The following is a 113,277-nucleotide window of genomic DNA, read 5'->3' on the forward strand; positions in this document are numbered from 1 at the left end:
TACACCGATTTTATCATATTGGGCACTTTCATCAATTTCCAAATCATCTGTTTCAAATCCGTTTTTCTTTAAAAATGCAAGCGCTCGGTTCGATCCGTCATTTAAACTGATTTTCTGATCTTTCACTTCTCTGTTTTGGATCAAATATACCGGATGCCCGCCCTTCTTCGTAATATCCATATAAATCACTGCTTTATGGTCTGGGTCTTTCATGCTGATGCTATATACATCGCGATTTGTTTTTTTTCCGCTCTTCACCACTTTAATTGAATAATTGTCATCTGGGGCAAAGCGCTCAGCAATTTGTTTTGCTTCCTGTTCAGAAATTTGTTTTCCCTTCAGATGGCTGAAGCCTTTCTCTTCTTTTTTCGTGCTGGTGAAACTCGGGCCAAGATCAGTGCCCGTGGAGAATGCACCAACATTTTTTTCGACTGTTTTAAAGCTGTTGATAATCGTATTATCACTTTGTTTTTCGTCAGAAGCCAGGGCCATTTCGACATCCATCCAGCGAAGGTTTTTGCTCATGACAAGGTGCTGAACATGGCGCAATTCATTTTGTATATCTTCGGACTGCTGATATAGCTTATTTAGTGATGTATACTCGTTTTTATCAAGCGGCTTTTGGTCCAAATCTCTGACTGACGTTTTATAGCTGAAATCGCCGATCTTTGATAATAGCTCTTCAGTTTTATTAAACGGCATTAATGTAAGCGGCAGCTGACTGACGCTGTTATGTGCTTCAGAAGTAATCCTCCACACATCGATCAATGCAGGCGACAGTGATTTTTGGCTGTTCATGGCAAGTGTTGTTCCGATTTTATCATGAAGCTGATCCACCTGATAGGTAAGCTCATGAAACGCCCGCTGATAGTTATTTTCAGCATGAAGAAGAACTGCGTCTTTTTCTTGGTGTTCTTTGTATCCCCAGTAGCCTGTACCGACTATTGCAATACCAAGCACGGCGATTAAAATTCCTCTGATCATTTATCACACCTCTTTTTATGCTTTCTCATATCTGCTACTCACAGAAAATGTGTTTACCGATTCTTTTAATCTGCGGACGCCCCCAAATCCACGGACTTGTAGCCGTATCCGGATTAAAGTAGTAAAGTGCTTCCTCTGATGGGTCCCAGCCATTGATGGCATCCAGCACTGCTTCTCGGGCCGTTTCATTCGGCTGCATGTAAATTTGTCCGTCAGATACTGCTGTGAAGGCAAGCGGCTCAAAAATAACCCCCGCTACTGAATTTGGAAATAACGGGCTGTTCAAACGGTTTAAAATGACTGCTGCAATAGCAACCTGCCCCTCGTACGGCTCGCCCCGGGCTTCGCCATAAACCGCTTGAGCAAGCAGCCTGATATCGTTGTTGGAAAATCCACCAGGCATGTTCGCTGCTACCGCATCCTGTTTTCTTGCTTTTGCTGGTGTATTGTTTTGCTGTTTATTCGCATTCGCTTTAGGCTGCTGCGTTGTTTTTTCCGCAGGCTGTTTCTGCCTCGCTTCCGCTTGCTGTCTTGCTTTTTGTGTTGCTGCTTTTGACGGTTTCGTCTGATACTTCAGCGGAATTTTTCCGTAATGCGTGAATGTGTTCCCTTTATTGAGTTGTTCCATGACATATTCACGATAGTATTTTGATTTACATATTAAGGTTTGCTTTGTTTTAGCTCCTACAAGGCCGTCAACCTCTTTTAACCCGAATTGATCCTGAAAATTTCGAACTGCCCAGTACGTCCCCCATCCATAAACCCCGTCAATTTTTCCGTTATAATATCCGTTGTATTGAAGACGCGCCTGAAGCTCGACCACATCATCCCCTGTTGCCCCTCTTTGAATGACCTGATTCGAAAAGGCAGAGATCGTTTCAGTATTAATAAACGTCGTTATTGTAAAGGAAAAAAGGATGAGACATGCCATAATCGATCCTTTGGACTTCATCTTTTCAAGCCTCCTACTGCAAATTTTTAAGTGTAATCGTATTTTCTGTAACGAGGTTATTTTTATACACTCTTTCCTTGTTATCCCTCAGAACATCAAAACTCTTTTGTAAAAACTGCACGCAAAAAAGCCGCACGGTTGCTGTGCGGCTTCTATACTTGCATCATATTAACGGAACGGGCTTTTTTCGCTTTACGCAAACCAAACCACCATAAAAATACCATAAATGGAAGCATATAATAAATCCAATTGCTAAGCGCTGTTAGGATAAAATCATATGATCCATGCAAAAGGGATGGGACAACTAAAGAAAGAGTAAGCCACTTTACACGCGCCTTATCAGCGGAAAAACGGGCTTTTCCAAGGTAAAATCCCATTATAACGCCAATCAAGGCATGGCATGAAACAGGCAGCAGCGCCCTGACAAACGCATGCTCTACGCCGTGGCCAATTAAATAAAGAATATTTTCGAGGGTTGCAAAACCGAGTGATACACTTGTACCGTACACAATCCCGTCATAATGCTCATCAAAGTGGGCGTGCGGGTAAACACTGATCATCAGTATAAACCATTTTAATGATTCCTCCAAAAACCCCGAAGATAAAAAAGAAACGAAAAAGCTTCCGCCTCCTACATTCTCTTTTTCAAGTACATACTGGATAAACATGATGGGAAATACAAGAACAACCCCGAGAAAAAACGACCGAAGCACCATATGTACAGGTTCATTATCATACTGATCTTTTAAATAAAAATAACTTAATAACGCGATGCCGGGGGCAATTCCTGCAGAGATGATTGCAAACATCAGGCAACCTCTTTCCTTTATATTCCTACGTCTATCCTACCATGTTGTTTAAAATTTTACATCTGTCTGCACTTAAAAAAACAAAAAGAGCATACGAATGCATCATATGCTCCTCATCTTTAAAGGTTTTCTCTTTTGGCGATTTCCGCTGCGATATGCCCCCCGTGAAACCTGCCGTTTTCAATAAATATTTCATTTGCATTATTTCCCGCAGCAATAACCCCGGCAATAAAGACACCTTCAACGTTCGTTTCCATCGTTTCTTCGTTGAAAAATGGACGCCCTGTTTCTTTATCAATTTCAACACCAATTTTTTCAAGAAATTGATGATCGGGATGATAGCCTGTCATGGCAAATACAAAATCATTTTTAATGGTAATGAGTTCTTTCTCTCCGGAGCGAAACACAACTTCATCCTCAGTGATTTTTTCGACACACGCGCCAAATTCCATACGGATTGTACCGTTTCTGACGAGGGCTTCAAATTCCGGCAGAATCCACGGCTTAATGCTTAGAGAATACTCATTGCCCCTATATAAAACTGTGACACGCGCCCCAGATTTCACGAGTTCAAGGGCAGCATCCACGCTTGAATTTTTCCCGCCGATGACAACAACATCTTTATCAAAATACGGGTGGCCTTCTTTAAAATAATGAAATACTTTCGGCAAATTCTCACCGGGTACATTCATATAGTTTGGATGATCATAATAACCTGTAGCGATGATACAATATGGCGTCTTGTAGGTCTCTTTTGACGTCTCAATAACAAATGTATTATTTTCCGTTTTCGTCACTTTATGCACCATTTCAAATGCGTTAACACGGATGTTTTTCCGTTTGACGACTTCCCGGTAATACGATAAAGCCTGAATTCTGACAGGCTTCCTGCTTTCCGTAATAAATGCCACATCTCCGATTTCGAGCTTTTCACTTGAGCTGAAAAAGGTTTGATGCGTCGGATAATTGTAAATACTGTTAACGACATTGCCTTTTTCGATGACGAGGGCATCAATGCCAATTTCTTTTAGGTGAATGGCAGCAGATAGTCCGCAAGGCCCTCCGCCTATAATAATTGCTTTTTCTTGAATCATTTCTGTCAACTCCTGCGATTGGCATTTCACTTTATATTTCTATTTCCGAATAAAAAAATCTCCTATTTTATCATAGGAGATTTTTTATTTTTATGCAAATCATCAACTTATATCCAGCCTCTAAAACGCGAAGCTTCAGCCATTTTGCGAACGCCGACCATATATGCAGCGAGCCTCATGTCAATTCTTCGGTTGTTAGCCATTTCATAAATATTGTTAAATGATTTGACCATCATTTTTTCTAATTTTTCTTCTACCTCTTCTTCACTCCAGTAGAAGCCTTGGTTATTCTGAACCCATTCAAAATAAGAAACTGTTACGCCACCGGCACTTGCCAGCACGTCTGGTACAAGCAGAATGTCCCGGTCTGAAAGAATTTTTGTTCCTTCAAGCGTTGTTGGCCCATTCGCTGCTTCAACGACAATTTTAGCCCGGATATTATGGGCATTTTCTTCTGTAATTTGATTTTCAATCGCAGCAGGAACGAGAATATCACAATCCAGCTCCAGCAGCTCTTGGTTGGTAATGGTATCGTTGAAAAGCTTTGTTACGGTACCAAAGCTGTCGCGTCGGTCGAGTAAATAATCGATATCAAGGCCTTCCGGATCATAAAGTCCGCCATACGCATCTGAGATGCCGACAACTTTTGCCCCCGCATCATGCATAAATTTTGCCAAATAGCTTCCCGCGTTTCCGAAGCCTTGGACAACGACACGCGCACCTTTAATATCGATGCCTCTCTTCTTAGCCGCTTCTTTAATACAGATGGTAACACCTTTTGCTGTCGCAGATTCTCTCCCGTGAGATCCGCCAAGCACAAGCGGTTTGCCTGTAATAAATCCAGGCGAATTAAATTCATCAATTCTTGAATACTCATCCATCATCCAAGCCATGATTTGTGAGTTTGTAAATACATCCGGTGCCGGCACGTCTTTTGTCGGGCCAACAATTTGGCTGATCGCTCTGACATACCCTCTGCTCAGACGCTCCAGCTCTCTAAACGACATATCCCTTGGATCACAAACAATTCCGCCTTTACCACCGCCATATGGAAGATCAATTATGCCGCATTTTAAACTCATCCAAATTGAAAGCGCCTTCACCTCTTTTTCTGTTACGTTCGGGTGAAAACGTATCCCGCCTTTCGTTGGACCGACAGAGTCATTGTGCTGCGCACGATATCCTGTGAAAATCTTTACTGAACCGTCGTCCATACGAACAGGTATTTTTACCGTTAATAATCTCATCGGCTCTTTTAACAATTCGTATACCTCTTCGGGATATCCCAATTTTTCCAGAGCCTTATGTATTACGGTTTGGGTTGATTTTAATACATCAAGTTTGTCCTCTTCTGTATGACCGGTGTTTCGATCGGCTGCCATTTGAGTTAACCTCCTAGAATCTTCTGTTTCTCACATGCTCCCTTTCAGAGAATAGTATACACCTTCATATGATCTGTGCATAGAATAAACGTTATGTTTTTCCATGTTTTTTAACGAAAAAAAACTGCTGAAATCAGCAGTTTTCCGTTGCATTCTTATGAAAAATGAGTTTGTATCGTCTCTACGGCATTACCGTCCATAATGAGCTTACCATACTCTTGCAGGCGATAAATCGTTAAAGTTGTCGGATTGCCGTATTCAGCCAGAACCGCCACAACCCCTTCAGCCGTATGTGACCCTAGATCTTCAAGGCTTAAAAAGTACTGCCCGTCATAGTGGTAGACAGTTCCCCCTGTGATACCGATTCGCTGTAAGCTTTCTGAAAGCTGAATGATATCTTCAAAGGAATGGAATTGATATATGATGTCCGCGCTTTCATCAAGCTTGACTTGCATTTCGATGTAATCATCATCATACTCATCGTCTTCTGAATCGGCGTCTTGGTTCTTTGTTACAATCACGACCATCCCTTGTGCTTGGAGAGAATACACTTCCACTGCAATCGGTCCATTCGCTTCAAAGCCGAGCTCTGTATTTGCTTCATTCATCATATCTTTAAATAACTGGTGGACTTTGAATGAGTCCTTCCAGAGGTCTTCTTTTGTCAATCCCCGGTCTGTCAAATCATCGAGGGTTAAAAAGATTTTGATCTTATTATAATTCAGACGCTCAAGCCGCATAACGTTCCCTCCTGCCTCTACTTGCACACAAATCATATAACACATTATATGAGATGATGAGTCATAGGTTCTTAATTGTTATCAGTTTACACCGAGTTCACTAGTAAGACAAGCACAATGCAGTTTTTTTACCACACGGATTTTTGCTTTTTAGAAGTTATTCTGGCCCGCAAAGAGTCACAATGTGAGTTTCAGGCTCAGCACCTAAACGAAGAGGCACTTTTGTCGTGCCGTAGCCGTTGCTGATCAGATATGCCGCATTTTTAACAATACCTGTTTTCCCCAGTTCATAAGGGCCGAATTTTCCAAACCTGATCTGGCCTCCATGGGTATGTCCGCTGAATATCACATCAATACCGTCGTCTTCATTGATTTGTTCATGAATCTCCGGATTATGGCAAACCAGAATATTCAGCTGGCTTTCATCAAGTTCTTTGATGGCTTCCTCATAATGATCCATCTCCATCCTGATATCATCAACCCCCGCAATCGCAATCGTATGCCCATTGTATGAAAACGGGACTGACTCATTTCTCAGAGTGATGACGCCGTGCTCTTTAAATATGGAATACAGCTTATGCTGCCTGACTTCATAATCATTATTCCCCCACACAAACACGATAGGAACCCCGAAATGTACGAGCCTTTTGATGTTTTCCTCGATTCTCGCACTGGGCACCCCGCCCTCAGCTAAATCACCGCCGATTATAACCAAGTGGGGGGCATGGCTTCGCGCTTTTTCTAAAAGGTCTTGATCGATGAGACGTTTGTGAATGTCTGAAATAAAAAAGAGTGTCAGAGGCGGCTTGCCCTTCATCTTTGATAAAGGAAACGTATGTGTCTTCAAATGATTGCCTTTTGCTGTTGCATACATTTTTGCCGTCATTGCCGCTGCCGCAACAGTTAGTACACCGGCAATTTTCACTGATAGCTTCATAAAAAACTCTCCATTCTTTTTAGAACTTATCAATAAGACGGACAATAAAAAAAAGACGTTTCTATCGTTTGAGAAAACGCCCCATTTTATTTACTTTCAAAATATAGATTAATGTCATATTTGTGCTTCATCATATGAAAAACAGACTCTCTCGCCTTCCATTTATCGGGCTGCGGCCAGAGATCAGTGCTTTTCTGAATAATTTCACATCTCAGTTTATGGAAATCAGTTTCGGATTTTTCTTCCTTTTTCTTGAAATAATATGAAGTGCAGTAGGCAAAAGCGGTTGCCAGCATCCAAAATAAATAAAAGGTATGGCTAAGTATTTCTTGAAGTATAAGCTGAGGCTCCGGGCTTTTGATCATGATCATAACACATAATAAGCCTAGGCAGATAAGTGAAGCCCATCGCCATCTGCGGCATTGTGCTGCATAATTTTCGAATTTTTGTTTTCGTTTTACCAGCGCTTGGAGCATCTGTTTGGTCGGCGCGTCTGTAAACTGATCCAGCTGATTCCATAAGGATTCCATACGCTTCACACCTTGTCCATTTTCATTGCTACAATATATGAACGTAAAATAAAAATAATACCCTATTCATCCATTAAGGGGATGTCCAAAATTTGTCCGGTGTAAACATCATTTCCATTCAGATGATTATACGCTCGAATTTTTTCTTCTCCTGTCCGGCTTTTATAATACTTCATGGAAATGCGGTATAGCGTTTCTTTCTTTTGGACGGTGTGCTTGACAACGCGATTCGGCACATTTTGAACTGGCTCAGCCGGCTGCTGTTGCTGTTCTTGCTGTTGTACTGTTGATTGGGAAGAGGAAGCAGCCGCGGCGGTTGCTTCCTCTTTATTTGGCGAGTCTTCTTTTTCCGCTACAGCAGTCTGTTTCTTATCAGCAGCTGTTTTTGCCGGCTCTTTTGGCTTGGAATCTTCTGGCTCTTTTTTTGACTCCTTCTGCAGTGCGGTTTCTTTAGTGTCTGCGGTATCGTTTTTATCCTCTGATTTCGGGACAACCTCATATTTGCTTTGGCTGCTGTCAATAAAAACATCTTCATAATCGTCATGATTATCCGGGTGGCTCTTTAGATAAAATAAGGTGACTAAAACGATAACCGGCACAAATACAAATATTACTGCAAGTACTGTGAATAATGGCGTTTTTGTTTTGCCTTGCTTTTTTTTCTGTTCTCTTTGATTTTTTACAGATTGTCTTGTCGGAAGGCTTTCTCCATCATCGGCATAATCGTCCGCCAATGCGGCGTTTTGATCTTCATAAAGATTCTGGGCTTTTCTTCTCTCTACTCTCGACATGTTCGTCATGTTTATCCCTCCTCACATGTTCAAAACGAATCTGACAGGCAAACACGGCATCAATGATAAAATGCGCCGTCATCGGAACAAATAAGTTGCCGGTCCATTCATACATCAGACCGAGCAAAAAGCTGATTGCTGTCACCATAATAAATAACAGCCATTTTGACAAATACCGAAAGTGCAGAGCGGCAAATATAAGGCTGGCCGCCCATAAACCGATATGAGTCTGCAGCACTCCTCTGAATAACATTTCTTCCGCGAAAGCAATCAGAAGCGTTAAAAATATAATATGAGGGATTGACCTCTTACTGAATATTTTTTTATTGATTCCGCCGTCATCATATAAATGAGACGGAAACCATTTCATTACTGCCATATCGGCTAAAATAACAATAACAGCTATAGAAACACCATACCAGATGATTCGCATATCGCGAATGTCCCAGAGCTTTAATACGTCCCGTACATCCTCAAAAAAGAACAGTCCTGCTGCAGCAGCGGCAAAGATGATGAGTAGCTGCGTCAAATATAACTGCTTCAGCATATCATGGTCAGTCATATGCTGAATATAATCTTTTTGCTGTTTCAGTTCAGCTCACCTACAGTCTGCAAGCTGAATATCCGGTGCAATTCCGAACTCCAGCTGTCTAATGGCGCCATTTTACTCCGTTCCCCTTTTTGTTCATACAAGGATAAATCAAAACCGCAATGTGAACAGCACGGGAGGTTTCCGTCATCAGGCTCGTATGATTCATCAAAGTAGGTTAACAGTGCCTGCCTTAAACAGCCGTCACGCTGAAGCAAAAATGATACACGGTGCATTTTTTCCAGCTTCAGCTCCATGCGATATGAAATTTCTTTCTTCATCAGTTCAACTGATGTTTTTCCCTGCATAAAGAGATGAATCATCATACGGGCCTGTGTCTCTCCGACGCCATACTGAAGTAATACGTCACGCAGCCTTCTCTCATCCCGCTCCTCCGTCTTCTCTAGCACACGGATTACGTCGGCGATTTCTTCAGCTGAGACACTCTCCATCTGGATAATTTGTTCCTGCAATTCAAAATCCCCTGGCGCCCGCAGCAAAATGCTGACACTCGGCTTTCCGTCGCGTCCCGCTCTGCCGATTTCCTGCATAAAAGCTTCTGCCGTCTGCGGGAGGTGAAAATGAATCACATATCTGATATCAGGTTTATCGACACCCATTCCAAACGCATTCGTACAACATATCACATCAAGCTGGTTATGAATAAACTGCTGCTGAATTAAAATCCTGTCCCCTGACTCCAAACCGCCATGGTAAAAGTCGGCTCTGCTGCTCGTTTTGCTTTTAATTTCACCCGCTAATTCCTCAGACCATTTCCGTGTCGGACAATAAACAATTCCCGGACCTTGCAGGTTTTCAACCAGCTGAATGACCCTATCTATTTTTTTGGCAGTATCCGCCGCATTTTCAACCCTCAGTGCGATGTTTGGGCGGTTGACTGAGTTGAGATGGCGTACAGCATGCTGCAGCTCCAGCAGGTTCATGACATCTTGCAGCGTTTCCTTTGTAGCCGTGGCGGTCAATGCCAGAACGGGCGGGTGTCCAAGTTTTTTTCTCAGCTGTCCGAGCTTTGAATAATCAGGCCTGAAGTCGTGTCCCCATTCAGAAATACAATGCGCTTCGTCAATAACAAATAGGCTAATCGGAACGCTTTTCAATTTTTCCAATACATATGGAGACTGTAAAGCTTCAGGAGACAAGTACAAAAATTTATATCGATGAATATGTTCTAAAACAAATTGTCTTTCCTGCCTGTTAAGCATGCTGTTCAAAGCTGCAGCACGCTTTTCCCCCCGGGCTTTGAGCTGCTGCACCTGATCCTCCATTAAAGAAAGCAGTGGAGAAACGATTAATACCATGCCGTCAAGCATATAACCAGGCAGCTGGTAGCAAAGCGATTTCCCTCCCCCAGTCGGGAGCATTGCAATGGTATCCTTCCCGCTGAGTATGCTTTCAATAATGTCCTGCTGCCCTTTTTTAAAGGAAGTAAAACCAAAAAACTGATATAACGTTTGCTGTAATTTAGTCATATTGCTGCACCTGCTTTGTCAATGCCAGTCTGATTTGAAAGTAGCTGAACCGCTGTTCCAGCCCGTCGCGAATTTGTTTGATTTTATTCGTCCGCATCCGTTTGGCAAACTCTGCGATTTGAAGCTGGTCTTCTGCTGATACATAGTCATTAATCATAAACGCAGGCTCATGGAGAGAAATCTCGACAATATGGTCTTCAATCGTCGCTGTTTTCAGCTTTCTGATTTCAGCAATTCGCTGTATCGGAAACCCTTGTTTGACCATCTGCCATGTTTTCCTCGTCGACTCTGTCAGGGCATTATCTAAGTGCACATCAGAAAGGAGATCCTTTAACAAAGCATCTTCACACTCCGGAAGAGAATGAATAAAATAATGTACCGAAGCCCAAAACATGATATAGACATACCATTCGTCTTCTTTCAGCGTATCAGCAAGCTGCCTGCTCGTATAACCGATCCGATGGTGCGAGGTTAAGGAGTAGACAAAAATTTGCGCTGCTTTGTTTTCAATCTTTTTCAAATGCGCCTCAAGCATGGCAAAAAGGCTTTTTGCCATCTCTATATGATCCGTATGCCGGGACAGGTATTTCTTTACCCAGTGAAGTGTCTTATGATCCTTTGTGACAGGGATATACTGCCTGCTCCCTTGCTGTTTATGGGATAGGACCTGCACAAGCAGCGAAAGCCTTTTCCAAAGCACGCCGGCAGCCTGCTGATAATGAGCGCCGTGACAATGAACGGGCCAAGGCCGCTCGCTAAGGGCATGTCTCAAAACTGCTGCGCCGCTGGCTGTCACTTTGTATGTATCTGATTCAGACATTGGCGCGAGATATGAATGCTTTTCAAGCTTGTCAAGCGACGCAGAAATATCGCTTCTCGAACATTTTGCCGCCATTCCAAAGTATTTTGCAGTCTGAAATAAGCCGGCATCTTGAATGGTTTGTGACGATCTCTTGCCTTTGAATAGGTGAAAAACAGCGCTTCCCGACCGTTCCCCGTTTATTTTGCAAAGACAATCGAGAACCATAATATCGAAGTAATTTAATGACAACCTATCCACCTACATTCTTCCTGACAAAAATCGTTGATTTGCTCTTTTTATTTTAACAGATTTCAAACAGAAATCGACGTTTAAAGTCATCATTAAGGGGGATGTTATGTAGATAACCCCTTATGTGATAAGCATTCTCAATCATTTTTCTGTTGAAATGTGGCAGCAACATCATTACAATAAGTAAGAGGAATAGGTGTTAAATTGATTAAATATAAAGATTGATCCATTTGTTCCACCAAGAACAATCTGGGAGGTTTTATTCATGGCAAAGTACACAATCGTAGACAAAGATACATGTATTGCATGCGGCGCTTGCGGAGCTGCTGCACCAGACATTTACGATTACGATGATGAAGGCATCGCGTTCGTAACGCTTGATGAAAACAAAGGTGTTGTCGAAGTTCCTGAGGTACTGGAAGAAGATATGATTGACGCATTTGAAGGATGCCCTACTGATTCCATCAAAGTGGCGGATGAGCCATTTGAAGGCGACCCGCTTAAATTTGAATAGAAGTAACTAAAAAAAGCTCCCGAACGGGAGCTTTTTTATTTAATGGATATGTGCACTTCGCTGCTGCTCAATCCATGGCTTAAGCTTGATAAAAATTAGTGAGAATACAACCGTAATTACAATACCTTTTATCATGTTAAACGGCAGGATACCTGCGACGACTGCTGTTTTTAGCGCGCTGTCGGATAATGCCGGTGAATGTAAAAACCACGTGTATGCCGGAAGAATCAGAACATAATTTAAAATACTCATTAAAATGGTCATCGCTGCAGTTCCCAAAAGCAGGCTGACAGCCAAGCCCTTTGCTGAGTTGAGTTTTTTAAATAAGAAAGCAGTCGGCAATATAAAGAGTGTTCCTGCAATAAAATTCGCAACTTGCCCTACAGGAACTCCGGCCATGCTTCCCTGAATGATATACTGAAGAACATTTTTTATCGCTTCTACGGCAATACCCGCCAAAGGTCCGTAAATCAGAATGGCAATAATTGCGGGAACGTCGCTAAAATCGATTTTTAAATAATCCGGAAGACCCGGAAACGGGAAATTTAACAGCATCAAAACAAATGCAATGCTGCTCAGCATGCTGACCACAACTAATTTTTTTACTTTCACTTCATTCTCTCCTTTTCGATCACATCTTACTCGAAAACGGAAAGGTTCTTTTCCTGCCAATAAAAAAACCGCTTCATATATAAAAGCGGGGTTTCGAAAATTAGGCTAGGCAAAGAAACGTTTGAAAAATTCAATTTCAAAACGCTTATGAACCTCCATCTTCTCCCATCCAGACTGTACTGTCGGCTCCGGAATCTCACCGAATCCTGCTGTAAAGACAGCTCGCGGGCTTAGAGCCATTGGCTCATCACCGCCGGTAGGGAATTTCACCCTGCCCCGAAGATTGATCATATGAAATTTAATTACATTATAAACGATAACTGGTTGGCTGTATAGAGAATTGCTTCAAATTAAATATATTACCTGCAAGCTGTCAGATCATTGATTTATTAGGCTTTACTTTTATCCTTTACTGCGTCAATACACGTTGACACTCTTTTGAGAATATGTTAAATTATCAGATATTTAGTTTGTCAATTTAGGAGGAAATCTAACGATGTTTCGAGTATTGGTCTCAGACAAAATGAGCAACGACGGTTTACAGCCACTTATTGAATCAGACTTTATTGAAATCGTTCAAAAAAACGTAGCAGATGCAGAAGATGAATTACATACTTTTGATGCTCTTTTGGTGCGAAGCGCGACAAAAGTAACAGAAGACCTTTTCAACAAAATGACTTCTTTAAAAATTGTCGGAAGAGCCGGTGTCGGTGTCGATAATATCGATATTGATGAGGCTACGAAACACGGGGTAATCGTGATCAATGCTCCGAACGGCAACACCATTTCGACAGCTGAGCATACATTTGCAATGATCTCTTCTTTAATGAGACACATTCCCCAGGCTAATATCTCAGTGAAATCCAGAGAGTGGAACCGCACAGCTTATGTCGGTTCAGAGCTTTATGGAAAAACGCTTGGTATTGTAGGATTAGGCCGAATCGGAAGTGAAATTGCACAGCGTGCGAGAGCGTTCGGTATGACTGTGCACGTTTTTGATCCTTTCTTAACGGAAGAAAGAGCGAAAAAAATCGGCGTAAACAGCCGTACATTTGAAGAAGTGCTTGAAAGTGCGGATATCATTACCGTTCACACGCCTTTAACAAAAGAAACAAAAGGCTTATTGAATAAAGAAACGATTGCAAAAACGAAAAAAGGCGTTCGCTTAATTAACTGTGCGCGAGGCGGAATTATCGATGAAGCAGCACTTCTCGAAGCTTTGGAAAACGGGCATGTTGCGGGAGCAGCGCTTGACGTTTTCGAAGTCGAACCGCCAGTTGACAACAAACTTGTTGATCATCCATTAGTCATTGCCACTCCTCACTTGGGAGCATCAACGAAAGAAGCACAGCTCAATGTCGCCGCCCAAGTGTCAGAAGAAGTTCTGCAGTTCGCAAAAGGCCTGCCTGTCATGTCAGCTATCAACCTGCCTGCCATGACAAAAGATGAATTTGCTAAAATTAAGCCTTACCATCAAATTGCAGGAAAAATTGGCAGCCTTGTATCACAGTGCATGAAAGAACCAGTACAGGATGTTGCCATTCAATATGAAGGCACAATTGCTAAACTCGAAACATCGTTCATTACAAAAGCCCTTCTGTCAGGCTTTTTAAAACCGCGCGTTGACTCTACTGTTAACGAGGTCAATGCCGGGGGTGTCGCAAAAGAACGCGGCATTAGCTTCAGTGAAAAAATTTCCTCTTCTGAATCTGGATACGATAACTGCATCAGCGTAAAAGTGACAGGAGACCGCAGCACCTTTACTGTAACGGCTACGTATATTCCTCATTTCGGAGAACGAATTGTCGAGATCAATGGATTTAATATTGATTTTTATCCGACTGGTCACTTGGTGTATATCCAGCATCAAGATACAACAGGTGTCATCGGCCGAGTAGGACGTATTCTCGGAGATAATGATATTAACATTGCAACTATGCAGGTTGGCCGTAAGGAAAAAGGCGGAGAAGCCATCATGATGCTTTCCTTTGACAGACATCTGGAAGATAAAATTGTGAAAGAACTAACAAATGTCCCTGATATTGTGTCTGTGAAGCTCATTGATCTGCCATAATAAAAAAACTCAAGCTATATAGCTTGAGTTTTTTTATTGTTCTATCCTCGTGTGTTTTTATGCAAAATATCTAAGACACTCCTTAGCTCAGAAACAGGTATTTGACCTGGTGCGGACGCCTCTTCTCCAGCTCCAAAAGTACAAGCCGATCCAAAAACCTCACCGCTCAGCCTGCTGATGAGCCCTGTTGCAGCCATTGACATTGTAATAATGGGGCGGTCTGCATATTTTGTTTTCATTGTATACGTCGCATCAAGCAGCGTTAGGAGATCTCCAGTATCATTCGGCATAACAGCCATTTTGGGAATATGTGCCCCTAAATCCTGCATTTTCCGAAGCCTTGAAAGAATTTCATCTTTTACAGGTGTTTTTTCAAAGTCGTGATTTGACATCACCACATAGACGTTGTTTTCTTCCGCCATCGATACTAACGCTTTTACATGTGCATCTCCTGAAAATAATTCGATGTCTATCAGATCGATGTCTTTTGTTTGGATTGCCGATTCCAGCAAAGCAAGATAGGAACTTTCGTCCATCTCCATGCTCCCGCCCTCTTTGTGGGTTCTGAATGTAAATAGAAATAGCTTGTCTTCTAAAGATTTACGAAGCTTAGAAATGAGCTTTGTGACCGCTTCTCTGTCATTCGCTTTTTCAAATACGTCGACTCTCCATTCAACAATGTCCGGATTCAGTAATTTTACTGCCTCTGCTTCATTCAGAATTTGTTTTTCCGTCTTTCCCATCAGCGGAACGATGATTTTCGGCATTCCTTCCCCGATGGAAACTCCTTTAATTGTTAACACGTTCACTCATCTCAAATCCTTTCAATCGTTACCTTGTTTTATTATACACGTACAACTTTTTTTTGAAAATTTCTATTATATGAATAGCAACTAAAAAAGAGCCTCAAAGGGCCCATTTTAGTTTAAGAAAATCGGATTTGGAGCAGCCGGTACCGGAATTGCATCTGATACGTCATATTTGCCGATTTTGTTTGTTCTGGTTTCGGTAAAGGTCACTTCTGTGAAGCCAAACTCTTTTGCGGTTAAAAGAAGTCCCTCAATCATTAAAATACCGGCAATAGAATCCTCAACTTCTGAGTCCTTTGAAAAGCGGATATATAAGTGTTTCTGTTTCTTCGTTACAGATTGGACAGCACCCGCTTGAATAAGCGGTGTTGTATCTTCTTGGCTGCTCGATTCCATTTCCTTAATCGCTTCTTTTACTGTATCAAATGTTTTTTCTGACGGAATGAGAAAGTTCCCTTGTTTATTTTTGTACAAGTAGTAAGCTCTTTTTGACTGTTTGGGAATCGAAATTTCCGTAAAAGTGCCATATGAGCCAATCCGAACCCCAGTCTCATTTTGATCCGATAAAAATTTGACTTTTTCATAAGGACTCCATTTTAAGGATTCTTTAAGCAATTTTTTTAACAGTGTATCATCTTTTACAGAAAATGCCGTAGCTGGCTGATGGACTCGTATACTTAATTCCTTCTGCTTTGGTTTTTCTTTTATTTCTACTTCATCTATGAAGGATGGAATTGTAATGGCATGATCCAAGATATCCAATTCACTACTTACAGTCAGCATGTCCTGGATCGTTTGGTATGCATTTGTTTTTTGAATGCTGACAGGTATGATTGCAGATGTATCGGCATCAGCAACTGCTACAGTGATGTAATTGTCTTGTTCCTTTTCAGGTACAACAAACGATGTATGATCCAGGGATGATGCAGCTTTTGGGCTGTCTTCTGTCTCAGTTTTCGTTACTGCGTTCTCTTGGGACGCTTCTTTTTGTTGAGGCTGTGCCTGATCAAAGAAATGAGGAGAAATAATGAAGGCGATATAAACCGCAATTGCAGCGGCACACGCGGGGCCAATCCACCTGACAGCGGGCTTATTTTTACGCTTTGCCATCGTCAGCCGCTTGTAAATATCCTGAGGCGAACGATGGTCTTTAACTGCCGGAAGTTGACTTAACAACTCCTTTATCTGTTCTTCGTTCCATTCTGACTTCATCATCCATTAGCTCCTCCCTCAAAAGCTCCATATGTTTCCGAAGTACTTTGAGCCCTCTGTGTTGGGTCGTTTTTACTTTGCTTTCCGAGAAGCGCAGAGCCTTGGCTGTTTCCTGTATTGAATATCCCTGAATAAACCGCAAGATAATCACAGCTCTTTGATCGATTGTACATTGATCAAGCGCAGCATAAATTTCCCGGACATTTTCATGTTGAACCGCAAGTTCGTCCGGCAGCAATTGCTGATCCCTGACATCCTGTGTATCCCAGTCAAATGTACCGAGTATACGCTGTCTGATTGTTTGCTGTTTACGAAACCAGTCTATCGCAACATGGCGTGCGATAGACAAAAGCCATGTTTTTTCACTGCTTCTTCCTTCAAACGTATGATAAGAATTTAATACCCGGATATAAACCTCTTGAAGAAGGTCTTCTGTCTGGTTTTTATCCTTTACCATATAAAATAAAAATTGGTACAAATCTTGATGATATGTATCATATAATAATTGAAAGGTTTCTTCCATTTGAAACCCCTCCGTTCACTTTTTTGTCGTATGAATAGCTTGAAAAGTTACATTACAACTATATTACGAGTAACTGGAATTTGGAAGGGAATTTATATTAACATATCCTTAAATTTTATTAATGTTGGCTATTAAAAAAACACCCGCTCAGTCAGCGGGTGTTTCTTATGGAACAAGATTCTTCGGCAAATTCAGACTCGATTTTACCGTTTTGTCGGAATATAAAAAGTAAATGTTGTTCCTTTATCTATTCGGCTGTGCACAGTAATTGATCCGTTGTGGGCTTCCACGATATTTTTAACGATAGCCAGCCCTAACCCGGTTCCTGCTCTTCCCCTTGTCCGCGCTTTATCTGCCTTATAAAACCGCTCAAAGATAAATGGCAGATCTTCTTCCGGTATGCCGGACCCGGAGTCTTTGATATCAATTTTCAATCCATCCTTCACAGAATGGACTGAAATGGAGACACTGCCGCCGGATGAAGTATGCCGCAACGCGTTATCGATCAAATTGGTAAATACCTGCTCCATCTTGTCTTCATCAAACATAAATTCCTCTTCCGTGAGAGAAATGTCATGATGTAAAGCAATATTTTTTTCTTTCGCAACACCGGAAAACTTCCGAATGATCTTTTCTAAAAACTCATTCACATTGATTTTTTCATAATGTAAGCCTGTATGGCCTGATTCCATTCGGGCTAAATCAAGCAAATCATTAACTAAACGGCCCATTCGGAGCGATTCGTCATAAATGATTTGGGCAATTTCTTTCCGGTCTTCTTCAGAGCTTGCAATGTCATCGACAATTGCTTCACTGTATCCCTGAAGCATGGAGATTGGTGTTCTCAGCTCATGACTGACATTTGCGATAAAGTCCTCCCGCAGCTTATCAAGGCGGCGTTCTTCTGTCATGTCACGCAGTACGGCAACCGCTCCTCTGACATGCGATTCCGCATAAAGCGGCGACATCAAAAGCACCCATGATCTGCCTTGCAGCGTCATCTCAATCATTTGTTCTTTTTCAGTGCTGACAGCGTTTTGAAACAGCTCTTTTGCTTCAGGCGGAAGGTTGTCGCCTTCTTTGATATTCATGTTCTGTTCATAATACCAAGCCTGAAGAAAACGTTCAGCCGGCGGGTTGGTCACAAGAATCGCACCGTCAATATTAATGGTAATAACCCCGTCAGCCATACTGCTCAAAATGTTAGAAAGCTGTTCTTTTTCTTGATTGAGCGCATTGATATGAAAGTTAAGCTGCCGGCCCATTTGATTAAAAGCGGTCGCCAGTTCACCGATTTCATCCTGAGTTAAAATCGGGATTTTTGTATCGAACTTGCCCTTCGCCAAATCCTGCGCGCCTTCTCTCATTTTTCGGAGAGGGTACGTGACCCTACTTGATAAAAAGAATGCGAAAAATGTGGTCAGCACAATCGCAATTCCAGCGGCAAGAAAAATATAGCGGGTCGTATGTTTTGTTGTATCTTTAACGGCAAGCAAAGACTGGGATAAAAAGACCATGCCTTTCTTTCCGTCTTTTTCATACGGGACACCTACAATCAGGCGTTCATTATCCGTGTCTGTATCGCTCAGTCCCGTCCGTTTGCTTACTTTTTTATGGTCTTTGAGAGCTTTATTTAAGTCTTTGTCATGCTGTATTTGCTCAACCGTTATAGACGACAGGCGATTTTTATCATTCGGAGAATACCAGTGGTTCTTCTCATCCTGGATGATGGCAATGCTTGTTAAGTTATCAGCGAGCTCCCAAGTGATTGACCTTGCCAGTGCCTGGTCCTCGTGATTTTCTAGGATGACAGCAACTTTATTCGCAAGCTGTGTTAAATCATTCTCGGCTTCTTCCACATGGTAGTTTTCAATAAACTCCAGCAAAAGAACCGTTAAAATGAACAATACGATCAAGACGAGTGAAAGGATCGTAAACCACAGCTTGCCTACTACGCTTTTCCAAAATTTCATTCAGCGCCGACCTCAAATTTATAACCTACACCCCATACGGTGACAATTTTTTTCGCAGCTTCCGGAGATACCTTGTTCAGCTTCTCTCTCAAGCGTTTGACGTGAGTGTCCACTGTCCGTAAATCACCAAAAAACTCATATTGCCACACTTCTTTCAGAAGCTTTTCCCGATCATACACCTTGTCAGGCGTTTTCGCTAAGAAATATAGAAGCTCATACTCTTTTGGCGTCAGGCTCACTTCTGTTCCATCAGCTGTTACGCGGTGAGCGTCATGGTCTATGGACAGATGTGAAAACACGAGCACATTTTTCGTCGGTGTATTGGCATTGAAATAAGAGGTTTGGGATGCTCTTCTCAAAAGGGCCTTCACACGCAGCACGACTTCTCTCGGGCTGAACGGCTTAACAATATAATCATCTGTTCCCGCTTCAAACCCCTGCACCCGGTTTGCTTCTTCTCCTTTTGCGGTCAGCATGATAATGGGTGTCGCTTTTTTTTCACGAATTTGCCGGCACACTTCAATTCCATCAGTCCCCGGCATCATCAGATCAAGCAAAATTAAGTCATAATTGGCTTCAAGCCCTTTGGCAATGGCTTCATCACCATTTTCAGCTTCATCTATAGCATAATTTTCACGTTCAAGATACATTCTTAAAAGGCGGCGAATTCTGGCTTCGTCATCAACTACTAATATTTTTGTTTCGTTCGTTTGGTCCATGTTTTCCCCCTGCTTTCCTTCTGTTACTTTCATTTTATCAAATCGTGAGAAAGTTTGAGAACTGTGTCGCTTTCAAAGGACTATGCATAAGAATGAAGTCCGGCAAGCACAAGATTTACGAATATTAAATTAAACATAATAATAGCAAAACCGATTACGGCCAGCCATGCTGACTTCTCACCGTGCCAGCCTCTTGACAGTCTTAAGTGCAAGTAAGCGGCATAGAACAAAAACGTGATCAGCGCCCATACTTCCTTAGGGTCCCAGCCCCAAAATCTGGTCCAGGCGAGCTGAGCCCAAATCATTGCAAAGATCAGCGCGCCGAGTGTAAAGATCGGAAATCCGATTGATACGGCCCTGTACCCAACCTCATCCACCAGATCAAGATTGACGTTTTTCACCAGCGGATGTAATAGAGCGCTGATTCTTTTTCTGATGATCAGACGGAGAGCCCCATACAACACAAGACCTGCTCCAAATGACCAAATGACAGTGTTCACTTTTCTGCCTGAGAAAAGCGCGGGAAGATCAACAAGCGGTTCCATTCTTCCTTCGGTCAAAAGCTCTCCCTGATGCGGACCGACAAGCGCGGGCATTTCGTACACCATCACGCTTTTTTCTTTACTTTTGTCCACCCAGTTAAACTCCGCTTCATAGCCTGCAAGACGAAATGCTGATGTGATTGCAATAAAGGCGACGGTTGTGACCAGGATAAACATAATCGCTTCAAGCCAGAAGGTCTTTTTGCTTGGCTTTGTCTGGTCTACATGCTTCAAAAGAAAGATGACACCAGCGACAAAGCTGATGGCAAGTATAGCTTGCCCAAGCGCGGCCGTTGTTACGTGAATATACAGCCAGTTGCTTTGGAGCGAAGGAATTAAAGGCGAGATATCTGTCGGAAACATGCTGGCGTAGGCAATCAGCAATAAAGCAATTGACAGCGTAAACAGGCCTAATGAAGGCAATCTATAGAGAAAATAAAGAATGATAAACGCCAAAACAAGCATCATGCCAAAAGCGGTGGTGAATTCAAACATATTGCTGACAGGCGCATGGCCGCTGGCAGCCCACCTTGTGATGAAATATCCTAGGTGGCAGAAAAAACCGACAATAGAAAGGGTGATTCCAATGTTGGCCCATCGGTTTGGCCTGCCCTTTTTATCTTTATTCCCGCGTATGGCCCCGCCGAAGATTGGGACAGCGATTAAATACACAAGAAAGGCCGCATAAAGAAAATTTCCGCTCAGCTCTGCCATGACATCACTCCCTTTTCGCCTATTTCTGTGTTTTGATTAATTCTTTTTGGTCCGCCGGTTCAGTCAGTCCGGAATCAGCCAATATAAATGCTAAATCCTTCTTCAGGCCAAACCAGTTTTTATTGGTATGCCCCGCTACCATAACTGCACCGTCCTGTGAGTGCAGCCAAATTCTTCGATGCTGCCAGTACATACCTTGAATAACACCGATCATAAAAATGGCTCCGCCGACAGCAAGCACCCAGAGTGTCAGATCCTTTCTGACTGTAAGTCCAGTAATGTTTTTCGTTTCGACATGGTCAAATTTCAGCTTGTATTTATTATTGCCTGATCCTTCGATGGTTTCTTGGATGGCGACAAAGCTCTTTTCGCCTTTCGGTTTGTCCGGCGTTATAATATTAAAGACAAAAGCCGGATTGTTAGGGATCTTTGTTTTTGTGCTTGGCTCTCCGTCCTGATTAAAATAGAAGTCAGGCAGGTAGCTGGCGATTTCCACCTTGTAACCGTTACCAAGATCATAGACTGAATCTGGATCCAGAAGGTTGATCTTCAGGCTCCCAAAGGATTTTTTTGTTTTTTTATCAATCAGCTGGAACACCATTTGGTCAAGCTGATTCTCTTTGTAATCCACCTGGTAAACGGAAAAAGAATCAAAACGCAGCGGCTGATTGACACGGATGTCTTCTTCTGTTACTTTTTCCAGCTTCGGCTTCTCGCCATAAACAATTTTTCCTTCTCTCTTGTAGAGTACGGCATCGGTTTGAAAGTTCTTTGCCACTCTACCGTCCCCGACTCTGTCAATGGCATCTGCAAATACCTTTTTTTCCGTTTTGCTGTTATAGGTCTCTACGCTGAATTGATTGTTTTTCAAATAATATTTTCCGTCTGTACCCGGAATTGCTGCGGTTTCGCCTTCTCTGACCCAAAGCGTCTCATCGACGTACATGCCAGGCACAAATCTCAGCATCGCACCAATCAGAAAGATGATCAATCCAATGTGGTTGACATACGGGCCCCAGCGGGAAAAGCGTCCTTTTTCAGCAAGAATGCTGCCCTCTTTTTCTCTGATTCTATAATGTTTTTTCTTTAATAGAGCAACTATCTTTTCTTTCGATTCCCCGTTCAGTACAGTAACTGTTTCACTGAACAAGCGCTGCCTTCTTAAAAAGGCCGGGCTCCTTCTGACACCTTGGTTTTTTAACGCTCTATACAACGGAATGACCCGATCAAGGCTGCAAATCACGAGTGAAATGCCGATCGAGGCAATGAGCAGCAAATACCACCAAGAACCATATAAATGATGAAACCCGAGCAAATAATAAAGCTGGCCAAACGTGCCGTACTGCTCCTTGTAATAAGTATCAGCCTGTGCGCCCGGAGGCAGATAGGCTTCCTGGGGAAAAATGGTGCCGAACGCTGATGCGGCAAGGGTTATGACGATAAGCCATATTCCCACCTTAACCGAGGAAAAGAAATTCCAAATTTTGTCGATGATCGTTTTGTTATAGGTTTGCGAACGTCTTGCGCTTCCGTCATATCTCATATCAGCGAGCGGAGGTTGAGTTTCCTGAAGAGCTCTTCCGCACGATTCGCATAAAACGGTTCCGACCGGGTTTATATGTCCGCATTCACATTTGACTTGCTTCATCCCGAAGTCTCTCCGGGTTTTATGAGATTCATATAATCGTGTATCATGCTTTCTGTCATAGTGCCGGTCACCACCTTGACAACTTTTCCTTCCGGATTGATCAAAAAGGTTGTCGGAAGCGGAGATACGTCATAGGCATCAAGCACTTGGCGATCTGTATCCAGAACAACCGGGAAATTGACTCCGTAGGATTTCATAAAATTATGTACTGCTATCTTTGACTCCCCAACATTTACAGCGACAATTTCAACACCTTGGCTTTTAAAATGCTTATATTGGTTTGCCATATAAGGAAACTCTTTTTTGCACGGTTCACACCATGTACCCCAGAAATTCAAAAAAACACCTTTCCCTTTTAAGTCACTGAGCTCGATACGTTTCCCATTCGTATCCTCTAGGACAAAATTCGGTGCGTCGGACCCTTCGGATATACTCTCTTTGCCGGCAAATACAGCGTTGTAAATGGTATAGCCGAGTGCGCAGATTAAAACGAGAAGGATGCCGGTCCGAATGAATAAACGCCTTTTTTTCTTCATTGTCCACTGCCCCCTTCCCCCTATTGCAGATCCATTCAATTATATCATTGCACGTTCATTTCACATTTCTTACTTTTTGAAGGTTATGTGAAATTTAGAAAGCGTTTTTACCGTGATCCGCCAGTGCTCTGAGCCTTTTTACTTCGTGAGGCGTAAGCTCTCTGGCATCGCCCGTGTGCAGGCCTCGCAGGTTTAAAAACGCGTATTCCTCACGCTTCAGCTTGATTACCTCATGTCCGATCGCTTCAAACATGCGGCGCACCTGTCTGTTGCGTCCCTCATGGATCGTCAGCTGAATAATGCTTGTCTGCTTTTTCTTATCCAAAGACAGCAGCTTCGCTTTAGCAGGCGCTGTTTTGCCTTCCTCCAGCCTAATTCCGCGCTCCAGCTTTCTGAGCAGCTCTTTAGGCGGGATTCCTTTCACCTTCGCCACGTATGTTTTGTCTATTTCATACTTAGGATGCATTAGCTTATTGGCGAATTCGCCGTCATTGGTTAAAAGCAAAAGACCGCTCGTATCATAGTCCAGACGCCCAATCGGATAAATGCGCTGCGGAATATTTTTAAAAAAGTCCGTCACCACTTTGCGTCCTTTATCATCTTGCGCTGCGGAAATAACGCCTCTTGGTTTATATAAGAGAAAGTAAACCGGCTCTTCGCGTTCAACCTTTAACCCGTTTACCTCAATCTGATCAGAACCGGTGACCTTAACACCTAGCTCTGTTACTACTTTGCCATTCACCTTTACTTTTCCTTCTTTAATCAGCTCTTCTGCCTTTCTGCGCGACGCAACTCCGGCATGAGCAATCACTTTTTGCAGTCTTTCCATGTCTTTCACCTCAAGTATTATCTTACTTTTTTCAACCTTAACAAACAAGCTTTTTCAAATTCCTATGCCAAATCTAAAAAAAACGCCGTTTTCAGGCGCTCCCAAATAATAACGTAACGATGATGATAGATGCAACTACGCCGATTAAATCTGCAAGAAGTCCCACCTTTAATGCATCACCCATTTTTTTAATGCCGACTGCTCCGAAATACACAGTCAGTACGTAAAGCGTTGTATCTGTAGATCCCTGCATGACGGAAGCCAGCCTGCCGATAAAGGAATCGGGCCCGTATACAGCAATTAAATCGGTCGTCATTCCGAGTGCGGCCGTACCGGAGATCGGGCGGATCAGAGCAAGCGGCACTACTTCAGCAGGGATGCCGATAGCGGAGAAAGCCGGTTTTAAAAGATCCATTATAAAATCAAGCGCGCCTGATGATCTGAAAACAGTTATAGCGACAAGCATTCCGACTAAATAGGGGATAATGGAAAAGGCGATTTCTATCCCCTCTTTCCCGCCTTCGACAAACGATTCATATGTCGGAACCTTTTTGATCGTTCCATAAAGAAGAATTCCGGCAATAATGATTGGAATCATGGCTAAAGACAGCCAGTTGATGATTTCCATCCGTTCACCTTCCCTTCTTTTTGCGGCGGTAATAAAAATACCGATCAATGATAATGGCACCGATTCCGGAAATAAGCGTTGCCAAAATGCTTGGCCCGACGATATCTGTCGGCGTTTTGGAGGAATAAGCCATTCGGACAGCGATCACCGTTGTCGGGATGAGTGTGATGCAGGACGTATTAACAGCTAAAAAAGTAATCATCGACCGGCTTGCTTCCGATCGGTTTCCATTCAGCTTTTTCATTTGTTCCATTGCTTTAATGCCAAGCGGAGTTGCTGCATTTCCGAGGCCGAAGAAATTCGCCATAAGATTAGATAAAATATAGCCCATCGCCGGGTGATCCGGCGGTATATCAGGGAACAGTTTAGATATAAAAGGCCTGCACATCCGGCTGAAAATATCCAAAAGACCTGACTGCTCGGCGATTTTCATTAAGCCAAGCCAGAAAACAAGCACGCTCATCAATCCGAATGAGATCGTAATCGCTTCTTTCGCACCCTTAAACACGGCTTCATTTACATCTTGCAGAGTTCCGTTGCACATCGCAAAAACGAGTCCGATCACGGTTAAACTGACCCAAATTATATTGACCATTTTGCTCCGCCTGCCGCATTCAGAAAGATTGATTTAAACGTTTCAAAAAATTGTTTCTTCGGTTTTTGATGCCGCTCATTTTCATAATAGATCGGCACTTTTGCGATGGTTGCATTGTTGAACATGATCTCCATGTGCCCTACGATGTCAGGGATTTTCGAGGCATCTTTTTCCCATGCTTTTTTCGGCTTGAGCAGTGTGGTATTAATTTTCACATCTTCTTTTTCCTCTTCAGTCAGCAAATAGGTGATATCACGTTTGATAAAAGCCTTCGATTCATAAAATGTGCCTTTCAGCTTTGGAATATCCCCTTTTTTTGCAATTAAATAAGTTTGATAATGCTCAAACACATAGTTAAACATCTTCATATGGTCATCCCAATCATTAGGGTCATTAATGGTGACGGCTATCAGGTCAATGTCGTCCTTTGAAGCCGTAGAGACCAGTGTCCGTTTTGCAAGTTTTGTATAGCCTGTTTTTCCTCCTGTGCTGTACGGATATAGCATGGTCAGCAGTTTATTTTTGTTTTTCCATACGCTTTCCATCGTTTCCGCTTTGTATATTTTTGTGCCTGAAATCTTTTGATAGTCTTTCAGCTTCATAGCATATTTAGTTAAAATGGCCATGTCATAGGCTGTTGAATAATGATTTTCATGGTCGTCCAATCCGTGCGGGTTTTGAAAACGGGTGTTCTTCATACCAAGCTGCTCGGCTTTTTGATTCATCATATAAACAAACCCATCGAGGCTCCCACCGACATGCTCAGCAATCGCGACAGCGGCGTCGTTTCCTGACCTTAGCATCAGGCCATACACAAGATCTTTCAGCTTCACTTTTTGACCTTCTGTTAAATAAATGGCGGAGCCTTCTGTTCTGACAGCATTTGCTGAAACCGTCACCGTTTGATCCATTTTGCCGGATTCGATGGCGAGGACGGCGGTCATAATTTTTGTGATGCTCGCGATCCGCCTTTTTTGATGCTCATCCTTGGCATATAACACTCTGCCTGACGCACCGTCAATAATGATCGCGCTTTTTGCACTGACATCTATAGCAGCATGTGCTGTATTCACATTTACGGTTGCAATAAGAAAAGAAATCATGATCACGAATACTGCTTTTTTGAAAATGCGCATGTTTGCTCACGTCCTTGTGGTGGTTTGTACAAGTTTATGCGCATGTCCATCAGTTATGAATAACAATTATATTTCTGGAAGCAAACATAAAAAAACTCTCCCTGAAAAAGGGAGAGTAAACGTTATCTGATTGGCGCCATGCTTGATCCGGATGCTTCGTAATGAGCCAGCTCTTCCCTCATCTTCAGAAAGGCAGCGCTCAACGGCAATAATAATTGCTCAAGCGACGCAGGAACAGCATGATAAAACTCAATTGCGCTGACCCCGGTATAAGACGCCCGGCTATTTTCACACCACGTGTCTTTTTTCGGCATAAAGAACTCTTCAATGCATTGGTGATACACATTATAAAGTGTTTTTTCCGCTCTGGCTTCCTGAAAAGGCTCCTGCATCAGGAGACGGCGGCACGCTTCTGCGCCTCCTTCACAAAATACTGCCATTCTTCTCAGAGTGCTCAGCACATCACAGCAGTATCCTTTTTCAATAGGCAATTCAGCCTGTAAGGACTCAAGCGTCGTTTGATTTAGGTAATCGTTCACGGTATTGACAACCATTGATAAGAATTCGCCTGTTTTTTGAGTCTGCGCTCGCACAATCGAATGTCCCATTTCGTTTGGTATCTTCCCCTCATGTCTTTGTCTCTCACATTTTGCTTCTTTCATGATAGCTTCTTCCTTATATCTTATGATGATGAAAAAGCGCGATTCATTAAACTTCTATTTTATATCTTCGAAGGTTTGGTTAAAGTTTTCAAAAAATAAATCTGCTTCTTCTTGAAGAACGTCTTCTTCCGCATTTTCAGGCAGCGGCGGAAGCTCGTCCAGCGTTTTCAGACCGAATTGTTCAAGAAAAGTCGGCGTAGTACCGTATAAAATGGCCCGCCCCGGACCATCGGCACGCCCTACTTCACACAATAGCGCCTTCGCGACAAGACTGTGTAAAATCCGCTCTGATTTTACTCCTCTGATTTCTTCAATTTCTGCTCTCGTAATTGGCTGTTTGTATGAAACAATGGCCAGTACTTCTAAAGATGCTTGAGAAAGGCCCTTTGACGGCACTTCAATCAGTTTTTTCAAGTAAGGCGCAAAGTCTTTTTTGGTAGAGAGCATGTACGTATCTGCATACTCAATAAGTTCAATCCCTCGTGTATCTCCGCGGTATTCGTCCGCCACATCCGCCATGATCGTGTTCAGTTCAGGCTCTTCGATTTCAAGCACTGTTAACAGCTGCTTTTTTGTAAGCCCTTCATCGCCTGCCGCATAAAGAAGGGCTTCCACAATAGCTTTCCAATTCACGATATCAAGCCCCATGAATGGATTCACTCCCCGTAATGTAAATATCTGAAAAATTGTGCTCCTGTTCAATGAGGACCAGCTGATTTTTCATCAGCTCGAGAACAGCTAGAAAGGTCACTACTAAATGTTCTTTTTGCTCATATGGAAACAGATCCATAAAGTTGATTCTCGTTCCTCTAGATTTCAAGCTGTGCACGATTTCGTTCATTCTGGCTTCGATTGGTATGTCCTGTCTTGTAATTGTTGTTTCCATCGGCCTGTTTATTTTTTTGCGTTTCAGCACTTTTTGAAAAGCTCCGATCATATCATAGACCGTGACAGAGAGCTTTTGCTCAGACTGTTTTACTTCTTTTGCATATTCACTCAAATCACTCGGCGGTTTCGTGAACGATTTTTGTCTTTCTTCTTCCCGTTCTTTTAATTCCTTCGCCGCATCTTTATATTTTCGATACTCAATCAGCTTTTCAATCAGTTCCTCCCGCGGATCTTCTTCTTCAAGCAATTCATCTTCAAAAAGCTCCTCCTCTTGCTTTGGGAGCAGCATTCTGCTTTTAATGCTGAGCAGCGTGGCAGCCATAACCAAATACTCGCTGGCCATATCGAGCTCAAGCACACGCATCGTATGTACATATAATAAATATTGTTCAGTGATCTTCGCCACAGGTATATCATATATGTCAATTTCAAGACGATTGATTAAATGAAGCAGCAGGTCCAATGGGCCCTCAAACGTATCAATTTTCACTTGATATTCTTCCATCATCTCACCATTTTCAAGTATCACTCTCATTGCCGGAAAAACTGGCTACCCTATAGTATAAGCCACCAAAAAGCTCTCGTCCAATACTATTTCATTTCCTGTTTTGAACAAGTTTGTACAGAATATTCAAAACACGAGAGGTGTTTGCTCGGAGCGCAGAAGCGGGAGAAAAAGCCTTAGCTTCTGGTTTTCCTTTCTAAGAAGCAATAGAGGCCGAGCGTTCTTTTTTCCTTTTATCCCTTCTATGGTACACTAAAAGCACATTAAAGGAGGAAACACCTTGTATCCGAAAGCTTATATAGAGTATCTCGTTGAGTTTCACGCGACACGGGATTATTTTGAATGCCATGAAATATTAGAAGAATTCTGGAAGGAAGACCCGCCAAAGAAACGAAAACGCTATTGGGTGGGCTTTATTCAGCTTGCAGTGGCTTTATATCATCACAGAAGACAGAATACAGCCGGGGCAAAAAGACTGATGGCGAACAGCATCCGGATTCTTCAAGCAGAATACCGGGCAGTCGAAGACTTAGGGCTCGATCATGGCCGTTTGCTCGAACTTATGCAATCGGTTTACGAACAAATCGAAACGGGCTCTGCCTATAAAAGCATTATGCTGCCAATCAAAGATGAGAAACTGGAGGAAGCATGCAGGATCGAATGCAGGAAAAAAAAGTATACATGGGGGCAGCCCAGTGCACTCAGGAACATATTTCTTATCGACAAACACCGTTTGCGGGATCGGACTGACGTCATCCGTGAACGTGAAAAAGAAATAGAACGCAGAAAAAAAAGCAGAGACTGATCACAGCCTCTGCTCAGCGTGTCGACAAACCCTCGCATTCGTTGTCAAGCCTGTGCGTTGGTGCTCACGAATGAAAACATTCGCTCCGCTCCAATGCTCAGCTTTCCTAGACTTCAAGGGTTTTCAATCGCGCTGAAAGGATGACAAAAACCTAAAACAAAACTGTTTTCGGATTTTGTCATCAAACTAAAGCAGAGGCTGATCACAGCCTCTGCTTAATTATTGTATGAAATGTCTTGATCCTGCTGACCTTGACAACGTTCGAAAAAGCTCTGCGTTAATTCATTTGGAACCAGTACTTGCGTTTTGAATAAATGCTTTAAAGCATCCATCATCTGTTTTCCGATTCCTTGATGGCGATGAGAAGGATTCACACTGATATGCCGGATCTCAACCTCAGAATCCTTTTTTTCGACTCCGATTGCTCCGACGATATCCTCGTCCTCTTTCCAAAGAAAGAGCTGGCGGTCTGTATCCGTTTCGTAGTCCTTAATTGTCTGCTGAAGCTGCTTAAGGTCTTTTTCATTCGGCATAAACGAAAGAAGCCCCATCGCAATCTTTTCAAACGATTTTTTATAACGAATTAACATAAAAACCCCTCTATATCCAAAATGTCCAGTCTGCTATTAACGGATACGAATAGGTGATCCGTTTTCTCACATTATATCATTTTCGCCATATTTTTAAACTGTTTTCAGCAAATTATTCAAATGAGCGGTTTAAATTTGCCATTTCAATGGCAGAAACAGCACAATCTACACCTTTGTTGCCCGCTTTTGTGCCGGCACGCTCGATAGCCTGTTCGATGTTTTCAGTTGTTACAATTCCAAAGATGACAGGTACACCAGTAGTGTTTGCTGCTTGCGCGATGCCTTTTGCAGCTTCATTGCAGACATAATCGTAATGTGTCGTCGCGCCTCTGATGACAGTGCCCAATGTGATAATAGCATCATATTTTTTTGTTTCCGCCATTTTTTTCGCAGCAAACGGTATTTCAAATGCGCCTGGAACCCAAGCCACATCAATATCATTTGTGTCTACGCCATGTCTGAGCAGCGCATCTTCTGCTCCGCTCAGCAGCTTGCTCGTAATAAAATCATTAAATCTTCCTACTACGATTCCGATTTTAAGACCTGTACCAACTAAATTTCCTTGTATGATATTCATATGATTCCCATCCTTTTTTGTGATATTTGTGATTAGAAATGAAGTAAATGACCTAGCTTGTTCATTTTGGTTTGCAAATATTTTTTATTGTGTTCTTTCGCCTCCATTTGAAGCGGCACTCTTTCTGAAATACTGAGTCCGTAGCCTTCAAGGCCTGCGATTTTTCGCGGATTATTCGTCAAAAGCTTCATATTCCGGACACCGAGGTCGCGTAAAATTTGTGCTCCGATGCCATAGTTGCGAAGATCCGGCAAGAATCCAAGCGCCTCATTGGCTTCTACGGTGTCATAACCTTGTTCCTGAAGCTTATAAGCTTTTAATTTATTGATTAAACCGATGCCTCGTCCTTCTTGGCGCAAGTACAGAAGCACTCCACGGCCTTCAGCGGCAATTTGGTTCAGCGCGGCGTGCAGCTGCGGTCCGCAGTCACAGCGATGAGACCCAAACACGTCACCTGTGAGACATTCTGAATGCACCCGGACCAATACCGGTTCTTCTCCGAACGGCACCTCTCCCATCACAAATGCGACATGCTCTTTTCCATCTACCTCATTTGTGTATCCATAAACCTTAAATGTCCCAAAATCAGTAGGCAGCGTAATGTCAACTTCACGCTCGACAAGTGTTGTCAGATTGTAACGGTATTGAATCAAATCCTTAATGGTGATCATTTTTAATTGATGCTTTTTCGCAATTTCAATGAGCTCAGGCACTCTCGCCATCGTTCCGTCTTCATTCATAATTTCACAAATGACGCCGGCTCCTGGAGATCCGCAAGCTTCAGCAAGATCAACAGCAGCTTCTGTATGGCCCGCTCTTTTCAGGACACCTCCTTTTTTCGCAATCAGCGGAAAAATGTGCCCCGGACGCTGAAAATCAGATGGCACGGATTTGCTGTCCAGCAATGCTTGAACGGTAAAAGATCTTTCTTGAGCGCTGATACCTGTCTTCGTTTCACGATGGTCTATGCTTACGGTAAATGCAGTGTGGTGAGAATCTGTATTATGCTCAACCATAGGGTGAAGATCAAGCCTGTCTGCGATTTCCTCACTGAGCGGCGTGCAGATCAGTCCTCTCCCATGTGTCGCCATAAAGTTAATGACTTCCGGCGTTGCATGCTCGGCAAGAGCCACAAAGTCTCCTTCATTTTCTCTGTCTTCATCATCTACAACGATGATGACTTCGCCTTTTTTTAAAGCGTCCAGTGCTTCTTCTATCGGATGAAACATGCAAATCTTCCTCTCTAAAAGCCGTTTTCGCTTAAGAAGGCTTTTGTAATGGTTTGTTGGGTCTTATTTTCATTGGCTTTATGCAAAAATCGATACATATATTTTCCGATCATATCGCATTCGATATTCACTTTAGAGCCGATCGTTTTTTCTGAAAAAATCGTTTCGCTGATCGTATGCGGTATTAAGGAGATCGTCACTGTGTCTTCTGTCAGGCCGAATATGGTTAAGCTCACGCCATCCACAGTAATTGATCCCTTTAAAACCAATGTTTTTGTTAATGATGGGTCCATTTTTAAATCATAGTAAACTGCGTTGCTTTTCTCTTCAATTCGTGTGATTTCCGCAGTTCCGTCGACATGGCCTGAGACGAAATGGCCTCCGAAACGGCCGTTTGCCGCCATCGCTCTTTCCAGATTTACTTTGCTTCCTTTTGTTAAATCATTCAGTGACGTAGCTTTGACTGTTTCAGGCATAACATCCACTGTGAATTGATTTTTTGTAAAATCAGTGACAGTTAAACAAATGCCGTTCACTGCAATGCTGTCGCCAAGATGAACATCCTCTAAAATCTTTGAGCATTTAATTGTTAAGGCCATTGAATGCCCTGCTTTTTTCATGGATTCGATTGTGCCTGTTTCTTCGATAATTCCTGTAAACATGGTCACCATCCTATTCCTTTGTCGGTTTTGCCGTCAGTTTGATATCACGGCCGATTTGGGTTATATCAGTGAATTGTAATAAGGGGACATCTTTCATTGATTGAAAACCTTCACCGGAGATTAAGCTGGGAGCATGCGTTCCTCCGATTAGTTTAGGGGCAAAATAGAAGATGATTTCTTGAAAACAGCCTTCTTTGACAAAGCTTCCGTGAACAGCTGAACCGCCTTCCACATACACCGACATGATGCCTTCTTCCGCTAGGATCTTCAAAACATCAGGAATTTGAATGCGCTCGGTTTCAAGTGTAAATATGTTCACTCCGAAAGCTGAAAGCCGTTTTTTCTTTTCCTCGTCTGCGCGTGCCGTCGTAAAAATCCATGTCGGCGCTATTTGATCGCAAATCACTTTAGCGTCCTCAGGAATCGAGAGTACGGTATCAAGTATGACCCGAACCGGCTGTTTTGTTACATTCGGCAGTCTGCAGGTTAAGCTCGGATTGTCGGCTTTCACTGTGCCAACTCCGACTAAAATGCTTTGGTGTGTTTTCCTGTATTGCTGAGCATCCTGTCTTGCAGCCTCTGACGTGATCCATTTGCTGTCACCCGTGCTGGTAGCTATCTTGCCGTCAAGGCTGGCAGCCGCTTTTAGCGTGACGTACGGAAGGCCTGTCCTCATAAAGTGCAGAAATTTTTCATTCAGCCTCTCCGCCTGGTCTGCCAGGATACCTTCCCTTACCTCAATGCCGGCTTCTTTCATCATGCTGATCCCTCTTCCAGCCACAAGCGGATTAGGATCTCTCATCGCCACGAACACTCTTTTGATGCCAGAGTTGATAATCAATTCTGCACATGGCGGTGTTTTTCCGTAATGGCTGCACGGTTCGAGTGTAACGTAAATGTCGGCACCCTCTGCATGTGCTCCAGCCATATGGATGGCATGAACTTCTGCATGAGCTTCACCATATTTTAAATGGGCGCCCATTCCGACAATTTGTCCGTCCTTTACGACAACAGCGCCGACGAGCGGATTGGATTCGGTCTGTCCTTCGCCCTGCTTCGCAAGATCTAAGGCCAGCTTCATATAATACTCTTCCATTTGGTTCCCTCCCCTCTTTTGTTATTTACCGTCAAAAAAGCCCCGAATTTATAAAAAATTCGGGGCTTTAGGTATTTTACGCAATAGGAAATAACACTATGCATTTTTGAACCATTTGCATAGCGGTTCATCATCCTTCTCCCATCCAGACTTTCACTGTCGGCTTCAGCTTAAACTGAATCCACCGCGTGCTTATGCACACGGGTCACGGGCTCTAAAGCAAATGTGCTTTACTACCGCCGGTCGGGATTTCCACCCTGCCCCGAAGGATACAATCTTTATTCATTTGTCCTTATTGGCTATTATAGCGATCCTTTTTAAAGTACGCAATGAAATAAACTTACAATTTGAGAAAAACAAAACATCACCCTTCGATCTGAAAGGTGATGTTTTGTTAATCATTTACTTTTGCAACCTTGATTAATCCGTCGATCCGCTTTGATTTGCTGAAGTATGCCTTAATCTTGTCACCTTCTTTTATATCAGATAAATCCTGATTTAATTTTTTTCCGTTGAAGATGATTTTCGTTCCGTTTTCTGCTACTCCATGATACTCTGAGCCGTCAATTTTCGTCACTTTATATTCCTGGATGGTGTATTCCTCTTCTTCCGAGGACAAGGTTTGTCCAATTGCTGTCGGAACATCCTTCAGCTCAACATCATTTATGTACATATAACCGCCTGCAAGTAAAAGCAAAAGCACTAACAGAATGGTAATCTTGGTTTTTATTCTTCCCATTTCTAAACCTCCAGCCAATATGAATCTATTCATTCATATGAGTTATTCCTTTTTTTCATGAATAAAAAACCGTAAATTCTCGTAAATTATTAATATAACGATGCATAACGGGAATATGTTTCACATTTCTGCAAAAATTTCTTTTCTATAGATATACGAATTTATGTTCTGTTTTTAGGGGATGACCGTAAAAAAGATATAAAAAAAGCAGCCCCAATGGGAAACTGCTTGATCCTAATTTGTTTTGCGCATTTCGTTAAACGGGTAGAAAACAAACTTTGACGTACCCGCAATTTGTTTTTTCGTGAAGAGGCCAAGACCGTTACGGCTGTCCATTGAATTCCGACGGTTGTCGCCCATCACAAAATACTTGTTATCAGGCACTTTAACCGGGCCGAAATCATCGGTCAAATGGTCAAAACCGTCCTGTTTCGCTCTCTTTTTATTAGCCGCCAAATAAGGTTCGTCCACCTTTTTCCCGTTGATATAGAGCTGGTCATTTTTCATCTCAACCGTATCGCCGGGAAGGCCGATAATACGTTTGACATAGTGAACATCATCTCCGTTTAACACGACGATGTCTCCTCTATCAAACTCGCCGATGTATTTGACTGTCATATTGACAAAGACCCTTTCACGGTTGTGAAGTGTAGGATACATAGAGTCACCATCAACGACATACGGCGCAAAAATAAAGTTGCGAATGAGCAAAGCAAGAACGACAGCAATCACAATTGCTTTTGCCCATTCTAATATTGTTTTTTTCTTCGAAACATTTTCTGATTTCAACTGATTTCCTCCAATAAACAACGGTCTTCAATTTATGTTATCACGAATCGAAAAAAAATCCCATTAGGACCATTGAAGTGATTTTACAAACTGTTAATCTTCATCTTCTACCCACATCATGCCTAACTAAGCCTGCAAATATTGAAGGAAATGAATCGCATAATTCAGAAGCGATGGACTCAGAAGAAAGAGAGTTCTCATATGCAAAATCTTTAAATCGTATATAAGGCATGAGGTTACGAACAGTTTGTTCATTTACTGCATTCCATTGATCTCCCAGTCCATGATACCCATGGCACTTGACAAAACAATTCACGTCATGAAGGTTACTGGAATGTTTGCGGCAACCTATTTCACAGGTGATAACCGCACTCCGTTTTTTGCTTTCATAATATGTTTAAAATCATTGAAGCTCGAAAACATGGATCAGCCTCCAAAAAATAAATCCAATATATTCCCGGCAGTTGAAGACTCTTTATTATAAAACTCTGAATATCCGCAGTTCTTACAGTAAACCACTAGAAATCGGTTATGCTGCACGTCAAACAGCTTTGATAATCCCGTGCCGGTTGTAGCTATTTCTTTTTGTCCGGCTTCAGTACTGCCGCATTTTATACAGCCTTTGTTGTTCATATCGCGATCTCCTTTTCATTACATCACGTTTGTTTGATTTATTTTACTACAAAATATCAATCCCAATGACCTGTACTACTTTAAAGTTTACTTAATTTTGATTACATACTAATTGGGTTCGTTTCTCAGCTTGGTAAATCTTCTGGAGAAACGGAAAAGCTCCATGACCAAAACATTCAAACTCAGCCAAACACCGCCGAAGGCGTAACAACATCACTCGGATACTGCTCATTAAAGTACACACGACTCAGCCCGATGAGGAATAAAACGATAATAAACAAAAAAATGCAACAGTTTGCAGACGCGTCTTGTGAGAATGACGAACAAAAAGATAAGCACAAAAACCAAAAATGACAAATGCCGTTAAAGTCTGTTCGCTCGGGAATGGATATAATACATGACTTTCCAAAGGAGCGTGAATAGGATGAAGGGAATGAAAGAGCCGTCTAATTCCCTCTTCATAAAGCTCTCGCACCAACGACTAGGAGAAAGAGAGTTCGATTTTCCGGTCTTGCCCTTTGAATACCGTCCAAAAAAAAGTTAGAACAATAACGGCTAACAGAACACCTCTCGACGCAAAAGCTTTCTGAATTGCAGCTGGGCCCAGTCTATACCCGATCCAATACGACATGCTTACTCCCGCACAGCTCCCCAATCCGGCCGCTAACATGCTTAGCACCCAGTTTAACTTTTCTTGAAACACGAGAACACCGGCAAACTCTCCCGGTCCAAGTAAAGCTAGAAGCTCTAACATCAAGACAATAAACAAGACGGCATATCCGTACTGTTCGAGCAACCCCGTCAAAACTTGCATGTGATTCTCCTTAAACTTTTTTGTTCTTTTATCATTCCCAATCCACTTTTTGTATAATCAGCACAATTTCACCTTCAGTCGTCCAACAACATTGTCTATGGCGGGATCTTCTCTCCTATACTCGTCACTCATACTTTCTTTTTTGACATAGGAGGAGCAACAGCATGAAATGGGAGGAAACAAAAGATACGCAGGGAGTTTGCCAAAATTTTGGGCAGTTCGTTCTGCCACCGAGTCAGGTGTTTGTTTGCCTACCTCATTCCTTGGCCATTCCCCATTTTTCCCGTATGAGGTTCGCAATGATAAAGTATTTCACTTAGTTTCGTACCTGAAGAGGTAAATTCTTTGCTCACCGAACTAGGATAGCTGCGCATGACGATTACTGCATTGCATAACCACTGGTTATTTAGTGAGCCGGGTGCAATGTATATGCACTTTGAGTCAGCACAGGATGATCCTATTACATTCGCCAGAAAAGCAGCTGCCGCATTCAGAGTAGTTAAAAGAATAGACAGGTAGCTGGGCTTCCGGAAGCTATAAAGGAGGCGCTTTTTTCGAGCATTTTTATAAATCAATAAAAACAGGCATCTCCTAAATATTTTTGCCGATAAGTTTACGCTAATCAACTCTAGCACTAATACATATAAAAAATAGAATGATATGAAAGGAGACTTGATAGTATGATTGATTATCCTATTAATATAAACAACGTTTCCGGGAACAGTGTAATTAACGTAGGCGGCGCTTTTATGATCAGGCCTTTAACTTTGTCCAAATCTGTGTTTGGCTCCGGAGGTTTAAACACAGGAATTGTCTTTGAAAATAACTTTGTAAGCAAGGCTAAAATGATTAATCATCAATTTACTGATCAGAACGTCACCAAAACTTTTTAATCTATTCATTACGGGGGCTTGCGATGTCTCACTAACTAAACACCTGGTTTTGCCAACCGCCATCAACACTGGGCGGTTTTTTATTGAATATTTTCACCCAATAAAAAAGCTCCCTCTATAAGAGGAAGCCTTTTGCCTGCTGATTAGCCTTCTACACGAACTTCTTTCATGACATCGCCGTTAGACATGTTTTTCGCGAATTCCAATCCGCTTGTTACTTTACCAAATACAGTGTGAACACCGTTCAAATGAGGCTGTGGCTCATGAACGATGAAAAATTGGCTGCCGCCAGTGTCTTTTCCGGCATGTGCCATAGAAAGTGCGCCCGCCTCATGTGTATGCGGGTTGCCTTCTGTTTCACATTTGATTGTGTATCCCGGACCACCAGTACCAGTTCCGTGCGGGCATCCGCCTTGGCTGACGAAGCCAGGGATCACTCGGTGGAACGTAAGCCCGTCATAAAAGCCTTCGTTCGCAAGCTTTTCAAAGTTTGCAACAGTTCCAGGTGCAGCTTCAGGATAAAGTTCAAATTCAATTTTGTTCCCGTCTTCTAATAAAAAGTAACCTGTTTTCAATTGTATGCCTACTTTCTTTATTTTAATTTTCAAAGGAGATTATGTATGATAGGTTATAGCCTGTCTCTCCTTGTCGCGGCTATTATACCACACCTTTCGGGGGAAAACGAATCTCCCGGGCTTTACTAAAAAATAAAAATGAAACCTGAATCTCTTTATCTCCGTCTAACCTAACGGAACTGTATTTTTCATGATTCAGGTCCTCACAAAGCAGCACTATCCAGCTGCTTGTGAAATTGAAGGAGGTCAAACTGCTTTGAAGAAAATTTGGATTGGAATGCTGGCAGCGGCCGTTTTGCTGCTGACGGTTCCGAAGGTCAGTCTCGCGGATGCCGCAGTTGGAGATGTCATTGTAACACTGGGTGCTGATTTGTCAGAATCCGACAAACAAAAAGTGCTTGATGAAATGAATGTCCCTGATAATGCCACAACGGTAACCGTGACCAATAAGGAAGAACATGAATATTTAGGAAAATATATATCAAACGCGCAAATCGGATCGAGAGCGATTTCTTCATCCTCAATCACCATTGCCAAAAAAGGCTCCGGATTGAATGTTGAGACCCATAATATCAGCGGCATCACGGATGAAATGTACCTGAATGCACTGATGACAGCCGGTGTTAAAGATGCGAAGGTGTACGTTACAGCGCCGTTTGAAGTATCCGGGACTGCGGCTTTAACTGGATTGATTAAGGCGTATGAAGTTTCTTCTGACGAAGCGATCTCGGAGGATGTTAAGCAGGTCGCCAACCAAGAGCTTGTCACGACATCAGAGCTTGGAGACAAAATCGGTAACGAAAATGCGGCAGCCCTGATTGCAAAAATCAAAGAAGAGTTTGCTAAAAACGGGGTGCCTGATAATAAAGCTGACATCGAAAAACAAGTGGACGACGCAGCTTCTGATTTAAACGTCACACTTACTGACAGCCAAAAGAACCAGCTTGTCTCCCTATTCAATAAGATGAAAAACGCTGACATTGACTGGGGACAGGTCAGTGACCAGCTAGATAAAGCAAAAGATAAGATTACGAAATTCATAGAATCAGATGAAGGCAAAAACTTCATCCAGAAAGTCATTGATTTCTTCGTATCTATCTGGAATGCGATTGTATCTATATTCAAATAAGAAAAGCGCCGAAAAATCGGCGCTTTCTTTTATTGCTTTACACCCGTTTTAAATGGCAGATCAAGTTTTACAATATCCTCGTATGTTTCTCGCTTCACGACTAAATGAGCCTCACCGTTTTCGACAAATACAACGGCGGGTCTCGGAATACGGTTATAATTGTTGGCCATGCTGTATCCATAAGCGCCTGTACAAAAAACGGCAAGAAGATCGCCTTCTTTTACTTCCGGCAAGTCAATATCCCAAATCAGCATATCTCCGCTTTCACAGCACTTTCCGGCAATTGATACCGTTTTGTCATGCGCTTCTCCGATCCTGTTGGCTGCCGCAGCTTCATATTTAGCTTGGTAAAGCGCAGGACGAATATTGTCGTTCATGCCTCCGTCTACAGCCACATATTGGCGGACACCCGGCACTTCTTTTTGAGAGCCAACCGTATAAAGAGTTGTGCCTGCGTCTCCCACGAGAGAACGGCCCGGTTCGATCCAAATTTCCGGGATGTCAAAACCGTAACGGGAAGCATTTTCTTTCACAGCTTCGATAATTTTTTCAACGTATTCAGTGGCGTGAAGCGGTTCATCGTCTTCCGTATAACGAATGCCGAAACCTCCTCCAAGATTCAGCACCTTGGATACAAATGAATATGAATCTCTCCATTCGTCTAGTTTTTTGAAGATTTTTTCCGCTGCTAACACAAAACCGGCCGTATCAAAGATTTGCGAGCCGATATGGCAATGGACACCCAGCAGCTGAATGTGTTCCGATTGTAATACTTGTTCGATGGCCCGTTCAGTTTGTCCGTTATGAAGGTCGAAACCAAACTTTGAATCTTCCTGGCCCGTTGTAATGTAGTCATGCGTATGCGCTTCTACTCCGGGCGTGATCCGAAGAAGAACATCGATGGAGTGACCCGTTTCTTTACATAGGTCTTCAAGAAGCGCAATTTCATAGAAATTATCCACCACAATGCAGCCGATGCGGTGCTCAAGCGCCATGCGCAGTTCTTCCCTGCTCTTATTGTTTCCATGAAAGTGGATGCGTTCTGCCGGAAAGCCTGCCGCAACAGCCGTATATAGCTCTCCTCCGGATACAACATCTAAAGAAAGTCCCTCTTCCTCAGCGAGCTGAATCATTGCAACTGATGAGAATGCTTTGCTCGCATATGCCACCTGTGCTTTCAGCCCTGCAGAAATAAACGCCTGCTTAAAGCTTTTAGCACGCTCACGTATTAAAGCCACATCATATACGTAAAGAGGTGTACCATATTTCTCCGCTAAATAGAGAGCATCCACACCTCCGATTTCTAAATGACCATGTTGATTTTGTCTGCTTGTGCCGTGTAAGAACAATGTCATTCCCTCTTTCTCCGCTTATGGATGAAAGGACAGTTTTATGGACTGTCCCTTCATAATTAAGACATACATTATCATACTCTTCAGTCAGTTTCAATGCGATTATGAATTGGTAGGCTGCCTTAAGCGATTTTTGGGGTGAACGATACTGGGTCTTACTTTTGCGCCAGGTTTCGCTGTGCGGACAAGAACCTGCCACAGCGCCTTTCCGTTAAAGGGAATCAGCGGCCATAAGTACGGTGTCTGAAGGGATTTGATGCTTGCCATGGCAATAATTAGCACTGTAAATCCGATGACGAGCCCTTTTATATGAAATAAGGCAACGAGTATCATGAGGACAAGACGGCTCATTTTGTTTGCCAAGCTTAATTCATAACTGGGCGTCGTAAAGGTTCCAATCGCCGCAAGTGAGACGTACAGAATCACCTCAGGAGAAAAAAGGCCGACCTCAATCGCAATCTCCCCGATCAGAACAGCGGCAATTAAACCCATTGCTGTTGATAAAGCCGTCGGGGTGTGAATGGCAGCCATTCTGAGAAACTCGATTCCTAAGTCAGCTAAAAATATCTGCAGGATGATCGGGATATGCGTATCTTTATTTAAACCGATAAATTTCATATTGTCCGAGAGCAGGTCAGGCTGAAGCACAAAGAGAAACCAGATCGGAAGAAATAAAGTAGAAGCAAGAATACCGAAAAATCTTACCCATCTTAAAAAGGTCCCGACTGAAGGCGCCTGCCTATATTCTTCAGCATGCTGCACATGGTGAAATAAAGTCGTAGGGGTAATGATCACACTCGGCGATGTGTCCACTATAATGATAACATGGCCTTCTAGAACATGATTTGCGGCCACATCCGGTCTTTCTGTATAGCGCACGAGCGGAAAAGGATTATAGCTTTGATTAACAATGAATTCCTCGACAGTTTTGTCTGCCATTGTTAATCCATCGACATCAATGGATGCAACTTCTTTTTCTACGATCTCAACCAGATCCGGATCAGCTATATCTTCTATATAACAAATGCTTAAATCCGTCTTTGACCGCTCACCAACTTTAGTCATCTTGACTCGAAGGCGCTCGTCTCTGATCCGCCTTCTGAGAAGGGCCGTATTAACGACGATATTTTCAACAAATCCGTCTCTGGCTCCTCTGACTACCTTTTCCGTATCAGGTTCTTCCGGGTTTCTGCCCGGATAGCTTCTGACGTCAATTATAAATGCGAAACCTGCACCTTCAACAATGACAGCGACGAGCCCGGACAGCACTTGGTCGGTGGTTTCATCCAAGGTTTTTACTTTTTCGACCTGGGCGTTAAGCAGCCTGTTTTCGACGATGTCGACCAGCTCATCAGGGTCTTCTTTCCGATTGTTAATGGCAACAAGCTCTCTCATTAAATGAATAATATAAACTGTATCGCATAATCCATTTAGATAGTAAAGCTGGATCTCTTTATCTAAAATCGTGAGCTTGCGAACACCTACATCATAGCTCGTCCCCATCCCAACACGGTTTTTGAAATACTCTTCATTTTTAGCTGGATTCCGATAAACCCGAATTTTCTCTTCCTTGTGGTCCGGCATGATACCCGCTCCTTTCTAAAATAAACTCGACCGCTTTCATGGTGATTGGCGACCCTTTTGAGATATCGTCTTTTCTGCCCATTTTGCCGATATCCCCGATACCGACAATAAGTGGGAGATCAAGTTTATCAAGGCAATAGACTGTATCTCCACTCATTCTGTGGTCATCAAATTCCCTTTCCCCGACTTTATCGACGCCGTATTCAGTTATTTCTCCATTGCGGTCAATGCTTACATCGACCCTGGTCCATTCAGCCTGATGTGTTTTTGACGCGACCGCAATCACACCGAGCACTTCAATAGACGGATGGGTTGCGACATAGGTTAGAGCGGCTTCTCCCGGACCCTCTCCTTGAAGGCCGGAGTCGTCAAACATGACAAATACAGGATCATACGGTGCTGAGGCGATCAGCTTGACAAGCTCGGCGCCGCTGCGGGTGGAAGGATTCCCTTTTGATTGTGAAATGCATCGGCCTCCCACTTTGCTTGCGGCGTATTCAATTGTTTTAGCGGCATAAACATCCCCGTCTGTTACCAGTATGACCTTGCGTTTTGTCGTCATGTCGGCATTATCCTTTCGGTTTGAAAATAACAGCTACGATAAAGGCGAAAAGAATAGCGGCTGAGATACCGGCCGAGGTCAGCTCAAAAATCCCCATGCCGATTCCGATAAATCCGTGTATATGCGCCTGATGCATGGCGCCGTGCAGAAGACTGTGACCGAAGCTGACGATCGGAACGGTGGCGCCTCCTCCGGCAAATTCAATAAATTTATCGTAAATGCCGAAACCATCTAATATTGCACCGATTACAACAAATGATGTCATGACATGAGCTGGCGTCAATTTAAAAATATCCAAGAGCAGCTGGCCGACGATACAAATGGCCCCGCCGCAGACAAAAGCCAAAAGGTAGTCCATGTTAAGATGCACCTCCTGCACGCTCAAATACAACCCCGTGGGCGATAGTCGGGATGGTTTCTTTTTGCTGGATCATCGTCGGGCTTAATAGCGCCCCGGTCGCCACGACAAATACACGGTTTAGTTTTCCTTCTCTCAGCTGCTTAAAAATATGAGAGTAGGTGACAACCGCTGAACAAGCACAGCCGCTCCCCCCGGCAAAGACCTGCTGATCCGGAGTGTAAATCAGAAGCCCGCAATCATCATGCTTTGTGCCGACTGGATATCCATCTTCTTTTAAAATGTCTTTTACGATTGGAGAACCGACGCCTGACAGGTCACCTGTCAGGATTAGATCATAGTCATCCGCTGTCCGGTTGAGATCTTTAAAGTGCTGCTTAATCGTATCAGCTGCAGCCGGAGCCATAGCCGATCCCATATCAAAAGGATCTGTAATTCCTAAATCAGAAACCTTCCCGACAGTCGCACTTGTGATTTGGATATCACCCGGTGTCTGACTGATGACAACTGCACCGCTTCCGGTTACAGTGGAGGTAGCAGTGTCCGGTTTTTGGCCTCCGTATTCTGTCGGATATCGAAACTGTCTTTCCGCAGTTGCATTGTGACTGCTGGTGGCAGCGAGTGCCCTTTTGGCAAACCCTCCATCAACTAAGGCTGATGCGACAGCCACTGTTTCCATTGATGTTGAACAGGCGCCAAACATACAAAGAAATGGGATTTTCAAGTGTCTTGCCACATAGTTAGCCGTCACGTTTTGGTTCAGCAAGTCGCCTGCCAGCAATAGGTCAATATCATCTTTTGTCAGATTGTTTTTTTGAAGTGCAACATTAACAGCGTCTTCCATCAGCTGCCGTTCCGCCATTTCCCAGCTTTTTTGATTACAATGCATTTCGTCATAGGTTTTATCAAATAAAGAGCCAAGCGGTCCGTCTTTTTCCTTTGGTCCTGCTGCCGTTCCCGCTGAGTTGACAAATATGGGATGTTCAAATACCCAGGTTTGCTTTCCTGTTAATTTCATTTTCTTCTCCTCCTATGACATCAGTTTCTCAAAAGCAAACCGAATCATTCCAACGATGTATGCAGCTACAACTCCGAAAACAATAACATTTCCTGCCAGTTTAAACATATTTGTCGCTACTCCAAGCACTAATCCTTCGCTTTTATATTCAAGAGCCGCACTTGCCATACTGTTGGCAAAACCCGTGACAGGTACGGCTGAACCTGCGCCTGCGAATTGTCCGATTCTGTCATAGATGCCAAACCCTGTAAGTAGGGCAGAAATTAATATCAGCGTTGCAGCTGTTGGATTCCCCGCAGTTTTTTCATTGAAATCAAAAAAATGGATATAAAAATTTTGCAGACCTTGCCCGATTGCACAAATCAGTCCGCCCACTAAAAAGGCTTTTACACAGTTCCAGACGTAAGGCGGCTTAGGCTGATATGTTTTCACTTTTGATTTGTAATTTTCTTTTATGTTTGTCATCTTGAAACCTCCTTATGAATGGTCAATAAAGTACAGCCAGTGAAATAAAGATCCCGCGATTTTCCCAATCACGATGGCCATTAACAGAATAATGATTTTACTTCTGAGCCCGATTCGTTTCGCCAAAATCGGCAGGACATTTAAAACCTCTGTAAGAGCAGCCGCTAGCATCCCGACGAACAAACCTGCCAGAAGCCCGACCGGCACAGCTATCCATTTTGTTAGATAAAGATGATTCATATGAAGCGTCTCCCATCCCCCGCAAACCGCGCCAAGAATAACAGCCGCTTCATAAGCCTGAACAAATCTCATTGTTTTGGTGAGCTGCATCAGCCGCGGAATGATTCCCATTACGGTTAAAAAAGCAACGAAACCCGCCCCCACCGTTATGCCTCCGCCGAGCCCGACAAAAATAATGAACAATACACTAACGATCATGCAGATCCTTTATGGTTTCTTGATTCTCATGCATGGCCACATATTGATCGAGATCAAGCTGATAGTTAAACATCTCAACCTCCAGCGGGCTGGGCTCTTCATTTAGGCGCTTTTTAAATATGTGGTTAAAAAATACGATCATCCCCAGTCCCAAACCGATGCTGTATGGGATTTGAAGCAAATATGGATAGTCATTCCTCTCTCCGGTTATGATTTCATATAGTGCGATATGAACATCTCTCATGCTTACATCCTCATGAAAGTTCATGATGGCAAGACACGATCCAATAAACAGAAGCAGCCAGACACCGATAAACAGAACCGTTGATAAATTTCGCTTTCGATATTGAATTTCAACAATGGTTTCTGCTCCGCCTACGGTTTGAACATCAAGTGTCGGATCTTGTAAATGAATGGCTCTGAGGACTTGTATGATATCCAGAATTACGATATTTTTATCTTTTTCGCTCACCTGATAAAGCGGCATAGCCGAAAGTTTCTTTTTCAGCTGAAGCTGCCCTTCTATTTGCGCGGCATCTCCAACGGTAATAATATCCCCTGGATGTGCCAGCACTCGGTGGCGAAGCCGGATAAATATTCGTCGTTCCATCATTGATCACCATCTTTCGGTGGTTATATATGTAGTATGTGGTTCGATTTTGTTCTCATTCATCCGCTCGAAAAGACCATAAATTACCACGCTTTTGCACACAAAAAAGCTAGCCTGCACCGCAGACTAGCCATCCGTATGATCCATTTGAACCTTGATCTGTTTTAATATTTTCTTTTCAAGCCTGGAAACCTGCACCTGAGAGATCCCGAGCCGCTCAGCCACCTCGGACTGTGTCTGGTCTTTATAATATCTGAGATAGACGATTAGTTTTTCCCTTTCCTCCAAATCGCTGATTGCTTCTTTCAGCGCAATTTTGTCAAACCATTTTTCTTCTGAGTTGTCAGCGATTTGATCAAGCAGGGTAATCGGATCTCCGTCATTTTCATAAACGGTTTCGTGAATCGAAGATGGAGCCCTTACCGCCTCTTGGGCCAGTACAACATCCTCAGCTTCAATCTCCAAATGGTCAGCGATCTCCTGCACCGTCGGCACTCTGCCCAGTGTTTTCGAAAGCTCATCCTTCGCGCGCCGGATTTTGTTTCCAAGCTCTTTTAATGACCTTGATACCTTTACGGTTCCGTCATCACGGATAAATCGTTGGATTTCTCCGATAATCATCGGCACTGCATACGTTGAAAAACGCACATCATAGGTTAAATCAAATTTGTCAACAGATTTTAACAGCCCGATGCAGCCGATCTGGAAGAGATCGTCAGGCTCATATCCTCTGTTTAAAAACCGCTGTACGACAGACCAAACAAGACGCATGTTTTTTTCTATGAGGAGGTCTCTTGCCTGCTGGTCGCCATTTTGGCTTTGTTTGATTAATTCCTTTACTTCATGATCCTTCAGCTGAGCGTTTTTGCCGTTTTTCTTAACCTCCACATCCATAACAAATCTCCTTAATTACAAAGCGCTTTGCTTTTTGATAAGTGCTTTGTTAAGCGAATCGTTGTTCCCATTTCAGGCGATGAATCGATACTGACATCATCCATGAAATTTTCCATAATGGTAAAGCCCATTCCAGAGCGCTCAAGCTCAGGCTTAGTCGTAAATAGAGGCTGGCGGGCTTCTTCAAGATCTGTAATGCCTAAGCCTTCATCACGAATGGTCATATATACGACATGATCTTCCAGCGTCACTGAAATGTAAACTTTTCCTTCACAGTTCTCTTCATATCCATGGATAATCGCATTCGTGACAGCCTCTGACACGACTGTTTTGATTTCAGTCAGTTCATCCATTGTCGGGTCCAGCTGAGCTATAAATGATGCAACTGTCACACGGGCGAACGATTCATTCTGACTGAGGGCAGAAAACTCAAGGTGCATTTCATTTTTCATGATGCCACCCCCAGTGTCAGGAGCGCCTGCTGTTCAGATTGTTCAAATCGGATAATTTTAAACAGACCCGACATATCAAACAATCGCTTCACCGCAGGAGAGATAGCGCAAACGACCATTTCCCCGCCAATTTGCTTAATTTGCTTGTATCTTCCTAAAATAACGCCAAGCCCCGAGCTGTCCATAAAGGAAAGGTCCTCCAAGTTCAGCACGATATGGCGAATATCATCCTTCTCCAATGATTGAGTCACTTTTTGCTTTAGGGTTTCAGCCGTATGGTGATCGAGTTCGCCTGTTAATCGAATACAAAGCACAGATTCTTTGACATTCATGTCAATTCCAAGGCTCATGCTCATTCCTCCTTGATATGATCGGATAATGAGTGTTTCGATTTCGACGGAATGAATTCCTTCACCGTGACAAAACTAGTGGTCATTCGGCATAATTACTTAAATTTTGTCCAGTCTCCCATCGTCCGCTTCAAGAATGTGATAAACCCGGCTTTCTTCATATCTTCTTTTGCAGCAACAGGACTTTCAGCGAGTACTTCTCCATCCTTTTTCAGAACAAGAGTGCCAAGCTCTTGGCCTTTTTGAATCGGAGCACTAATATTGTCCTTCATCTTGATTTCTTTTTTCACATCGTTCATATCCTCGCCTTTTTTCGTCAATATTGAAATCGGCTCAGATGTAGTGAGTTCGATCAATTTTTGTTTCCCTTTTTTGACCTTTACTTTTGCTACTGTTTGATTTCGTTTATATAAAGGATGCGTTTCATATTGGCTAAAGGCGAAGTCAAGCATTTTTGTCACTTGCGCGTTTCTTTCTTTAGGCGTGCTCGCTCCGAATACAACCGCTATGGCCCGCATGTTTCCTTTTTTTGCCGAAGCAGTCAGACAATATTTCGCTTCGCCTGTATAGCCTGTTTTTACGCCGTCTACACCAGGATAAAATTTGATAAGGCGATTTGTATTTACAAGCCAAAACTTTTTATCTGTATTTTCACGCAGATAATCTTCATACGTGCCGGTAAACTTCGTAATTGATTCGTATTTCAATAATTCCTTAGCCATGATTGCCATGTCATAAGCAGAGCTGTAGTGTCCTTCCTCGGTCAGTCCGGTCGGGTTTTTGAAGGATGTATTTTTCAATCCCAGCTCTTTTGCTTTTTTGTTCATTTTCTGAACAAATTCTTCTTCCGAGCCGGAAATAAATTCAGCCATGGCGACGGAAGCGTCATTTCCCGAAGCGATTGCGATGCCTTTCAGCATTTCTTTGACAGTCATTTCTTCGCCGGGCTCAAGGAATATCTGTGAGCCGCCCATTGACGCCGCATGCTCGCTTGTACGGACCTTATCACTCATTTTGATTTTGCCTTTATCTAAAGCTTCCATAATCAAAAGCATCGTCATAATTTTCGTCATGCTTGCAGGCGCCAGTCTCTCATTGCTGTTCTTGTTGTAAAGCACTTTTCCCGTGTCACGTTCTATCAGCACCGCAGACTTCGCTTCATGAGCAAGCTCCGATGTACGTTTTCCGTCTTGTTTTGCAAATGCAGACGGTGCAAATGTAAGCAGCATTATACCAATCAACAAAGTGGATAAAAGACGTTTCATCTCAAAAGCCCTCCATTTCATAATCCTTTTTATTTTTTCCAAGCGGGATGGTTTTATACGCCACTGATGGAAAATGTTTCGAATTTTGGGTATAAAAAAAGACAGCTGTGTGATGTCAGACACAGCTGTCTTTTGGTCCTGCATTGATTCATATTTATTCGTACTGAGCGACGATCGCTTTAACAAGCTTCAAGAATCCAGCTTTTACTTTTTCGGTCACTTCCATAACTTCATCGTGACTTAAAGGCTGATCCAGAATTCCGGCTGCCGCGTTAGAGATGCAGGAAATGCCAAGAACCCGCATTCCCGCATGATTCGCCACAATGACTTCCGGAACAGTAGACATGCCGACAGCATCAGAGCCCATCGTTCTTAAGAAACGGACTTCTGCCGGTGTTTCGTAAGAAGGTCCTGTCACAGCAGTGTACACGCCTTTTTGAATTGGGATATTAAGGTCTTTCGCAATCTTTTCAGCCAGGCTGGACAGATCTTTGTCATAGGCTGAAGACATATCTGGAAATCTGGCGCCGAAATCCGCTTCGTTTGGCCCGATTAACGGGTTTGTTCCCATAAAGTTGATATGATCGGTAATAATCATTAAGTCTCCCGCACAAAATTCAGTGTTGACACCGCCTGCGGCATTTGTCACGATCAACGCTTCCACACCGAGCGCTTTCATCACGCGTACAGGGAATGTGACTTTCTCCATTGAGTAGCCTTCATAAAAATGAAAGCGGCCCTGCATTGCAATGACGGAAACTCCTTCAAGAGTGCCAAGCACAAGCTGTCCAGCATGCCCTTCAACAGTAGATACCGGGAATTCAGGTATGTCTTCATATTTCAGCTTGACCGGATTTTCGATTTCGTCAGCCAAAATGCCAAGACCTGAGCCTAAAATAAGGCCGATCTTCGGAGATTCCGGCAGGTTTTGTTTAATAAAAGCTGCTGCGCGTTCAATTCTGTCCTTCAAGAAACAGTCCCCCTATTGTAATAAAGATAAAAAGCTTTTCCCGTATTTCGGTTTATTCGTTTGGAAATTATCAGCGATCGTTGCGCCAATATCAGCAAATGTATCTGCAAGCGGCAGCATTTGCGCTTTCTTATGTTTTTTGCTGTAAGCGAGAATCGGCACATACTCGCGTGTATGGTCAGTCCCATGATGAATCGGATCATTGCCGTGGTCGGCTGTAATCATTAACAGATCGTCTTCTCTCATTTTTTCAAACACTTCCGGAAGCCGCGCATCAAATTCTTCAAGCGCGCGTCCGTAGCCTTCAGGGTCACGGCGGTGTCCGAATAACGCGTCAAAATCAACAAGGTTCGCAAAGCTCAGACCCGTAAAGTCTTCTCCCAGCGTATCGATCACCTTGTCCATTCCGTCCATATTAGAAACCGTTCTGCGTGAAGAAGTAATGCCTTCTCCGTCGTAAATATCTGAGATTTTTCCGATTGAAATCACATCTAAGCCGCTGTCTTTCAATTCATTCATGACAGTGCGATCAAACGGTTTAAGGGCATAGTCATGGCGGTTTGGCGTCCGTTTGAATTGACCCGGCTCTCCGACGAACGGCCGTGCAATAATGCGGCCAACCATATATTTCGGATCAAGCGTCAGCTCTCTCGCCGTTTCGCAAATGCGATACAGCTCCTCAAGCGGCACAACCTCTTCGTGAGCGGCAATTTGCAGAACAGAGTCAGCAGACGTGTAAACAATCAAAGCCCCTGTCTCCATGTGCTCCTGGCCAAGCTCATCCAAAATCGCTGTGCCGGAAGCCGGCTTGTTTCCAATAATTTTGCGGCCAGATCTCTTTTCCAGCTCTTGAAGCAATTCATCAGGAAAGCCTTCCGGGAACACTTTAAACGGTTTATCAATGTATAAACCCATAATCTCCCAATGGCCGGTCATCGTATCTTTACCGTTTGACGCTTCTTGCATTTTTCCATAATAGGCAAGCGGATGTTCTGTTTTTTCTACACCTTTGATATCTTCGATAAGACCAAGGCCGAGCTTTGCCATATTCGGCATATGTAATCCGTTCATATGCTCGGCAATATGAACGAGCGTATGAGCGCCTTCGTCATTAAAGTCAGCGGCATCCGGCGCTTCGCCGATTCCGACTGAGTCCATCACAATTAAAAACACACGATTATATTTGTATGCAGGCATCTTGAAAGCCTCCTTTTTTTCTATACGTCTATTGTATCGCTAAGAGGTCTGACAACTCAAGTATAAATCGTTTTCATTCCCGTTGACAATGTATTTGGAAATAATGAGAAACTTCAATATTTTCTGTCGCTCTAAACAAAAAAGCCGCAGCCACCTGCGGCTATGCTCGCGGATGAAACTGCTTGTACACATCCTTCAGCCTTGTTTTCGTCACATGCGTATAAATTTGCGTCGTGGATATATCCGCATGACCGAGCATTTCCTGCACCGCTCTTAAATCTGCCCCGTTCTCAAGCAGATGCGTCGCAAAGGAATGCCTGAGTGTATGCGGAGTCAGCTCTTTCTTAATGCCGGCTTCCAACGCGATTTTTTTCAGGTTCTTCCAAAATCCCTGGCGGCTGATCTGTTTGCCGTGATGATTTAAAAAGAGGGCGTCAGATACATTATTTTTTAACAGTTTTCCCCTGGCTTTTGTCATATATTCCTCAATGGCTGAAGCAGCGGCTTCACCGATTGGCACAATCCGTTCTTTTCTTCCTTTGCCGAAGCATCGGATAAACCCCATAGATAAATGAACATCAGCCGTTTTCAATTCAATCATTTCACTGACTCGTATGCCTGTCGCATAAAGCAGCTCCAGCATTGCTTTATCCCGATATCCGAAAGGGCTCGTCAGCTTAGGCGTGTCCAATAACCGCTCGACTTCATTGAGCGCGAGCACCTTCGGAAGCGCCCGTTCCGTCTTTTGTGTTTCGATATGAACGGAAGGGTCCTTATCCGTTACTTTTTCCCTGAGCAGAAATTGATGAAAAGAGCGAATGGATGCCAAATGCCGCGCCGATGTCTTGCCGGATTTCCCCGAGTCCTTCAAATGCTTTAAGTATTGGATAATATGTATGCGGGTAACGTGATTCCAATCCGTCACATGAAGGGTTTCTGTTAAGTAGAGAGAATAGCTTTTCAAGTCACGTTCATAGGATACGATCGTATTTTGAGAGAGCCCTCTCTCTACCATGACGTAGTGGATGAAATCCTTTATTTGATCTTTCACTCTTGATCTACTCCCCGTTTTGGTAAAAAAAGATCAACCGGTCGAGCCATCCGCCTTTTTCATCCTGATCCATTTCAACAACTTTTACAGCGGAGCCTTCCGGTTTATCATACCGATGATAGTTTTCATACTCTTGATTCACCCATATCATAGCATAATAGAACAAAGCGGTAAAACCGGTAAACAGGATGAAAACTTTCAATGCATCGACAGCTGTTTTCAGGAATCTTCCCATGTCCTAATCGATCCTTTCCCTATGGTTCCAGTTATATAAACCATATGCCAAATCAGAAAGGTTTTATACATAGAAACAGCAAAAAACCCTTTCCCTATGAGAAAAGGTTCGCGCTCGGCACCGTCTATTCAGTTTCTTTTCCGTTACAGCGGTGGCAAATGCCGTGAAACGTCAATCTATGATCTTTAATCTTAAATTTCCAATCACGTTCAATGATTTCTTCCACGTCTTCAAGCAAATCTTCTTCAATTTCATCAACGGCTCCGCACTCCATGCACACCAAGTGGTGATGAAAGTGAGCTGCTCCCTCTTTCCGAAGGTCGTAACGGGACACACCGTCTCCAAAGTTAATTTTATCTACGACTTTTAATTCAGTTAATAATTCAAGCGTACGGTATACTGTAGCGAGACCGATCTCAGGAGATTTCTCTTTTACGAGGAGGTATACATCTTCTGCGCTTAAATGGTCTTCTTCGTTTTCAAGCAGCACTCTTACTGTCGCTTCACGCTGTGGCGTAAGTTTATAGCTGGATGAGTGCAGTTGTTTCTTAATACGATCAATACGGTTTTCCATGTCTTTCCCTCCTACGCCGCATTCCATGACTCATTATAACAAAATACGCGCAGAGTTCCAACTATAATTATTATAAACTGATAAATAAAATGGTTTTCTTTTAATAATAATTTTAAAAAAGTCTAGATGTAAGCTTTTCCATTAAAACAGGAGATAAGTATGCTTCAAAGAGAGATGAAATCAGCGCTAAAAACAGAATGACCAGCAGCACAAAGGCATACCGCCCGAACCATTGAATCGGCGCGTCATGCAGGCTTCGTTTCACGAACAGCTGTCTGATTAACTTTAAAGAAAACGCAATTGCACATGTGCCCATAATGAGATAAGCCGGAATCAGCAGCACATTTTGCGGCAAAACGGAGACAAATGATAGGAAAAACCCGCTTACTCCCATCTGATTGACTAGGAACCCGACAGTAAAGCCGACGACGATCCCTTTCAGAAAGATCATAATGAAAATAATCGGCATCCCAATGACGGAAATTCCCAGTATCCACATCAGGCCTAAATACTTTGCATTATGAAAGATACTTTGCCCAAACATATCAGCTGAACTTGCCTGTTTTCCATCCGAAAGCTGTCCAAAAAATTGACTTAAGTAGTAGTATAAATCTTCTTTCTGGCTGATGGTCATACTGTTGACAATAATCGCGCCAAAGATGACACCCATGAAAAACAGCACTGACACAAATATATAAAGAGAGAGATGATCTTTGACATGCCTGAGAAACATGTCCTTATAAGAGATTTTTCGCATACCGTTTCCTCCCGCCCGTTCTAGTGATTTGATTTAATAGATTGTATGAAAGAAACGGAAAAACATGCCCTTTTTCAAAAAGAAACGATAGAGATGAATGCTAGGCGGCTTTTTGGGGCACAAAAAAATCCTTATCATCAACTGCTGTATGATCATAAGGATTCTTATGCTTCCGTTTATTCAAAATCTCTTTTTTGCTTTTTGTCATTCTTTCATGTGTGCTGAAAGATGGTGTGCTGCCTCTTGATAATAAGACGTCACGTCCGCCGTTTCTCAATCGATGCCCCCGCTTCTTTTTCGCTTGGCTTTTTGCCATGTGATCACTCCCTTTTTTATTTTCATAGTAATGATAACAAAATTGAACAATGATAAGAAAAAAACAGCACCTGCTACGACAGGTGCTGTTTAGCTACATTTATTTCACTGCTGTAAGAGCTGCATGCTCGACAGCTGCTGCTACCGCATGATGGACTTTTGAATCAAGCGGCTGAGGGACAACATCACCTTGTTTAGTGCAAGCTGCGATGGCCTCTGCTGCTGCGACAAGCATATCATGATTAATCTCCGTGCTTTTTGCGTTAAGCGCTCCTCTAAAAATCCCCGGAAAACCGAGTACATTATTAACAGAACGCCCGTCAGCTGCATATGCGGCGCCAGCCTGCAGCGCGGCCTCCGGCTCAATTTCCGGCTTCGGATTCGATAAAGCCAAAATTACTTGACCAGAACGTACAAATGCCGGTTTTATTAAACCCGGAACGCCCGTTGTAGCAATGACAATATCACATGTTTCCATGAGCTCCTCAATACTGGAAACTGCCTGTCCGCCGTATTGTTCGAGACGGTTCATTGCTGACTCTGATTTGTCTGTTCCGTATACAGCATTCACACCATAAGCCATGAACATCCGGCAGATGGCCACGCCTGCTGCGCCAAGGCCGATTTGCCCCACTTTCGCTTCCTTCAGGTCAACCCCCGCACTCCTGCATGCCGAGATGGCAGCTGCCAGCGTCACTACAGCTGTACCATGCTGGTCATCGTGCATAACAGGGATGTTCAGCTCCTCTTTTAGGCGATCCTCGATTTCAAAACAATGCGGCGAACCGATATCCTCAAGAAGGATGCCGCTAAAGCCCGGAGAAATATGTTTTACTGTTTTGATGATTTCTTCAGGATCACTCGTATCAAGCAGTATCGGAATGCCGCTAATACCCGCCAGCTGATCAAATAAAGCAGCCTTTCCTTCCATGACAGGCATGCCAGCCACAGAGCCGATATTCCCAAGGCCTAAAATTGCGGTTCCATCTGTTACAATTGCAACAGAATTGCTGATCGTTGTATAAATAGAAGCTTTTTCAGGTTCTTTTTCGATCAGTCGGCACACGTCTGCAACACCTGGTGTATAGACACGTCCCAGCTCTGCCAGTGAACGGATCGGCATTTTGCTTTTCATTTGGATTTTTCCGCCTTCATGTGCGGACAGGACTTCATCAGATACGGTGTGAAGCCTGATCCCTTCTCCGAGGGCCTGTACAGCCGCGATCACTTCCTGAAGCTGTTCTTCATTCTCCACTTGAACGGTAATATTCCGCATTGTGTAATTGGGTCCGACTTTTACCGTCTCCACTTCACCAATATCTCCGCCCAGAAGGCCGATTGCCGTAGCCACCCTTCCAAGATTTCCGGGAACCGAAGGCGTTTCGATCATCAGTGTCCGAATCATGTGTTTCGCTATCATTCAGTGATCCTCCCCTATTAGCCTAGTTTTTCGGCTTTAACTGTATTGTTTTTCGTATACCATATAAATTTTCCTGTATAACCATAGATAATTGCAAGACCTATTGCTACAAAACTGAGCCACATAAACGGCAGATAAGAGAAGGTAGAAACACCTAAAATACCAGCCATGTAAATTCCATTATCAGACCAAGGAACCATCCCCGAAGTCAATGTTCCCCCGACCTCTGAGTTACGTGATAACACTCTTCTGTCCAGATGTAAGCGATCATAGCTGTCTTCCATAATTTTCGGAGTCAAAATAAGAGATACATACATCGCACAGCCGAAGATGTTTGCTAAAAACGCTACGATCAGTGTAGACAATGTGACATTGCCGGCTGAAGTTAATTTCTTTTCAAACGTTGAAACAATGACTTTTAACACGCCGAGTTTCTCAAGCAGACCGCCAAAACCAAGGCCAAAGATGATGACGACGAGAGAATCAAGCATACCGACAATTCCACCGCGGTTTAACAAGCCGTTCAAAAATTCAACATCAGTTTTAATAGAGAAGCCGTTGTACGCAGTTGCAATCGCATGAGCAATATCCATTCCTTGGAAAACAACAGCCCAGATTGCACCGAGTAAAGCGCCAATTACGATAACCGGCATAGATGGCTTTTTCATCGCCAATAAGACTATGACGAGAACTGCCGGGATCAGCATCCAAATATGAATGTCAAACGTGTTTTGCAAAGATGATTTTAAGAATTCAACTTTATCAAGATCAATATTTTTCCCGCCGTACATAAATCCAACAACTGTAAAGAGTATAGCTGTAATGACATAAGCAGGTATTGATAAATAAAGCATTGCTCTCACGTGAGCCAATACATCGACTTTTGATAGTGAAGAAGCTAGAACTGTACTGTCAGACAGCGGAGACAGCTTGTCCCCAAAATAAGCACCTGAAAGAATAGCTCCCGCTACTAGAGGAAGCGGAATGCCTAAACCCTCTCCAATTGCGATCATGGCAATGCCGGCAGTTCCGACTGTTCCCCATGACGTTCCTGTTGCCACAGACATAATGGAACAAATAATTAACGTTGCCAGTAAAAAGATACTTGGGTGAATAAATTCCAGTCCGTAATAAATCAAAGTCGGCACAACGCCTCCGGCAATCCATGTTCCGATGAGCGCCCCAACTGAAACGAGAATCAGTACGGCTTCAAGGCCATTTGATATCCCATGTACAATCGCATTTTGTAAATCTTTATAAGAATAACCGAGTCTTATACCTAAAAGCATTGCAATAAACCATGAAACAAAAAGCGCCAGCTGTATCGGCAAGTCGAGAAAGACTGTAAACGATAGAACAAGTGCTAAAAATACTCCTAGTACAATAATAATTTCAAATAGTGTTGGCAATCTTACATCCTTCAAAAGAAGTCCCCCTTCATGTAAAAGCTAAAACGCTTTCAATATATAGTGCAACACGTATACTATACTTCCTCATCCCTATGTTGTAAACAGCTTATTCATCCGACTATTCGGAGATGAATAAGCTGTATTTTGTTCAAATTTTATTTTTCTAATAGTTCTTTCCCCGCGATACCTGGTTTGGTCATCTCATATGGGTTTAAAATAATATCCAATTCTTCTTCAGTCAGCACATCATGCTGCAGGCAAAGATCCCGGACAGATTGCCCTGTCATAATTGCTTCCCTGGCAATTCTAGCTGCCGCTTCATACCCAAGATGCGGATTGACAGCTGTGATCACGCCTGCGCTTTTTTCTACGTATTGCTTCAACCGCTTTTCGTTGGCTTCAATGCCTTTTAAGCAGTTGTCAGTGAACGAACGGAAGCCGTTGTTCATGATGCTGATGGATTGAAGCAAATTAAAGACAAGCACGGGCTCCATGACGTTCAACTCAAGCTGGCCGGCTTCTGAAGCAAGGCAGATTGTATTGTCGTTTCCGATAACCTGGAACGCAATTTGGTTGATCAGCTCCGCCATAACCGGATTGACTTTCCCCGGCATAATAGATGAACCCGGCTGACGTGCAGGCAGAGAAATTTCCGCAAGTCCGGCGCGCGGTCCCGACGCCATTAAGCGCAGGTCGTTTGCGATCTTCGACATGTTCATCATGCAGACTTTTAATGAAGCTGATACCTCTGTATAGGCATCTGTATTTTGTGTCGCATCAACAAGATGGTCAGCGCCGACAAGAGGAAGCCCGCTAATATCAGCAAGGTGCTTTACTACCTGTTTGATATATTCAGGATCAGCGTTCAGCCCTGTACCAACAGCAGTTGCGCCCATGTTGACTTCATACAGGTGCTGGCGCGATTGCTTGATTCGTTTGATATCACGCTCGAGAACACGGCTGTAAGCTTCGAATTCCTGGCCAAGACGGATCGGAACCGCATCTTGAAGGTGTGTCCGGCCCATTTTAATAACAGAGTCAAACTCCTGTGCTTTTTGCTTAAACACGCTATGCATATCTTCCATTGTTTTCAGCAGTTTTTCTAAGAGCTTCAATGTGGAAATATGAATAGCAGTCGGAAACACATCGTTCGTAGACTGTGACATGTTCACATGTGTGTTTGGACTTAAATGGATATAATCTCCCTTTTTATGTCCCATGATTTCAAGCGCCCGGTTTCCGATAACCTCATTCGCGTTCATGTTCATAGAAGTTCCGGCACCGCCCTGAATCGGATCGACGATAAACTGATCGTGCCACTTGCCTTCGAGAATCTCGTCAGCGGCTTGTACGATAGCTTGGCCAATTCCTTCATACAGCCGTTTCACGTCCATGTTGGCAAGAGCCGCAGCTTTTTTCACAATCGCCAGTGCGTTAATCATTTCCTCATGGATTTTGTATCCTGTGATCGGGAAATTTTCAGAAGCACGGAGCGTCTGAATTCCGTAATAAACATCTGCCTCAATTTGTTTTTCCCCAAGGAAGTCTTTTTCCACGCGATATTCTTTTTGGCCGTTTAACATAATCTTTAACCTTCTTTCTCTTTGCTGGTTATCGTTTATACATTTTACAGGACAACGTCATCAGCTATCGGCGTTTCCATAATTCTCTTGACGACAGGAAGATCCGAAGACTGACCTAGCGCCCACATCAATTTTGGCACAATCGCTTCTGTGTTCATATTTCTTGATCGGATAATTAAGTCTTGGTTGACTCTGCGGCCAACTTCGTAAATGCTCATGTCTTCGCCTTCTTCAAGACATTGAGTCGTAATGACCACGACAATGCCGCTTTCGATCAGCTCATTCACTTTTGACAAAATGTCTCTGCCTTCAAACGGCACCCCTCCGCTGCCATAACTCTCAATGACAATTCCTTTGTACATGCTTTTCAGGGCATCAAACATTTCGGGCTTTAAGCCTGGATGCAGCTTCAGCAGACATACATCTGTGCATAGTGAAGTGTCAACTGTGAAGGTGTCGTTCTCAGGTTCCGTTACTTGTTTGTTGTATTCGATCCCGTCTTCATTGATAAAAGCGATATATGGGTAATTGATGCTTTCAAATGCGTCGTAGCTTTTCGTTCTTAATTTGATCGCACGCGTTCCCTGAATGACTCTGCCGTCAAATACAACATAAACGCCGCCCACGCCTTCACAGGCAAATCGAATGGCATCTGTAATATTTTTTTTGGCATCGGTTTTTTGGAACGTGATCGGAATCTGCGAGCCGGTGATGACAATCGGCTTTTTGGCATGCTGCAGCATATACGATAGTGCTGCAGATGTATAGGCCATTGTATCTGTACCGTGAGTAATAACAAACCCGTCATAGGCATCATAATTTTCCTTAACGGCTTCCGCTATTTCCACCCAGTATTCAGGCTGCATATTGGTGCTGTCTATATTCATAAGCGACTGAGTTTCCATTGTGTAATCGTTATCAAGTTTTGATACGTAACTTAATAATTCATCAGCCTTGACTCCGGGAGCCAGCCCATTTTCCCCTTCAACTGAAGCAATCGTTCCCCCAGTTGTCAACATCAATAATTTTTTCATACCATGCACCTCTTCACTGTATCTAAAGATGGGTTGCGAGAAGGTATTCGCTTTTCGCATACTTTTAATGCAATTATAGACACGGAAAATAAAATACGCAAGACATTATTATTCAATTCGCGTACACTTCCTAATACCTATATGATATAATCAGCTCAAGGTGAAAAAGGAGCGGAAGTTCATGAATCTAGATCGTTTAACTGAATTGAGAAAAAAGAAAAATTGGTCGCTTCAATATACAGCTGACCTTCTCGGTATCGCAAAAAGCACATATGCCGGCTACGAGTCAGGCTACCGACGGCCTTCACTTGAAGCGCTTGCCATGCTGGCTGACCTCTTTGACACAACCTGCGATGAACTTTTAGGCCGCGAGAAACAAAAGCAGACTGCTCCTCAGGCCATAGAATTGGCCACGTGGAGCAGCCTTGACTTTACCATTTCTGTTGATGGCAAGCCGCTGAGTGAAGATGAAATCATCCAGCTGATTACCTTTATACGCACAAAAAGAAAAGTACAGGAGGAACTGAGTTAATCTTTAGCTCACGGTTTAATTTTACCGTAGGTTCCTCCTCCTCCGGCTTTCAATTCCAATTTTCCGGATCTCGCTTTTACGATAAGCGCCGCGGTTTTCGGCGGGACAACGCGAGCCAAATCTTCTTCTGCAGCCTCATGAAGAACAGCCATTTCTGTTCCGAAGGCTTTTTTTAGTTTGTCCAGCGTTTTCGGGCCTACACCCGGAACAAATTGCAGCGGGATCTGATGTACATATCGCGGACGCGGGACGCGATCTTCAAGCTGATCACTCAATTCACGTAATCTTTCGCTGACTCCTTTGGTAAATCTGGCATTTCCGCAATTCGCGCACGCTGTTTCCCCGCTTACAGCAGGCTCTCCGCACGCTTCGCAAGCGGTCTGATAATATTTCCCCAATAACGGGTCCAATCCGTAATTTGCGATAATTTTCCTGTCATCTTGTCCCTTTAATGCAAGAGCAAATTCAGTAAAATCAGCTGACTGCACATATAGTTCATTATATTCTCTGCCGATTTTCCCCAACGAATGCGCATCAGAATTTGTTAAAAAAGGATACGGATTCAATTGCGATACGTGTGATGCCATGTCTGTATCACAGCTTAATCCAAGCTCCACCGCGTCTATCATAGATGGATCAAAAACCTCAGTTAAGCTTGATTTAACCCCTTTTCCATATAAGCTTTTATGCGGCGTAAAGATATGAGCGGGGATAAACAGGCCGCCCATATCCTGCACTTTTTTTTGCAGGTTTAAGCCCGTTTCATAAATCCGCTGCGAGCTTAAATGAATATTTTTCAGCCGGGCTGACAGCCAGTTTGAAAACTGTTTCATAGCAGCCAGCGTCGGCATAAATACGAGCACATGGATCGGTCCGCTGCAGGCTTCATCATAAATCTCCAGTTCGCTCCCCAATAAAAGAGTCGTGCTGCGATAACGGATTCCTCCCCCGTCAAGCTCGCGATATTTTCCAGATGAAATGCCTTCCTCAAGCTCTAGAATGACTTCCGGAGAATGACAGTCGATAATGCCGAGGAGTTCAATTCCTTTATGTTCACTGGCTTCAACCAATATTCTGTCCAGCGTTAATGTTTTGGCACCTGTTATTTTGACAGCCCTTCCTGTAAAGGTCCGGCCGATATGAATGTGCAAATCCGCGTAAATCTTTTTCATTTTTGTGCTTGGAGCGCTTCTTTCAGCTGAAGATACTGAATGGCGTAGGCTGTTTTAGCATCGTATACTTCACGCGATTCAATCAGCTTTAGCGCATCTTCAAGCGTCACCTCCATCACTTCAACAAACTCGTCCTCATCAAGCTCCCGTTTTTCTTCAAGCACAGAAAGCTCCTCAGCAAGAAAAACGTGAACAATTTCATCTGCAAATCCGGGTGATGTATAAAACGCAGTTATTTTTGTCAGTTTTTTTGCTGTATAACCGGTTTCCTCTTCAAGTTCCCGAAGTGCCGTATACTCCGGCTCCTCACCTTTTTCAAGCTTACCGGCCGGAATTTCAACGATCGTCCGCTCAAGCGGCTTACGGAATTGTTTGACCATGATGATTTTCCCTTCATCTGTGACGGCTAGTACCGCTACAGCTCCAGGGTGTTTCACAATTTCACGTTTACTGGCTTTGCCGTTTGGCAGCTCTACATCCTCGACATAAAGATCAATGACTTTACCCGAAAAGATCTGTTCTTTGGCAATTGTTTTTTCTTCTAATGATTTCATTTCTTCATCTCCCGTTCTGTCTCTATATGATGCCCCATACATTTTATCATACTAGAGCAAAAGGGGGCTTCTTCGTGAAAGTGCACCGCATGCCAAAAGGTGTTGTCTTAGTCGGAAAAGCATGGGAAATTCGGGCGAAGTTAAAAGAGTATGGACGCACATTTCAATATGTGAAAGATTGGATCTCAAAGCCATAAAAGTTGAAACTTTAGCTCCTTTATATTACGGTCAATACAAAGCCTAAAAAAGGAGTGTGCACATGAGAAAGCGCAAATTGGGTACATCTGATTTAGACATTAGTGAAGTCGGACTCGGCTGTATGTCTCTTGGAACTGAAAAAAACAAAGCATTGTCCATTTTGGATGAAGCGATCGAGCTTGGCATCAACTATTTGGACACAGCGGATTTGTATGATCGGGGACGCAATGAAGAAATTGTCGGTGATGCGATCCAAAACAGACGCCAGGATATTATTCTGGCAACAAAAGCGGGAAACCGTTGGAATGACGGAAGCGAGGGCTGGTATTGGGACCCTTCAAAAGCTTACATAAAAGAGGCGGTAAAAAAGAGCCTTACACGGCTGAAAACAGATTATATCGACCTTTATCAGCTCCACGGCGGCACGATAGAGGACAACATTGATGAAACGATTGAAGCGTTTGAGGAATTAAAACAAGAAGGTGTCATCCGATACTACGGCATTTCTTCCATCCGCCCGAATGTGATGAAAGAATATGTAAAAAAATCAAACATCGTCAGCATTATGATGCAATTCAGCCTGTTTGACAGACGCCCTGAGGAATGGCTCCCGCTTTTAGAGGAACATCAAATCAGCGTAGTCGCCAGAGGTCCTGTTGCCAAAGGGCTCTTAACTGAAAAACCGCTTGATCAAGCTTCAGACAGTATGAAACAAAACGGGTACTTGTCCTATTCATTCGAGGAACTGACAAATGCCCGCAAGGCAATGGAGGAAGTGGCTCCCGATCTTTCCATGACAGAAAAGTCGCTGCAGTATCTGCTAGCACAGCCGGCTGTCGCTTCAGTGATTACAGGCGCCAGTAAGATTGAGCAGTTACGGGAAAATATTCAGGCAGCAAATGCACGGCGTTTAACCGAGGAGGAAATCAAAGCGCTCCAATCTCATACGAAACAAGACATTTACAAAGCTCATCGCTCATAGCAGAAAAACCAGCACTTGTACGGGTGCTGGTTTATTTATATTGATGCCAATCCATTTGGCTTTCATTTAGGAGTTCTTCAAAGCTCTTATTTTTTTCGATCTCTTTTTTCTTTCTGATCTGTTCTGCTTTTTCTCTTTCCTGCCTCTTTTCATCCTCTTCCTTCAATTGGCTCTTCATCTCCATAAGCTTTGCTTTGATATCGGATTGAAGGCCGTCTTTTAGCTGGTGTTTGTCAGCGGATTTTTGTTTTTTCATTCAGACTTCCCCCATGTTTTGTTTTGAAGACAGTTTATCACGGAGCATATACACTGAACAAGCAGACTCTCTTCTGGTCACTTTCTCAGCGGAGCGGTGTTTAGGTATAATGATTTTAAACACGAATTACCTATATTTAGTTGAAAGGTGCTGTGACTTTTGAAGAAAATCCTTTTGGCCATTGGCGCTCTCGTAACAGCTGTCATCGCAATCGGAATTGTTTTTTCAAATATGATTCTATTCATCAAGAAAAAAACGGATGAAGACATTATCAAAAGAGAGACAGACAACGGACATGATGTGTTTGAATCATTTGAACAAATGGAGAAAACCGCTTTTGTGATACCCTCCGCTTACGGGTACGACATAAAAGGATACCATGTCGCACCGCATGACACACCAAATACCATCATCATCTGCCACGGGGTAACCATGAATGTGCTGAATTCTCTTAAGTATATGCATTTATTTCTTGATCTCGGCTGGAATGTGCTCATTTATGACCACCGCCGGCATGGCCAAAGCGGCGGAAAGACGACCAGCTACGGGTTTTACGAAAAGGATGATCTCAATAAGGTTGTCAGCTGGCTCAAAAACAAAACAAATCATCGCGGATTGATCGGAATTCACGGTGAGTCGATGGGAGCTGTGACCGCCCTGCTTTACGCTGGTGCACACTGCAGCGATGGCGCTGATTTTTATATTGCCGATTGTCCGTTCGCATGTTTTGATGAACAGCTTGCCTACCGGCTGAGAGCGGAATACAGGCTCCCGTCTTGGCCCCTGCTTCCTATCGCCGACTTCTTTTTGAAGCTGAGAGGCGGCTATCGCGCACGCGAAGTATCTCCGCTTGCTGTCATTGATAAAATCGAAAAGCCGGTCCTCTTTATTCACAGTAAGGATGATGACTACATTCCTGTTTCTTCAACCGAGCGGCTTTATGAAAAGAAACGCGGGCCGAAAGCGCTGTACATTGCCGAGAACGGTGAACACGCCATGTCATATACCAAAAATCGGGATACGTACCGAAAAACAGTGCAGGAGTTTTTAGACAACATGAATGATTCAACAGAATAAAAAAGCGAAAGGCCTCTTCGGCTCTTTCGCTTTTTTATGTTACAGAACGTCGGTAATGCCATCCATATTTTCTCTGATCCATTCAATCGCAAGATCTATCGTTGTAAACTCCTGCGTCTCGAAGGTCATTTCATCCTGCAATAGCCAGACATCTTTCTTGATGGACTCTGCTCCTCCGATTGACCAGTGAAGCAAGGTATAGGGATGGTTTTGATTCAGGAAGGATACCCACGTTTTATTTTGTGCTGTGTTCTTCATTGCCTTCAGCTTTTGTTCCACGTTTCGCGTCTCCTACTTTACTAATATGCTCATTCTGGGGCTGAGCATTTCAGCCGGGCTTTTCAGCGCCAATGTTTTGGCTTTTTCATTGTAATCGATCGTCATTTGATCGTCAAAAAACACTTTTTGTGACGATTGGATATACAGCGGAATGCCGTTCGTTTCCAGCTGCTCGCACTGTCCCGTTAATTCTTCTGCCAGCCAGATTGTCGGGACACCGCTTACCGCGCAGCCGCATCCTTCTGCATCGTAACGAAGCTGGGCTTTTTTCCCCGGGTTGGCGTCAAACGCCTGCTGCAGTGCCTGTTTTGCTGCATCTGTCACATGTATGTTCATAAGGTGAAACCCCCGTTTTCATCATTTTCGCTATTGTAGCATACAACACTGCCATTCGCATTGTTTCTGCCTTTTTTCCACCGCTTCGCATTTTCTTCTGCAGTCTTGATCCACTCATCTTTCCCTTGTATGTACTGATTGATGCTGTCAGGATGCTGGGCCGCCAGCCGTTTTTTGAGAACTGCGTATTCTTTCGCTATGTTTGGATGAGATCTGAGATAATCTCTGAATAACAGATGCCTTTCAATAGCAGGGTTTCCCTGTTCGTACATATGGACATGATGAGTGCGTTTATTTCCGCCCTTTTGGAAATAACGCCTGCCCGCTATGCCGTTCTCACCTTTTGGTGTATAGCCGTTAGCCTTCATTTGTTCATCAAATTGGCTCACGGCTTCAATGCTTCTGACTTCAATTAACATATCAATGATTGGCTTCGCTGCCATGTTCGGTATCGATGTGCTTCCGATGTGATGAACAGCGATAATCTCCGGCCCGAACACAAGTTTCAGCCGTTCTTTTTCTTCATCGAAACATTCTGCCCATTTTTCGTTGTAGAGAATGACCTCAACTTTTCTTTTCGGATACAAATGAAAGACCGACAGCAATAGACCCTGCGCTGCTTTGACGGTTTCTGCCTTTTGGAATCCAGCCTGTGTATAGAGTGACACGGCCGGGGTATTGTTCTCGGCTGTGACTACTTCGATTTTCTCAGCGTCTTCATTATGATCAATGACAAATTGCAGAAGCGCTCGTCCAATTCCTTTTCTGAAACCGTCAGGATGCACAACAAGCCTGCAAATGGTGAGATGATGCATGTTTTTCTCATATGAAATGACACCGATCAGCTTGCCGTTTTTCCGATATCCCGCAAACCGCTCATGGGATGCTTGAATATCCTTCACCTTCTCTTGTAAAGCGGGAATACCGTCAAAACCGATAATCTCTGTTTCCTTTATGTAGGCGGGGATCTGTACGGCTAAAATCTCACGCGCTATAGTGTCTTCCTTATGCTGGAGAAATTCAATCATTCGTGTTCTCCTGAAACAGCCGCTGTCTTTCGATTTTTGCGACGCGGACTGCATACGACTCGTACCAAACGCTTTTTCCTTTTTCTTTTGCTGCTTGATGTTCAGTGTGATGCTTCCAATGGTTAATTGCGTCCATACTGTCCCAATAGGAAACTGTGATGCCCCTTCCATCCGCTTCACGTACGCTTTCCACGCCTAAAAATCCAGGCTGATCCGCCGCAAGCGATACCATCCGCTCCGCTGTTTCTCCATATCCTGTGTCATTTTCGCTTTTGACAGAAGAAAAAATGACTGCATAGTAAGGAGGCTCAGGTGTTTTTGATAAAAAATCCATTATATTCCCCCCTCATATGTTTTTGACAAACAGTACCCTGTCTTGGCCCGGGCCATCATAGTTTGCAAACACTGAGATGCCATTTACCGGCTTGGTGCCCTTTTCAATATCAAACCCCAATTTTGTGTGATATGCGATTGATACCTTATTCGCAGGTGAAGTGACGCACTTCACCCGGGTGCAGCCTCTTTGTTTTACTGTTTCGATAAATACATCATACAATTGTTTCCCAATTTGCATTTTTCTGAAATCTGGATGCACACCGGAAAAATGAATGTACGCCGTTTCAGGATCCGATTGCGATTGAAATCCGATTAAAAATCCCGTCATGCTGTTATCTTCGGATGTAATAAAGCTTGTGTCCTGAAAATGCTCAAAAAATAGTCTCGGCAATTTTTCTTTCAGCTGTCTGCCGCCCCACCATTCATTCAGTACAGACGTTACCATTTCATAATCTGAAGACGTGATTGTTCGAATATCCATTACGATTTGATCTCCCTCCGTCTGGCAAAACGAATGTCAGCTCTTTTTCTCACAATATAAAAATTATATTTTGCCTGGCTGGAATTGTAAATGCCTTCTTTCCTTTATCATACGTTTCCAGACTGCCGAGGGAACAATGTTTCATCATTTTAGCCTATTTCTCCCCCAAGCAGGAGGAGAGACTTTACAGCACAATATCAAGCACTTGATCAAGTCTCAGCTTATAAAGCTGATCCTCGTCTCCTTTTATCCATACTGCTTTTTCAAACTCTTCATACCGGCAGATCTTCCCGGTGCAGCGGACAATCTCACCGTCCTGAAAGCAGCTGACAGTGATATCCTGAGCGAACTCCATCGCGGCGCAAAGCGTTTGATTCATCTCTTCCAGCTTATCGGGGTCAAGGATCGGCTTTTGCAGCTTCTGTTTAAGCCGCTTTCTCTCCAGCAGGCTTTGCTTATGTTCCGGCAGAAACATCCTGCTCCCTTCCCACAGCAGGTTGCCCCTTTTTAAATGATCGTTCATTTATAATGCCCCCCTATTTTAGCCGCACGTTCAAATGCCTGGCCTGCCGCTGTCAGTGACGCCGCCCTGATGATTGCTGTGTCGCCGAATCGATTTTTAATGCCGTCCATCACATAGCCTAGGCTCATTTTCTTTGCATAATCCTGAAATAAATTGAGCTGCCATATGTCATCAGATGAGAGCTGAGACAGATTGACACCGAGGCGGCGGACAGGTTTCCCGTCCCAAAATGTAAGAAACAGCCGGCGTACAGCCTCATATACATCCTGAGTAGAATTAGTCGGCTCTGCCAGCTTCACTTGCCGGTTGAAGCCCGTCGGCCAATCAAAATCAGCACCCCGGCAGCTCACTGACACCGTCTGCCCCATGACCCCGGCGTTTCGGCTTCGCCTGCACACTTCTTCACTCAGCTCAAGCAATACGACCTTGATTTCTTTGTCAAAGTGTTCGTAGTCTCTCGGGAGAGTCATTCCATGGCCTATCGCCTTTTGCCCGTCCAGAGACGAAGTTGACACAGGGGAATAGTCGATTCCGTTTGCCGTCATCCACAGCACGTGGCCGTTAATGCCCCATTTCTTTTTTAAAAGATCGAGCGGAAAAGCCGCGAGCCCGCCGATCGTGCTGATGCCCATTCGATTTAAATGATGCTTCATGCGGCTCCCGACGCCAAACATGCTGCCCACCGGGAGCGGCCACATTTCGGTTTTCATATTTTCTTTCGTTAAGGTAAAAATACCGTTCGTATTCTTTTTGGCAAAATTGTCACACGCAATTTTGGCCAGCGCTTTGTTAGGGCCGATTCCGACCCGTGCATAAACGCCGATCTCCCGCATGATTCTGCCCTGAATGCTTTTCGCGATCTCCATCGGCGTCCCAAACAGCTTCTGGCTGCCTGTAATGTCCATGAACTGTTCATCGATAGAATAAGGCTCCACAAGGTCTGTATACTCCTCGAGAATGGCCGTAATTTGCAGTGATACATCAATATACCGCTGCATACGCGGCCGGAGCACAACAGCCTCAGGACACTTTTCCTGCGCCTCCCACAGCCGTGAAGCATTCACCACACCTTTTTGTTTCGCCAGCGGGCAGGCAGCCAATACGACTCCGCCCCTTTTTTCAGGGTCACCCGAAACAATGACAGGCTTATTTTTCAAATGTGGATTTTCCGCTTTCTCTACAGATGCATAAAACGATTGCATGTCAACGAGAAAAATCACTTTTTCTTTCATCATACACACCTCTAAAAAGAACTTATGTTCGTTCTCATTATATGCGAAAGTATGTTCGTTTTATACTGGTAAATGATTCTTGTCTGACAGAAAATATGATCCAAGGGTTTGAGAGAAGAAAAACATTTAGTAGAATAAAAGTGAAGCATAAGGATAGGAGAGTCATGATGGAGAAATTTGTCGAAAAAATGCTGGGACAGGCATTGCGTCAATACGGCAGAAACGTTGCTATAGATCCGTTAAGCCCGTATGAAAAACAAAGCCTGAAAGCGGCTCTACAAGAGAGACGGAATGAAGAACCGGATGAGGATTTGCATGCGCATATAGAAGATATCATTTATGACTATGTCACAAACCAAGGCCTGTTCTCTTAAACGCATGACTGTCAGTTCTTTCAGCCGCTGATGCGGCTTCCCTTTGAAAACACCGCCTGAAACAAATAAATAGTCTCAGGCTTACAGAAAAAAGCAGGATTTTCTCACGCTCCATAGATTCATATGGCCTGGCGTAAAATTCCCCCTCAGAACTCGCGCAAAACGGAATAAGCTGTCCATGATCCCGCGTATACACTTTTTCGAAGAGATGTGCTCTCTTGTTCTGTCATGCGGTCCATGCCGGTTTTCAGCGTACATCTTGATCTCATAGCCGGTTTCACTGCCAATATGATCCACGTCTTGGGGGCTTAAACTAACACACCCTCACTGACCAATCGCTTTGCTTTTCATCGGACATCCCGTCATTTTCCTTCTGTCATCACCTTCAATTTCAAAATGTAAACTCCGTCAGCCACACGCATCCTCAACGCATAGTATATTGCCATCCATACAATCAGGCATACTACATGTCAAAAACGAAATATTTTGAATGATCTATTGGAGAAGGAAATTTTTTCATATATGATAGAGGAAGATCTTACATACAGGAGAGAATATAATTCATGAAGAAATGGAAAGATATCCACCCGATCAGCTGGACAATTATAATCGGAACCATTTTCGGCAGAATGGCAACATCGATGAGCATTCCTTTTTTAGCGATTTATTTGACAGCCGTCCAAGGCGCATCAGCTTCCTATGCAGGGCTGGTCATTGCCGCGAGCTCATCAGTCGGCATCCTCGCAAGCTTTTACGGCGGATATATCTCAGATAAATTCGGCAGAAAAAACATGATGCTTGTATCGATTTTCGGATGGATGCTGGTATTTGCAGGCTTTGCGGCAGCATCTAATCTCTGGGTGTTTTTTGTAGTAAACGCATTAAACGGTCTTTGCAAATCACTGTTTGAGCCCGCTTCAAAGGCCTTGCTGTCTGATATGACAGAAGAAAAAACGAGACTGCTAGTTTTTAATTTACGCTATGCGGCTATTAATATCGGCGTTGTCTTCGGACCTGTGCTTGGCCTATATTTCGGCTCATCGCAATCGACTACGCCCTTTTTGGTGCCTGCAGTCATTTACGGACTATACGGAATTGTGCTTGCCCTCCAATTTAAAAAACATCCACCCTTATCAGCACCAGCCCAGTCCCGAAATATGAGCGTGCGGGAAGCGTTTATGGTCACGCAAAAGGATTATCTTTTTACCATTGCTTTGGTCGGCATTACGCTATGCACCTTCGGCTACTCACAATTCAGTTCCACATTCCCTCAGTATATGGCGCAGAACCCCTTGATCGGCAATGGAACGAAGCTGTATGGGCTGATGCTGACATTAAACGCAATCGTTGTGTTGGCGACGCAATTTCCCATTGTCCATTTTGCAAAACGGTTTTCGCCGCTTTGTTCTCTGATGCTCGGTAATGTGATGGTTAGCATCAGCATGGCCATTTTCACCGTATCACACGGTGTTCCATCAATTGTGATGATTGTCATCACATTTACAATCGGCGAAGTGCTTTTATTCTCTATGATGGATTTGTATGTAGACCAGATTGCAAAACCAGGATTAAAAGGCACTTATTTCGGGGCAATCGGTTTTTCACAGCTCGGAAACGTCATCGGCCCTTGGGTCGGGGGGATATGTATAGACCTGTTTGGCGCTGGCCGGCCGATTTATATTTTTTCTGTCCTGAGCGGCATTACCCTGCTCGGCCTGCCATTTTTAGCGTTCGCCTATCGGCAAATGAAAATGGAGACCACAAAACACCGTTCCCGTCTGGAAAAGCCGCTTTACATAAAAAACGGAAGAGAATGAATCTCTCCCGCAAACATGAGGTGAAGAACATGAATATAGGTGATGTGATGTTTCAGCTGTTTGTATTTATTATATTTGCTGCTGTCGTCTTTGCGGCTGTTACAGGCTTCAAGTATGCGAAAAACCGAAAGGCGCAGCTGGATCGCATTGAGAAAAAGCTGAACAGCATGTCCGAAGATCACGATTAACAGCTTGGGGCAACGAGCTCTACCTTAATCCGGTCTGGATCCTCACAAAAGACTGCATAATGCCCGTCTCCTCCGGCAAAAGGATGCCTGTCTCGGTACAACACACGATAACCTTTTGCCGTCAATTTTTCAGTCATCTGATCGACTTGAAGCTTGGATTCAGCATGAAATGCGAGATGGTTCAGACCGACTCGGCATCTATGGTATTTCGGCTCTAGAAATGACTCTTTCGCCTGCACAATCACTAGGTAAAAACGATCTTTCTTCCAGCTGATGCCTGAGCTCCATTTTTGATACTCTTTAAAGCCAAGTTCTTTTAAGAACCAGCCCCAAAACCGCCTAGACGCCTCCAAATCAGAGACATACAGTTCGATATGATGCACAATTTCATACCCTCCTTACCAGCACTTCCTCGACCTTATGCCCGTCTCCCTTACGCAAAATGAGATCTGACCTGAATTTAGTCGGCAAAATATTTTCATATAAATTCGGCCGGTTGACACTCTCCCAAATCGAGGCTGCCATCTCGTCAGCCTCCTGATCGGACAAGTCTTTAAATTTATGAAAATATGAATCAGGATTTTGAAAAGCTGTTTCCCGAAGCAGGCGAAAACGCTCTAAATACCAAGTGAAAATCCGGCTTTCCTCCGCATCCACATAAATCGAAAAATCAAAGAAATCGGAAACAAAAATACGCTGGTTTTCCCGGTCATCCTCCAAGGTGGGCGACTGAAGAACATTAATGCCTTCAATAATCACAATATCCGCCTGTTCTACAACCTCGAACACACCTTCCTCGCGGTCATAGGTTAGATGGGAATACACCGGGGCCTTTACGCTGTCCTTTCCTGATTTTAAGTCATTCAAAAATTCGAGCAGCGCCTTTACATCATAGCTTTCAGGAAATCCTTTTCTTGACATCATATTTTTCTTTTTCAGCTCGGCAGTAGGAAATAAAAAACCATCTGTCGTGATAAGGCTCACTTTTGGACGGTCAGGCAAACGCGAAAGCAGCTTCTGCAAGATCCGCGCCGTCGTGCTTTTTCCGACTGCGACACTGCCGGCAATGCCGATAATAAACGGAATTTTGGCTGAATGTGGGTGCTTCAAAAAAACATTGACATGCTTATTGCGTTCAGCCGCAGACTTGACATGTAAATGAAGCAAGCGAACAAGCGGAATATAGATCGTCTCCACTTCTTCAACAGATAGATAATCATTCAATCCTTCCACAGCTTTTGCCTCTTCTTCAGATACAGCAATCGACAAATGCCCCCCAAAACCAGACCAAGACTCCCGATTGTGCTGTGTATATAAAGTATGTAGGTTAAGTTCTTTATTTTTCACTGTTTACACCTGACTCTCTGTAGGTTAAAACCCTTACAAAGATTGTAACGGAAAACCTTTTCACTGTCTGCTTATTTTTCATTTCGTTTTTTTAGCAAATCAGCACCGATTCGGTTATACGCAGCCATTTCATCTTTTGGAACCATGCTTCCTCCCGTTCCCCAGACGACATGTACGGCATGTTCCATCTTATATTTCTGAGCATAGTGCCTTCCCTCTTCTGTCGTAAAAAGCTGAACCGGCCCGAACATGCCGGCAAGAGCAGAGGGCTCTAAATATTTATCTTCAGATACAGCCAGCATATGAAGCAAAGTATAAAGCGTATTGTCCTCTACCGTATAACAGCCGCTCAGAAGCGGTTCAATCAGCTTGCCGACAAATCCTGACGGCCTCCCTACGGCAAGTCCGTCAGCAGCAGTCTGATTATCCAGGCCGATATCCTGGACGGAGATCTTTTCGTGAAGTCCTTAATAAAGCCCTAACAGCATACAAGGTGAATGAGTTGGTTCTGCGAAAAACACATGAACATCATCTCCGTATAAAAGCTTCAGCCCAAATGCTACACCGCCCGGTCCTCCGCCGACTCCGCACGGCAGATACACAAACAAGGGCGTCTCAAGACTTGGCTTTATATTCATACAGTCAAGCTGCGTTTTTAATCGGCTTGCAGCAACAGCATATCCTAAGAACAGCTGTCGAGAATGTTCATCATCAATAAAATAACAGAATGGATCATGTTCCGCCTGCCGTCTCCCTTCGTTCACCGCTTCGCTGTAATCTGTTTCGTACTCCATAACAGTGACTCCCTTTTGACGGAAGAGATCCTTTTTCCACTGCTTAGCATCGGCGGACATATGCACTGTCACGCGAAAGCCGAGTGCCGCGCCGATGATGCCGATGCTTAAACCTAGATTTCCTGTCGAACCGACAGCAATCGAATAGCGGGAGAAAAACCCGGTAAACCGCTCTTCCTGTAAGATGCGGTAATCATCGGTTTCCTGAAGCATTCCTTCTTGAAGCGCGAGATTTTCAGCATGCTTTAACACTTCATAAATCCCGCCCCTCGCTTTAATCGATCCTGAAATCGGAAGCTCATGGTCGCACTTTAAAAGCCATCTTCCGGGAAATGGCTGCTGATATGCCGCTTCCAGCTTTCCCTTCATATGCTGCACCTCAAAAAGCGGAGACTCGATGATTCCTTTAGCGCCTTTCGTCTCAGGAAACACCTCGGCAATGTAAGGTGCAAACCGCTGCATTCTTTTTTCCGCTTCCGCTATCTCGGTTGCCCACTCATCTGCACGGGGTAATGGCCCCTCTTTCTTGCCTGAATTTGCCCAGAATACAGGCTCTGCATCAATCAGTTTCTGAATAAACGGATCTTTAAGCAGAGCATGAAGGACTTCTGAATGAACTGACATTCAACAATCTCTCCCTTCCACTATCAAAAACTGCCCCGTGAGAAACAAGCCACTCCACCACAGGCAGTTCTATCATTATTTTTTCATGAGCGCGCGTCCTGCCAGCTTTTCTACAAGAGCTGGAAACAGCTGATACAGCTTAGTGCCGGCATTCATTAAACGCGGAAGATTGATCTCCCGCTTTTTCGTAAAAATTGCAGCTGTAATTTGAGCTGCCACGTCATCAGGATCAAGCATCCAGCGGCCGACATTTTTGGCGTAGTCCCCGCCTTTATCAGCAATGGAAAAAAAGTCCGTCTGAATCGGGCCCGGGTTGACTGTTGTCACATAAATGCCGGTTCCCGAAAGCTCCATCCGCAAAGCGTTTGAGTAACCTAACACGGCATGTTTGGTCGCGGAATACAGGCTAGACTTCGGTGTTGCGATTTTCCCCGCTTGAGAGGCGATATTGATGATATGTCCCTTTTTTTGCTCAAGCATCTGCGGAAGCACCGCTTTTGTACAGGCGATCAGGCCGAAGACATTCACATCAAACATCGCTTTCATGTCATCCAATGTAGAGTCTAAAACCGTTTCAAATATACCGAAGCCTGCATTGTTAATCAGTACATCAACCGAGCCGATCTGATCGCGGACCCGGGCGATATCCTCTAGGCGGCCGACATCCAGAGGAAAAATCTCACACTGTCCGCTCCATTCCTCGGTTATTTTCCTTTTGATTTCTATCAAACGATCCTCGCGTCTAGCCGACAGAAGGACATGGGCTCCTTCAGCCGCGCATAAGTATGCGATTCTTTCACCAAGCCCTCCTGAAGCGCCGGTTATCCAAATCCTTTTTCCCGCTATATGTTTCACCCATTTCACCTCTTCATTGTTTTAAAGTATGCGGTATTTCCTTCCCAATATGACGTGATGGCTTCTTCAGCCTCCAACACATCAAGGTGACCTGCCGTTTCTGACATCGTTAAAAACAATTCCTTTTCATATACAGCAGGAAAAAGCTGCTGACAGACCTGAAAAGCGGTCATCGGCTTTTCATCCAGCATGCGACGCACATCCTCCGTCCTGTTCCTCTGCTTGTCAAAACGCTTCTCAATCAGCGCTTGTACACTGGTGATAGGCTCGCCGTGACCAGGAAATACGATTGTTGGATCAAGTTGAGACAGCCTTCGCAATGACCGCTGATAATCGACTAAAGGCTTTGACCTGACGTCCCCCGCTTTCGGCGCTTCCAAAATCGGATTAGACGAGCTGTTTGCCAGCAGTAGATCGCCGCCAAGCATCCTTCCGCTTTTTTCATGGAACAGAACGATATGCGATTCAGCATGTCCAGGCATCTCCAACACGGACCAGCCCTCAAGCCCATCTATGCCCATACCTTCTCTGATTGTTTTTGTCAGAGATCTCGTACAGGAAAATGCGTACGCTGATCGAATCAGCTTTTCCGCCTTCCCCGTATCAAATGGAACGCCTAATTCAGGCAGCAGCTTTTGAAAAAAACGTTTTTGCCAATCCATAAAGGCTTGATCTCGGCTGATATAAGGTTCGTTGAATGTATGCCCAATCACTTCGATTTCATCTGAAAAGACATCAAGCAAGCCTGCATGATCAGCATGATGGTGAGTCAGTACAACCTGCTCGATATCTGACATTTTCACATTTACAGCGGCAAGCTGCTCTTGTAGGGCTCTGGCAGCCTCTTTTGTATTCAGCCCGGCATCGATAAGTGTCAGTGCATCACCTTTTACGAGGTAAACGATAACATCGCCGACAGCAAACGGCGTCGGGACGCGGATCGCAATTACATCTTCAGTTGTCATCCTTTCGCTCCTTGTCTTCATTCATTATTCATATTTTAGCTTTTTCTCGGTCTTGTGTCATTATTGCAGAATGAGAACAAACCTTTTTGAAAAAGCTATTGACATTAGCTTATCCGCCATTGCATAATGAACAACAAACTAAAACGAGAACCATTGGAACGCTATGACGAGGAATAGTATACAAGGCAATGGCCTAAGAGAGCGATACCCCCGGCTGAAAGGTGTTGCGGCCCGCTTGTTTGTAGAACCTGCCCTCAAGTCGCGGTTAGGAAAACCTAAACGTTTCCCGCGTTACGGGATTTGAGCTGAGCACAATTTGTGCTAATGAGGGTGGTACCGCGAACCTTTTCGTCCTTTACGTGATGAAAAGGTTTTTTGTTGTTCTGATAGAAGGAGGATATCAATGAAAAAGATAGGATTTGTCGGCGCCGGGTCAATGGCAGAAGCAATGATCAACGGCATTTTGCAAAGCGGCATCACAAAACCAGAACATATCTATATTACAAATCGCTCAAATGACGAGCGTCTGATTGAATTAAAGGAAACGTACGGCGTGCGTCCATGCAGAGATAAAAATGAGTTTTTCACTCACACCGATATCATTATCCTCGCTTTCAAACCGAAAGACGCGGCGGAAAGCATCGACAGCATCCGGCCGTATATCAAGGACCAGCTTGTCATTTCAGTACTTGCAGGCCTTACCATCGAAACCATTCAGCATTATTTTGGCAGAAAGCTCGCGGTCATTCGCGTCATGCCTAATACATCAGCGGCAATCAGAAAATCAGCAACCGGATTTTCCGTAAGCGCTGAAGCAAGCAAGAATGATATTAGTGCCGCAAAAGCTCTATTGAAAACAATCGGTGATGCAACACTGGTTGAGGAGCGAGATCTTGACGCTGTCACTGCAATCGCAGGCAGCGGCCCGGCCTATGTGTATCGTTATATTGAGGCGATGGAAAAAGCGGCACAAAAAGTAGGATTAGATAAAGAAACGGCAAAAGCACTCATTTTGCAGACAATGGCAGGGGCAACAGATATGCTCCTTCAAAGCGGCAAACAGCCGGAAAAGCTGCGTAAAGAAATCACCAGTCCTGGGGGCACTACAGAGGCAGGTCTTCGCGCTTTACAGGACTCCCGCTTTGAAGAAGCAATTATTCACTGTATTGAAGAAACAGCTAAACGGAGCGCAGAAATCAAAGAACAGTTTGCCGTTGCCGCCTTAGAGAGACATTCTTAGATGTAAGACAAAAACAGAAGGCACTGTGCCTTCTCAGGCTGTCGAGAAAATCTCGTCAGCCTTTATTTTTCCTTAAAATATCCATTCTTCTGTAATAAAATAAAAGAAAGACTTAAAAGGACGGTGTCTTTCTCATGTTCCACACAAGAAACTCTTCTCAAAACACAGCCGAATTTGTTCTGCTTGACCAACTCGTTGAAGAGGATCACCTGCTTCGGAAAATTGATAAACACATAGACTTCTCTTTCATCATTGAAAAGGTGAAACCTTACTACAGTGAAAACAAAGGCCGCCCCTCACTTGATCCGCTTATTTTATTTAAAATGATGTTTATCGGATACCTCTATGGTATCCGTTCAGAAAGACAGCTTGAAAAAGAAATTTACTACAATATGGCGTACAGATGGTTTCTCGGATTGAACATAAACGACCCGGTTCCACACCACTCCACCATCAGCTGGAACAGACGCACACGCTTTAAAGATACAACCATCTTCCAAGACATTTTTGATGAGATCGTTCTTCAGGCCATCAATCATGACATGGTGGGCGGACGAGTCCTATTCACCGACTCCACACACCTTAAAGCCAATGCCAACAAGCATAAATACACAAGAAAAACAATTGCGCAGGATACCCAAAACTATATCAAGGATTTAAATGAAGCCATTCAAGAGGATCGGGAGGAACACGGAAAAAAGCCATTAACAGCCAAAGAGGAGGTGAAAGCTGAAAAAGAGATCCGCCACAGTACAACCGATCCGGAAAGTGGCTATCTGTATCGTGAAAACAAACCAGAAGGTTTTTTCTATTTAGATCACCGCACAACAGATATGAAATACAACATTATCACCGATGCCTACGTCACACCTGGAAATGTCCATGATTCTGTGCCTTATCTTGACCGATTAGACCACCAAATCGCACGATTTGGTTTTCAAGTAGAAGCCGTCGCCCTTGATTCCGGATATTTAACGACTCCGATCTGTAAAGGATTATCTGACCGCCAAATCTTTGGTGTCATCGCACATAGACGTTATCACCCTATCCGAGGCTTGTTTCCAAAATGGAAATTTCATTATGACAGTGAACAAGACAGATACATTTGTCCAAATCACCAAACACTTACATACTCAACAACTGACCGAAAAGGCTACCGGTCATATAAATCAAATCCTGAAATATGTTCCTCATGCCCACTGCTTGAAAACTGTACAAAATCAAAGAATCGGCAGAAAGTGATTACTCGACATGTATGGGAAGATCATAAAGAAAAGGTCAGACAAAATCGCTTGTCTGTTTCAGGAAAAAACCTCTACAAAAAAAGAAAAGAAAAAATAGAGCGAAGCTTTGCAGATTCAAAACAGCTGCATGGGCTTCGCTATTGCAGGTTGAGGGGAAAACGAAATGTGAGTGAACAAGTTCTCCTCACAGCCGCATGCCAGAACATGAAGAAGATTGCCACATACCTAGCCAAGCAAGGCTAGGCATGTGGGAGCGCTTTTTCTGCATCTGAAACCTGGTGAATATCTAAAGAAACAGTATAAAACAAAAAAGCTTGTAGAAAAAACATCGTTTTCTCTACAAGCTGAGAAGGCACTGTGCCTTCTGTTTTTTATTTTTCCCGCAGCAGCTGGCCGGCAGATTCTGATTGCTTTAATAGCGCGGAGATCGTAAATGAAAGCAAATCGGGAAGCACTTCAAAGGAATAAGGCATATACAATCTTTCCGTCCATTTATGCGGGTCTTTACCAGCCGGACCGACATTTAAAACCGGAACATATAAAGCCTGATTTTTACCGCTTGGCAATGAATATCCTCTGTTAAAGAGCGGCATATTGCTTGTGTATGCATCAACCTCCTGTTTTTCCAGCTGAAGATAACTCAAGTCCGAAAGTCCGGGGAAGTACTGAACCTCCCGTAATGCAATGCCGTATCGCTCAGCCGCATAATGCTTTATCTGATCTGCTGTATTTCTGATCAATTGATCATCCTTTGAAGAAACAGCTGGATAAAGCGGCGGACTATAAAACAGAACGATGAGCGGCGCATCCTCCTTACAAAGCGAAGCAAGCTCAGAAACAATTTTCGTCGAAAAATCCCTGTCTCCAAGCTCCCCCCTGTTAGCAAAGGCATAATTTAGAGCCCGCTCTGTTTCCGAGATCCCCGCACGCTTTTTTGCACGCGAGACCAGCTCATCAAATGTCAAAACAGTGACGTCCCGCTCAATCGGCTGAAATGGCTCAAATTGTTGAAAATCCTGTGTTTTCTTCCGAACGTTCGACATGATTTCCTCCGCCGCCTGTTCTGCTGTTTTAAGCAGCATCTGATGCAGCTCACTAGCTGAGCGTTTCATTGACAGCACATTAAATAATGTGACGGCTGTATGCGGTGTCTGGACTGAATATGCCTCTTTCAAGTCCTTTTGCATTAAGTTTACCGGCGGCGGAGTGACCTCGCCATCAACCTTTTCGCAATAATCAGCATTCAGTTCAAGCAAACGGTTAATCTCAGATACCATTAAATTTGCGTTTAGGCCTGAAAACGGCTCTCCAACATGTGTCTCAATCCCCTTGCAGAAAAAACCCGCAAGCACCTTGCCAATGCTTCCTGTATAAAAATATTGCTGCTGGTCGCCGGGAAATTTTTCAAACATCGGTTCGGCATTCAGGCAAGCGGTTAATGTGATATCATGCTTTTTCTCCATCTCCTTCAATGCAGGAACCGCTTCAATCATGCCTCTTGAATTCACTTCCTCGTCCGGAACCGTTATCAACAGCAGATTGCCCTCAAAATGCCCGTTCATTGCCCTCTCCAGCATCGACAGTTGAATACAAAGCCCCGCTTTCATATCCATCGTCCCTCTTCCGAACAGCCAGTCTCCGCTTTCGGCATCTCTTCTCACACGTTCCGGGAGCAGCTCTTTTTTCTCTAAAAAGGAGCTCAAAAGCTCAGCAGGCTTGCAAGCCATATGTTTAAATTCGCCGTAATCTTCTATGTCAACGACATCAAAATGACTCAGCAGAAGCACTGTCTTTTTGACATTCTTCTTTTTGACTAGAGCCGTAAGAAAAGATCTGCCATCGTCCATCGGATGAAGTGTTACATCATCAGGGTGCTTTTGAAAATAGGGCTTGTCCTTCAAAATAAAATAAAGATACTCTGCAAGCGCTGCCTCGCCCTTTGAACCGGTGATGCTTTCGTATTGCACAAGAGAAGTTAAAAGTGCCAGCAATTCGTCCTTCGTCTGCCAATTCATTTATTCCGCCCCTCCTATGAATAAAAATGCTTCTATACTGAAAAATAAACTGATTTCTCGTCTATTATACAGAAATGTTTGACAAAAGCGGTTCATTTGAGCAGTTTATATGACGGGAAAGAAATGACTTGATATAATCAATCTCTAAAAACCTTACGGGAGGCGAAAGAAATGACCAGAAAATTATTTACACCTATTACAATTAAAGATATGACGTTAAAAAACCGCATTGTCATGTCGCCAATGTGCATGTATTCTTCTCATGAAAAGGACGGAAAATTAACACCGTTCCACATGGCACATTACATATCGCGCGCAATCGGCCAGGTCGGACTGATTATTGTAGAGGCGTCAGCGGTTAACCCTCAAGGACGAATCACTGACCAAGACTTAGGCATTTGGAGCGACGAGCATATTGAAGGCTTTGCAAAACTGACTGAGCAGGTCAAAGAACAAGGTTCAAAAATCGGCATTCAGCTTGCCCATGCCGGACGTAAAGCTGAGCTTGAAGGAGATATCTTCGCTCCATCGGCGATTGCGTTTGACGAACAATCAGCAACACCTGTAGAAATGTCAGCAGAAAAAGTAAAAGAAACGGTCCAGGAGTTCAAGCAAGCGGCTGCCCGCGCAAAAGAAGCCGGCTTTGATGTGATTGAAATTCATGCGGCGCACGGATATTTAATTCATGAATTTTTGTCTCCGCTTTCCAACCATCGCACAGATGAATATGGCGGCTCACCTGAAAACCGCTATCGTTTCTTGAGAGAGATCATTGATGAAGTCAAACAAGTATGGGACGGTCCTTTATTTGTCCGTGTATCTGCTTCTGACTACACTGATAAAGGCTTAGACATTGCCGATCACATCGGTTTTGCAAAATGGATGAAGGAGCAGGGTGTTGACTTAATTGACTGCAGCTCAGGCGCCCTTGTTCACGCAGACATTAACGTATTCCCTGGCTATCAGGTCAGCTTCGCTGAGAAAATCCGTGAACAGGCGGACATGGCTACTGGTGCCGTCGGCATGATTACAGACGGTTCAATGGCTGAAGAAATTCTGCAAAACGGACGTGCCGACCTCATCTTTATCGGCAGAGAGCTTTTGCGGGATCCATTCTTTGCAAGAACTGCTGCGAAACAGCTCAATACAGAGATTCCGGCCCCTGTTCAATACGAAAGAGGCTGGTAATGCCATAAGAGATATCCTGTAGAGGATATCTCTTTTTTTATTTTTAGAGAAACGATCGGCTAAGGTTCTCCGTCTCCCTAGTAGAACCAATTAGAGGAGATGACTCCAATGAAATCAGCTTGGATGGAAAAGACATATACAATTGACGGATGTGCGTTTCATACACAGCACCGGAAAGGATCAAGCGGTGTAACGATTGTCTTTGAGGCCGGCTATGGTACTTCTTCTGAGACGTGGAAACCATTAATGGCGGACATTGATGATGAATTTGGCATTTTCACATATGATCGGGCAGGCATAGGAAAAAGCGGGCAAAGCAGAGCTAAACGAACAGCTGATCAACAAGTGAAAGAATTGGAGAGTTTGCTTAAAGCAGCTGATGTAAAACCTCCTTATTTGGCTGTTTCACACTCATACGGAGCTGTCATCACCGGTTTATGGGCCTGCAAAAACAAGCATGATATTATCGGCATGGTCCTTCTTGACCCAGCTTTAGGCGATTGCGCCAGCTTTACCTTTATACCCGAAGAAATGCACAAATCACATACGAGAAAGATGATGCTTGAGGGCACACATGCAGAGTTTTCAAAAAGTCTGCAGGAGCTCAAAAAGCGGCAAGTCCACTTAGGAAACATGCCTCTTCTTGTGTTGTCATCAGGAGAACGGACTGAGAAATTCGCTGCTGAACAGGAGTGGCAAAACTTGCACAGCAGCATATTGTCTCTATCTAACCAAAGCGGCTGGATTCAAGCTAAAAACAGCTCCCACAACATCCATCATGATGAACCTCATATCGTTCACTTGGCTATTTATGACGTATGGTGCGCAGCGTGCCAGCAGGCCGCTCCTCTTTACCAGGCAGTCAATTAACGTAAAAAAAGACCGGGCCGTAAGGGATTCCCGGTCTTTTATATTATTTTGTTTCACGGTGAAGGGTATATTTCTTTAAACGCGGTGAATATTTTTTCAGCTCCAAACGGTCTGGATTGGTGCGTTTATTTTTTGTTGTGATGTAATTTCGGTCTCCCGTTTCAGTGCAGGCTAAAGTAACATTTACTCTCATAAACATCTCCTTATAAAGCGTAATGATTACGTTTTATTATACAACGTCATAACAAATTGTCAAATAAGAGCTCCGCCTTCAGCCTCGCGGGACGTTTACCTCTAAGAAATCATATGCCGCCACGCTATTGGGGAAAACGTCAACCGCTTCTTTTTGAAGCTCCAAAGAAGCATCTCCCTGATATCTTGCGCTGATATGGGTTAAAATGAGCTGCTTCGCTCTTGCTTCTTTCGCTGTTACAGCCGCTTGTTCCGTTGTACTGTGATAATAATCATAAGCAAGTTTACGGTCTTCCTTAGCAAAGGTTGCTTCATGAACAAGCACATCACAATCCCTCGCAAGCTCTTTTAGTTTGTCACTTACTCTCGTATCACCGGAGAACACAACAGATCTTCCCTTTTTAGGAGGCTCAAGAAACTCATTCCCATTGATGATTCGTCCGTCTTCAAGCGTTACCGTTTCGCCTTTTTTGATTTTCTGATATACAGGTCCGGGCGGGATGTTCATTTCTTTTAATACGTCAGCCTTCAAGGAACCCGGTACGTCTTTTTCCTGCACACGGTACCCGAAGGCTTCCACTCCATGAATAACAGATACCGCTGTGACAATAAACTGATCGTCCTCAAACACGATTCCTTCTTCAATTTCCTGGATCGCAAGCGGATATGTCAAATGGGTTTTCGTGACGGCAAGGCTTGTTTCAATAAACGCCTTGATCCCTTTAGGTCCGTACACTGTCAGCTCGTCCTCTCCGCCTTGAAAGGAACGGCTCCCCAGAAGCCCCGGAAGTCCGTATACATGATCGCCGTGCATGTGTGTAATAAAGATTTTCTCTATTTTACGAGGTTTAATCGTTGTATGTAAAATTTGATGCTGTGTGGCTTCCCCGCAGTCAAAAAGCCATACCGAACGCCTTTCTTCAAGCAATTTTAATGCCACCGACGTTACATTTCTCGCCTTGGCGGGGATGCCGGCTCCCGTCCCTAAAAAAAGTAATTCCACGTTTCCTTCCTCCTACTAGAACCAGATACCTACAAGAATACAGGATCAAGCGGAAAATGTGAATCTTGCCTCTGAAAAGAACAATCCTTTCGTGCTAGAAACATTTTTTCAGCATTCTGCTTAAAAAAGGGCTTAAATGTTTGCTTTCGTTGAATTTTAGATTTAAAATGAAGGAAATATACGGGGTGTACTAAAATAAAGCTTCGAATAAAGTGAGGTACTTTTAGTGAAAACAAACCAACAACCAAAAGCAGTAATTGTCATATTCGGTGCAACTGGAGACTTAGCAAAACGAAAATTGTATCCGTCTATTCACCGTTTATATCAAAACGGACAAATCGGAGAAGAGTTTGCAGTGGTAGGAGTTGGAAGAAGACCTTGGTCTAATGAGGATCTTCGCCAAACTGTTAAAACATCCATTTCCTCATCTGCAGATAAGCATATAGATGATTTCACGTCTCATTTTTACTATCACCCGTTTGACGTGACAAACCCTGGTTCTTATCAAGAGCTAAACGTATTGCTTAACCAGCTGGAAGATACATATCAAATTCCTAACAACAGAATGTTCTACTTGGCAATGGCTCCTGAATTCTTCGGAACGATTGCAAAAACATTAAAATCAGAGGGTGTAACAGCTACAACCGGCTGGTCCCGCCTTGTCATCGAAAAACCGTTCGGCCATGATCTGCCAAGCGCACAGGCATTGAATAAAGAAATCCGCGAAGCATTTACGGAAGATCAAATTTACAGAATCGACCATTATCTAGGCAAACAAATGGTTCAGAACATTGAAGTGATTCGATTTGCCAATGCGATTTTCGAACCGCTTTGGACAAACCGCTACATTTCAAACATTCAAATCACATCTAGCGAATCACTAGGCGTTGAAGACCGCGCAAGATATTACGAAAAATCAGGCGCCCTTCGCGACATGGTGCAAAACCATATTATGCAGATGGTTGCCCTTCTTGCAATGGAGCCGCCTATCAAATTGAACACAGAAGAAATCCGCAGCGAAAAAGTGAAGGTGCTGAGAGCACTGCGTCCTATTGCAAAAGACGAAGTGGATGAATACTTTGTGCGCGGACAATATCAAGCTGGTGAAATTGACGGTGTACCGGTTCCTGCTTATACAGATGAAGATAATGTCGCTCCTGACTCCAATACAGAAACCTTTGTTGCCGGCAAGCTCCTGATCGACAACTTCAGATGGGCTGGTGTTCCATTCTACATCAGAACCGGAAAACGAATGAAAGAAAAGTCCACAAAAATTGTCGTTCAATTTAAGGACATTCCGATGAACCTGTACTACGGTAATGAAAACAACATGAATCCGAACTTGCTTGTCATTCATATTCAGCCTGACGAAGGCATTACGCTTTACTTAAATGCTAAAAAGCTTGGCGGAGCAGCACACGCACAGCCAATCAAACTCGATTATTGCAGCAATTGCAATGACGAGTTGAACACCCCTGAAGCATATGAAAAACTAATTCACGACTGTCTTCTTGGCGATGCAACAAACTTTGCACACTGGGATGAAGTTGCCCTTTCTTGGAGCTTTGTCGACTCTATTTCTGAAACATGGGCAGCAAACAAAACCTTATCTCCTAACTACGAATCAGGCTCAATGGGACCGAAAGAATCTGATGATCTTTTGGTGAAAGACGGCTTACACTGGTGGAATATATAATAAGAAGAAAAAAGCCGAAAATGTTTACAAGCATTTTCGGCTTTTTTTACGCTGAACAAAGGTATAACAATCTCCTTAATAACAAAACCCCCAAAGCTTAAGAGCTTCGGGGGTTTCTATTGATTACTTCATCCATTCAGTATGGAAGATGCCTTCTTTGTCAGTACGCTCATAAGTATGAGCGCCAAAGTAGTCGCGCTGTGCTTGAATTAAGTTTGCAGGCAGTACGGCTGTGCGGTAGCTGTCATAGTAGGCTAATGCGCTTGAGAATGATGGCACCGGCACACCTTGGGCAACTGCAAGTGAAATCACTTGGCGAAGCGCTCCTTGATAGCTTTCTACAATATTCTTGAAATAGCTGTCAAGAAGCAGGTTGTCAAGCTCAGGCTCGCGATCGTAAGCTTCTTTGATCTTCTGAAGGAATGCCGCGCGAATGATGCAACCACCGCGGAAGATCATAGCGATTTCACCATATTTCAGATCCCAGTTGTATTCTTCAGAAGCAGCTTTCATTTGGGCAAATCCTTGCGCGTATGAACAGATTTTACTCATGAACAACGCTTTTCTGACCGCTTCAATCAGCTCTTCTTTATTTTCTGTAACAGGCTTCACTTCTGGTCCTGAAAGAAGTCCGCTCGCTTTTACACGCTCTTCCTTCATAGCTGAGATAAAGCGTGCGAATACAGATTCAGTAATAATCGGAAGCGGAACGCCTAAGTCAAGTGCGCTTTGGCTTGTCCATTTTCCTGTTCCTTTTTGGCCTGCTTTATCAAGAATCACATCAACAAGCGGTTTGCCTGTCTCTTCGTCTTTTTTTGTGAAGATGTCAGCCGTAATCTCAATCAGGTAGCTATCAAGCTCACCTTTATTCCATTCAGCGAAAACTTCATGAAGCTCATCAGCAGAAAGGCCCAGCACCTGTTTCAGAATGAAATATGATTCAGAGATCAGCTGCATATCTCCGTATTCAATTCCGTTGTGCACCATTTTTACGTAATGGCCGGCGCCGTCCGGACCGATATATGTCGTACAAGGTTCTCCGTCAACTTTTGCAGAAATGGCTTCAAGAATCGGTTTTACAAGCTCATGTGCTTCTTTTTGTCCGCCAGGCATGATAGAAGGTCCTTTAAGCGCTCCTTCTTCTCCGCCGGAAACGCCTGTTCCGATAAAATGAATGCCGCTTTCAGCGAGTTCTTTGTTACGGCGCTGTGTATCTTTATAGTATGTATTACCGCCGTCAATTAAAATATCATCCTTCTCTAGATGAGGAAGAAGAGATTGAATTGTCGCATCTGTTGCAGTTCCCGCTTTAACCATTAATAAGATTTTGCGCGGTGTTTCCAAGGATTGGACAAATTCTTCAATGCTGTAAGTGCCAACAACATTTTTTCCTTTTGCCTCCTGTAAAAACTCCTCAGTTTTACTGCTTGATCTGTTGTAAACAGAAACAGAAAATCCCCGGCTTTCGATATTTAAAGCCAGATTTTTACCCATGACCGCAAGTCCGATAACGCCGATTTGTTGTTTTGACATATTCTAACGTCCCTTCTGCAAACGTTTAATCATTTTAAAATTTAAATTAAAATAAAATGATATTTATAATAAAGAAATTACCATACATTCACCCTTTTTTTCAAGCGATTCAGCTTTTCTTTTCATCTTGAAAAAAATCTTTATTAAAGCTTGTTCCCTTTGTTTTGCTCTCCTCTTTTTTTAACGTTGCCCCTTTTCTGATCAGTTTGGTACCGTACTTTTTATTCAGCTTTTCCATCATCTGCTGAATGGGCTCATCCTTCGCATCTTCATTAAAGCTGAACAAATCGAGCTGTTTATAGGCCTGCTCTTTTTCTACTAAATCCGTTCCGGTAATGCCAAGCAGCCTGACAGGATTTTTATTCCAATGTTTAAAAAAGAGGTGCTCCGCTTCTTTCAAAATGTCATTTTTTTGATCAATCGGGTTTCTCAGCGTAGTGCTTCTTGTGATGGTTTTCCAATCCGCATATCTAATCATAATAAAAAGCTTCGAAGCCATGACTTCCTTGCGCTGTAAACGGTCACTCACAGAAGCGGCAAGCTTTCTAAAGACGCCTAACAGCTCTTCTTCATCACTGGAATCATGGGAAAGTGTCGATGAGTTGCCGACGCTTTTAAATTCGTAAATGCGCTCCGGGTCAACCGGCGCATGGTGAATGCCATTTGCTTTATTTTTCAGGCGCGGACCGTTGATGCCAAGCAGGCGCTTCAGCGAGTGTTCATCAGCTGCAGCTAGCTCTCCGATTGTATGGATGCCGAGTCCCTTCAGTTTTTCCGCTGTCTTTTTGCCGACTCCGTGCATCTCTCCAACAGGAAGCGGCCACAGGATGTCGGGCACTTGCCTCTTTCTTAAGATCGTAATTCCAAGCGGTTTTTTCATATCAGACGCCATCTTAGCGAGAAATTTATTCGGTGCAATCCCTATGCTTGACGGGAGCAGCAGCTCTTTTTGCAGCCTGCTTTGGATTTCTTTTGCCGTCTCTAGAGCGCGGCTATTGTATGGTGTATCGGTCATGTCCATATAGCCTTCGTCGATGGAGACAGGCTCCACTAGGTCAGTATATTCACGAAGAATGGTAAACATCGCTCGTGAAGAGTTTCTATAGCGGTCAAAGTTCGGCGGAAGAACGATGAGCTCAGGACAATGGCGCTTCGCTTGCCAAACCGGCATCGTTGTTTTGACGCCGCGCGCTCTTGCTTCGTAGCTGCATGTTACCACAATGCCCTTTCGCTCCTTTACGTTTCCGGCAACTGCGACCGGCTTTCCCCGGAGAGCCGGATCATATGCCATTTCAACCGACGCATAAAAGCTATTCATATCAATATGGAAAATAATTCGGCTCTTTCCCGGCATAAACAAATCTCCTTTTCGGTCATTAGACAACAGCTTGTACATATAGTAAAATGAAGCTATTGAATGGATGTGATGACAATGTTTGTGGAATCGATAAATGACGTTTTATTCTTAGTCGATTTTTTCACAATTATTCTTCCTGCTCTAACGGCAATCGGGATTGCATTTCTCTTACGGGAGTGCCGTGCGGGCGAGCAATGGAAATCAAAACGAACAGATGAACATCAGACGGTCTTTCACATTAACCGAACAGACTTTCTTATTATTATATATCATCGCATTACAACTTGGATACGTAAAGTCTTCCGCATGAATTCGCCTGTGAACGATGAGGAAGACGCCGGTTCTCTTCTTTTATAAACCGCATTTATAAAAAGGAGGAGAACAAAATTGTTAAAAACATATCAAAAACTTTTGGCTATGGGTATCTTTTTGATCGTATTATGCTCGGGCAATGCTGCATTTGCAGCGACTAATCAGGTGGGAGGCCTCAGCAACGTAGGTTTTTTCCACGATTATTTAATCGAACCGTTTTCCGCTCTGCTTAAGGGTGTTGCCGGGCTGTTTCACGGAGAATACGGACTCTCTATTATCCTCGTAACCATTATTGTGCGTATAGTTGTATTGCCTTTGTTTGTTAATCAGTTCAAAAAACAGCGCATCTTCCAAGAGAAAATGGCCGTTATTAAACCTCAGGTTGACAGTATCCAGGTTAAGTTGAAAAAGACGAAGGACCCGGAAAAGCAAAAAGAGCTGCAAATGGAAATGATGAAGCTGTATCAGGAGCATAATATCAACCCGCTTGCGATGGGCTGTCTTCCAATGCTGATTCAGTCTCCGATTATGATTGGGCTTTATTACGCGATTCGCTCAACACCTGAAATTGCGTCACACTCGTTTCTATGGTTCAGTTTAGGGCAATCTGATATTCTCATGTCCCTTAGTGCAGGGATTATGTATTTTGTCCAAGCCTATATCGCTCAAAAACTGAGCGCGAAATATTCCGCTGTCCCGCAAAACCCTGCGGCACAGCAATCCGCAAAATTGATGGTGTTCATCTTCCCTGTGATGATGACGATTTTCTCGCTTAATGTTCCGGCAGCCCTTCCGCTGTACTGGTTTACAAGCGGACTGTTTTTGACAGTGCAAAACATCGTCCTTCAGATGACGCATCATAAAAGCAAAAAAACAGCCGCTCTTACTGAGTCGGTGAAATAAAAAAGCAACCCCGTGCGAAAAGCCGGGGTTGTTTTTTGTTACTTGCAAAGCATACCGCGCCAAACAGTCTTGTTTATCATGGCTGAAGCAGAAATGGCCATCCTAAAAAATAGCCGTATCGTTTAAAAAGAAGGAAATCGGGAATACCTTTACTCACCTCCAACCGAAAGGAGCATATACGTTGACGGAACGCTTTCAGCAAAAAAATATTTCTGTACCTGATGGAATCTGGATCATGAGACAAACCTGGAATGATGTCTTATTTGCCCACTGGCCTGTTGATGTTTCTATCCTTCGCGCTTTGGTACCGTCCGTTTTAGAATTAGATACATATAACGGGCAAGCTTGGATCATCATGCTTCCCTTTATGCTCACGAACCTGAGGGCGCGTTATCTTCCTGTCATTCCCGGTGCGCGTGCATTTCCTGAGCTTAACCTCCGCACCTATGTCACGTATAAAGGCAAGCCCGGCATTTATTTTTTTAGCTTAGATGCCGATCATCGTCTGGCGGTCCTTGGCGCTCGCACATTCTTTCATCTGCCTTATTTTTACGCGGATATGAAGTCCGAAAAAAACGGTGCTGCCATTGACTATGTCAGCAAGCGGAAAAATGACAAAGAAGCAGCATTCCACGCCGCATACCGGCCCATTTCAGCGCCTTTTACAGCAGAAAAGGATTCGCTCGATTACTGGCTGACAGAACGGTATAGACTCTATACTACCAATCAAAACAAACTCTATTACGAAGACATCCATCATCATCCATGGCTGCTGCAAAACGCCGAAGCGGAAATTTCAGTCAATACGGTGACTGATGCTCACGGCATTACATTGCCAGAGTCAGACCCCTTGCTTCATTACGCTAAAAAACAGGATGTGTTATTTTGGCCGCTTAGGAAATGGAGCTAAAAAAACCCGATGCGGGAAATCGCACTCGGGTTTTCTTTTTTTATTTTGCCGCCTCTTCAATAATGGCAACAACCATTTCTGCCGTTTTAACGAGCTCTTCGATCGGCATTTTTTCATTTTTTGTATGGATTTGCTCATAACCGACAGCAAGATTGACCGTCGGGATGCCATGACCAGCGATTACGTTCGCGTCGCTTCCGCCGCCGCTCGTTTGCAGCTCGCTTGGACGTCCGATTTTAGCAGCCGCTTTTTTCGCGATTTCAACAACTTGGTCGCCGTCTTGATATTTAAAGCCCGGATACATAACCTCAATTTCGACTTCTGCGCGTCCGCCCATATCAGCAGCTGCCTCTTCAAAAGCAGCTTTCATTTTTTGAACCTGAGCTTCCATTTTCTCAGGAACTAAAGAGCGCGCTTCAGCAAGAATATGAACTTCGTCGCACACAATGTTTGTTTGTGTGCCGCCTTCAAACCGGCCGATATTAGCTGTTGTTTCTTCATCGATACGGCCCAATGGCATTTTTGAAATGGCTTTGCTAGCGATTGTAATCGCTGAAATGCCTTTTTCAGGTTCAACCCCGGCGTGAGCGGTTTTCCCGAAAATTGCCGCTCTTACCTTCGCCTGTGTCGGCGCGGCCACAATGATATTTCCGACTTTTCCGTCTGAATCAAGAGCATAGCCGTAGGATGCAGTGATCATAGAACGGTCAAGAGCCTTCGCTCCGATCAGACCCGATTCTTCCCCTACTGTGATGATGAATTCAATCGTGCCGTGTTCAATGTTTTCTTCTTTCAGCACCTTAATCGCCTCAAACATTGCAGCCAATCCCGCTTTATCATCAGCGCCTAAAATCGTCGTGCCGTCAGTTTTGACGTAACCGTTCTCTACAACTGGTTTTACGCCGTTTCCGGGTACAACTGTGTCCATATGAGATGTAAAATAGATCGTATCTGTTTGTTTTGTCCCTTTTAGCGTGCAAATCAGGTTACCGGCTTCGTGGCCCGTGATATCCATTGTATCGTCTTCTTTAACGTCCACACCTAAATCAGAAAATTTTCGTTTCAGCACTTTGCAGATTTCAGCTTCGTGCTTTGTTTCTGAGTCAATTTGGACAAGCTCTAAAAATTCTTCCAGCAGGCGTTTTTCATTCACCATTTGTAAGTCCCTCCATATTAAAGCGGTATGTTACCGTGCTTTTTTTTCGGTCTCTCTTCTGTCTTATGTGCAAGCATATGAAAAGCTTGAATCAGTTTTCCCCTTGATTCTTCCGGCAAAATGATGTCATCGACCATTCCACAAGCGGCCGCTTTGTATGGGCCGGCGTTTTGCTTTTTGTATTCAGCTGTTTTTTCGCGTTTCGTCTTTTGCGGGTCAGCTGAAGCTTTGATTTCCTTTTCATACAAAATCGATGCCGCACCTTCTGGACCCATCACTGCGATTTCAGCATTCGGCCATGCAAACACAAGGTCCGCTCCGATCGATTTGCTGTTCATGGCCACATAGGCGCCGCCGTACGCTTTTCTAATGATGAGTGTGACTTTTGGGACAGTCGCTTCAGCATAAGCAAACAATAATTTTGCTCCATGCCTGATGATTCCATTGTGCTCTTGCTGAATACCCGGCAGAAACCCCGGGACATCTTCGACAGTCAATAGCGGGATATCAAATGCGTCACAAAAACGGATGAACCTTGCTGCTTTATCAGCAGCGTCAATCGTCAGGCTTCCCGCCAGATGCTTCGGCTGGCTCGCCACGATGCCGATTGCTTTTTCACCCAGCCTTGCAAACCCAATGACAATGTTCTTCGCAAAAAATGGCTGAATCTCAAAAAAAGATTGCGGGTCAGCCAGCTCCCTAATCACCTTCCGAACATCATAAGGCTTTGTCGTATCAGCAGGGACAAGACGGTTTAATAACGGTCTGGACGCCTCTTTCTCTGGCTTTGGCTCTGTTGTCCGGCCATTCAGCGGCAAATAAGACAGCAGTTTTCTCACCCCTGTCAGAACCTCCTTCTCCGTATGTCCGGAAAAGTGGGCGTTTCCGCTGACGGCATTATGTATCCCCGCTCCGCCTAAGCTCTCCGCATCAACCTGTTCCCCTGTCACTTTTTCAATCACCTTCGGGCCGGTAATAAACATCCGGCCGGTCTGTTCAGCCATAAATATAAAATCTGTGAGTGCCGGATAATATACAGCGCCTCCAGCGCACGGCCCTAAAATAACCGATATTTGCGGAATGACTCCGGAATATAAGACGTTTCGGTAAAATATGTGACCGTATCCATCTAATGATACCACACCCTCTTGAATTCTCGCACCACCTGAGTCATTCAGCCCGATAATCGGCGCTCTATTTTTTGCTGCCAGATCCATCAAAGCGCAGATTTTCCTGGCATGGGTTTCGCCAAGCGCCCCTCCGAACACTGTGAAGTCTTGCGCAAATACATAAACTGAGCGGCCGTCAATTGTGCCGTACCCTGTCACGACCCCATCCCCTAACATGCGCTGTTCTCTTGTTAACACTTGACTTTCCATGAAGGGGTGTAATTCGATAAAGCTGTCCTGATCTAGAAGAAATATGATCCTTTCCCGAGCAGTGAGCTTGCCCTTTTGCCGCTGCTGAGCCAGCTTTTCCCGTCCTCCGCCTTCTTCTGCCTGCTTGCGTTTCGTGTATAAATGATCCATGTGCTCATTCATGTTCATTCTGTTGATCTCCTTTCGGTTCACAAAGCTCTACAAGAACACCGTTTGTTTCCCGAGGGGAAATAAACGCGATCTTTTTCCCGTTCGCCCCCTGTCTTGGAAACCTGTCAATCAATTGAACATGCCGGTCAGACAATGCTTGAAGCTGTTCAGATAGGCCGTTGCACAAAAACGCAATATGATGCAGTCCCTGCCCTTTCTTCTCCAAAAATAAACGGACGGGGCTGTCAGCTGTCAACGGCTCTATCAGCTCAAGTTTGACGCTACCAGCTTGAAAAAAAGCAACATTCACCTTTTGCTCTTCAACCGTTTCTTGATGAAGAAATGCAAGCCCCAATACATTTTCATAAAAGCTTCTTGCATCTTTTATCGAAAAAACGGCTATCCCGATATGGTCAAGCCTGTTCATTTTCATCCCTGCTTTCGCTAATAGATATCGCTTGTCCGCCCATTCAAAACACGCTAAAATATAGACAGATTGTTTAAGGAGTGAAAATCATGTCTCAAAAACTGATGAAAAGCGTTTTGATCGTGATTTTGGGAGTTTTTATTCTTTCAACTGTACTCTCAGGAATCGTCATGTTTCTATAACGATAAAAAAGCAGGCGCCTTATTCAATGGGAATATCCTGCTTTTTTATCAGAGCTTTATGCTCGATGGCAATCTCCTCAAAAGAGCGGTTGTCGTCCGTGATCAGCACTCTCGTTCCTACTGGTATCGTTTGAAACAAATGAACAACCTCATCGTTATGCATACGTATACAGCCGTTAGACACAAATTTTCCTACTGATTCCTCTCGGTTTGTCCCATGAATTCCATAAATCCGCCCGTCCGTTCCTTTCGCGTCAAATCCGATCCATCTTGCCCCAAGCGGGTTATCAGGAGATCCCCCTTCAATATTTTTCTTTCTGTAGTAAGGATTTTCCGCTTTTACCGTTACCGAAAACTCTCCTTCAGGCGTCAAATCATCTGTTTTTCCAGTCGCCACACTATACACGCCTTCTACTTTGTTGTCGAGAATAACAGCAAGTTCATTTGTTCGCTTGTTGACAATAACATACGGATCACCTGGCAGCGGATTTTCGCCGAGCGGCCAAATCGGTGAAATCATCATGAAAATCGAACATAAGAAAAAACGCATAAGCTCCTCCTTTTTCATTAGGTTGACCAATGAAGGAAGAGCTCATGCGAATCATCCGAGTGATTTTTGCGCTTTTATTCCTTTAAAATAACTTTTAATCACTAAATATTGTTCCATTTCACCGAGAAGATGGAAGAGAGCAGCCCTCGCTTCAAATTCCTCTCTAGTCGCAGGAAGCGGCATCTCCTCAAATTCTTTTCTCATGTCAGCAAGTCTTTTCAGAAATTTATACGCTGTATTCCCAGGGTGTATCGCCTCCCGCAAATCATGAATAAATTCAGCGATCATTTTTCCCTGATCTACCGTGATGGAGATCGATGTCACTTTAGGGAGAAGGCGTTCAATAATTTCAAATTGCTTTTCTCTCATTTTAAAATAATGATAATGCAGATTTTCGTAACGTAAAATGTGGTTTTGCACATCTCGATATGCCAGGTTTTTAGCCTCCGTAATAAGCTGGTGCGTTTCCGGAATTTCTTTTCCAGACCAATCTTGCTCACCAGTTAACAAATACCGTTCGATTTCTGCAAAAATGACAGCAAAGTTATCCTCTATCTTTTTACGGTAAGCAATCAGCTTCCGATCAAGACTCGGCATATACAAGTTCATCAATAGAGCGACGCCGATGCCGACCGTAATCAGCTGAACTTCATTCCAGATGAAAGTAGGCGTAATGCCGCCGGACATGTATAAATGAAGGATAATAACAGAACTGGTGACGATACCCTCGTTAATTTTTAACAGAACCGTTATCGGAATGAATATCAAAAGAAGCGCTCCGATAACAAACGGGTGGTAGCCAATAAGCTCGAAAAAGAGAAAAGAAAAAACAATTGCCAGACAGCATGCCGCAAAGCGGGCCCATGAGGCCTGAAGCGACCGTTTTTGTGTGATTTGAATGCACAAAATGGTGATGATTCCTGCTGATGCGAAGTTTTGCAAATGCAATAACTGGCTTATATAAATAGCCAAAGCTGTTCCAAGCGCGGTCTTTGTTGTGCGGTAACCAATTTTAAACATGTCGGACTCCATTTCTATTTGTTTCTTCAATAAAAAAGAAGAGGCGGCCAGCCTTCTTCTTTTTTATATTCTATAATATTTTCTTTAAAAAGTCCTGCGCTCTTTTGGATTTTGGCGACATAAAAAATTCCTTCGGATTGCCGTCTTCGACAATCATTCCTTGGTCCATAAACAGCACACGGTCTGCCACTTCTTTTGCGAAGCCCATTTCATGTGTGACAATCACCATGGTCATGCCGGTTTCGACCAGCTCTTTCATCACCTGTAGCACTTCTTTGACCATCTCTGGATCAAGGGCGGAGGTCGGCTCGTCAAACAACATGATGTCCGGATTCATCGCAAGAGCCCTGGCAATCGCGACACGCTGTTTTTGTCCGCCAGACAAACGGTTTGGATAGTCATTTCGCTTTTCAAACAAACCGACTTTGCGGAGCAGGTCCTCAGCTTTCTCCTGTGCAGCCTGTTTTGATTCTTTTTTTACATTGACAGGCGCGTACATGATGTTTTCGAGAACCGTTTTGTGCGGAAAGAGATGAAAATGCTGAAAAACCATCCCGATGTTTTCCCGGACCTTTAATGTGTTGGTTTTCGGCTTCGTAATCTCTGTGTCTTTTATTGTAATGGTTCCGCCGTTAGGCTTTTCCAACAGGTTTAAACAGCGTAAGAACGTTGATTTGCCTGAGCCTGAAGGACCGATCACGGCAACAACCTCACCCTCAGCGATTGTTGTTGAAATGTTTTTTAATACTTCGTGTTTCCCAAATGATTTTGACAGCTTTTCAACCTTAATCATTGGATTTCAGCTTCCTTTCTACAGCCTTGCCGATAAACGTTAAAATCAGGACAAGCACATAATAAATCAATCCCGCGATAATGAGCGGCTCAAGGTAATTGTAAGTGGCGGCGCCAGCTTGATATGCGCGTCTCATGACATCACCAAGCCCGATGACGGTGACGATCGCCGATTCTTTTGTTAACGTAATTAATTCATTCACAATTGCAGGTGATATATTTTTGAAGGCCTGCGGCAGCAGCAGATCCTTCATCATTTTTCCATACGGGACACCGAGTGCAACAGCAGCTTCTTTTTGCCCTTTATCAATGGCATTGATTCCGGCTCTGATAATTTCCGATACATAAGCGGCGGAATTCAAAGACAATGCGACAACCGCAGCCCAAAACTGGTCAATTTGAAATCCGAGCAGCTGAGGAAGGCCAAAATAGACAATCATAAGCTGCAGCACTAAAGGCGTGCCTCGGAACACTGATGTATAAAAATCAGCGATCCAGATAAACGGGCGGAATGTGCTGATCTTGCATAAGCTTAGCACAATACCGAGTATAAGTCCGATAATAGCAGATACAACAACAATTTTTAATGTAATTGCCAAGCCTTCTAATATAAAAGGAATTTGGGGGATCGTTGCTGAAAAATCCAAATTCATAGCCTTTGTCTCCTTTTCTTACAGGAAAAAAGTTTCCTATTCAATAAAAAGGCTCAACGAAAAAGTTGAGCCGCTTTTTTTTACTTCTCGCCAGTGAACCATTTTTTCTTCAATTTCTCAAGCTCTCCGTTATCTTCCATTTCCTTGAGCGCTTTATTGAATTTGTCTGTCAGTTCACTGTCCTTTCTGAAAGCAATTGCTGAACCGGCTTCTTCCGCTTTCGCCTCAGGAATCACAAAGCCTTGCAGGTCATCATTTGATTTGAAATACCCTTCTGCAACAATGTCTTCAATAATCGCGGCATCGAAGCGGTCAGATTTGATTTCCTGCACCAAATCAGAAATTCTGTTGCGGTCTTCTGTTTTAAAACCATATTCCGGAGAAAGCTCTTTCCCCTTCTCTTCCTGAATAGAGCCAAGCTGAACGCCAACTGTTTTTCCTTTCAGGTCTTTCAAAGATTGAATGCCGCTGTCTTTTTTGCTGACAATCATATGGTTCGCTGTGTAATACACATCGGAAAAATCAACTTGTTTTTTACGCTCAGGCGTTGGTGTCATTCCTGACAGAACGAGATCCACCTGTTTTGATTTAAGCGCTGTAATTAAGCTGTTGAAGTCCATATCCTGCACTTCAATTTCATAGCCTGCCTTCTTTGCCAGAGCTTTTGCCAGCTCTACATCAAAGCCGACAATATTATCTCCTTCTTTATATTCAAACGGTTTGTAATCCGCCGAAGTACCCATAATTAATTTTTTCTTTCCGCTTTCTGAACCTGAATTGCTTGAGCCGCACGCAGTTAATGCAAAGGTGATGCAAGCAGCCACAAGTAATAAGAGCCATTTTTTCATGATCCATTTCCCCCGTATTCATTACTTTTGGTGTATTTGAATATTTATTCGTTAATTTGTATTTTAAACAGTTTCTCATTTTTATGCAATACTATTTTTAAAAATTATCTTTAAGCTTATCTTTCCAGTGATCTCTTCTGATATTACTAGATAAAAATTAAATCGCTGTACAATCCGATTGAATAATCCCTTAATATTTATTCATATATCCTTGGAAATTTATGCACAAAAAAACCCGGGCTGCTTTGAGCATCCGGGTTGTTCGTCTTATACTTCTTCACAATATTCTTCAAAGGCTTCCTGCAGCTTTGCCACTACAGCCATCGGCTCATGGCCTTCAATTTCATGGCGCTCTACCATTTTCATGATCTTTCCGTCTTTCAAAATCGCAAAGGACGGAGAAGATGGCGGATAACCTTCAAAATAGTCACGCGCACGCGCTGTCGCTTCTTTATCCTGTCCGGCAAAAACGGTGACGAGCTGATCAGGTCTTTTATCATAGTGAACGGAATGGTAGGCTGCCGGTCTTGCAATTCCTCCGGCGCATCCGCAAACAGAGTTTACCATGACGAGCGTCGTTCCTTTTTTCGTAAGTGCCTCATCCACCTCTTCGGCTGTTTTAAGCTCGGTGTATCCGGCAGCTGTTATTTCTTGTCTCGCTTGGCGGACAATATCATTCATAAATAAATTAAAGTCCATGTTCAATGAAGACCTCTCCTTTTTCATCATCTGTTCTTATGATAGCAAGGAAACGTCCATATCGGCAAATGACTTTGCTTCGCCGTGCACTTTTTTTGCTCTTCGTTTACTGCTTACAGAAAAAGGGGATTATATAACCAGAAGTAAAATAAAGGAGCAGTTGTATATGAGCCACAGGAAAGCGTTACTGATTCATAACGGAAATGCCGGCAACAAAAATATAGAAAAAGCACTTGGTGCTGTGGTGCCGGTTTTATCTCACCATTTAGATGAGGTGATTATTAAGCAGACAAAGAAAAAGGATGATGCGTATCATTTTTGCCAATCCATTGATGATTCTGTCGACACCGTCTTCATTCTCGGCGGCGACGGCACGATCCATCAATGCATAAATGCTATCAGCGCTCTAGAAAGAAAACCCGCTGTCGGAATTTTGCCCGGCGGCACGTGCAATGACTTTTCAAGAGTGCTTGGCATCCCTCAAAATCTTGCAAAGGCCGCGGAAGCACTTATGGCAGGAAAAAAAACCAGCGTAGACGTATGTCAGATGAATGACCGTTATTTTTTGAATTTCTGGGGGATCGGCTTAATTGCAGAAACGTCGAATCAAATCAACGAAACGGAAAAAGCATTATTGGGAAAAATCAGCTATTTTACAAGTGCCTTGCGAACCGTCTCATCCGCTGCATCGTTTCCGATGACATTAAAAATTGATGGAGAAGAAATTAAAGAAGAAGCCGTTATGCTGCTTGTGATGAATGGCCAATACATTGGAACGAATCGAATTCCTCTGCCCGATGCCAGTATTGAAGACGGCTTACTTGATGTTCTCATATGCCGCAACACCAACCTCACCGCGCTGCGGGAGCTGATGAGCATGGAACAGGGCTCAATTGATCGTTTTACCGGAGAGCTGTCCTATGTCCAGGCCTCCCGTATCGAGATTGAAACAGACACTGCCAAAAAGGCGGATATGGATGGAGAAGTTTATACACATACACCCGCAGTCATTCAGGTCCTGCCGCAGCATATCGACATGCTTGTTCCCGCAAATGAATAACTGTCATAAGGCTTTAGAAAGATTTTGCAAATCCGTTGACTCTCCCCTAGGAGGAGGTCTTACAGTATAAGGGATACACACTTGAAAAAGGGGAAGTCATATGGAGAAGAAAAATATTACCTTAACTATATTATTAACCAATTTATTTATTGCTTTTTTGGGGATCGGGCTTGTGATTCCAGTAACGCCGACCATTATGAATGAATTGCATTTATCGGGAACCGCGGTCGGCTATATGGTTGCCTGCTTCGCTATTACACAGCTCATTGTCTCACCAATAGCCGGACGATGGGTTGATCGCTTCGGGCGCAAGATCATGATCGTGATCGGCCTGTTGTTCTTTAGTGTGTCGGAGTTTTTATTCGGCATTGGAAAAACAGTTGAGATGTTATTTATCTCCCGTATGCTGGGCGGTATCAGCGCAGCCTTCATTATGCCCGGGGTCACGGCTTTTATCGCAGATATCACGACCATTAAAACACGGCCAAAAGCGCTCGGTTATATGTCAGCCGCTATTTCAACAGGATTTATTATCGGCCCCGGCATCGGGGGATTTTTAGCAGAAGTCCATTCCCGGCTGCCTTTTTTCTTTGCGGCAGCTTTTGCACTGTTAGCAGCCATTTTATCAATCCTCACGCTGCGCGAGCCGGAACGAAACCCTGAAAATCAGGAAATAAAAGGGCAGAAGACAGGCTTTAAACGGATTTTTGCCCCCATGTATTTCATAGCTTTTCTCATTATCTTAATTTCGTCTTTTGGTTTAGCATCATTTGAATCTTTATTTGCATTATTCGTGGATCATAAATTCGGTTTTACGGCCAGCGACATTGCCATTATGATTACAGGAGGAGCGATTGTTGGCGCCATTACGCAAGTCGTCTTATTCGACCGCTTCACAAGATGGTTTGGTGAAATCCATTTAATTCGGTACAGCTTAATTCTCTCGACGAGTCTGGTATTCTTGCTGACAACGGTACATTCATATGTTGCGATTCTGCTGGTGACAGTCACCGTATTTGTCGGATTTGATCTCATGCGGCCTGCGGTAACGACTTACCTGTCAAAGATTGCGGGAAATGAACAGGGGTTTGCCGGCGGTATGAATTCAATGTTTACAAGTATCGGCAATGTATTCGGGCCTATTATCGGCGGAATGCTGTTCGATATAGATGTAAACTATCCTTTCTACTTTGCAACGGTCACCTTAGCCATAGGGATTGCACTGACCATTGCTTGGAAAGCGCCTGCACATCTTAAAGCCAGCACGTGATAAGAAGCGCATTCTTTGTGTACTGCAAAGAATGCGCTTCTTCTTTATACTGATGATAGAAGGAGTGATGGCATGAAGGAATCGTATTACTCAATTGGGGAAGTATCAAAACTGGCAAACGTGTCGATAAAAGCGCTCCGTTATTACGATAAAATTGATTTATTTAAACCAGCCTACGTCGACCCGGATACCAGCTACCGCTATTATACAGATTCTCAGCTCATTCATCTGGATTTGATCAAATCATTGAAATATATCGGCACACCTTTAGAAGAGATGAAAAAAGCACAGGACTTAGAGATGGAAGAACTGTTTACTTTTTATACAGAGCAGGAGAGGCAAATCAGGGAGAAATTAGACTTTTTATCAGCCCTGGAGCAAACCATTTCATTGGTGAAAAAGCGGATGAAACGGCAGATGGAATATCCCGCGCTCGGTGAGGTGTTTGTTTTAGATGAAGAAGAAATACGGATCATTCAGACAGAGGCAGAAGGAATCGGGCCTGAAAACGTGCTCAACGCCTCCTACAGCAAATTAAAAAAATTTATCGAGTCAGCAGATGGATTTACGAACAATAGCTACGGCGCTACTTTCTCTTTTCAGCCCTACACCAGCATTGATGAAATGACTTACCGTCATATTTTCACGCCTGTATTGACGAATAAACAGATTTCATCAATTACGCCGGATATGGAAATCACAACGATCCCTAAAGGGAGGTATGCGTGTATCGCGTATAATTTTTCGCCTGAACATTATTTTCTCAACTTACAGAAGCTTATCAAGTATATCGCAGACCGCCAATTAACAGTTGTCAGTGATGTATACGAGTTAATCATACCGATTCATTACTCCCCGAAAAAACAAGAAGAATATCGTGTCGAAATGAAAATACGAATCGCTGAATAATAGAAAAAGAGCATTTTTTGAAACAAAACTTCAAAAAATGCTCTTTTTTCTTATTTAGTAAACAGATGTCTTCTCGTCAATCGATTCTAAAATTTGTTTCACTCGTCCGAGGAATCGTCCGCACACGAGACCGTCAAGCACTCTGTGATCTAAGGACAGACACAGATTAACCATGTCTCTGACAGCAATCATGCCATTCTCCATGACAACCGGGCGTTTGACGATGGATTCTACTTGAAGAATCGCAGCCTGAGGGTAGTTGATAATGCCCATCGACTGAACAGACCCGAACGAACCTGTGTTGTTGACGGTAAACGTGCCTCCCTGCATGTCATCTGCAGTGAGTTTTCCGTCTCTTACTTTTTTAGCTAGGCCGGTAATGTCTTTCGCAATGCCTTTAATTGTTTTTTCATCAGCGTTTTTAATCACCGGAACAAATAAAGAATCCTCTGTGGCAACTGCAATTGAAATATTGATATCCTTTTTCTGAATAATTTTGTCCCCCGCCCACATGCTATTCATTTGCGGGAATTCTTTTAACGCCTGAGCGACCGCTTTTACAAAAAAGGCGAAGAACGTTAAATTAAAGCCTTCTGTCTTCTTAAAGGAATCTTTTATACTGTTGCGATATGCAACCATATTTGTGACGTCGACTTCCATCATCGTCCAAGCATGCGGAATTTCTGTTTTGCTTCGCTTCATATTGGAAGCAATTGCTTTTCTTACACCTGTGACAGGGATTTCTTTATCACCGGCTGCAGACGCAGGATATGACGTCTCTTCTTTTGGCTCAGGTTTTGATGCAGACTTCGGTGCAGGAGCTGCTGTTTTCGGCTCCTCAGGATTCTGTTCTTGCACGCCGCCTGTTTCAATTAAGCGCTGAATATCTTTTCGTGTGATGCGCCCGCCGGCACCTGTTCCTGTTACTTGTTCTAGATCTATGCCGTGCTCTCCGGCCAAACGGAGTACAGCTGGCGAGTAGCGCTTTTTATTGGGCTGATCAGCGGCTTCGGCACTTTTTGCAGCAGGCGTCTCAGCGGCTTCGGCACTTTTTGCAGCAGGCGTCTCAGCGGCTTTTGATGCAGCTGGCTGTTCTTGATTTTGTTCAGCCGGATTCGCGCCTTCTGTTTCAATTTTGCAAATCACTTCTCCGACTTGCAGGGTTTGGCCTTCTTCTCCCACAAGCTCTGTTATCGTACCAGTAAAAGAAGACGGAACCTCTGCATTTACCTTATCTGTCATGACTTCCGCGATTGGATCGTATTTGTTCACTTTATCACCGGGGACGACAAGCCATTTGCTGATCGTCCCCTCTGTTACGCTTTCTCCAAGCTGCGGCATCGTCATTTGTTCAATTGCCATGATTGTATCCTCCCTTACGTCTTTAAAACTCCGCTAATTCTCTCATCGCCGCTTCCACTTTATCAGGATTGACCATAAAGTATTTTTCCATTGTCGGCGCATAAGGCATAGCCGGAATATCAGGACCTGCAAGCCGTTTGATCGGCGCGTCTAAGTCGAACAGACAATGCTCGGATATAATTGCGGCTACTTCGCTCATGATGCTGCCTTCTTTTGTATCTTCTGTGACCAAAAGAACCTTTCCAGTTTTGGACGCAGCTTCGATGATGGCTTCTTTATCAAGCGGGTAAACTGTTCTTAAATCCACCACATGCGCTGAAATGCCATCTTTTTCGAGACGTTCTGCAGCTTGTAAGGCGAAGTGGACACACAGACCGTATGTGATCACTGTGATGTCGTCGCCTTCCCTTTTTACGTCCGCCTTGCCGATTGGCAGGACATAATCATCAGCCGGAACCTCTCCCTTTATCAGACGGTATGCGCGCTTGTGCTCAAAAAACAGCACGGGGTCTTCGTCACGAACTGCGGCTTTTAAGAGCCCTTTCGCGTCATATGGTGTTGATGGCATGACAATTTTCAGTCCGGGCTGGTTGGCGAAAATTGCTTCGACTGATTGAGAATGATACAGGGCTCCGTGCACGCCTCCGCCGTATGGCGCTCTGACGACAATCGGACAGCTCCAGTCATTGTTGCTGCGGTAGCGGATTTTAGCCGCTTCAGAAATAATTTGGTTGACTGCCGGCATAATGAAATCAGCAAACTGCATTTCAGCAATCGGTCTCATTCCGTACATTGCCGCTCCGATACCGACTCCTGCGATCGCAGATTCAGCAAGCGGCGTATCCATAACGCGCTCTTCCCCAAATTGTTCATAGAGTCCGGCTGTCGCTTTAAACACACCGCCTTTTCTTCCTACATCTTCCCCAAGGACGAAAACGCGAGAATCTCGTTCCATTTCTTCTTTCATCGCCAAATTGATTGCATCAATATATGACATTACTGACATTTGTTCTTCCTCCCTACTTCGCATACACATAATCAAGCGCTGACTCAGGAGCTGCATATGGGGCGTTCTCCGCTTCATCCGTCGCTTCATTTACGATTGCCATAATTTCATCCAGCATGGTTTGTTCTATCTCATCGGACAACAGGCCTGTTTCCTTTAAGTAAGCTTGATAAGTAAGCAGGGGATCACTTTTTTTCGCTTCCTCTACTTCTTCACGGCCTCTGTAGCTGCTGTCATCGTCATCACTGGAATGTGGTGTAAGGCGGTAAGAAATCGTTTCAATTAATGTCGGGCCTTCTCCTCTGCGTGCCCTTTCGCGTGCTTCTTTAACCGCTTGATAAACTTCCAGCGGATCATTTCCATTCACAGTTACGCCAGGCATCCCATAGCCTATGGCACGGTCGGAAATGTTCTCACATGCGACTTGCTTATCGTAAGGCACTGAGATTGCGTATTTGTTGTTTTCACACATAAAAATAACCGGCAGCTTATGGACAGCGGCAAAGTTTGCCCCTTCATGGAAATCGCCTTGGTTTGAAGACCCTTCCCCGAATGTAACAAAGGCTGCGATATCCTTTTTCTCCATACGTCCCGCAAGCGCAATACCGACTGCGTGAGGCACTTGCGTTGTAACCGGAGATGATCCCGTCACAATGCGGTTTTTCTTTTGTCCGAAATGTCCTGGCATCTGGCGGCCTCCTGAGTTCGGATCTGCTGCTTTTGCAAACCCGGACATCATTAAGTCCTTTGCTGTCATGCCAAACGCGAGCACGACACCCATGTCTCTGTAGTACGGCAATACATAATCCATTTCACGGTCAAGTGCGAAAGCCGCTCCTACCTGTGCTGCTTCCTGTCCTTGACAAGAGATTACAAATGGAATTTTGCCAGAACGGTTTAAGAGCCACATTCTTTCATCGATTTTTCTTGCTAACAGCATGGTTCTATACATATCAACGGCTTCCTGATCAGTCAGCCCTAGTGCTTGATGTCGGTTTGTACTCATTCAAGCCCCTCCTTTATGCTTTTAAAAATGAATGGCTTTGCCATCTACGGCAAGCGCTGCTTCTCCAATTGCTTCAGAAAGCGTTGGATGCGGGTGAATCGTTTGCCCGATCTCCCACGGCGTTGCGTCCAGCACTTTGGCAAGACCCGCTTCAGAAATCATGTCGGTGACATGCGGGCCGATCATATGAACGCCGAGAATATCATCTGTATCTCGGTCCGCCACGATTTTGACAAAACCGTCGCTTTCACCGTATACAAGCGCTTTTCCAATCGCCATAAATGGGAACTTGCCGATTTTGACATTATGCCCGTTCGCCTTTGCTTCGTCTTCGGTTAAGCCGACACTGGCAGCTTCAGGGCTTGAGTAAATGCACTTCGGCACAAGCGTCGGATCAAGCGGATGCGGATTGAGACCTGCAAAATGCTCAACAGCAATAATTCCCTCATGTGAAGCAACGTGAGCTAACTGCAGGCCACCGATTACGTCTCCAATTGCATAAATATGAGATTCCTTCGTCTGGCAGCTTTCATTGACTGAAATCATGCCATTTTCAGTAACAATATCGGTGTTCTCTAGGCCAATGCCTTCGATATTTGCCTGTCTGCCGATGGAAACAAGCATTTTCTCAGCAGAGTAGGTAACGGTTTCTCCGTCTTTTTCCGCTTGTATGCTGATATCGTCTGATGTTTTTGTCATTGTGTCAGGCAGCACTTTTGCCCCTGTTATGAACTGGATGCCTTTTTTCTTAAGAAGACTTTCCATTTCTTTTGAAATCTCTAGATCTTCAGTCGGCAATATGCGATCCGCGTATTCAATAACCGTTACCTTCACACCAAAATCATGAAGCATAGACGCCCATTCGATACCGATAACCCCTCCGCCGACAATGATGATTGACTGTGGCAGCTCCTCCATTTGGAGCGCCTCATCTGAAGTCAGTACAGACTTACCGTCCGCTTCAAGACCCGGAAGCATTCTCGGTCTTGATCCTGTTGCAATGATCACTTGTTTCGGGATCAGCATGTCATTTTCTTCACCATTTCCCCGCTCAACAGAAATTGTGCCCGGCAGCGGAGAGAAGATTGACGGTCCAAGGATACGTCCATATCCTGTGTAAACGTCAATTTTTCCTTTTTTCATTAAATGATTTACACCCGCTGCAAGCTTATCAACAACGGCTTGCTTACGCTGCTGCACTTTTTCAAAGTTGAGGGACACGCCAGCCGTTTCCACCCCGAATTGATCGGCTTCACGAGCTGTCCGGTATACCTCTGCACTTCTAAGAAGCGCTTTACTCGGGATACAGCCTTTATGCAGACATGTTCCCCCGAGTTTTTCCTTTTCCACAACGGCTGTTTTTAAGCCGAGCTGAGCGGCTCTGATGGCCGCAACATAACCGCCGGTACCGCCGCCCAGAATGACTACGTCATACTCAGTTGCCATGGTGACTCACTCCTGTCTGTCTATTCAATACGATATTGTTTGGATTGCTCTTCGCCCTGCAATACTCTGAGCGCCCCTTGGGCAAGAGACTGCAGTTCATTTTCACCCGGATAGACTAAAACGTCTGAAATCCAATCTATGTATGATCTGATAGCAGAAACAAAACTTTTTCCGTACGCAAGGCCTCCCGTCAGCACAATCGCTTCAACTTCGCCTTTTAACGCCGCGCTGGCTGCCCCGATTTCCTTTGCTACCTGATATGCCATGGCATCATAAATGAAGCGGGCTTTTTCATCGCCCCCTTGAATCATCTGTTCCACTTTTACTGCATCATTTGTACCGAGATAGCCTAAAAGTCCGCCGGTGCCAACAAGCTTTTTCATGATTTCTTCTTTTGTATATTCCCCTGAAAAACATAGATCAACAAGATCTCCCGCAGGCACTGTTCCTGCTCGTTCAGGACTGAATGGTCCCTCGCCGTGCAGGCCGTTATTGACATCTACCACTCGCCCGCGGTCATGGACGCCAATTGTAATACCTCCGCCCATATGGGTAATAATCATTTTCATGTTCTCATATCGTTTGCCAAGGGAGGCTGCCGCTTTACGAGCGACAGCTTTTTGGTTTAACGCATGGAAAATGCTTTTACGTTCAATTTCAGGCATGCCTGAAACTTTCGCAAGCACTGACATTTCGTCTACGACAACAGGGTCGACGATATACGAAGGGATATTCAGGCCGTCAGCGATTTCCCGCGCGATAATGCCGCCGAGATTAGAAGCATGCTGACCGGCGTAGCCGCTTTTCAAATCCTCAATCATCTCATCATTCACTACGTAGGTCCCGCCTTCAATTGGCCGGAGAAGGCCGCCTCTTGCGCAGACTGCATCAAACTTTGAAATATTGATTCCCTGTTCATGAAGCGTTTCGAGAATATGGTTTTTACGAAATTCATACTGATCAATAATTCGGTCAAATCGCTGCAGCTCTTCTATGTTGTGTCTCAATGTTTTTTCAAAAATGCTTCTTTCGTTATGAAAAACACCGATTTTCGTTGAAGTTGAGCCTGGATTAATTGTGAGAATGCGTTTTTCGTCATGTAGCACTTTCATAACCTCCAGATCAATTTCTTAACGTCTGCTTAATACACTGTGGCCGTTTTGCAAAAACTGGCTTCTTGAGCGGCGCATGCGTTCAATCCGTTCCTCTGCTAAGCGGTCAGCCGCTAAATATGCAGGAATGCCGTCACGCTGAGAAATCTCAAGTACACGCTCGATATTACCGTAAATGCCTTCAACTTTTTTCAATGCACGTTCTGCATTATAGCCGTAAAGCTCATCTGCCACGTTGATAACACCGCCCGCGTTAATCACGTAATCCGGTGCATAAACAATGCCCATTTCGTGAATTTGATCACCATGGCGTGTCTCTTTTAATTGGTTGTTAGCCGCACCTGCGATCACTTTCGCCTTCAGCTGTTTAATGGTGTCGTCGTTAATAGTCGCACCAAGGGCACACGGCGCATAAATATCGCAGTCTTGTGAATAAATGTCATCAGGATCTACCGCACGGGCGCCAAAATCTTCAACTGCACGCTGTACAGATTGTTTGTTGATATCCGTAACGATTAAGTTTGCTCCTTCTTCATGCAGGTGGCGGCAAAGGTTATAGGCTACGTTCCCAACACCCTGTACAGCAATGGTTTTTCCTTCAAGAGAGTCGGTTCCGAAAGCAGCTTTAGCTGCTGCCTTCATTCCTCTATACACCCCGTATGCTGTGACTGGGGAAGGATTTCCAGAAGAGCCGAACGCAGGAGAAATCCCTGTGACGTAGTCTGTCTCATCATGAATGATATCCATATCCTCGACCGTTGTGCCCACATCTTCAGCCGTGATGTATCTGCCATTCAGCCCTTGAATATAGCGGCCAAACGCGCGGAACATTTCTTCATTTTTGTCTTTGCGCGGATCGCCGATAATGACTGTTTTTCCGCCGCCAAGGTTTAAGCCTGCCGCCGCGTTCTTATAGGTCATGCCTCTAGCCAATCTGAGCGCATCTTCAATTGCCGCTTCTTCATTTTCATATGTCCACATTCTCGTTCCGCCAAGCGCCGGACCAAGCGTTGTATCATGAATCGCGATAATCGCTTTTAATCCAGATTGTTCATCCTGGCAGAATACCAATTGTTCGTAATCGTATTTCTCCATATATTTAAAAAGTTCCATGTTCGTTCCTCCTAATGTGTGTATTCTTCAGATGCGCATATTGCCAGCGCAATGGAATACATTTTATTTTCAGCAGAGTCCGCTCTGCTTGTTAAGGCAATCGGTGCTTTGGCTCCTGTAATGACAGCCGCCACGCTGGCCTTGGCAAAATAAATCAGAGATTTGTATAAAATATTGCCGGCCTCAATTGTTGGGACGAGAAGGATATCTGCGTTGCCCGCTACGTCTCCCGAAATTTTTTTCTGGGCCGCGGCAATTTGAGAAACTGCGTTATCCAAAGCAAGCGGTCCATCAACAATGCAGCCTTTGATCTGGCCCCTTTTGTACATTTGAGCTAGAGCAGCTGCATTCACGGTCGCTTCCATTTTAGGGTTCACCGTTTCGACCGCTGCAAGAGCAGCTGCTTTTGGCATATTGTTCCCCACTGCATGGGCCACATGAACGGCATTTTGCAAAATCTGCCGAAGCTCTTCCAGCGAAGGAGCAATATTCATTGCCGAATCTGTCACAAACATCAGCCGGTCAAAATCCGGTATATCGAAGACAGCCACGTGGGAAAGGACACTTGCTGACCGAAGTCCCTCCTGTCTGTTCAATACTGCTTTAAGCAAAACAGAAGTCGGCACATTGCCTTTCATTAAAACGTCCGCTGTTTTATGATGCACAGCACGAACCGCTAATTTCGCCGATTCCTCAGGAGTATCGGCATGGACGATTTCCACTTGATGCCCTTGCATGGATGATGTCAGCTCGTTCAGTTTTGTGCTGTCGCCCGTTAACAAGAAACGGGCAGATAGGTGCTCGGCTGCCAGCTTTACAGCCCGGATCACTTCCTCATCCTCAGCATGAGCTACCGCAATGGTCTTATTTTTGTGTATCGACGCTTTGCCGATTAAATCTTTCAGCTTCATCTGTTACCACCTTTCTTGTTTCGACTCCGCCTTTTATTATGCAAGTTCCATGCCAGCTCTTAAGGGTGCTGTCATACCAGATATATCGAAACATTCGTGCAGACGTTTGCGTTTATTCTGCAAATTATTGCATGCCTTCATTTGCAAGGCCATATTTATCCATTTTGTAATATAAGTTCCGAATGCTGACACCGAGAGCTTTTGCTGTTTTTGTCCGGTTAAAATGATGCTTTTCAAGCGTTTGCTGGATCAAATGTGCTTCAAATTTTTCTACTGCGACAGACAGCTTTTCGCCTTCAATATCCGGAAAATCAAAACCTGTTCCCTGATCTGTGTCATTTTCTTTTTGCTCAAGTTCGAATACAGGCAAGTGATCTTTTTCAATCCATTCCATATGCGGATTCAGAAAAATCATGGCTCGTCCAAGGACATTTTCAAGCTCCCGGACATTCCCAGGCCAATGGTAGGCAGATAAGGCGCGCAAGGCTTGCTGTGAGAGCCCTTTTACATTCCTGCCGTAATCCCGGTTGATCTTTTGGATAAGTCTGACGCTCAGTGCTTCAATGTCCTCCAACCGCTGACGCAAAGGCGGGATGGAGATCGGATAGCGGTTGATCCGGTAATACAGGTCTTCCCGGAACGTTCCGTCCGCCATCGCCTTTTCAATATTTACATTTGTCGCCGCGATCACTCTGACGTTGACAGGGATCGCTTTCGTGCCGCCCACTCTGACGATTTCCTTTTCTTGAAGGACGCGTAGCAATTTGGCCTGCATATTTTGTGTCAGCTCACCGATTTCATCTAAGAAAATACTGCCGTTATTTGCTTCCTCAAATAAACCCTTTTTACCGCCGCGCTTCGCTCCTGAAAACGCGCCATCCTCATAGCCGAACAATTCTGATTCGAGCAGGTTTTCAGAAAGGGCTGCACAATTCACGCGAATAAATTTATTGTATTTCCGGTCACTTTCGTTATGGATGGCATGGGCGAACAGTTCTTTTCCTGTTCCTGATTCCCCGCGCAGCAAGATGGTTGCCGGTGTTTTCGCACCGAGCTTCGCCTGCTCAAGCGCAACCAGCATTTGCTCGCTTTTGCCGATAATGTCGTCAAACGTGTATTTCGCTTCAAGCGTGCGAATAATTTGTCTGGCGCGATTAAGCTCCGCTGTCAGCATTTTAATTTCGGAAACATCGTGAATCACGCCGACGCTGCCTTTCAAAATCCCGTCCACAATCACCGGTGCTACATTAACGATGACCTCTTTTTCATTCGGGCCGACCTTCATTCTGACACCGCGAACAGGACGTCTTGTTTCAAGCACCTTTAAATGCATGCTTTCGCCTTCGGAAATATCAGTGTTTGCAGGCTTGCCGATGACTTCTTTTTCAGAAAGCCCCGTCATTTTCGTATACGCTTTATTGATTAGCAGGCCGATGCCGTTTTCATCAACGACAGAAATCGCCTCATCGGAGGATTGAATAATTGCCTCCAGCATCGTACGGACCTGCTTTAAGTTGGTCACTTCCTCTGCCAGCTCGACCGCATCAGTGATATCTTTAAACACACAAAGAGCCCCGAGCAGACGTCCGCCTTCATCAATAATCGGCAGCCTTGTGGTCACAATTTGCAAATGATCGCCTAACAGCTGCTTCTGGTTGTATTCAGGCACTCTTGTTTTTAAAATCCGCGGCATCTTAGTGCTCGGAATCACTTCTTTTATTGGGCGCCCAATGACTTCCTCACGTTTTTTCCCAACCATTTTTTCGGCCATATGGTTAAAGAGAATGATTTCTTCATTGATATCAATAAAAATCATTCCATCATGGGTCGAATTGAAAATTCTGTCATATTTATAGGTTTGCTCTTTTAGCATTTGAATCAGGTGCTGCTTTTCTTCCATCAGCTGAAAAACGATGTATGCCATTTTTCCCGGCATGACAATGGTATCTTCATGCTTTCTTTGAAGGAGCTCGTCAAACACGGCTTGATCGCCGGTAGTATGAATGACGATATCCGGTTTTTGTTGTATGTAAGGTTTCCAATCAGATGAAACGGCAATCCCATACTGTTCTGCTTCTTTCAATCCCGGCGCCTCGGGGTCTTTGTCAACTACGGCAATGATATCTATGATGGCTGTTTTAATCAGAATATGTAATAACGCCGTTCCCCTTTTGCCGGCACCTACTATCAGTACCTTTTGCATCCCGATACCCCTTTGTATGAAAAAATTTGCATACCTATTTATTCCGTTGCAATAATTTGCACAACCCTATGTTACCACGTTTTCTTCTCTTGACAAAATATTTTTTCCGCTGGACAATAAAGGAAATGAAAAGATAAAGGGGTTTTCTGAAGATGAGCCGACTTCTTGCGCTTTTAATATTAGTCATCCCCGGGGCTATTTCTGCTTTAGGCATTAAACTGATGAGAGATACACTTTTCGGTCATACAATCAAGCCATTTTCAGCTCTTTGGCTCCAAGGGTTGTCAGGATTCATCTTTTTTGCGATCGGCCTCTATGTGCTGGCCGGGTTCATTTTATACAGAGACAGAAAACGCAATCAAGTCAGCCCGCGATTCAGAAAACGATAGCTGCAAAAAAGCCGGAGAATGCTCCGGCTTTTTTTGTTGCATTATTCGTCAGGCAAAACGGTCTTGGCAATCGTTTTGTCTAACGCTTCATAGTCATAATAAGAAATCGTATCGTACAGTTCTTTTCGTGTCTGCATATCATGAATTCCTTCTTTTTGTGAGCCGTGCTCCTTTATCAAACCAAACATCCGCTCATAAGCTTTTGCCGCCGCTCGAAGCGAGGTGACAGGATATATCACCATGTGAAACCCCATATCTTCGAATTCATCGGCACGATAATATGGCGTTTTCCCAAATTCAGTCATATTCGCAAGGAGCGGAACGGAGATACGCTCAGCAAACTGGCGGAATTCATTCTCCGCCTGTAGCGCTTCCGGGAAAATTGCGTCCGCCCCCGCCTCAATGTAAGCCTCTGAACGTTTTATTGCGGCATCAAGCCCTTCCTGCGCCCTGGCATCAGAACGGGCAACAACAATAAGGGAGGGAGCCGCTTGTTTAATGGCTTTTATTTTTTGCGCCATTTCCTTGATCGGAACTAGCTGTTTGCCATTTAAATGTCCGCATTTTTTTGGGAGCTGCTGGTCTTCTATTTGAACGGCTGCTACCCTGGCTTCAAGCATCTCCCGGGCTGTTCGGGCGGCATTTAAGACACCGCCAAATCCCGTATCGATATCCACAAGCAAAGGCAGATCAGCTGCACGCACAAGATCTTTGGCCCGTTCAGCTATCTCTGCCGATGTGATGATCCCTAAATCAGGCAGCCCCCTGCTGGCTGTATAGGCAGCACCGGACAAATAAATAGCAGAAAAACCGGCTTCTTTCGCAAGCAAAGCGGCCATCCCGTCATGGGCGCCGGGAATTTGAAGAATGTCCGGTGCTGACATCAGCTTGCGGAAACGCCCGGCAAGCTCCTCTTGTGACGATTGCTTATTGACGATCCACGACATGAAACAAATCCCCCTTTTACATGCAGAACATGTCTACGAATTCATTTACGCGCATCGTTTGTAATGTCTCATAGCTGGTACAGCGCTCATAAATGTGTTTGTGCTGTTTATCAGGAAAATGGGTTTTGAGATTGTCAGAAAACTTTTCCAACAGTTTCGGCACTGCTTCCTCTCTTCGAAAACGATGGCCGAGGGGAAACTCACATTCCACCATTTCCGTGCTCGTTCCGTCTTTAAAATGAACCTGAACGGCATTTGAGATGGAACGTTTATCAGGTTTCAAATAATCCTCGGTATATGTTTTATTTTCAGTCACTTCCATTTTATCACGAAGTTTATCTATTCTCGGATCACTCGCTGTTTCAGCTTCATAATGCTGTGCGGTGATATCACCAAAAAGCAAACCGATTGCTGTAATGTATTGGAGACAGTGATCACGGTCTGCCGGATTATGGAGCGGGCCTTTTTTATCAATGATTCGGATAGCGGATTCATGCGTTCTGATGACAACTCGGTCAATCTCATCAATCCGGTTCTTTACCTGCGGGTGAAGAATGACGGCGCACTCCGCCGCTGTCTGGGCGTGAAATTCCGCAGGATAAGACACTTTAAATAACACATTTTCCATGACATAAGCGTCGAGCGGACGGGCAAGCTCGATCTCTTTCTTATTGAATAAAACGTCTTGGAACCCCCAACCCGGTGCACTCAGGGCTGTCGGATAACCCATTTCCCCTTTTAACGACATCAGCGCCAAATGAACACCTCTGCTCGTTGCATCTCCTGCCGCCCATGATTTACGCGAGCCTGTATTCGGTGAATGGCGGTATGTCCTCAATGCTGCATTGTCAATCCATGCATTCGAAAGCGCATTTTTGATTTCTTCTCTTCCGCCGCCCAAAAGCTTTGCCGCAACAGCAGTTGTCGCAACTTTGACAAACAGCACATGGTCAAGGCCAACTCGATTTAAGCTGTTTTCTAACGCCAGCACACCTTGAATCTCGTGTGCTTTGATCATCATCTCAAGTACGTCACGTACTGTTAACGGCTCTTTTCCTTCAGACAGCCTCACTCTTGATACATAATCAGCAGCGGCAAGGATCCCTCCCAAGTTATCGGATGGATGCCCCCACTCCGCCGCCAGCCACGTATCGTTGTAATCGAGCCAGCGAATCATGCAGCCGATATTAAACGCTGCCCTCACAGGATCGAGAACATATGACGTTCCCGGCACTTTGCTTCCATTCGGCACAGTCGTTCCTGGAACAATCGGGCCAAGAAGCTTTGTGCATTCCGGATACCGTAGCGCCAAGATCCCGCAGCCCAGGGTATCCAGCAATACATGCCCCGCTGTTGTATACGCTTCGGCACTTGTAATCTCT

At 44.0% G+C, this 113,277-nt stretch carries 125 protein-coding genes, 2 pseudogenes and 2 riboswitches (2 of these 129 running past the window's edge); of the genes and pseudogenes, 27 read left to right on the forward strand and 100 right to left on the reverse strand.

The window, feature by feature from the left end:
• The 12 genes from ypeB to NSQ09_RS17425 form a co-directional block, all read right to left on the reverse strand.
• Nucleotides 1-984, reverse strand: the 5' portion of a protein-coding gene (gene ypeB / locus NSQ09_RS17370) for a germination protein YpeB (RefSeq protein WP_003230547.1). It extends 369 nt beyond the left edge of the window; 984 of the gene's 1,353 nt are visible here — the first part of the coding sequence; its start codon is at nucleotides 982-984; its stop codon lies beyond the left edge, outside the window.
• A gap of 34 nt (nucleotides 985-1,018) precedes the next feature.
• Complete coding sequence (sleB, locus tag NSQ09_RS17375; RefSeq protein ID WP_041336343.1) at nucleotides 1,019-1,936, reverse strand: spore cortex-lytic enzyme; 918 nt, start codon at nucleotides 1,934-1,936, stop codon at nucleotides 1,019-1,021.
• A 152-nt stretch (nucleotides 1,937-2,088) separates the two neighbouring features.
• Complete coding sequence (prsW, locus tag NSQ09_RS17380) at nucleotides 2,089-2,745, reverse strand: glutamic-type intramembrane protease PrsW (RefSeq protein ID WP_014480144.1); 657 nt, start codon at nucleotides 2,743-2,745, stop codon at nucleotides 2,089-2,091.
• Nucleotides 2,746-2,864: 119 nt separating this feature from the next.
• Nucleotides 2,865-3,839 (reverse strand): YpdA family putative bacillithiol disulfide reductase, encoded by a 975-nt coding sequence (locus tag NSQ09_RS17385; protein WP_041053236.1) that lies wholly within the window; start codon nucleotides 3,837-3,839, stop codon nucleotides 2,865-2,867.
• Between the two features lie 107 nt (nucleotides 3,840-3,946).
• On the reverse strand, nucleotides 3,947-5,221 hold the full coding sequence (gene gudB / locus NSQ09_RS17390) for an NAD-specific glutamate dehydrogenase (RefSeq protein WP_003230536.1): 1,275 nt from the start codon (nucleotides 5,219-5,221) through the stop codon (nucleotides 3,947-3,949).
• A gap of 155 nt (nucleotides 5,222-5,376) precedes the next feature.
• Entirely contained in the window at nucleotides 5,377-5,961 is a 585-nt protein-coding gene (locus NSQ09_RS17395; protein ID WP_003230533.1) for a genetic competence negative regulator, read from the reverse strand.
• Nucleotides 5,962-6,118: 157 nt separating this feature from the next.
• A complete protein-coding gene (locus tag NSQ09_RS17400) occupies nucleotides 6,119-6,898 on the reverse strand; it encodes a metallophosphoesterase (RefSeq protein ID WP_041053240.1) in 780 nt (259 codons plus the stop codon).
• 86 nt (nucleotides 6,899-6,984) lie between these two features.
• Nucleotides 6,985-7,428, reverse strand: coding sequence for a YpbF family protein (locus NSQ09_RS17405; protein ID WP_003230531.1), 444 nt, complete (start codon nucleotides 7,426-7,428; stop codon nucleotides 6,985-6,987).
• A gap of 62 nt (nucleotides 7,429-7,490) precedes the next feature.
• Nucleotides 7,491-8,228, reverse strand: coding sequence for a LysM peptidoglycan-binding domain-containing protein (locus NSQ09_RS17410; protein ID WP_042976401.1), 738 nt, complete (start codon nucleotides 8,226-8,228; stop codon nucleotides 7,491-7,493).
• Nucleotides 8,179-8,781 (reverse strand): CPBP family intramembrane glutamic endopeptidase, encoded by a 603-nt coding sequence (locus tag NSQ09_RS17415; RefSeq protein WP_038429217.1) that lies wholly within the window; start codon nucleotides 8,779-8,781, stop codon nucleotides 8,179-8,181. The genes NSQ09_RS17410 and NSQ09_RS17415 overlap by 50 nt, the downstream gene beginning before the upstream one ends.
• Nucleotides 8,782-8,807: 26 nt before the next feature.
• Entirely contained in the window at nucleotides 8,808-10,298 is a 1,491-nt protein-coding gene (locus tag NSQ09_RS17420; RefSeq protein WP_129137765.1) for a RecQ family ATP-dependent DNA helicase, read from the reverse strand.
• The gene (locus NSQ09_RS17425; RefSeq protein WP_004398594.1) at nucleotides 10,291-11,349 is read right to left on the reverse strand and encodes a helix-turn-helix domain-containing protein; all 1,059 of its coding nucleotides are present in this window, start codon (nucleotides 11,347-11,349) and stop codon (nucleotides 10,291-10,293) included. The genes NSQ09_RS17420 and NSQ09_RS17425 overlap by 8 nt, the downstream gene beginning before the upstream one ends.
• 265 nt (nucleotides 11,350-11,614) lie before the next feature.
• Here NSQ09_RS17425 and NSQ09_RS17430 point away from each other — a divergent pair, with 265 nt between their 5' ends.
• Nucleotides 11,615-11,863: a ferredoxin gene (locus tag NSQ09_RS17430; RefSeq protein WP_003225461.1), complete on the forward strand. Its 249-nt coding sequence runs from the start codon at nucleotides 11,615-11,617 to the stop codon at nucleotides 11,861-11,863.
• Nucleotides 11,864-11,902: 39 nt separating this feature from the next.
• Here NSQ09_RS17430 and fmnP read toward each other — a convergent pair whose 3' ends face one another.
• Nucleotides 11,903-12,475, reverse strand: a complete 573-nt coding sequence (fmnP, locus tag NSQ09_RS17435; protein WP_004399159.1) for a riboflavin transporter FmnP — start codon at nucleotides 12,473-12,475, stop codon at nucleotides 11,903-11,905.
• Nucleotides 12,476-12,628: 153 nt separating this feature from the next.
• Nucleotides 12,629-12,763: riboswitch (FMN riboswitch) on the reverse strand.
• A gap of 208 nt (nucleotides 12,764-12,971) precedes the next feature.
• On the opposite strand from fmnP, the gene serA reads away from it, so the two are divergent.
• A complete protein-coding gene (gene serA, locus NSQ09_RS17440; RefSeq protein WP_004398713.1) occupies nucleotides 12,972-14,549 on the forward strand; it encodes a phosphoglycerate dehydrogenase in 1,578 nt (525 codons plus the stop codon).
• A gap of 41 nt (nucleotides 14,550-14,590) precedes the next feature.
• Here the strand turns inward: serA and aroD are convergent, their stop codons facing one another.
• The 15 genes from aroD to scpA all read right to left on the reverse strand — a co-directional run bounded on the left by aroD (nucleotide 14,591) and on the right by scpA (nucleotide 28,468).
• Nucleotides 14,591-15,358 carry a type I 3-dehydroquinate dehydratase gene (gene aroD / locus NSQ09_RS17445; RefSeq protein ID WP_095843805.1) on the reverse strand — a complete coding sequence of 256 codons (768 nt, stop codon included), beginning with the start codon at nucleotides 15,356-15,358 and terminating at the stop codon, nucleotides 14,591-14,593.
• Nucleotides 15,359-15,469: 111 nt separating this feature from the next.
• On the reverse strand, nucleotides 15,470-16,573 hold the full coding sequence (rsiX, locus tag NSQ09_RS17450) for an anti-sigma-X factor RsiX (RefSeq protein WP_095843806.1): 1,104 nt from the start codon (nucleotides 16,571-16,573) through the stop codon (nucleotides 15,470-15,472).
• Nucleotides 16,509-17,093, reverse strand: a complete 585-nt coding sequence (gene sigX / locus NSQ09_RS17455; protein ID WP_003230521.1) for an RNA polymerase sigma factor SigX — start codon at nucleotides 17,091-17,093, stop codon at nucleotides 16,509-16,511. The genes rsiX and sigX overlap by 65 nt, the downstream gene beginning before the upstream one ends.
• A 203-nt stretch (nucleotides 17,094-17,296) precedes the next feature.
• Entirely contained in the window at nucleotides 17,297-19,066 is a 1,770-nt protein-coding gene (gene resE / locus NSQ09_RS17460; protein ID WP_017695908.1) for a sensor histidine kinase ResE, read from the reverse strand.
• Complete coding sequence (resD, locus tag NSQ09_RS17465; RefSeq protein ID WP_003246107.1) at nucleotides 19,063-19,785, reverse strand: DNA-binding response regulator ResD; 723 nt, start codon at nucleotides 19,783-19,785, stop codon at nucleotides 19,063-19,065. Before resD ends, resE begins: the two co-directional genes overlap by 4 nt.
• 80 nt (nucleotides 19,786-19,865) lie before the next feature.
• Complete coding sequence (gene resC, locus NSQ09_RS17470; RefSeq protein ID WP_004398799.1) at nucleotides 19,866-21,041, reverse strand: cytochrome c biogenesis protein ResC; 1,176 nt, start codon at nucleotides 21,039-21,041, stop codon at nucleotides 19,866-19,868.
• 19 nt (nucleotides 21,042-21,060) lie between these two features.
• On the reverse strand, nucleotides 21,061-22,689 hold the full coding sequence (gene resB, locus NSQ09_RS17475; RefSeq protein WP_041338376.1) for a cytochrome c biogenesis protein ResB: 1,629 nt from the start codon (nucleotides 22,687-22,689) through the stop codon (nucleotides 21,061-21,063).
• On the reverse strand, nucleotides 22,686-23,225 hold the full coding sequence (gene resA, locus NSQ09_RS17480) for a thiol-disulfide oxidoreductase ResA (protein WP_003230513.1): 540 nt from the start codon (nucleotides 23,223-23,225) through the stop codon (nucleotides 22,686-22,688). Before resA ends, resB begins: the two co-directional genes overlap by 4 nt.
• 94 nt (nucleotides 23,226-23,319) lie before the next feature.
• Nucleotides 23,320-24,054, reverse strand: coding sequence for a 23S rRNA pseudouridine(2605) synthase RluB (gene rluB, locus NSQ09_RS17485; protein WP_004398815.1), 735 nt, complete (start codon nucleotides 24,052-24,054; stop codon nucleotides 23,320-23,322).
• Between the two features lie 91 nt (nucleotides 24,055-24,145).
• A complete protein-coding gene (gene spmB / locus NSQ09_RS17490; protein WP_003230509.1) occupies nucleotides 24,146-24,682 on the reverse strand; it encodes a spore maturation protein SpmB in 537 nt (178 codons plus the stop codon).
• 4 nt (nucleotides 24,683-24,686) lie between these two features.
• Complete coding sequence (gene spmA, locus NSQ09_RS17495) at nucleotides 24,687-25,277, reverse strand: spore maturation protein SpmA (RefSeq protein WP_004398980.1); 591 nt, start codon at nucleotides 25,275-25,277, stop codon at nucleotides 24,687-24,689.
• A complete protein-coding gene (gene dacB / locus NSQ09_RS17500) occupies nucleotides 25,265-26,413 on the reverse strand; it encodes a D-alanyl-D-alanine carboxypeptidase DacB (RefSeq protein WP_095843807.1) in 1,149 nt (382 codons plus the stop codon). The genes spmA and dacB overlap by 13 nt, the downstream gene beginning before the upstream one ends.
• Before the next feature lie 122 nt (nucleotides 26,414-26,535).
• A complete protein-coding gene (locus NSQ09_RS17505) occupies nucleotides 26,536-27,075 on the reverse strand; it encodes a YpuI family protein (RefSeq protein WP_014477219.1) in 540 nt (179 codons plus the stop codon).
• A gap of 54 nt (nucleotides 27,076-27,129) precedes the next feature.
• A complete protein-coding gene (gene scpB / locus NSQ09_RS17510; RefSeq protein WP_003223904.1) occupies nucleotides 27,130-27,723 on the reverse strand; it encodes an SMC-Scp complex subunit ScpB in 594 nt (197 codons plus the stop codon).
• Entirely contained in the window at nucleotides 27,713-28,468 is a 756-nt protein-coding gene (scpA, locus tag NSQ09_RS17515; RefSeq protein WP_015714192.1) for a segregation/condensation protein A, read from the reverse strand. The genes scpB and scpA overlap by 11 nt, the downstream gene beginning before the upstream one ends.
• Nucleotides 28,469-28,748: 280 nt before the next feature.
• Between scpA and NSQ09_RS17520 the strand changes: the two genes are divergently transcribed.
• Nucleotides 28,749-29,273: a DUF309 domain-containing protein gene (locus tag NSQ09_RS17520; protein ID WP_129137767.1), complete on the forward strand. Its 525-nt coding sequence runs from the start codon at nucleotides 28,749-28,751 to the stop codon at nucleotides 29,271-29,273.
• A gap of 215 nt (nucleotides 29,274-29,488) precedes the next feature.
• Here the strand turns inward: NSQ09_RS17520 and ribT are convergent, their stop codons facing one another.
• From ribT to sipS, 7 genes are all read right to left on the reverse strand, one after another.
• Nucleotides 29,489-29,863 carry a GNAT family N-acetyltransferase RibT gene (gene ribT, locus NSQ09_RS17525; RefSeq protein WP_003223910.1) on the reverse strand — a complete coding sequence of 125 codons (375 nt, stop codon included), beginning with the start codon at nucleotides 29,861-29,863 and terminating at the stop codon, nucleotides 29,489-29,491.
• Nucleotides 29,864-29,975: 112 nt separating this feature from the next.
• A complete protein-coding gene (ribH, locus tag NSQ09_RS17530) occupies nucleotides 29,976-30,440 on the reverse strand; it encodes a 6,7-dimethyl-8-ribityllumazine synthase (RefSeq protein WP_003223915.1) in 465 nt (154 codons plus the stop codon).
• A 32-nt stretch (nucleotides 30,441-30,472) separates the two neighbouring features.
• Nucleotides 30,473-31,669 (reverse strand): bifunctional 3,4-dihydroxy-2-butanone-4-phosphate synthase/GTP cyclohydrolase II, encoded by a 1,197-nt coding sequence (locus NSQ09_RS17535; RefSeq protein WP_003230496.1) that lies wholly within the window; start codon nucleotides 31,667-31,669, stop codon nucleotides 30,473-30,475.
• Nucleotides 31,670-31,683: 14 nt separating this feature from the next.
• Nucleotides 31,684-32,331 (reverse strand): riboflavin synthase subunit alpha, encoded by a 648-nt coding sequence (gene ribE / locus NSQ09_RS17540; protein ID WP_014480161.1) that lies wholly within the window; start codon nucleotides 32,329-32,331, stop codon nucleotides 31,684-31,686.
• A gap of 10 nt (nucleotides 32,332-32,341) precedes the next feature.
• Nucleotides 32,342-33,427, reverse strand: a complete 1,086-nt coding sequence (gene ribD / locus NSQ09_RS17545; protein ID WP_004398763.1) for a bifunctional diaminohydroxyphosphoribosylaminopyrimidine deaminase/5-amino-6-(5-phosphoribosylamino)uracil reductase RibD — start codon at nucleotides 33,425-33,427, stop codon at nucleotides 32,342-32,344.
• 129 nt (nucleotides 33,428-33,556) lie between these two features.
• Nucleotides 33,557-33,701: riboswitch (FMN riboswitch) on the reverse strand.
• A gap of 120 nt (nucleotides 33,702-33,821) precedes the next feature.
• Nucleotides 33,822-34,166, reverse strand: a complete 345-nt coding sequence (locus NSQ09_RS17550; RefSeq protein ID WP_003230488.1) for a hypothetical protein — start codon at nucleotides 34,164-34,166, stop codon at nucleotides 33,822-33,824.
• A 234-nt stretch (nucleotides 34,167-34,400) separates the two neighbouring features.
• Entirely contained in the window at nucleotides 34,401-34,955 is a 555-nt protein-coding gene (gene sipS, locus NSQ09_RS17555) for a signal peptidase I sipS (RefSeq protein WP_015483398.1), read from the reverse strand.
• A gap of 247 nt (nucleotides 34,956-35,202) precedes the next feature.
• Here sipS and NSQ09_RS17560 point away from each other — a divergent pair, with 247 nt between their 5' ends.
• Nucleotides 35,203-35,439, forward strand: a complete 237-nt coding sequence (locus tag NSQ09_RS17560; protein WP_074794831.1) for a hypothetical protein — start codon at nucleotides 35,203-35,205, stop codon at nucleotides 35,437-35,439.
• Here the strand turns inward: NSQ09_RS17560 and NSQ09_RS17565 are convergent.
• Nucleotides 35,382-35,588: a zinc ribbon domain-containing protein gene (locus NSQ09_RS17565; RefSeq protein ID WP_003223929.1), complete on the reverse strand. Its 207-nt coding sequence runs from the start codon at nucleotides 35,586-35,588 to the stop codon at nucleotides 35,382-35,384. The two genes, NSQ09_RS17560 and NSQ09_RS17565, sit on opposite strands and share 58 nt — an antisense overlap.
• A 608-nt stretch (nucleotides 35,589-36,196) precedes the next feature.
• Nucleotides 36,197-36,402: pseudogene (locus NSQ09_RS17570) on the reverse strand (hypothetical protein).
• A gap of 372 nt (nucleotides 36,403-36,774) precedes the next feature.
• On the opposite strand from NSQ09_RS17570, the gene NSQ09_RS17575 reads away from it, so the two are divergent.
• Nucleotides 36,775-36,921, forward strand: coding sequence for a DUF1259 domain-containing protein (locus tag NSQ09_RS17575; protein ID WP_017695920.1), 147 nt, complete (start codon nucleotides 36,775-36,777; stop codon nucleotides 36,919-36,921).
• 161 nt (nucleotides 36,922-37,082) lie between these two features.
• Entirely contained in the window at nucleotides 37,083-37,295 is a 213-nt protein-coding gene (locus tag NSQ09_RS17580) for a spore germination protein (protein ID WP_003230479.1), read from the forward strand.
• A 143-nt stretch (nucleotides 37,296-37,438) separates the two neighbouring features.
• Here the strand turns inward: NSQ09_RS17580 and NSQ09_RS17585 are convergent, their stop codons facing one another.
• The gene (locus NSQ09_RS17585) at nucleotides 37,439-37,870 is read right to left on the reverse strand and encodes a peptidylprolyl isomerase (protein ID WP_003223931.1); all 432 of its coding nucleotides are present in this window, start codon (nucleotides 37,868-37,870) and stop codon (nucleotides 37,439-37,441) included.
• Nucleotides 37,871-38,126: 256 nt separating this feature from the next.
• On the opposite strand from NSQ09_RS17585, the gene NSQ09_RS17590 reads away from it, so the two are divergent.
• Complete coding sequence (locus NSQ09_RS17590) at nucleotides 38,127-38,999, forward strand: DUF1002 domain-containing protein (RefSeq protein WP_014480169.1); 873 nt, start codon at nucleotides 38,127-38,129, stop codon at nucleotides 38,997-38,999.
• Between the two features lie 29 nt (nucleotides 39,000-39,028).
• On the opposite strand, the gene lysA is transcribed toward NSQ09_RS17590, so the two are convergent.
• The 23 genes from lysA to ansA all read right to left on the reverse strand — a co-directional run bounded on the left by lysA (nucleotide 39,029) and on the right by ansA (nucleotide 58,892).
• Nucleotides 39,029-40,348, reverse strand: a complete 1,320-nt coding sequence (gene lysA, locus NSQ09_RS17595) for a diaminopimelate decarboxylase (RefSeq protein WP_004398851.1) — start codon at nucleotides 40,346-40,348, stop codon at nucleotides 39,029-39,031.
• Nucleotides 40,349-40,453: 105 nt separating this feature from the next.
• A complete protein-coding gene (gene spoVAF / locus NSQ09_RS17600; RefSeq protein WP_014480171.1) occupies nucleotides 40,454-41,935 on the reverse strand; it encodes a spore germination protein SpoVAF in 1,482 nt (493 codons plus the stop codon).
• Complete coding sequence (gene spoVAEA, locus NSQ09_RS17605) at nucleotides 41,886-42,497, reverse strand: stage V sporulation protein SpoVABEA (RefSeq protein ID WP_003230469.1); 612 nt, start codon at nucleotides 42,495-42,497, stop codon at nucleotides 41,886-41,888. The genes spoVAF and spoVAEA overlap by 50 nt, the downstream gene beginning before the upstream one ends.
• Nucleotides 42,498-42,504: 7 nt before the next feature.
• Nucleotides 42,505-42,855 (reverse strand): stage V sporulation protein AE, encoded by a 351-nt coding sequence (gene spoVAE, locus NSQ09_RS17610; RefSeq protein ID WP_003230467.1) that lies wholly within the window; start codon nucleotides 42,853-42,855, stop codon nucleotides 42,505-42,507.
• A gap of 1 nt (nucleotide 42,856) precedes the next feature.
• Nucleotides 42,857-43,873 (reverse strand): stage V sporulation protein AD, encoded by a 1,017-nt coding sequence (gene spoVAD / locus NSQ09_RS17615; protein WP_003230465.1) that lies wholly within the window; start codon nucleotides 43,871-43,873, stop codon nucleotides 42,857-42,859.
• Between the two features lie 12 nt (nucleotides 43,874-43,885).
• Nucleotides 43,886-44,338, reverse strand: coding sequence for a stage V sporulation protein AC (gene spoVAC, locus NSQ09_RS17620; RefSeq protein WP_003223947.1), 453 nt, complete (start codon nucleotides 44,336-44,338; stop codon nucleotides 43,886-43,888).
• Nucleotides 44,339-44,350: 12 nt separating this feature from the next.
• Entirely contained in the window at nucleotides 44,351-44,776 is a 426-nt protein-coding gene (spoVAB, locus tag NSQ09_RS17625; RefSeq protein WP_003230463.1) for a stage V sporulation protein SpoVAB, read from the reverse strand.
• Entirely contained in the window at nucleotides 44,766-45,386 is a 621-nt protein-coding gene (gene spoVAA, locus NSQ09_RS17630) for a stage V sporulation protein SpoVAA (RefSeq protein WP_015714205.1), read from the reverse strand. Before spoVAA ends, spoVAB begins: the two co-directional genes overlap by 11 nt.
• A 126-nt stretch (nucleotides 45,387-45,512) precedes the next feature.
• The gene (gene sigF, locus NSQ09_RS17635; protein WP_003230458.1) at nucleotides 45,513-46,280 is read right to left on the reverse strand and encodes an RNA polymerase sporulation sigma factor SigF; all 768 of its coding nucleotides are present in this window, start codon (nucleotides 46,278-46,280) and stop codon (nucleotides 45,513-45,515) included.
• Nucleotides 46,281-46,291: 11 nt separating this feature from the next.
• The gene (gene spoIIAB / locus NSQ09_RS17640; RefSeq protein ID WP_003230452.1) at nucleotides 46,292-46,732 is read right to left on the reverse strand and encodes an anti-sigma F factor; all 441 of its coding nucleotides are present in this window, start codon (nucleotides 46,730-46,732) and stop codon (nucleotides 46,292-46,294) included.
• A complete protein-coding gene (spoIIAA, locus tag NSQ09_RS17645) occupies nucleotides 46,729-47,082 on the reverse strand; it encodes an anti-sigma F factor antagonist (RefSeq protein WP_004398633.1) in 354 nt (117 codons plus the stop codon). The genes spoIIAB and spoIIAA overlap by 4 nt, the downstream gene beginning before the upstream one ends.
• Nucleotides 47,083-47,177: 95 nt before the next feature.
• The gene (gene dacF / locus NSQ09_RS17650; protein ID WP_095843809.1) at nucleotides 47,178-48,347 is read right to left on the reverse strand and encodes a D-alanyl-D-alanine carboxypeptidase DacF; all 1,170 of its coding nucleotides are present in this window, start codon (nucleotides 48,345-48,347) and stop codon (nucleotides 47,178-47,180) included.
• Nucleotides 48,348-48,501: 154 nt separating this feature from the next.
• A complete protein-coding gene (locus tag NSQ09_RS17655) occupies nucleotides 48,502-49,317 on the reverse strand; it encodes a purine nucleoside phosphorylase I, inosine and guanosine-specific (protein WP_095843810.1) in 816 nt (271 codons plus the stop codon).
• 12 nt (nucleotides 49,318-49,329) lie between these two features.
• Nucleotides 49,330-50,514, reverse strand: coding sequence for a phosphopentomutase (deoB, locus tag NSQ09_RS17660; RefSeq protein WP_341032218.1), 1,185 nt, complete (start codon nucleotides 50,512-50,514; stop codon nucleotides 49,330-49,332).
• A 160-nt stretch (nucleotides 50,515-50,674) separates the two neighbouring features.
• A complete protein-coding gene (gene xerD, locus NSQ09_RS17665; RefSeq protein WP_004398985.1) occupies nucleotides 50,675-51,565 on the reverse strand; it encodes a site-specific tyrosine recombinase XerD in 891 nt (296 codons plus the stop codon).
• Between the two features lie 7 nt (nucleotides 51,566-51,572).
• Entirely contained in the window at nucleotides 51,573-51,800 is a 228-nt protein-coding gene (locus tag NSQ09_RS17670; protein WP_014477240.1) for a YqzK family protein, read from the reverse strand.
• Between the two features lie 124 nt (nucleotides 51,801-51,924).
• On the reverse strand, nucleotides 51,925-52,374 hold the full coding sequence (fur, locus tag NSQ09_RS17675) for a ferric iron uptake transcriptional regulator (protein ID WP_003223972.1): 450 nt from the start codon (nucleotides 52,372-52,374) through the stop codon (nucleotides 51,925-51,927).
• 112 nt (nucleotides 52,375-52,486) lie between these two features.
• Nucleotides 52,487-53,131, reverse strand: a complete 645-nt coding sequence (spoIIM, locus tag NSQ09_RS17680) for a stage II sporulation protein M (RefSeq protein ID WP_004398593.1) — start codon at nucleotides 53,129-53,131, stop codon at nucleotides 52,487-52,489.
• Between the two features lie 100 nt (nucleotides 53,132-53,231).
• Nucleotides 53,232-53,447 carry a hypothetical protein gene (locus tag NSQ09_RS17685; RefSeq protein ID WP_015714209.1) on the reverse strand — a complete coding sequence of 72 codons (216 nt, stop codon included), beginning with the start codon at nucleotides 53,445-53,447 and terminating at the stop codon, nucleotides 53,232-53,234.
• A 99-nt stretch (nucleotides 53,448-53,546) separates the two neighbouring features.
• Nucleotides 53,547-54,866: an NAD-dependent malic enzyme gene (locus NSQ09_RS17690; protein WP_004398731.1), complete on the reverse strand. Its 1,320-nt coding sequence runs from the start codon at nucleotides 54,864-54,866 to the stop codon at nucleotides 53,547-53,549.
• Nucleotides 54,867-54,883: 17 nt separating this feature from the next.
• Nucleotides 54,884-56,290, reverse strand: a complete 1,407-nt coding sequence (gene mleN / locus NSQ09_RS17695) for a malate-H+/Na+-lactate antiporter MleN (RefSeq protein ID WP_003230432.1) — start codon at nucleotides 56,288-56,290, stop codon at nucleotides 54,884-54,886.
• Between the two features lie 140 nt (nucleotides 56,291-56,430).
• Nucleotides 56,431-57,858: an aspartate ammonia-lyase gene (gene aspA, locus NSQ09_RS17700; RefSeq protein ID WP_014477246.1), complete on the reverse strand. Its 1,428-nt coding sequence runs from the start codon at nucleotides 57,856-57,858 to the stop codon at nucleotides 56,431-56,433.
• A gap of 44 nt (nucleotides 57,859-57,902) precedes the next feature.
• Nucleotides 57,903-58,892, reverse strand: coding sequence for an asparaginase (gene ansA, locus NSQ09_RS17705; protein ID WP_004399032.1), 990 nt, complete (start codon nucleotides 58,890-58,892; stop codon nucleotides 57,903-57,905).
• Between the two features lie 181 nt (nucleotides 58,893-59,073).
• Between ansA and ansR the strand changes: the two genes are divergently transcribed.
• Nucleotides 59,074-59,424 carry an HTH-type transcriptional regulator AnsR gene (ansR, locus tag NSQ09_RS17710; RefSeq protein WP_017695932.1) on the forward strand — a complete coding sequence of 117 codons (351 nt, stop codon included), beginning with the start codon at nucleotides 59,074-59,076 and terminating at the stop codon, nucleotides 59,422-59,424.
• Nucleotides 59,425-59,432: 8 nt separating this feature from the next.
• Here the strand turns inward: ansR and NSQ09_RS17715 are convergent, their stop codons facing one another.
• Nucleotides 59,433-60,596: a TIGR00375 family protein gene (locus tag NSQ09_RS17715; RefSeq protein ID WP_017695933.1), complete on the reverse strand. Its 1,164-nt coding sequence runs from the start codon at nucleotides 60,594-60,596 to the stop codon at nucleotides 59,433-59,435.
• On the reverse strand, nucleotides 60,593-61,150 hold the full coding sequence (nudF, locus tag NSQ09_RS17720; RefSeq protein ID WP_017695934.1) for an ADP-ribose pyrophosphatase: 558 nt from the start codon (nucleotides 61,148-61,150) through the stop codon (nucleotides 60,593-60,595). The genes NSQ09_RS17715 and nudF overlap by 4 nt, the downstream gene beginning before the upstream one ends.
• A 74-nt stretch (nucleotides 61,151-61,224) precedes the next feature.
• On the opposite strand from nudF, the gene mciZ reads away from it, so the two are divergent.
• Both mciZ and NSQ09_RS17730 read left to right on the forward strand, forming a co-directional pair.
• Nucleotides 61,225-61,347 carry a Z-ring formation inhibitor MciZ gene (gene mciZ, locus NSQ09_RS17725; protein ID WP_003230420.1) on the forward strand — a complete coding sequence of 41 codons (123 nt, stop codon included), beginning with the start codon at nucleotides 61,225-61,227 and terminating at the stop codon, nucleotides 61,345-61,347.
• Nucleotides 61,348-61,409: 62 nt separating this feature from the next.
• Complete coding sequence (locus tag NSQ09_RS17730; RefSeq protein ID WP_069964200.1) at nucleotides 61,410-62,330, forward strand: aldo/keto reductase; 921 nt, start codon at nucleotides 61,410-61,412, stop codon at nucleotides 62,328-62,330.
• Between the two features lie 31 nt (nucleotides 62,331-62,361).
• Here the strand turns inward: NSQ09_RS17730 and NSQ09_RS17735 are convergent, their stop codons facing one another.
• A complete protein-coding gene (locus NSQ09_RS17735; RefSeq protein ID WP_003230416.1) occupies nucleotides 62,362-62,586 on the reverse strand; it encodes a YqkE family protein in 225 nt (74 codons plus the stop codon).
• Nucleotides 62,587-62,745: 159 nt separating this feature from the next.
• On the opposite strand from NSQ09_RS17735, the gene NSQ09_RS17740 reads away from it, so the two are divergent.
• On the forward strand, nucleotides 62,746-63,663 hold the full coding sequence (locus NSQ09_RS17740) for an alpha/beta hydrolase (RefSeq protein ID WP_003230413.1): 918 nt from the start codon (nucleotides 62,746-62,748) through the stop codon (nucleotides 63,661-63,663).
• A gap of 39 nt (nucleotides 63,664-63,702) precedes the next feature.
• Here the strand turns inward: NSQ09_RS17740 and NSQ09_RS17745 are convergent, their stop codons facing one another.
• The 7 genes from NSQ09_RS17745 to NSQ09_RS17775 all read right to left on the reverse strand — a co-directional run bounded on the left by NSQ09_RS17745 (nucleotide 63,703) and on the right by NSQ09_RS17775 (nucleotide 67,881).
• Nucleotides 63,703-63,942: a YqkC family protein gene (locus NSQ09_RS17745; RefSeq protein WP_003230411.1), complete on the reverse strand. Its 240-nt coding sequence runs from the start codon at nucleotides 63,940-63,942 to the stop codon at nucleotides 63,703-63,705.
• Between the two features lie 12 nt (nucleotides 63,943-63,954).
• A complete protein-coding gene (locus tag NSQ09_RS17750) occupies nucleotides 63,955-64,278 on the reverse strand; it encodes an iron-sulfur cluster biosynthesis family protein (RefSeq protein ID WP_003226552.1) in 324 nt (107 codons plus the stop codon).
• On the reverse strand, nucleotides 64,275-65,306 hold the full coding sequence (locus tag NSQ09_RS17755) for a bifunctional GNAT family N-acetyltransferase/GrpB family protein (protein WP_116316566.1): 1,032 nt from the start codon (nucleotides 65,304-65,306) through the stop codon (nucleotides 64,275-64,277). Before NSQ09_RS17755 ends, NSQ09_RS17750 begins: the two co-directional genes overlap by 4 nt.
• Nucleotides 65,299-65,643, reverse strand: coding sequence for an antibiotic biosynthesis monooxygenase family protein (locus NSQ09_RS17760; protein ID WP_072557091.1), 345 nt, complete (start codon nucleotides 65,641-65,643; stop codon nucleotides 65,299-65,301). Before NSQ09_RS17760 ends, NSQ09_RS17755 begins: the two co-directional genes overlap by 8 nt.
• A gap of 9 nt (nucleotides 65,644-65,652) precedes the next feature.
• Entirely contained in the window at nucleotides 65,653-66,123 is a 471-nt protein-coding gene (locus NSQ09_RS17765) for a GNAT family N-acetyltransferase (protein WP_341032229.1), read from the reverse strand.
• Nucleotides 66,124-66,307: 184 nt separating this feature from the next.
• Nucleotides 66,308-66,646, reverse strand: a complete 339-nt coding sequence (locus tag NSQ09_RS17770) for a YolD-like family protein (RefSeq protein WP_003230403.1) — start codon at nucleotides 66,644-66,646, stop codon at nucleotides 66,308-66,310.
• Entirely contained in the window at nucleotides 66,643-67,881 is a 1,239-nt protein-coding gene (locus tag NSQ09_RS17775) for a DNA polymerase IV (RefSeq protein ID WP_072692694.1), read from the reverse strand. Before NSQ09_RS17775 ends, NSQ09_RS17770 begins: the two co-directional genes overlap by 4 nt.
• A 164-nt stretch (nucleotides 67,882-68,045) precedes the next feature.
• Here NSQ09_RS17775 and NSQ09_RS17780 point away from each other — a divergent pair, with 164 nt between their 5' ends.
• From NSQ09_RS17780 to NSQ09_RS17790, 3 genes are all read left to right on the forward strand, one after another.
• Entirely contained in the window at nucleotides 68,046-68,252 is a 207-nt protein-coding gene (locus NSQ09_RS17780; RefSeq protein WP_004398642.1) for a YqzH family protein, read from the forward strand.
• 563 nt (nucleotides 68,253-68,815) lie between these two features.
• On the forward strand, nucleotides 68,816-70,069 hold the full coding sequence (locus NSQ09_RS17785) for an MDR family MFS transporter (protein ID WP_095843812.1): 1,254 nt from the start codon (nucleotides 68,816-68,818) through the stop codon (nucleotides 70,067-70,069).
• Nucleotides 70,070-70,098: 29 nt separating this feature from the next.
• Nucleotides 70,099-70,257, forward strand: coding sequence for a hypothetical protein (locus NSQ09_RS17790; protein WP_164972543.1), 159 nt, complete (start codon nucleotides 70,099-70,101; stop codon nucleotides 70,255-70,257).
• Here the strand turns inward: NSQ09_RS17790 and NSQ09_RS17795 are convergent.
• The 5 genes and pseudogenes from NSQ09_RS17795 to NSQ09_RS17815 form a co-directional block, all read right to left on the reverse strand.
• Nucleotides 70,254-70,640 carry a VOC family protein gene (locus NSQ09_RS17795; RefSeq protein ID WP_015251763.1) on the reverse strand — a complete coding sequence of 129 codons (387 nt, stop codon included), beginning with the start codon at nucleotides 70,638-70,640 and terminating at the stop codon, nucleotides 70,254-70,256. The genes NSQ09_RS17790 and NSQ09_RS17795 overlap by 4 nt on opposite strands.
• 4 nt (nucleotides 70,641-70,644) lie before the next feature.
• Nucleotides 70,645-71,604, reverse strand: a complete 960-nt coding sequence (gene coaA / locus NSQ09_RS17800) for a type I pantothenate kinase (RefSeq protein ID WP_017695943.1) — start codon at nucleotides 71,602-71,604, stop codon at nucleotides 70,645-70,647.
• Nucleotides 71,605-71,675: 71 nt separating this feature from the next.
• Nucleotides 71,676-73,022, reverse strand: a pseudogene (dsdA, locus tag NSQ09_RS17805) (D-serine ammonia-lyase).
• Nucleotides 73,023-73,097: 75 nt separating this feature from the next.
• A complete protein-coding gene (locus NSQ09_RS17810; RefSeq protein ID WP_015483409.1) occupies nucleotides 73,098-73,877 on the reverse strand; it encodes an SDR family oxidoreductase in 780 nt (259 codons plus the stop codon).
• 5 nt (nucleotides 73,878-73,882) lie between these two features.
• A complete protein-coding gene (locus NSQ09_RS17815) occupies nucleotides 73,883-74,842 on the reverse strand; it encodes an MBL fold metallo-hydrolase (RefSeq protein ID WP_144454017.1) in 960 nt (319 codons plus the stop codon).
• 403 nt (nucleotides 74,843-75,245) lie between these two features.
• On the opposite strand from NSQ09_RS17815, the gene proC reads away from it, so the two are divergent.
• Together proC and NSQ09_RS17825 are read left to right on the forward strand one after the other, a co-directional pair.
• Nucleotides 75,246-76,082, forward strand: a complete 837-nt coding sequence (proC, locus tag NSQ09_RS17820) for a pyrroline-5-carboxylate reductase (RefSeq protein WP_341032236.1) — start codon at nucleotides 75,246-75,248, stop codon at nucleotides 76,080-76,082.
• Nucleotides 76,083-76,216: 134 nt separating this feature from the next.
• A complete protein-coding gene (locus NSQ09_RS17825; RefSeq protein ID WP_014478984.1) occupies nucleotides 76,217-77,569 on the forward strand; it encodes an IS1182 family transposase in 1,353 nt (450 codons plus the stop codon).
• Nucleotides 77,570-77,697: 128 nt separating this feature from the next.
• Here the strand turns inward: NSQ09_RS17825 and NSQ09_RS17830 are convergent, their stop codons facing one another.
• Entirely contained in the window at nucleotides 77,698-79,341 is a 1,644-nt protein-coding gene (locus NSQ09_RS17830) for a M20/M25/M40 family metallo-hydrolase (RefSeq protein WP_003230379.1), read from the reverse strand.
• Nucleotides 79,342-79,512: 171 nt separating this feature from the next.
• On the opposite strand from NSQ09_RS17830, the gene namA reads away from it, so the two are divergent.
• Together namA and NSQ09_RS17840 are read left to right on the forward strand one after the other, a co-directional pair.
• Nucleotides 79,513-80,529 carry an NADPH dehydrogenase NamA gene (gene namA / locus NSQ09_RS17835; protein WP_129137772.1) on the forward strand — a complete coding sequence of 339 codons (1,017 nt, stop codon included), beginning with the start codon at nucleotides 79,513-79,515 and terminating at the stop codon, nucleotides 80,527-80,529.
• Between the two features lie 108 nt (nucleotides 80,530-80,637).
• Complete coding sequence (locus NSQ09_RS17840; protein ID WP_003230373.1) at nucleotides 80,638-81,399, forward strand: alpha/beta fold hydrolase; 762 nt, start codon at nucleotides 80,638-80,640, stop codon at nucleotides 81,397-81,399.
• Nucleotides 81,400-81,442: 43 nt separating this feature from the next.
• Here NSQ09_RS17840 and rpmG read toward each other — a convergent pair whose 3' ends face one another.
• Nucleotides 81,443-81,592: a 50S ribosomal protein L33 gene (gene rpmG, locus NSQ09_RS17845; protein ID WP_003226511.1), complete on the reverse strand. Its 150-nt coding sequence runs from the start codon at nucleotides 81,590-81,592 to the stop codon at nucleotides 81,443-81,445.
• A 78-nt stretch (nucleotides 81,593-81,670) separates the two neighbouring features.
• A complete protein-coding gene (gene rnz / locus NSQ09_RS17850; protein WP_003230369.1) occupies nucleotides 81,671-82,594 on the reverse strand; it encodes a ribonuclease Z in 924 nt (307 codons plus the stop codon).
• A 226-nt stretch (nucleotides 82,595-82,820) separates the two neighbouring features.
• On the opposite strand from rnz, the gene zwf reads away from it, so the two are divergent.
• A complete protein-coding gene (gene zwf / locus NSQ09_RS17855) occupies nucleotides 82,821-84,290 on the forward strand; it encodes a glucose-6-phosphate dehydrogenase (protein ID WP_003230367.1) in 1,470 nt (489 codons plus the stop codon).
• A gap of 123 nt (nucleotides 84,291-84,413) precedes the next feature.
• Here zwf and gndA read toward each other — a convergent pair whose 3' ends face one another.
• Both gndA and NSQ09_RS17865 read right to left on the reverse strand, forming a co-directional pair.
• Nucleotides 84,414-85,823, reverse strand: a complete 1,410-nt coding sequence (gene gndA / locus NSQ09_RS17860) for an NADP-dependent phosphogluconate dehydrogenase (protein ID WP_003230365.1) — start codon at nucleotides 85,821-85,823, stop codon at nucleotides 84,414-84,416.
• Nucleotides 85,824-85,932: 109 nt separating this feature from the next.
• Entirely contained in the window at nucleotides 85,933-87,177 is a 1,245-nt protein-coding gene (locus NSQ09_RS17865) for a DNA polymerase IV (protein ID WP_251233045.1), read from the reverse strand.
• A 72-nt stretch (nucleotides 87,178-87,249) separates the two neighbouring features.
• Here NSQ09_RS17865 and mifM point away from each other — a divergent pair, with 72 nt between their 5' ends.
• The 3 genes from mifM (at nucleotide 87,250) to NSQ09_RS17880 (ending at nucleotide 89,305) form a co-directional block, all read left to right on the forward strand.
• A complete protein-coding gene (gene mifM, locus NSQ09_RS17870) occupies nucleotides 87,250-87,537 on the forward strand; it encodes a membrane protein insertion/folding monitor MifM (RefSeq protein ID WP_010886563.1) in 288 nt (95 codons plus the stop codon).
• Between the two features lie 30 nt (nucleotides 87,538-87,567).
• Nucleotides 87,568-88,395: a membrane protein insertase YidC gene (locus tag NSQ09_RS17875; RefSeq protein ID WP_003230359.1), complete on the forward strand. Its 828-nt coding sequence runs from the start codon at nucleotides 87,568-87,570 to the stop codon at nucleotides 88,393-88,395.
• Nucleotides 88,396-88,576: 181 nt separating this feature from the next.
• Nucleotides 88,577-89,305, forward strand: coding sequence for a YqjF family protein (locus NSQ09_RS17880; protein ID WP_341032245.1), 729 nt, complete (start codon nucleotides 88,577-88,579; stop codon nucleotides 89,303-89,305).
• Between the two features lie 40 nt (nucleotides 89,306-89,345).
• Here the strand turns inward: NSQ09_RS17880 and NSQ09_RS17885 are convergent, their stop codons facing one another.
• The 3 genes from NSQ09_RS17885 to mce are packed head-to-tail and all read right to left on the reverse strand — an operon-like array spanning nucleotide 89,346 to nucleotide 92,417.
• Complete coding sequence (locus tag NSQ09_RS17885) at nucleotides 89,346-90,461, reverse strand: tripeptidase T (RefSeq protein WP_029317945.1); 1,116 nt, start codon at nucleotides 90,459-90,461, stop codon at nucleotides 89,346-89,348.
• 17 nt (nucleotides 90,462-90,478) lie between these two features.
• A complete protein-coding gene (locus NSQ09_RS17890) occupies nucleotides 90,479-92,002 on the reverse strand; it encodes an acyl-CoA carboxylase subunit beta (RefSeq protein ID WP_129138078.1) in 1,524 nt (507 codons plus the stop codon).
• A complete protein-coding gene (mce, locus tag NSQ09_RS17895; RefSeq protein WP_014480205.1) occupies nucleotides 91,995-92,417 on the reverse strand; it encodes a methylmalonyl-CoA epimerase in 423 nt (140 codons plus the stop codon). The genes NSQ09_RS17890 and mce overlap by 8 nt, the downstream gene beginning before the upstream one ends.
• Before the next feature lie 89 nt (nucleotides 92,418-92,506).
• Here mce and prli42 point away from each other — a divergent pair, with 89 nt between their 5' ends.
• Complete coding sequence (prli42, locus tag NSQ09_RS17900; protein WP_003226489.1) at nucleotides 92,507-92,599, forward strand: stressosome-associated protein Prli42; 93 nt, start codon at nucleotides 92,507-92,509, stop codon at nucleotides 92,597-92,599.
• A gap of 19 nt (nucleotides 92,600-92,618) precedes the next feature.
• Here the strand turns inward: prli42 and NSQ09_RS17905 are convergent, their stop codons facing one another.
• The 6 genes from NSQ09_RS17905 to brxB all read right to left on the reverse strand — a co-directional run bounded on the left by NSQ09_RS17905 (nucleotide 92,619) and on the right by brxB (nucleotide 97,167).
• Nucleotides 92,619-93,149: a L,D-transpeptidase gene (locus NSQ09_RS17905; protein WP_004398604.1), complete on the reverse strand. Its 531-nt coding sequence runs from the start codon at nucleotides 93,147-93,149 to the stop codon at nucleotides 92,619-92,621.
• 51 nt (nucleotides 93,150-93,200) lie between these two features.
• Nucleotides 93,201-94,169 carry an aromatic acid exporter family protein gene (locus NSQ09_RS17910; RefSeq protein WP_129137773.1) on the reverse strand — a complete coding sequence of 323 codons (969 nt, stop codon included), beginning with the start codon at nucleotides 94,167-94,169 and terminating at the stop codon, nucleotides 93,201-93,203.
• 70 nt (nucleotides 94,170-94,239) lie between these two features.
• A complete protein-coding gene (gene artR / locus NSQ09_RS17915; protein WP_032730384.1) occupies nucleotides 94,240-94,962 on the reverse strand; it encodes an arginine ABC transporter ATP-binding protein ArtR in 723 nt (240 codons plus the stop codon).
• The gene (gene artQ / locus NSQ09_RS17920) at nucleotides 94,955-95,614 is read right to left on the reverse strand and encodes an arginine ABC transporter permease ArtQ (protein ID WP_003230340.1); all 660 of its coding nucleotides are present in this window, start codon (nucleotides 95,612-95,614) and stop codon (nucleotides 94,955-94,957) included. The genes artR and artQ overlap by 8 nt, the downstream gene beginning before the upstream one ends.
• Nucleotides 95,615-95,694: 80 nt before the next feature.
• On the reverse strand, nucleotides 95,695-96,462 hold the full coding sequence (gene artP / locus NSQ09_RS17925) for an arginine ABC transporter substrate-binding protein ArtP (protein WP_032730383.1): 768 nt from the start codon (nucleotides 96,460-96,462) through the stop codon (nucleotides 95,695-95,697).
• A 267-nt stretch (nucleotides 96,463-96,729) separates the two neighbouring features.
• Nucleotides 96,730-97,167 carry a bacilliredoxin BrxB gene (gene brxB, locus NSQ09_RS17930; protein ID WP_003226477.1) on the reverse strand — a complete coding sequence of 146 codons (438 nt, stop codon included), beginning with the start codon at nucleotides 97,165-97,167 and terminating at the stop codon, nucleotides 96,730-96,732.
• 160 nt (nucleotides 97,168-97,327) lie between these two features.
• Between brxB and NSQ09_RS17935 the strand changes: the two genes are divergently transcribed.
• The 3 genes from NSQ09_RS17935 (at nucleotide 97,328) to bmrR (ending at nucleotide 100,400) form a co-directional block, all read left to right on the forward strand.
• Nucleotides 97,328-98,221: a diacylglycerol kinase family lipid kinase gene (locus NSQ09_RS17935; RefSeq protein WP_029317938.1), complete on the forward strand. Its 894-nt coding sequence runs from the start codon at nucleotides 97,328-97,330 to the stop codon at nucleotides 98,219-98,221.
• A gap of 100 nt (nucleotides 98,222-98,321) precedes the next feature.
• A complete protein-coding gene (gene bmr / locus NSQ09_RS17940; protein WP_003230328.1) occupies nucleotides 98,322-99,491 on the forward strand; it encodes a multidrug efflux MFS transporter Bmr in 1,170 nt (389 codons plus the stop codon).
• A 72-nt stretch (nucleotides 99,492-99,563) separates the two neighbouring features.
• On the forward strand, nucleotides 99,564-100,400 hold the full coding sequence (gene bmrR / locus NSQ09_RS17945) for a multidrug efflux transcriptional regulator BmrR (protein ID WP_076458092.1): 837 nt from the start codon (nucleotides 99,564-99,566) through the stop codon (nucleotides 100,398-100,400).
• 54 nt (nucleotides 100,401-100,454) lie between these two features.
• Here the strand turns inward: bmrR and bfmBB are convergent, their stop codons facing one another.
• The 8 genes from bfmBB to NSQ09_RS17985 form a co-directional block, all read right to left on the reverse strand.
• Nucleotides 100,455-101,762 carry a branched-chain alpha-keto dehydrogenase complex dihydrolipoyllysine-residue (2-methylpropanoyl)transferase gene (gene bfmBB / locus NSQ09_RS17950; RefSeq protein ID WP_341032250.1) on the reverse strand — a complete coding sequence of 436 codons (1,308 nt, stop codon included), beginning with the start codon at nucleotides 101,760-101,762 and terminating at the stop codon, nucleotides 100,455-100,457.
• Between the two features lie 22 nt (nucleotides 101,763-101,784).
• On the reverse strand, nucleotides 101,785-102,768 hold the full coding sequence (gene bfmBAB, locus NSQ09_RS17955) for a 3-methyl-2-oxobutanoate dehydrogenase subunit beta (protein WP_004398638.1): 984 nt from the start codon (nucleotides 102,766-102,768) through the stop codon (nucleotides 101,785-101,787).
• 13 nt (nucleotides 102,769-102,781) lie between these two features.
• Nucleotides 102,782-103,774: a 3-methyl-2-oxobutanoate dehydrogenase subunit alpha gene (gene bfmBAA, locus NSQ09_RS17960; RefSeq protein ID WP_004398565.1), complete on the reverse strand. Its 993-nt coding sequence runs from the start codon at nucleotides 103,772-103,774 to the stop codon at nucleotides 102,782-102,784.
• Nucleotides 103,775-103,795: 21 nt separating this feature from the next.
• Entirely contained in the window at nucleotides 103,796-105,220 is a 1,425-nt protein-coding gene (gene lpdA / locus NSQ09_RS17965) for a dihydrolipoyl dehydrogenase (RefSeq protein WP_129137775.1), read from the reverse strand.
• A 20-nt stretch (nucleotides 105,221-105,240) separates the two neighbouring features.
• Complete coding sequence (gene buk, locus NSQ09_RS17970) at nucleotides 105,241-106,332, reverse strand: butyrate kinase (RefSeq protein WP_003230311.1); 1,092 nt, start codon at nucleotides 106,330-106,332, stop codon at nucleotides 105,241-105,243.
• Nucleotides 106,333-106,350: 18 nt separating this feature from the next.
• Nucleotides 106,351-107,445 (reverse strand): branched-chain amino acid dehydrogenase, encoded by a 1,095-nt coding sequence (gene bcd, locus NSQ09_RS17975; protein WP_003230309.1) that lies wholly within the window; start codon nucleotides 107,443-107,445, stop codon nucleotides 106,351-106,353.
• 11 nt (nucleotides 107,446-107,456) lie between these two features.
• Nucleotides 107,457-108,356 carry a phosphate butyryltransferase gene (gene yqiS / locus NSQ09_RS17980; protein WP_129137776.1) on the reverse strand — a complete coding sequence of 300 codons (900 nt, stop codon included), beginning with the start codon at nucleotides 108,354-108,356 and terminating at the stop codon, nucleotides 107,457-107,459.
• A gap of 124 nt (nucleotides 108,357-108,480) precedes the next feature.
• Nucleotides 108,481-110,559 carry a sigma-54 interaction domain-containing protein gene (locus NSQ09_RS17985; RefSeq protein ID WP_004398669.1) on the reverse strand — a complete coding sequence of 693 codons (2,079 nt, stop codon included), beginning with the start codon at nucleotides 110,557-110,559 and terminating at the stop codon, nucleotides 108,481-108,483.
• A 152-nt stretch (nucleotides 110,560-110,711) separates the two neighbouring features.
• Between NSQ09_RS17985 and NSQ09_RS17990 the strand changes: the two genes are divergently transcribed.
• Nucleotides 110,712-110,948, forward strand: coding sequence for a DUF2627 domain-containing protein (locus NSQ09_RS17990; RefSeq protein ID WP_003230304.1), 237 nt, complete (start codon nucleotides 110,712-110,714; stop codon nucleotides 110,946-110,948).
• A 41-nt stretch (nucleotides 110,949-110,989) separates the two neighbouring features.
• Here NSQ09_RS17990 and prpB read toward each other — a convergent pair whose 3' ends face one another.
• Both prpB and NSQ09_RS18000 read right to left on the reverse strand, forming a co-directional pair.
• Entirely contained in the window at nucleotides 110,990-111,895 is a 906-nt protein-coding gene (gene prpB / locus NSQ09_RS17995) for a methylisocitrate lyase (RefSeq protein WP_129137777.1), read from the reverse strand.
• Between the two features lie 16 nt (nucleotides 111,896-111,911).
• Nucleotides 111,912-113,277: the 3' portion of a bifunctional 2-methylcitrate dehydratase/aconitate hydratase gene (locus tag NSQ09_RS18000; RefSeq protein ID WP_086344056.1), read on the reverse strand. It continues 53 nt past the right edge of the window; the window shows 1,366 of its 1,419 coding nt (coding positions 54-1,419); its start codon lies beyond the right edge, outside the window — the gene reads right to left on this strand; its stop codon occupies nucleotides 111,912-111,914.

It is taken from the genome of Bacillus sp. FSL W8-1202, from assembly GCF_038006165.1.
GTDB classification, from domain to species: domain Bacteria; phylum Bacillota; class Bacilli; order Bacillales; family Bacillaceae; genus Bacillus; species Bacillus subtilis.

Bases quoted from the DNA above. Each gene is read 5' to 3' on its own strand.
- buk (WP_003230311.1), bottom strand. From the start codon at position 106,332: ATGAAAGTGCTACATGACGAAAAACGCATTCTCACAATTAATCCAGGC.
- NSQ09_RS17910 (WP_129137773.1), bottom strand. From the start codon at position 94,169: ATGTTTAAAATTGGTTACCGCACAACAAAGACCGCGCTTGGAACAGCT.
- NSQ09_RS17750 (WP_003226552.1), bottom strand. From the start codon at position 64,278: ATGAACATACATGTGACAGATGCAGCAAAACAGGCACTGCAGCAGGCG.
- NSQ09_RS17730 (WP_069964200.1), top strand. From the start codon at position 61,410: ATGAGAAAGCGCAAATTGGGTACATCTGATTTAGACATTAGTGAAGTC.
- NSQ09_RS17565 (WP_003223929.1), bottom strand. From the start codon at position 35,588: ATGAACAACAAAGGCTGTATAAAATGCGGCAGTACTGAAGCCGGACAA.
- NSQ09_RS17505 (WP_014477219.1), bottom strand. From the start codon at position 27,075: ATGAAAGAAGCAAAATGTGAGAGACAAAGACATGAGGGGAAGATACCA.
- spoVAC (WP_003223947.1), bottom strand. From the start codon at position 44,338: ATGACAAACATAAAAGAAAATTACAAATCAAAAGTGAAAACATATCAG.
- NSQ09_RS17735 (WP_003230416.1), bottom strand. From the start codon at position 62,586: ATGAAAAAACAAAAATCCGCTGACAAACACCAGCTAAAAGACGGCCTT.
- artP (WP_032730383.1), bottom strand. From the start codon at position 96,462: ATGAAAAAATGGCTCTTATTACTTGTGGCTGCTTGCATCACCTTTGCA.
- NSQ09_RS17785 (WP_095843812.1), top strand. From the start codon at position 68,816: ATGAAGAAATGGAAAGATATCCACCCGATCAGCTGGACAATTATAATC.
- ansR (WP_017695932.1), top strand. From the start codon at position 59,074: ATGAATCTAGATCGTTTAACTGAATTGAGAAAAAAGAAAAATTGGTCG.
- bmr (WP_003230328.1), top strand. From the start codon at position 98,322: ATGGAGAAGAAAAATATTACCTTAACTATATTATTAACCAATTTATTT.
- bfmBB (WP_341032250.1), bottom strand. From the start codon at position 101,762: ATGGCAATTGAACAAATGACGATGCCGCAGCTTGGAGAAAGCGTAACA.
- resC (WP_004398799.1), bottom strand. From the start codon at position 21,041: ATGGCAGAGCTGAGCGGAAATTTTCTTTATGCGGCCTTTCTTGTGTAT.
- prsW (WP_014480144.1), bottom strand. From the start codon at position 2,745: ATGTTTGCAATCATCTCTGCAGGAATTGCCCCCGGCATCGCGTTATTA.
- NSQ09_RS17670 (WP_014477240.1), bottom strand. From the start codon at position 51,800: ATGGGAAGATTCCTGAAAACAGCTGTCGATGCATTGAAAGTTTTCATC.
- NSQ09_RS17410 (WP_042976401.1), bottom strand. From the start codon at position 8,228: ATGACGAACATGTCGAGAGTAGAGAGAAGAAAAGCCCAGAATCTTTAT.
- NSQ09_RS17420 (WP_129137765.1), bottom strand. From the start codon at position 10,298: ATGACTAAATTACAGCAAACGTTATATCAGTTTTTTGGTTTTACTTCC.
- namA (WP_129137772.1), top strand. From the start codon at position 79,513: ATGACCAGAAAATTATTTACACCTATTACAATTAAAGATATGACGTTA.
- sigX (WP_003230521.1), bottom strand. From the start codon at position 17,093: ATGGAAGAAACCTTTCAATTATTATATGATACATATCATCAAGATTTG.
- bcd (WP_003230309.1), bottom strand. From the start codon at position 107,445: ATGGAACTTTTTAAATATATGGAGAAATACGATTACGAACAATTGGTA.
- NSQ09_RS17690 (WP_004398731.1), bottom strand. From the start codon at position 54,866: ATGATAGCGAAACACATGATTCGGACACTGATGATCGAAACGCCTTCG.
- resA (WP_003230513.1), bottom strand. From the start codon at position 23,225: ATGAAGAAAAAAAGGCGTTTATTCATTCGGACCGGCATCCTTCTCGTT.
- NSQ09_RS17815 (WP_144454017.1), bottom strand. From the start codon at position 74,842: ATGACAACTGAAGATGTAATTGCGATCCGCGTCCCGACGCCGTTTGCT.
- spoVAA (WP_015714205.1), bottom strand. From the start codon at position 45,386: ATGGAACGACGAATATTTATCCGGCTTCGCCACCGAGTGCTGGCACAT.
- NSQ09_RS17400 (WP_041053240.1), bottom strand. From the start codon at position 6,898: ATGAAGCTATCAGTGAAAATTGCCGGTGTACTAACTGTTGCGGCAGCG.
- NSQ09_RS17790 (WP_164972543.1), top strand. From the start codon at position 70,099: ATGAATATAGGTGATGTGATGTTTCAGCTGTTTGTATTTATTATATTT.
- NSQ09_RS17775 (WP_072692694.1), bottom strand. From the start codon at position 67,881: ATGATGAAAGAAAAAGTGATTTTTCTCGTTGACATGCAATCGTTTTAT.
- NSQ09_RS17985 (WP_004398669.1), bottom strand. From the start codon at position 110,559: ATGCAAAAGGTACTGATAGTAGGTGCCGGCAAAAGGGGAACGGCGTTA.
- nudF (WP_017695934.1), bottom strand. From the start codon at position 61,150: ATGAAATCATTAGAAGAAAAAACAATTGCCAAAGAACAGATCTTTTCG.
- spoIIM (WP_004398593.1), bottom strand. From the start codon at position 53,131: ATGCGAAAAATCTCTTATAAGGACATGTTTCTCAGGCATGTCAAAGAT.
- NSQ09_RS17685 (WP_015714209.1), bottom strand. From the start codon at position 53,447: ATGGCAAAAAGCCAAGCGAAAAAGAAGCGGGGGCATCGATTGAGAAAC.
- NSQ09_RS17580 (WP_003230479.1), top strand. From the start codon at position 37,083: ATGATTGATTATCCTATTAATATAAACAACGTTTCCGGGAACAGTGTA.
- sleB (WP_041336343.1), bottom strand. From the start codon at position 1,936: ATGAAGTCCAAAGGATCGATTATGGCATGTCTCATCCTTTTTTCCTTT.
- mce (WP_014480205.1), bottom strand. From the start codon at position 92,417: ATGAACAGGCTTGACCATATCGGGATAGCCGTTTTTTCGATAAAAGAT.
- NSQ09_RS17825 (WP_014478984.1), top strand. From the start codon at position 76,217: ATGTTCCACACAAGAAACTCTTCTCAAAACACAGCCGAATTTGTTCTG.
- fur (WP_003223972.1), bottom strand. From the start codon at position 52,374: ATGGAAAACCGTATTGATCGTATTAAGAAACAACTGCACTCATCCAGC.
- proC (WP_341032236.1), top strand. From the start codon at position 75,246: ATGAAAAAGATAGGATTTGTCGGCGCCGGGTCAATGGCAGAAGCAATG.
- spoVAEA (WP_003230469.1), bottom strand. From the start codon at position 42,497: ATGACGACAAAACGCAAGGTCATACTGGTAACAGACGGGGATGTTTAT.
- gndA (WP_003230365.1), bottom strand. From the start codon at position 85,823: ATGTCAAAACAACAAATCGGCGTTATCGGACTTGCGGTCATGGGTAAA.
- NSQ09_RS17780 (WP_004398642.1), top strand. From the start codon at position 68,046: ATGGAGAAATTTGTCGAAAAAATGCTGGGACAGGCATTGCGTCAATAC.
- ansA (WP_004399032.1), bottom strand. From the start codon at position 58,892: ATGAAAAAATTATTGATGTTGACAACTGGGGGAACGATTGCTTCAGTT.
- dacF (WP_095843809.1), bottom strand. From the start codon at position 48,347: ATGAAACGTCTTTTATCCACTTTGTTGATTGGTATAATGCTGCTTACA.
- ribH (WP_003223915.1), bottom strand. From the start codon at position 30,440: ATGAATATCATACAAGGAAATTTAGTTGGTACAGGTCTTAAAATCGGA.
- rluB (WP_004398815.1), bottom strand. From the start codon at position 24,054: ATGGAAAGACTGCAAAAAGTGATTGCTCATGCCGGAGTTGCGTCGCGC.
- NSQ09_RS17905 (WP_004398604.1), bottom strand. From the start codon at position 93,149: ATGCGTTTTTTCTTATGTTCGATTTTCATGATGATTTCACCGATTTGG.
- spoVAD (WP_003230465.1), bottom strand. From the start codon at position 43,873: ATGAAATTAACAGGAAAGCAAACCTGGGTATTTGAACATCCCATATTT.
- rsiX (WP_095843806.1), bottom strand. From the start codon at position 16,573: ATGATGAAGTCAGAATGGAACGAAGAACAGATAAAGGAGTTGTTAAGT.
- ribD (WP_004398763.1), bottom strand. From the start codon at position 33,427: ATGGAAGAGTATTATATGAAGCTGGCCTTAGATCTTGCGAAGCAGGGC.
- gudB (WP_003230536.1), bottom strand. From the start codon at position 5,221: ATGGCAGCCGATCGAAACACCGGTCATACAGAAGAGGACAAACTTGAT.
- NSQ09_RS17755 (WP_116316566.1), bottom strand. From the start codon at position 65,306: ATGATTGAATTTCTCCAGCATAAGGAAGACACTATAGCGCGTGAGATT.
- NSQ09_RS17550 (WP_003230488.1), bottom strand. From the start codon at position 34,166: ATGGGAAGAATAAAAACCAAGATTACCATTCTGTTAGTGCTTTTGCTT.
- aspA (WP_014477246.1), bottom strand. From the start codon at position 57,858: ATGTTAAACGGCCAAAAAGAATATCGCGTGGAAAAAGACTTCCTTGGG.
- spoVAE (WP_003230467.1), bottom strand. From the start codon at position 42,855: ATGGACTACCTTTTGGCTTTTGTCTGCGGCGGGGCCATTTGTATCGTC.
- resB (WP_041338376.1), bottom strand. From the start codon at position 22,689: ATGAAGCAAGTCAAATGTGAATGCGGACATATAAACCCGGTCGGAACC.
- resD (WP_003246107.1), bottom strand. From the start codon at position 19,785: ATGGACCAAACGAACGAAACAAAAATATTAGTAGTTGATGACGAAGCC.
- bmrR (WP_076458092.1), top strand. From the start codon at position 99,564: ATGAAGGAATCGTATTACTCAATTGGGGAAGTATCAAAACTGGCAAAC.
- mifM (WP_010886563.1), top strand. From the start codon at position 87,250: ATGACAATGTTTGTGGAATCGATAAATGACGTTTTATTCTTAGTCGAT.
- NSQ09_RS17415 (WP_038429217.1), bottom strand. From the start codon at position 8,781: ATGACTGACCATGATATGCTGAAGCAGTTATATTTGACGCAGCTACTC.
- dacB (WP_095843807.1), bottom strand. From the start codon at position 26,413: ATGCGCATTTTCAAAAAAGCAGTATTCGTGATCATGATTTCTTTTCTT.
- NSQ09_RS17840 (WP_003230373.1), top strand. From the start codon at position 80,638: ATGAAATCAGCTTGGATGGAAAAGACATATACAATTGACGGATGTGCG.
- lpdA (WP_129137775.1), bottom strand. From the start codon at position 105,220: ATGGCAACTGAGTATGACGTAGTCATTCTGGGCGGCGGTACCGGCGGT.
- spoVAF (WP_014480171.1), bottom strand. From the start codon at position 41,935: ATGCCGGACCACAAGGAAGAGAAAATTCGGGTTTATCGGAATCCAGCT.
- NSQ09_RS17770 (WP_003230403.1), bottom strand. From the start codon at position 66,646: ATGAACGATCATTTAAAAAGGGGCAACCTGCTGTGGGAAGGGAGCAGG.
- prpB (WP_129137777.1), bottom strand. From the start codon at position 111,895: ATGTCGTGGATCGTCAATAAGCAATCGTCACAAGAGGAGCTTGCCGGG.
- resE (WP_017695908.1), bottom strand. From the start codon at position 19,066: ATGAAATTTTGGAAAAGCGTAGTAGGCAAGCTGTGGTTTACGATCCTT.
- NSQ09_RS17405 (WP_003230531.1), bottom strand. From the start codon at position 7,428: ATGGAATCCTTATGGAATCAGCTGGATCAGTTTACAGACGCGCCGACC.
- ribE (WP_014480161.1), bottom strand. From the start codon at position 32,331: ATGTTTACAGGAATTATCGAAGAAACAGGCACAATCGAATCCATGAAA.
- yqiS (WP_129137776.1), bottom strand. From the start codon at position 108,356: ATGAAGCTGAAAGATTTAATCGGCAAAGCGTCGATACACAAAAATAAG.
- spoVAB (WP_003230463.1), bottom strand. From the start codon at position 44,776: ATGATCGTTAGTGTATTGTTCATTATTTTTGTCGGGCTCGGCGGAGGC.
- NSQ09_RS17865 (WP_251233045.1), bottom strand. From the start codon at position 87,177: ATGCCGGGAAAGAGCCGAATTATTTTCCATATTGATATGAATAGCTTT.
- NSQ09_RS17990 (WP_003230304.1), top strand. From the start codon at position 110,712: ATGAGCCGACTTCTTGCGCTTTTAATATTAGTCATCCCCGGGGCTATT.
- NSQ09_RS17575 (WP_017695920.1), top strand. From the start codon at position 36,775: ATGACGATTACTGCATTGCATAACCACTGGTTATTTAGTGAGCCGGGT.
- artR (WP_032730384.1), bottom strand. From the start codon at position 94,962: ATGATTAAGGTTGAAAAGCTGTCAAAATCATTTGGGAAACACGAAGTA.
- deoB (WP_341032218.1), bottom strand. From the start codon at position 50,514: ATGCCTGCATACAAATATAATCGTGTGTTTTTAATTGTGATGGACTCA.
- serA (WP_004398713.1), top strand. From the start codon at position 12,972: ATGTTTCGAGTATTGGTCTCAGACAAAATGAGCAACGACGGTTTACAG.
- scpA (WP_015714192.1), bottom strand. From the start codon at position 28,468: ATGGAAGAATATCAAGTGAAAATTGATACGTTTGAGGGCCCATTGGAC.
- NSQ09_RS17535 (WP_003230496.1), bottom strand. From the start codon at position 31,669: ATGTTTCATCCGATAGAAGAAGCACTGGACGCTTTAAAAAAAGGCGAA.
- NSQ09_RS17830 (WP_003230379.1), bottom strand. From the start codon at position 79,341: ATGAATTGGCAGACGAAGGACGAATTGCTGGCACTTTTAACTTCTCTT.
- spoIIAB (WP_003230452.1), bottom strand. From the start codon at position 46,732: ATGAAAAATGAAATGCACCTTGAGTTTTCTGCCCTCAGTCAGAATGAA.
- NSQ09_RS17430 (WP_003225461.1), top strand. From the start codon at position 11,615: ATGGCAAAGTACACAATCGTAGACAAAGATACATGTATTGCATGCGGC.
- NSQ09_RS17715 (WP_017695933.1), bottom strand. From the start codon at position 60,596: ATGAAAAAGATTTACGCGGATTTGCACATTCATATCGGCCGGACCTTT.
- scpB (WP_003223904.1), bottom strand. From the start codon at position 27,723: ATGGGGCTTGATATCGTGAATTGGAAAGCTATTGTGGAAGCCCTTCTT.
- NSQ09_RS17385 (WP_041053236.1), bottom strand. From the start codon at position 3,839: ATGATTCAAGAAAAAGCAATTATTATAGGCGGAGGGCCTTGCGGACTA.
- spoIIAA (WP_004398633.1), bottom strand. From the start codon at position 47,082: ATGAGCCTTGGAATTGACATGAATGTCAAAGAATCTGTGCTTTGTATT.
- spmA (WP_004398980.1), bottom strand. From the start codon at position 25,277: ATGGTCAATATAATTTGGGTCAGTTTAACCGTGATCGGACTCGTTTTT.
- NSQ09_RS17765 (WP_341032229.1), bottom strand. From the start codon at position 66,123: ATGGATATTCGAACAATCACGTCTTCAGATTATGAAATGGTAACGTCT.
- sigF (WP_003230458.1), bottom strand. From the start codon at position 46,280: ATGGATGTGGAGGTTAAGAAAAACGGCAAAAACGCTCAGCTGAAGGAT.
- NSQ09_RS17935 (WP_029317938.1), top strand. From the start codon at position 97,328: ATGAGCCACAGGAAAGCGTTACTGATTCATAACGGAAATGCCGGCAAC.
- rpmG (WP_003226511.1), bottom strand. From the start codon at position 81,592: ATGAGAGTAAATGTTACTTTAGCCTGCACTGAAACGGGAGACCGAAAT.
- NSQ09_RS17890 (WP_129138078.1), bottom strand. From the start codon at position 92,002: ATGAATGAGCACATGGATCATTTATACACGAAACGCAAGCAGGCAGAA.
- prli42 (WP_003226489.1), top strand. From the start codon at position 92,507: ATGTCTCAAAAACTGATGAAAAGCGTTTTGATCGTGATTTTGGGAGTT.
- NSQ09_RS17395 (WP_003230533.1), bottom strand. From the start codon at position 5,961: ATGCGGCTTGAGCGTCTGAATTATAATAAGATCAAAATCTTTTTAACC.
- NSQ09_RS17885 (WP_029317945.1), bottom strand. From the start codon at position 90,461: ATGGTGAATGAAAAACGCCTGCTGGAAGAATTTTTAGAGCTTGTCCAA.
- ribT (WP_003223910.1), bottom strand. From the start codon at position 29,863: ATGTTAATTCGTTATAAAAAATCGTTTGAAAAGATTGCGATGGGGCTT.
- artQ (WP_003230340.1), bottom strand. From the start codon at position 95,614: ATGAATTTGGATTTTTCAGCAACGATCCCCCAAATTCCTTTTATATTA.
- bfmBAA (WP_004398565.1), bottom strand. From the start codon at position 103,774: ATGAGTACAAACCGACATCAAGCACTAGGGCTGACTGATCAGGAAGCC.
- bfmBAB (WP_004398638.1), bottom strand. From the start codon at position 102,768: ATGTCAGTAATGTCATATATTGATGCAATCAATTTGGCGATGAAAGAA.
- spmB (WP_003230509.1), bottom strand. From the start codon at position 24,682: ATGGAAATCATCAACTGGCTGTCTTTAGCCATGATTCCAATCATTATT.